Here is a 115343-nt window from a genome sequence, read left to right as displayed (position 1 = left end):
GATCATCGTTTTCAAAGTATTGTTGGAGGGCCAATACATCGTCTTTGAAGTAGAAAGCGGTATTCAGGTTATTGCGTCGGAGCGCCATGGCCGTGACTTGATCGGTGCCTGGCGCGCGCCCAAGGCCTAGGTCGATCCGCCCCGGGTATAGGGTTTCTAAGGTTCCGAATTGTTCGGCTACCATTAAAGGGGAATGATTGGGTAGCATAATGCCGCCTGAACCGATGCGGATATGATTGGTTTTTCCGGCTACATGACCGATTAAAACAGCGGTAGCAGAACTGGCAATATGTTCCATATTATGGTGTTCGGCGAACCAAATTCGCTCGTATCCTAAATGCTCCACGCATTGTGCGGCTTCAACGCTTCTCGCAATAGCTTGCTGTGCATCTTGCCCTTTGCTGACGGTCGCGAGATCCAAAACCGATAACTTAAGTGTATCCATATCCCAAAATTACCACCTTACGAATGAAATATGGTAATCCCTATGTAATACCTGCTAATTGCCATTATCTTTCTTATACGCGGCGGGCATATCGAGTTCAGATCCGTCGCGCATCGCACGAAAATGTGGCGACAAAAGTTCGATCCCGGCGGCGTGAAAAACGTCGAGCAAATGTTTGTGTAATTCGGAATAAATAAGCGCCTGTTTGTGCGGATTGCGGGTATAGGCGTTAATCTGATAGGTCACGTAGAAATCGTCCAAGCTGGTTTGCAGGATAAAGGGTGCCGGGTTTTTCTCTAATAAATCGACTTGGTCGCAAGCTTTCTTCGCCAATTCGTGTACCTGCTGCCAGGTAATTTCATAGGCCATCGTAATATGGGTATAAACGATCAAGGGGTTTTCGTCTACGTCCATACTGTAGTTGATCGTATGGCTGTTCATCACCTGGGAATTGGGAACAGAAATTACTTCGTTTTTTACCGTACGGATCCGTGTTACCAACAGGCTTTTCTCGATGATATCACCCGATACTTCACCGATTTTGACCCGGTCGCCGATGGAAAAAGACCGCATATAGGTCAGTAAAAGCCCGGCAACAATATTACCCAGCGCACCGGCGGAACTAAATGTAAAGAGCACCCCGATAAAAACGGACACTCCTTTAAAGATCGGGGTATGTGCTCCCGGAAAGTATGGGAATATAATAATAAGCAAAAAGGCGAACAACAAAACCCGTACAATATGATAGGTCGGCAAGGCCCATTCACGGTAAAAACCCGGAAAACTCAAGGATCCATTATGTATCTCTTGGGCGAAGAACCGCAACGCTTTTAATAGGTAGCGAAAAATAAAACAGATAACCACAATGGTAATCATATTCGGCAGGTAAGCGACGATCGCCTGTGCCACGTCTTTTATTGGCTTGATAAAATAGCCTAATAAAATAGGGGCATATCCCCGGGTGGTAGGAAATAAATTTAATAAGACCGGGAGCGCGAGGTAAACCGATACGAGTATCAAAAGCCACTTAAGAATATCCAGGATAGACCACACGAATTTCACCTGCCTATTGGCCGAGACGATCTCGTATCCCTTAATCTGCAAACCGGGAAATAAAGAAGTCCGTAATAGAAGCAACCTCTTTTTTACCCAACGTATAGCTTTTCCAATTCCTCGGATCAAAAGGGCAAGGGCAGCAATAATAATAATTGCGAAGCCTATGCCCATTGCTATTTTTTGCAGACTGGTATCGTCTCGGTATTGTTGAATACTCGCCCGAATATGGTGCAGGTAGTGATCCGCTAATTGTGCGATTTGCATATCGGCCCACATCGCATCTTCTTCGTTAACGCCGGCAATCATTTGATCCTGCCAGATGACAATCCAGCTGTCTTCATTTTGCTGCAGGTATATAGAATCTACGTTGACCTTATAATTATCGGCCAAGGAGCGAATTCTGTTTTCGATGGCGGCGGCCCGTTCTTGCGCGGTATAACTGCCGATCTGGGTATATAGGGTAAACAAGGTGTCTCGAAAAGGGACTACGGGTACGCCTTGATTAAGGCTACGGAGCGAATCAACAGCCTGTTTGCGTTTGGCATATAATATGGAGTCACGGCTCCGCAAGACATTGATTTCACGTAAAAGCTGTTGCCGTTCGTTGTCGCCTTGCGTAGAAAGCGATATCAATTGTTCTTCCAGTTTTTTTCGCAGCAAAGAATCTTGATACTGTTGTTCGCGTATCTGGATCAGATCATTCGCTTTCAGCGATATCTCTTCCGCCGTGTCCGCTAAAGCAACGCTATCTTGCCCAAAAGTATAGGGTACGCTACCCACATATACCAAGATCAATAAAAAAAATACTCGAACAGATGCCATACCTTAGTTGCTATTGTCTATGGTTATAAATATAGAATAATTTGTTAGTTAATTGCCATCTCTCGGCCGATTTTCGGATAATACAAGCCTAACATAACAGCGCGTGCAACTACATAGATGATAAAGCTTATCCATAATCCGGCATTTCCGTAAGCCGTTGTCAACCATAACCCTGAGCCGATGAAAATAATTAAAGCCATCAGCGTAGCGTTTCGCATTTCAACGCTTTTTGTGACGCCGATAAATATGCCGTCCAGTTGGAAAGCAACAAAGGATAGGGCGATATAAATGGCTGCATACCCCAAATGCGCGGATGCAACCAGCTGAACCTGCATATCCTTGCTGAGCAAGGGGATAAGGAGATCTCCCGCTATGTAAAGACTGCTGGCTAAAAAGAGTGCTGTGATGCCTGCCAATAGGGTGGAATGACGCACCTGTTGTACAAAATAGACGCGGTCTTTTGCCCCATAAGCCTTGCCGGTTAGCATCTCCGCGACGTGTGCAAAGCCATCTAAAAAGAAAGCGGATAGGGAGACGAACTGCAATAATACATGGTTGGCCGCTAAAATCTGGTCACCGAATAGCGCGCCCTGGTTAGCGAACCATGCAAACCCACTTAGCAAGGCCAAAGTACGGATCATAATATCGCCATTTACCTTGATCATCGCCAACAGTTTGCTTTTATCAAAGACCCGTGCTTGTAACTGTTGAAGACGGCTGAAGAAACTACCCAGCTGGAGCTTCCGAAGCAGCAAATAAAACGCAAAAAAAACCGTGCACCATTCGGCTATTACTGTACCCCATGCGATGCCGCGCACGCCCAGATCATAGCCGACCACAAACAGTACGTTGAGGATAATATTCAGGCCGTTAAGAAATAATTGGACAAAAAGCAGGTGCTTTGTCCAGCCCATTCCGATAAAAGTACCGAGTAAACTAAAGGTAATGAGTGTCGCGGGCGCACCCCAGATACGGATATAAAAATAATGATCGACCAGCTCTTTGATGTCATCGCTAGCGGATAATAAGCCTATTGCCGTTTGGCCGATTATACGTTGCAAAGCGATCAGTAATATGCCGATTCCGGCACCTAGGAAGACCGCGCGAAAGACCAAGGCATGAGTTTCGTCGAGATCGTTCGCGCCGGAAGCCTGCGATATAAAACCCGTGGTGCCCATGCGGAGGAAACCGAAGCCCCAGTAAACAAAATTAAAAATTAAAGAGGCCAAGGCGATGGCCCCTAGATCGGTAGCTGCACCGGTTTGGCCGATAGCAGCCGTGTCGGCTAACCCCAGTAGGGGTACCGAGGCATTCGCCAGAACAATCGGGAATGCTAATTTGATGATGCGGACGTAGTTCTTATGGATCATAAGCCGCCCAAACATACGTAATATCTCTTTTAATCAGACTCGTCGCGGGTATTGAATTCGTTAAATATGCGGGTGAATGTGCTTTTGTCTTCATCCTTGATCGAATCGTCAAAGGACAAGGTGACTTCGTAGTCGCTTAATAAGCGACCTTCGGGCAAGGACTCCGTGATTTGATCCACATGGTCTTCGATAGCTTCCCGTATGTCGGTTCTGTCCGTTATCGATTCCTCCTCGATGGCGATTTCTGTTTCGTTTTGCGTCTGATCATTTAACGTCCAACGTAAACGCTGATACTGCGTTTGATAGAACGAAGTGACGTCAATTTTTAGTTTGCTTATCATACTCAAAGAACAATAGGGCAGGGAATAAGTTTCTTAATTCAAAAAAAGATGCTATCTTAGTCGAACACTTTAGGGGTGTCTGCGAATAATCGCGGACTGAGATTTACCCTTTGAACCTGATCCGGGTCATACTGGCGTAGGGAAAAGTAAGATGTCTTCACGGATGCGTTCTGCATGCTCGTAGTCATTCCTAAAGTTTTATTTAATAACATAAAATTTTAATAGGAATGGAACTTATCATTAATCATCAACAAAAGTTTTTTGAAGCGCCTCCGGCGTCACTCGAGGATTTAATGTTCTTGGAAGCTCCAGGGAAATCCCGAGGTATTGCTGTAGCTGTTAATAATCAAGTGGTACCTAAAGACCAATGGAAATCCACGGTATTGCAAAACCGCGATGCTATTTTAATCATCACCGCAACCCAAGGCGGCTAATTTATCAATCTATCAACATCAACATATTATGATCAAGCAAACAATCACCCACAAGCCGTTTCCGAATTCTAAAAAAGTGTATGTAGAGGGCGAACTCTTCCCCATCAAAGTTGCTATGCGGGAGATCGCGCAACATCCGACAAAACTTAGCAATGGCGCTGTAGAAGTTAATCCGCCGATTACGGTTTACGATACGTCCGGCCCCTATACCGATGAAAATGCAACAATTGATATCCGTAAAGGTATTGTCCGCCTTCGCGAACAGTGGATCGTAGACCGCGGAGATGTACAGGTATTGGACGGAATTACTTCCGCCTATGGAAGAGAACGCTTGGCGGACCAAAGTTTGGATGACCTGCGTTTTGCATACAGCCATAAACCCAAAGTGGCGATGGAAGGGCATAATGTCACGCAATTACACTATGCTCGTAAAGGAATCATCACGCCAGAGATGGAATATATCGCCATTCGTGAAAATCAGCGTATCGTGCAATTGGAGACAGCGACGGACGCGATGCGACAGCAACACCCGGGACAAAGCTTCGGAGCGCGTACACCTCATAAAAAGATAACCCCAGAGTTTGTTCGGGAGGAAGTAGCTGCTGGTCGAGCTATTATCCCAAATAACATCAACCATCCTGAAAGTGAACCGATGATCATTGGTCGTAATTTTCTGGTAAAGATTAACGCTAATATTGGAAATAGTGCCGTTTCGTCCAGCATCGAGGAGGAAGTAGAAAAGGCGGTCTGGGCTTGTCGCTGGGGCGCCGATACCATCATGGATTTATCGACGGGAAAAAATATCCACGAAACCCGGGAATGGATTATTCGCAATTCGCCGGTGCCGATCGGTACCGTGCCCATTTACCAAGCCCTGGAAAAAGTGAATGGAGTTGCCGAAGATTTAACCTGGGAGGTTTTCCGTGATACACTCATTGAGCAGGCGGAGCAAGGGGTATCGTATTTTACGATCCATGCCGGCGTGCTGTTGCGCTACATTCACCTGACGGCGGAACGGGTAACGGGTATTGTGTCCCGTGGCGGATCGATCATGGCCAAATGGTGCTTGTTTCATCATAAAGAAAACTTTTTATACACGCATTTTGAGGAGATCTGCGAAATCATGAAGCGTTATGATGTTGCTTTTTCGTTAGGGGATGGCCTGCGGCCGGGCTCCATTGCGGACGCGAACGACGCTGCCCAGTTTGCGGAACTGGAAACGCTCGGAGAACTCAGCAAAATAGCGTGGAAGCATGATGTACAGGTGATGATTGAAGGACCTGGGCATGTGCCGATGCACATGATTAAGGAAAATATGGAGAAGCAACTCGCGGAATGCGATGAGGCTCCCTTTTATACCTTAGGTCCGTTAACGACAGATATCGCGCCTGGCTATGATCATATTACTTCCGCGATTGGAGCGGCGATGATCGGCTGGTACGGTTGTGCCATGTTATGTTATGTAACGCCAAAGGAACACCTCGGGCTACCCAACAAAAAAGATGTGAAAGATGGGGTAATCACGTATAAACTTGCGGCGCACGCTGCCGATCTGGCAAAAGGGCATCCAGGAGCCCAATATCGGGATAATGCGTTGAGCAAAGCACGGTTTGAGTTCCGTTGGGAAGACCAATTTAATTTATCCTTGGATCCGGATACCGCTCGGGAGTTTCATGACGAAACGCTTCCGGCAGATGCGGCAAAGGTGGCGCATTTCTGTTCGATGTGCGGACCGAAATTCTGTTCGATGAAAATTACGCAAGAGATACGCGATGTGGCCAAGCAGGGTATGGAAGAGAAATCGAGAGAATTTGTGGAACAGGGCAAAGCGTTATACCTATGATCATACTGCTATCTCCCGAACAGCCTGTAGCGGACGAATCAGCGGTTGTGCATGCCCTTTTTGAAAGGGGTCTGCCGCTGTTTCATATCCGTAAATATAGGCTAACGGACACGGAGATGGACACCTATGTAAACGGCATTGATCCGGCTTACCGGACGCAGTTGGTGCTGCATTCGCACTTTCATTTAGCGGGCGATCTGGGGATCGAACGGCTACATGTTCGGGAAGCCGATCGGCAGCAGGGAAATGTTCAGCAAGAAGCAGAGACCGGGCATTTTCGCTTATCAACGTCGGTTCATTCGATTGCGGCCTTCAACAGCTTGGAAGACCGTTGGGATTATGCTTTTTTATCGCCGGTTTTCCCGAGCATTTCAAAAGTGGGGTACGGCAGGGACCAAACGGTGCTTAAGGAGCTAGCGCGGCGTAGAGAATCCGCCGTGCGGTTGGTCGGTTTAGGTGGTATCGATGAAACAAACTATAAGCAGGTATGGGCCGCAGGAGCAGATGGAATTGCGCTTTTAGGTGCCATTTGGAACAGTCCGCAGCCGATAGCTGTGTGGGACAGCATATATAATAATGATTTTTGATGTTATTAACGGATAAACAACAACAGCGCCCCGCGGTGCTGAGTATCGCGGGATTTGACCCTTCCGGTGGAGCGGGCGTGCTTGCGGATATGAAGACAGCCGAGCAGCTGCAAACGCGAGGAATGGCCATTATGACAGCAAACACGATACAGACGGAAGACACATTCTTTCATATTGATTGGGTCGACGTGAAAGTTGTCTGTATGGGCATCGAAGCCATAATGCAGCGGTACCCAATTCAAGTGGTGAAAATAGGCATCGTAAAAGACCTCGCTTTTTTAGCGGCCATCTTACATGCGATACGTGCGCAGGACCCAGCTGCTTTTATTATCTGGGATCCGGTGCTTAAAAGCTCATCGGGTTTTACCTTTTTCGATATGGCGGATTGCGAGACCTTAGGTCGACTTCTTCAGAAGATCGACCTCCTCACGCCCAACGCTGAGGAGTATCAGACGCTCGCTCCGGCTTTAACCAGTTTTACCAATGCCCTCTTATTGAAGGGTGGACACCGGGAGAAAGAAAAGGGAATGGACACTTTGCTTGTGCGGGGAACGCGTATAGATTTCCCTTCTAGGGTAAGAGCCATTTGTCCGAAGCACGGTTCGGGTTGTGTACTTTCCGCAGCCATTGCGGCTTATCTGGCACATGGCGAAAAACTAGCACAGGCCTGTCGCCGTGCAAAAGCCTATACCGAACAATTTTTAAATAGTCACCCCTCTTTATTAGGATTTCATTATGACACTAAGTAAACTACAGTATATTTCACAAGGTGTTACGGCAGCGGAACAATACGATGCCATTCAACAAGCCTTGGATCATGGTGCGGATTGGATTCAACTGCGTTGGAAGAACGCCACCGATGAGGAGCGTTTTCGGTTAGCGGAAAAAGTCAGGCGGCAATGTCAGCGGTACGGAGCGCTTTGTATTATCAACGATAGCGTTGACCTTGCCAAGGCTGTCGATGCGGATGGTGTGCACCTCGGGCTGGAAGATGAAAGTATTGAAAAGGCGCGCCATGTGCTGGGTGCTGACAAGATCGTTGGTGGTACGGCCAATACCATTACGCATGTGGTAAAAAGAATTCGGGAAGGTTGCGACTATATCGGGTTAGGGCCGTACCGACAAACCTTTACCAAGGAGAAATTGAGTCCCATTTTAGGGGTAGCAGGTTATCAGAAAATAATTGCGGATCTAAAAAAAGAGGATATCTCTTTCCCGGCAATTTATGCTATCGGAGGGATTGGTCTTCCCGATATTCCGGCTTTATTGGAAGAAGGAGTGTATGGCGTAGCCGTATCCAAAGCGATTACAGAAACACCGGAGGCTATTGTTGAATTTAAACAATTATTATCATGAGTAAACTACATATTGCCGATAAAATATTTACGTCTAGACTGTTCTTGGGTACCGGGAAGTTTGGAAAGTTAACAGAGATGACCGAAGCGGTTCGTTGTTCGGAAACAGAATTAGTGACCTTAGCGCTGAAACGGGTGGATTTACATTCAGATTCGGACGATTTACTAGCGGGGCTGCAAATCCCAAGCGTTCATCGACTACCGAATACGTCGGGCGCTAGAAATGCTGAGGAAGCGGTGCTTGCGGCTCAATTGGCGCGCGAGGCTATGGAGACGAATTGGGTGAAATTAGAAATACATCCTGATCCCCGCTATCTACTGCCAGATCCGATAGAGACCTTGAAGGCGACAGAGCTATTAGCTAAGGACGGGTTTGTGGTGATGCCTTATATCCACGCGGATCCTGTGCTTTGCAAACGCTTGGAAGATGTGGGGACAGCGGTGGTGATGCCGCTAGGCGCGCCGATTGGTAGTAATAAAGGCCTTTTAACGCTAGATTTTCTGGAAATCATTATTGAACAAAGTCAGGTTCCGGTAGTGGTCGATGCAGGTATCGGCGCACCTTCCGATGCTGCAAAAGCGATGGAGATAGGAGCCGACGCCGTGCTCGTTAATACTGCCATAGCGGTAGCAGGCGATCCTTTAGCCATGGCCATAGCTTTTAAAGAGGCCGTAACTGCAGGTCGGAGAGCATACGAAGCCGGTTTAGCGGCCGCTCATCCGGTCGCCGTAGCATCGAGTCCGTTGACAGACTTTTTACTGGGTTAATATAAAGAAATAAACATGCAGTCGTTCGAAAATACTTTTCATCAATTTAACTGGAATTCGGTACAGGAGCGTATTTATGCGGTGGGGCCTGCTGATGTGCAGCGAAGCCTTCGGAAAGCGAAGAAAACTCTGGAAGACTTTCTGGTGCTGTTATCGCCAGCAGCGAGTGAGTCGTTGGAAGAAATGGCCCAGCTTACGCAACAGCTTACTCAGCAGCGGTTTGGAAAAACGATCCAGTTGTATGCCCCCCTGTACCTGAGTAATGAATGTCAGAATATCTGTACGTATTGCGGTTTTAGTATGGACAATCCGATCAAACGCAAAACCTTAAATGCAATAGAGATTATGCAGGAAGCTGCGGCATTGAAAGCGATGGGGATTAATCATGTGCTATTAGTCAGTGGGGAAGCCAATAAAACGGTAGGTATCGATTATTTTCTCAAAGCGATAAAATTACTCCGTCCACATTTTGCTCATATATCTGTGGAGGTACAGCCGCTGTTGCTGGAGGAATATGAGGCCTTGCACCGTGCCGGAGCGCATGCGGTACTCGTGTATCAGGAAACTTATCACGAAGAGGTCTATAAGCGCTATCATCCGAAAGGTAAAAAATCCAACTTTGCCTTTCGCTTGGAAACCCCAGATCGGATCGGCAAGGCCGGGATGCGAAAAATCGGGTTGGGCGTTTTGCTAGGGTTGGAAGATTGGCGGATCGATAGCTTTTTCAATGCCTTGCATATCGATTACTTGCAAAGACATTACTGGCAAACGAAGTATTCGGTTTCTTTTCCGCGCTTACGACCGGCCGAAGGGATTATAGAGCCCAATTTTGTCATGGAGGATCGGGAGTTGCTGCAATTGATCTGTGCCTATCGGATCTGGAATCCTGATCTGGAGATTTCGATTTCTACGCGCGAGAATGAGAAATTCAGAAACCATATTATCGCGCTGGGCGCAACAACCATGAGTGCGGCATCCAAGACGAATCCGGGCGGATACGTGGTAGATCCGCAATCGCTGGAGCAATTTGAAACCAGCGACGAGCGCAGCATGGAAGAAGTTCGACAGGTGATTTATCAGGCGGGTTACGAGCCGGTCATGAAAGACTGGGATGGGTGTTGGTAAGCTTGAACAAGATGGAGACAGCAGATATTTTTAAGCGATACAGCCGGCAGATCTTTATCGATGAAATCGGGGTGCCAGGTCAGCGCAAGATAAATGATGCCAAAGTATTGGTCGTGGGAGCAGGGGGATTAGGCAGTCCGGTGATCCAATATTTAGCCGCGGCGGGTGTAGGAACGTTGGCCGTGGTAGATTTTGATGACGTGGAAATCCATAACCTCAACCGGCAGGTCATTCATCGGGAAGCTACGATCGGACAATGCAAGACGGCTAGTGCCGCAGCTTTTGTCGAGGCGCTCAACAGCCAGATAAATTTTATTCCCCTTCGGGAGCGAATTCATGCAGATAATGCGCAGGTGTTGATGCAAGACTACGATATCGTGGTAGATGGCTCTGACAATTTCACGACGCGCTATATCGTGAATGATGCCTGTGTAGCTTTGGGTAAACCGTTGGTGTATGGAAGTATCTTCGCTTTTGAAGGACAGCTCGCCGTTTTTAATTTTAAGGGCGGAAAAAATTTGCGGGATTTGTTTCCTGAGGCGCCACCGCCGGAAGATGTCCCCAATTGCGACAGAAATGGCGTGTTAGGCCCGCTACCGGGCATGATAGGGAGCATGATGGCGATGCAAGTACTGAAGATGATTACGGGATTACCGGTAGCAATTAATGAGTTAACGATCGTGAATACCTGGCGCTGGAATTTTACCCAGTTGAAGTTCTAACAGGTTTTAAATATGACTTTGAGATGAGATCGATTCCACTAATTTTGATTCATCAATGAAAAAGTTTTTTATTCGGGTTATGCAGATTTTACTGATCGTTATCGTTTTGCTAATAATAGGCGGGCTTATTTACATGCGGCATACGCGCTTTGGCGCAGAGCCGACGGGTGAGCGGTTGGCGCGTATGGAAAGCAAATCTAATTATAGCGACGGGGCTTTTGATAATCTAGAGCCGACGCCGGCATTGGCCGAAGGAACGACTTATAGCGATGTATTCAAGAATTTCTTCTTCACCAAAAAAGTGCGTAACGTACCGCAAGACACCCTGCCCGTTATCAAAACAGACTTACATAGGCTTCCGGCGGATAGTAATCTGTACGTTTGGTTTGGACATTCCTCATACTTTATTCAACTCGACGGAAAGAAAATCTTAGTAGATCCGGTATTCAGTAAATATGCAACACCGGTACGCATTAGTGTGCGAGCTTTTAATAGTGCCTATGAATATGTGGTTCAGGATATGCCGGAAATAGATATACTTTTCATTACGCATGACCATTGGGATCATTTAGATTACAATACCTTTATTAAGCTAAAGGATAAGGTTCAGCATATCGTAACGGGTCTCGGCGTTGGCGCACACTTAGAAAAATGGGGTTATCCTGCAAATCAAATTACGGAGTTGTATTGGGGCGAAGGCGTAGCACTTGCGGGAATGCAAATTACTTCGACTACCGCGAGGCATTTTTCGGGCCGGGCTTTTAAACGAAATACCACTTTGTGGTCGTCTTTCGTCTTACAGGGCTCTAAAAAGTTATTCTTGGGTGGTGATAGCGGTTATGGGAAGCATTTCAAAGAAATTGGACAGCAATACGGTCCCTTTGATTTTGCTATCCTCGAGAATGGACAATATAACCGGATGTGGCACCATATTCATATGATGCCCGAGGAGGTTGTGCTGGCGTCGCAAGATCTGCAAGCCGCGTATTTGATTCCCGTGCACTCCGCGAAATTTCCGTTAGCAAATCATGCTTGGGATGAACCGTTGATTAGAGTGACTAAGGCGGCACAAGAAGAAGGCGTGAACCTTATTACGCCGCAAATCGGTGAAGTGGTGTATATGGATAGTATTCCTACTTACCGCCCTTGGTGGGAAGGGCTACAGTAGGAGAGAAGGCCCATGGTCTGCACCACGGGCCTGTCTATTATTTTTTCTTTTTCTTACCTTTTGGTGCTTTCTTTTCTTTTTTATTTAATACGCCTTCGATCAGCTTTCTTAATTTTTTCTTCAATCCGCCGAGCTTAGTGACGTCGTTTGCTTTTGCTTTTTTGTCGGTCGCTTTCTTCGCTTTTGGTTTAACTTTTTTACTGTCTTTCTTTTTCAGCTTTTCCTTCTTTTTGCCAGGTTTAACTTGCTCTTTTACCTCACTTTTATAAGAGGCTTCTTTCACGAGCTTTTCTGCTTTGGCTGACTTACTTTTGTCTTTGGTGGACTTCGCTTTTTCTTTGCCTTTTTTGCTAGAAGTAGCGTCCGAACTCTTTTTAGCTTTAGTACCAGACTTTTTCGGGCTCTTAGTTGCTGATGCAGGTTTTTCCTCCAACACTGTTTCTACGGCCTTCGGCGCTGTAGCCTTGCTAGTAGTTTTTGCCGGGCTCGTTTTCGCTTTGCTTACCGGCTTTGCTGCAGCTGTTTTTGTTGCGGCAGGTTTAGCAGGAGCAGCTTTAGTTGTGGCTTTATCCGCCGTCTTGGTTGCGGTATCAGTCGGAGCGGCTGTTTTTGAACTGGCAGGTTTAGCAGGAGCAGCTTTAGCTGTGGCTTTATCCGCCGTCTTGGTTGCCGTATCAGTCTTAGCAGCTATTTTTGTTGTTGAAGCCGATTTTGACTTAGCAGGAGTAGTTTTAGTGGCCGTCGTACTCGCAGCACTCGGCGCGCTGTTTGATTTAGCGGCGCTTGCTGGAGCTTTGGCAGACTTCGCAGCCGTTGTCTTACTCACTGAAGTCGATTTAGCTGCGGTTGGCTTTGCGGCGGATGCAGGTTTTGCTTTCGCCGTAGTATCCGTTTTGGCCGGAGCAGTTTGTGTTGCAGCTCCCTCTACCACTGGCTCCGTTTCCGGATTTGATTTCTTTTCTGTTGTCATGGATGTGCTTGCTTAAATGAAAACAACGATCTGTTTTCGACTTAAATATAACGAAAACAAATAATTTTTCGTAATTTTGTACCTTATATAATCATGGGGTCGACCGGAATTGACAGGATAGCGATGGTTATGTAAGCATGCAGTGCATTGTTAGTCTAGCACTTTAATCTGAACTTTCAACTTTACAACTGGCGAAGAAAACTACGCCTTAGCTGCTTAAGTTAGACTTAACATAGCTATTTGTCTCGTTAGGCCTTGTCTTACCGTCTAACACCAGAGGCATCGATCTGTAAGACTGGCAAGTGTGATTTTGCTAAGCACTTGTGAGATCCAGCAACTACGGAGAAAGGTATAGGTAAGTTTCTCACCTTCCCTCTCCCGACAACTAAAGAGAAACTAAGCATGTAGAAAGCGTAGATCATACTATGTTTGGACGAGGGTTCGAATCCCTCCGGCTCCACAAAATATAAGCTCAACGAAAGTTGGGCTTATATTTTTTAGGAGGGATGAGAACCCGATAAGAGGGTTCGATTCATAGAAGGTTTAGGGATGTGTGTGTGGAATGCGGGGCTAAACCAATCCCTCCGGCTTCACAAAATATAAGCTCAACGAAAGTTGGGCTTATATTTTTTAGGAGGGATGAGAACCCGATAAGAGGGTTCGATTCATAGAAGGTTTAGGGATGTGTATGTGGAATGTGGGGCTAAACCAATCCCTCCGGCTCCACAAAATAGCTCGTAAATCAGTATTCCCTGCCCTTTTCAAATTTTCGACGCAAATATAGAAAGGTGGTCTGACCAACTTGGGGTCTGTGCGTGCAAATTTTTCGGCACAAGGGCATATTTTGTCTGCACTTTTAGTCACCTCGCTCCTAAATTCTTAGAAAAAGCAGGTTTATCCATCAGAAATGCAGTTTATTTGGTGAGTAACTCCTTACCGTTACGTATACGTTATCGACAAAAACGTATACGTGATCGTCCGTTCGTTATAAGCTACGAGGCGAATGTTATACGTGATTGTCCGTTTGTGATACGTTATGGTTCAGAAAGACTACGGGATCATCCATTTGCGATATGCGGTCGCCCTCATCGAATACATGATCGTCAGTTTGATATACGTTGTGGTCCACAAAGACTACGTGATCATCCATTTGCGATCTGCTGTGGCTCACATCGAATACGTGATCGTCAGTTTGATATACGTTGTGGTCCACAAAGACTACGTGATCATCCATTTGCGATATGCGGTCGCCCACATCGAATACATGATCGTCAGTTTGATATACGTTGTGGTCCACAAAGACTACGGGATTGTTCATTTGAGATACATTATCTTCCAGAAAGAATATGTGTTGGGCCAAATCGTATATCCAATCGGAAAAACCGGTGACGGAAACGGCAGGAACGTGTACAAGAGGGGGGATTGATTATACATGAGGATGCACGAAGTATACGTTCGACTCCACAAGTTATCAGCTACGAGGCAAAAGGCATAAGGGATGTTGCGGAACTAATACAGTAGGACGCAGCAACCATGCGGCTTTCTTGCAATTGCTTCGGCAAGCCGGATTTGTTGATCCTCATTTTTCACACAGCTCTTTTAGCTTCTGGAGTGCTTTAGGATATTTCTCTTTGAAATATTCTAGGTAATCATCTATGGTATCCAGTTCGACGACAACGATCGTTCGCCCATCAGACACCTCGAAGTTGTATGCCTCTACGCCACCTGCCCATTTTTCAACCTGTTCGCCACTAGTCACTTCGACATCGCCGTCCAAAAAGCCGTAATGCCGCACCGCTACGCGTTTAGCGGGTATGTTTTCAACGACCTCCGATACCATTCCGCCTTTATTGCCCTTTTCGTCGACACCTACGAAGCATATCTTGCTTCCCTCGTCCCAACTGCCTTCATACGTTGAGGTCGGGTTAAACGGTGCCGTCCAATATTCGTAGAAGGACTTATCGTTCAAACCCAGCATCGCTTCATACACCCGTTGTACCGAAGCATTGATTTCCTGTCTAAATGTGAGCTTTTCCATGATTTATAATTTGATATTATCAAAAATAATAAAACTTTTCGCTTCGCTAATTGCTACTATATAGAAAATACAAAAATCAATTTGTATTATCGCAGAAAAATAATTTAACACGCACACTATGGAATGGATAAGTGATCCCCAGATTTGGATATCGTTTTTAACGTTAACCGTTTTAGAAATTGTTCTCGGTATTGATAACATCGTTTTCATTTCCATTCAAAGTAGCAAATTACCTCCTGAACAACAGAAAAGGGCCCGCCAGATCGGCCTTTTATTGGCGCTGGTGATGCGGGTAGGCTTACTGTTTTCTATTAAGTGGATTATGGGATTAACGGAACCATTTCTGCACTTGGGTGACACTTTCGGGATAGAAAACCCTTCTTGGTATAGGTATTTAACCCTTTCGGGTAGGGATCTGATTCTATTTGTCGGGGGATTATTCTTGATTTATAAGGCTACCACGGAAATCCATCACAAGGTAGAAGGCCACGTAGACGCTGCTATAGCGAACAAAAAAGTAGTTACATTCAGCAGTGTGATCTTGCAGATTATTATACTCGACTTAGTTTTTTCCTTAGACTCTGTTATAACAGCCGTGGGGATGGTGGATCAGATCGGTGTAATGATCGCCGCCGTTATCGTCGCGGTGGGCATTATGTTGTTATCGGCCGAGAGCATTTCAAGGTTTGTCAATGAGTATCCATCGGTGAAAATGTTGGCGCTTGCCTTCTTATTGCTTATCGGTGTATCCTTGACAGCGGAAGCTTTCGATCAACATATACCGAAAGGTTATATTTATTTCGCGATGGCATTCTCGGTGCTGGTCGAGTTTTTGAATATACGTTCAGAAAAGAAAGCTCTGCAGAAAATAAATCCGAAACTATAAGGATCTGTTCCACGAAATTACTAAACTCCAGGAGGATAAGGCACCTTTCTACTTCCCGCTTTTTTACGTAAGTTTGGCGGGAGGAATAACGATATGTCACAGATAACGATAGTTGATTTAGCGGAAAAGTTAGGGCTGTCTAAGTCTACGGTATCCCGGGCTTTCCGGGATAGCAGCGATATCAGTTCTAAAACAAAGGAACGTATTTTAGCCAAGGCTGAAGAGTTGGGTTTTTCACCAAACCTGTACGCCAGTAGTCTTCGCGGAAATCGTAGCCAGACCATTGCGATCATTATTCCGGAATTTGGCAATAAGTTTTTCAGCCAGGCGATAAAAGGAATTGAGTTGGTCGCCCGTTCCAAAAAGTATCATACCCTAATCTATGTCACGGACAACAGTGTACAGAACGAAGCATCGATCGTGCGCTCGTTGGTTAACGGCCGGGTAGACGGGGTGTTGATTTCCGCATCCGGAGAAGGGAAAGATCATAGCCACTTACAGACACTCCTAGATCACGGCATACCCACAGTATTCTTTGATCGAAGCTACGATGATTTTCAAGGACATTTCGTTACGGGTAACGACTTTGAATCGAGCCGCTTGGCTACCCAGCACCTTATTGATAACGGATGTAAGAAGATTGCCTATCTCGTGATCAACCAAAACGTATCTATCGGTAAAATCCGGATGGACGGTTATCGAAAAGCATTGGAAGATAATGACCTTCCATTTGACGAACGGTTGATCTTAGATACCGAAAATGACGAAATTAAAAATAGGGCGGCTATTCAGCGGCTCCTTAAACAACATAAACCTGACGGTATTTTTGCATCGGTGGAGCGCTTGGCCATATCCACGATAAGGGTGGCAGGGCAGGAGGGGATTCAGATTCCTCAAGATTTGAAACTGATCTGTTTCTCCTGTTTGGATATTGCCGATTTGTTAAATCCCTCGCTGAGCGTTGTTAAGCAACCGGCTTTCGCGATGGGGAAGGAAGCGGCTAATTTTCTTTTCCAAGCCCTAGATAAACCTAGCGAAAACCTAGAACAGCCGAATACTACTTTTCTGGAGTCTAACCTTATCTTCCAGGCATCCAGTCAACTCATTTAAATTTTTTTTTAAAAAAAATCATTTTTTGCTTTGAATTATTCCCGAAACATTTTACCTTTGATATGTTTCGGGAACATTCCCGAAATGCTAACAGTTATAGAGGGATCACAAAAGTAGTTTTCATTTTTCACCTTTTGTTCTTCCATATAGCGATAGATGGAGTTGTTTCGGGAACATTCCCGTTTTTATTTTGCTAGCCGTTTTGAGAATGAAAACGTACAAAAGTTTAGGGTATCTTTTAATCATGCTGTGTTGGACGGTCGCCTGTAAAAAGGATGTAAAACCAGATACAGACGCTATCGAGGAAGAAACAGCGCAGGGGCTCGTTTCCTTATCCAATGATTTTCTTTATTGGGATGAAATCACCACGTTTACTTTTGATCTCGCGAAAGGGAACAAAGAGCTTGCTAATCATTCGGGAGACCTTTTTCTGCACGCTGGTTTGCTCCTGACGAGTAGTGCATCGGAAAAAGAATGGAATGAAGTTGTCACCGCATGGGATGAAAATCTAGATAGCTATAAATTAAAACGGGAAGCGGAAGGTAAATATAGTATCACGATCCATCCGGCGAGTTTTTTCAAGCGTACTCAAGCAAATGACGTTACCCATATTGCCTTTTTGGTACGGAATGCGGATGGAAGCAAAGTGCTACGCAATGCAGATGGATCGGATATGTATTGGTCTATTTCATCGAAGCAAAAACCCGATATAACTTTTAAAGCGCCTGCTGTTCGACCCACTTTTGTTCCGCAATCGGAAAAACAATCATTCACAAAGGGTGAAGAGCTTCCGATTCGATTACAAGCTTCCCAGTCGGGTACAATCACACTTTCTTTAAATGGACATGAAATTGCGACTGGCCAAGGGAATGAACTGCAGCACAAATTGCAGTTGAATGGTACCGGACAGCAACATATACAAGCCCGTATTGAAGCTAATGGGCAGCGTACCGATAGGATGTTGACGGTGTTTGTGGAGGGTGATGTGGAAGTGGCAGAATTACCAACGGGAATCAATAAAAATGGGGTTACCATTAATCGTGATAAGCAGGAAATATCTTTCGTGCTTACCGCCCCGGATAAATCTTCCGCATTCCTATTAGGCAACTTCAACGATTTTCAAGCCACGCAAGATTATGCGATGAAGCGTACACCGGACGGGAATACATGGTGGATTACACTGAAAAATCTAGATTTTCAAATAGATTATACATATCAATTCTTGATAGACGGACAATTGAAGATCGCCGATCCATATGCAAAATTGGTGTTAGATCCGAACCACGATGGGGATGTGTCGCCCAATCCGCATTTGCCAAGCTATCCCCAAGGTGCAACGGAGGGTATCGTTTCGGTATTGTCGTTAAACAATACCGCGTACAACTGGCAAACCACCACATTTAATCGTCCTGATGCCTTGGATTTGGTTATCTATGAATTGCATGTAAGGGATTTCCTAGATCAACGCAATTACAAAACATTACGAGATTCTATTTCTTATCTGAAGAGATTGGGTGTGAATGCCGTTGAGCTGATGCCTGTACAGGAATTTGAGGCAAACTCCAGCTGGGGCTATAATCCTTCTTTTCACTTTGCGTTGGATAAATATTACGGTACCACGAATGAGCTGAAAGCATTTATTGATGAATGTCATCAAGAGGGAATTGCCGTGATACTCGATATGGTATTAAACCATGCGTTCGGACAATCACCTATGGTACGTTTGTATCAACAATCGGGCTCACTGACCAATAACCCCTGGTTTAATATCACGCCCACACATCCATATAATGTAGGTTACGACTTCAATCACGAAAGCCCGTTTACGCAACAATTCACGAAGGACGTGATCGCGTTCTGGATGGAAGAATTTAAGGTAGATGGTTTCCGTTTTGATCTCTCCAAAGGTTTCACACAGAAAAATTCGGGAACGGACGAAAGTGGGGGAGCAGTGCAGCAGTGGTCCGCCTATGATGCGAGTCGTATCGCGATATGGAAAAACTACAACCATTTTATACGTGAACGTGATCCGAACTTCTATGTCATTTTAGAGCATTTTGCGGAAGATCGGGAAGAAAGGGAATTAGCGGGCGAGGGTATGTATTTATGGAATAACCTAAATCATGCATTCAATGAAGCCACCATGGGGTGGAATGATAACTCCGATCTTAAACGCCTTTTTGCCGATGCGCATGGTTTTGAAAAACCACAATTCGTGTCATATATGGAATCACATGATGAAGAGCGGTTGATGTACAATAACCTGCAATATGGCAACACACATGGCAATTATTCAACGAAAGAGCTGACGATCGCAATAGAGCGTATGAAACAGGCGGCAGCGTTTCTTCTTTGCGCGCCCGGCCCGAAAATGATTTGGCAATTCGGAGAATTAGGATATGATGTCTCGATTGATGAAAACGGCAGGACAGGAGAAAAGCCATTGAAATGGGACTATCTGAAAGATGCAAAACGTTCCAGTCTGTTTGCGCACTATGCAAAGCTGATTGATTGGAAACGTCAGAATGCTATATTCAGAAACGGAACGGTAAACCACAGCGTACATGGACCCCTGAAATATTACGTATTGAAAGAAGCGGGGCAGGAGGTACTTGTGATCGGGAACTTTGATGTGGTTACACATAATTTCACTGTTCCGACAGACTTACAGAAAAGCTGGCACGATAACTTCGCCGGAGCGACACGCGATTGGCATTCGACAAGTTCGATTCCATTGGAAGCAGGAGAATATTACATATTAAGCATAAATAAACTGAACAGTAAACAATAATAAACTAATCACATGATGAACAAATTTACATTACGCAGGGTAATGGCCATGAGTTTTCTGATGTTGCTTAGTGCATTTACTTTCGCACAGACGGCACGGCTACAAGGCCGGGTTGTTGATAGCGAAGGGATAGGTGTACCGGGAGCAACCATACAAATTCTTGGTCAACAGATTTCCACATCCTCCGGGGCAAACGGGGAGTATAGTCTTGGTAATATCTCAGCTGGCTCACATAGGGTTGTGGTCAATATGATGGGATATGAAACCGCCGAACAGAATGCTACCTTAACTGTGGGTGACAACACCTTAAATTTTACGCTGGAAACGGCTTCCAGTAGTCTTGACGAAGTGGTGGTCATCGGTTATGGTACACAGAAAAAAGGGGAGTTAACGGGATCCTTAACAACGGTCTCCTCGGAAGATTTTCAAAAAGGTCTTATTAGCTCGCCCGAGCAACTTATTGCAGGTAAGGTAGCCGGTGTACAGATTACAACCAGTGGCGGACAACCGGGTGGTGGCGCAACTATCCGGGTTCGTGCCGGAGCATCGCTGAATGCTAGCAACGATCCGTTGATCGTGGTCGATGGTGTGCCTTTGTCCACCGGAGCAATTTCTGGTGTAGCCAATCCTTTAGCTTTGATTAACCCGAATGATATCGAAACGTTTACCGTGTTGAAAGATGCAAATGCGACAGCTATCTATGGGTCTCGTGCCTCAAACGGGGTTGTCCTGATTACAACCAAGAAAGGAAGTAGTGGACAGCCATCGATCAATTTCAGCTCGCAAAATTCATTGGCACAGATTGCTCAAAAGGTAGATCTGCTTTCGGCCGATCAAATCCGGGAATATGTCAACGTGGAGGGAAATGATGCGCAACGTGCGTCTTTGGGCGATGCGAATACCGATTGGCAAGATGAGATTTACCGACAAGCTTTTGCTACAGACAATAATCTGAGTGTGGCGGGTGCTATTCAGCCGCATCTTCCGTATCGTTTATCGGTGGGTTATTTAAATCAACAGGGGATACTGAAGCGTGACCGCATGGAGCGCACCACAGCGGGAATCAATTTTGCGCCTAAACTTTTGGATAATAGTTTGCAAATTGATATTAACCTAAAAGGATCGATCTCCAATTCCCAATTTGCTAACCAGGACGCCATCGGTGCTGCGATACAGTTTGATCCGACGAAACCCGTCTACACGGAAAACCGGTTCGGCAATTATTATGAATGGACGCAATTTAATAATAGCACCGGATTGGATGATCCTAATCCCAATGCGCCGCGTAATCCGGTAGCGCTTCTTAACTTGAAAGACGATCAAGGAAAAGTGGCCAGAAGTTTTGGTAATATTCAGTTCGACTATGCGTTGCCGTTTCTTCCAGAATTGCATGCTAATTTAAATTTGGGATATGATGTCTCGCGGGGCGAGGGCAACACCTTTATACCCGATTACGCGGCATCGAATATCGGTACATTGGGCGAAAGAACGCAATACAAAAAGGAAATAACGAACACGGTAGGGGAATTCTACTTAAATTACACGAAAGATATTGCATCTATTCAAAGTAATATCAATGCGACGGCGGGTTATGGATATTACGACAATCGATCCAAGGAGTACAATTTTGACCGTACAAGTGCCGATGGCACGGTGCTGAGTACACCAGTTTTCCCCTTTGATATCCCGCATAGCCGCTTGATTTCTTATTACGGACGTTTGATCTACACTTACTCCGATAAATATATTTTCTCCGGTACGGTGCGTACAGATGGTTCTTCGCGTTTTAGCTCGGAGAATCGTTGGGGCGTATTCCCTTCACTTGGAGCTACTTGGCGTATTAAGAAAGAGAATTTCTTGAAAGATAACAATACGATTTCCGATCTGAAATTACGGTTAAGTTATGGGGTAACAGGTCAACAAGATGGTATCGCTAACTATTCGTATTTGCCGAATTATGTGCGCAGTAGGAATGAATCCTTATACCAATTTGGTAACACGTTCTACAATATGTATACCCCGGTGGCCTATGATAAAAATATCCGATGGGAAAGTACGGCAACGTATAACGGCGGGTTGGATTATGGTTTCTTAAACGGACGCCTTTCGGGTAGTATAGATATATATTTCAAGAAAACCAAGGATCTGTTGAGTACGATTCCTATTCCGGTGGGAACGAACTTCAGTAATTTATTGCTTACCAACGTGGGCAATATGGAGAATAAGGGGGTCGAGTTTAGTTTGAATGGCGCGGCTATCCGCAAGGATGATCTGAACTTGGATTTAGGGTTTAACTTTACGTATAACCATAGTAAGGTGACTAATCTGACTGCAGTCGATGACCCAAATTACCTCGTGGAGCAAGGTGGCATTTCGGGTAGTACCGGAAATAACATACAGGCGCATGTCGTGAATCATATGCCTTATACGTATCGGGTATATCGGCAGGTATATGGGGAAGATGGTAGTCCGCTCGAAGGCATTTATGAAGATTTAAACGGCGATGGTATCATTAATGATAATGACCGCTACTTTTATAAATCACCTATGCCTACCTATTTCTTAGGTTTTACAGCGCAGCTGAACTATAAAAAATGGACGCTAAACACGGTGTTACGTTCCAACATCGGAAATTACGTATACGATAATGTGTCTTCCAATTTTGCTAGCCGATACAACGTATTGGATCCAAACGGTCCGATCAATAATGCACCGACAAGTTTCTTGGGAGCCCAGTTTGCGCAAAAGCAATACAACAGTGATTATTATGTACATAATGCTTCTTTCTTAAAGATGGACAATCTCTCGTTAAGCTATGCGGCAGGTAGTCTCTTGAAGAATGGAGCGGGTAGATTGACGATCTCGGCAAATCTGCAAAATGTGTTTACCGTAAGTAATTATAAAGGGATCGATCCGGAAATCAACGGTGGTATCGATAATCGTTTTTATCCGAGACCGAGAACGTATGTGTTGGGTGTGAACTTAGATTTTTAACCGTTAACTGAAAGAAAATGAAACGAACTATATTTTTAGCCATAAACGCCGTCTTGATGCTGACAAGCTGTAGTCAGGATCTGGACTTGACGCCTACAAATGATATCACGGCAGATGTCGCTTATAGTACTCCGGAAGGGTATAAAAGTGCGCTGGCAAAGGTATATGGAAGCTTTGCACTAACGAGCGGCACTGGGCCGGGCGATAGTGACTTGGGCGGAATCGATGCGGGAACATCGGATTTTTTACGCTTGTACTGGAATGCCCAGCAGCTGACGACGGACGAGGGTATCTGTGCTTGGTTGGGAGACCCAGGCGTTGCGGATCTTAATTACCAAACCTGGAATTCAAGCAACGTGATGCTTCGAGGACTTTATACGAGAAGTATCTACCATATCACGGTGATCAATGAATTTCTACGGGAAAGTACCGAAGAAAAACTCGCCGCGCGCGGTATTTCGGGCAACGACGCCACGATTATCGGGCAATATCGTGCAGAGGCTAGGTTCCTCCGTGCGTACCAATATTGGGTATTGATGGATCTTTATGGTAATCCGCCGTTTATAACCGAGGAAAACGAGATCGGTGTCACGCCACCAAGCCAGATTACGCGGCCAGAACTTTTTAATTATGTAGAAAGTGAACTCCTCGCGGTGCAGGATCTGCTCGTGGCAGCACAACAAAATGAATATGCCCGGGTAGACCAGGGAGCCGCTTGGGCGCTCTTGGCACGTCTCTACCTGAATGCAGAAGTATATCTGGGTCAAGGCAACGGGAAATATACGGAAGCGGTAACTTACGCGTCAAAAGTGATCGGGGCGGGCTATAGCTTAATGGATCAATATGAGCATCTGTTCATGGCTGATAATGACCAAAATAATCCCGAAGTAATTTTTCCGATCGCCTATGATGGTATACAGACACAGAATAACGGGGGTACAACCTTTATTATTAACTCGTCGGTGCATGGTACGATGACGCCGGCAAATTTCGGTATTCCTGCTGGTGGCTGGGGTGGAAACCGGAGCCGGAGTACTTTACCGGCTGCCTTTGACGATGCAAGCGGAGACACCGATAAACGGGCAATGTTTTTCGGTAGCAATCCGAATATCGAGGATCCGGCGGTATTTACGGAAGGATTGGCGGTTACTAAGTTTAGCAACAAAACATCTTCCAATGAGAATGGAAAATCGATCAACGGTACGTTTGTTTCTACAGACTTCCCGCTATTCCGGTTGGCTGAGCAGTATTTGATCTATGCGGAAGCGGTTCTACGTGGTGGAACGGGTGGTAGTAATACGCAGGCTTTAGCCTATTTGAATCTTCTTCGCGAACGTGCTTATGGCAATGCTTCTGGAAACCTCAGTAATATCTCGTTGGATATCGTTTTGGAAGAGCGTAGCCGAGAATTGTATTGGGAAGCGTTCCGACGGACGGATTTAATTCGGTATGGACGTTATACGGGTGGAAGTTATTTGTGGCCGTTTAAGGGCGGGCAAGCTGATGGTGCCTCGACTGAATCTTACCGCACGCTTTTCCCGATTCCGGCAGCGGATTTGATCGCTAATCCGAATCTAGAACAAAATACAGGATATTAATACAGTATATAGTCAAATCAAGATATTATGAAAATGTTTAATATAATCGCATGTTGGACTGTACTCCTGGGTTTACTGGGAGTAGCCTGCAGCAAAGACGAAACCAAACTGGTGGCTGTACCGGGAGATGGAGCTTCGTTACAGGCTTCCGCATCTTCGGTAGTGCTTGCCAAAGAAAATGCAGATGAGGAAGCGCTCGTTTTAACATGGGAAGCTGCTGATTTTGGATTTAATGCAGCTATTAGCAATACGCTCCAAATTGGCGTAAAAGGAAGTAATTTCGAGAATGCAAAAGAGATCGCATTTTCGGCTGGCGATGCGAACTATCATTTCACAACGTTAGAACTCAATGCTATTTTGCTTGCTATGGAATTGCCCGTCGAAGAGGTAACGGACCTAGAGCTACGTGTAAAATCATCTATCTCGACCAACTTTACACAGCTGTTTTCCAATGTACTGCCTTTAGCGGTTACGCCTTATGCGGCGATAAGCTATCTCTACGTACCCGGCGCTTACCAAAAGGCTATTCCGCCGGGAGCCGACTGGGCTGTCGAAACCGCCGAAAGTCTGGTCTCGCCTACAAGCAACGGTATTTATACCGGTATCATCTATTTTCCAGAAGCCGATTCGGAGTTCAAGGTCACACCGGAACGCAGTTGGGACGCCTCGTATGGAGATGACGGCGGCGGAAAGATATCACTAAGTGCGTCTGGAAATATTAAAGCGCCTCGAGCCGGCAATTTAGAACTTACGGTGAATACCAATGAAAATACGATCTCCTTTAAGGATCATAGTTGGGGAATTGTCGGCGATGCGGCTGTTAGTTGGGATGAGGATACCGATATGCGTTACGAAAACAGTACGGAATTGTGGAAAGCAACAATCGATTTGAGCGTTGGTCATATAAAATTCCGGAAAAACAACGACTGGGGAACCAATTATGGAGGTGTCAACGGCAACCTAACGGGCGATGATATTGCCATAACGGATGCAGGTACCTATGAGGTCGTATTGGATTTAATCAACGAAAAATATAGTCTTACAAAAAAATAAAACGTAACGAATGAATTGGAAGAAATTTCTGGTTCTTGCTTGTCTTATTGTATCGGTTGCCTTCGCACAAGGGCAATCGATACAGCGAGCAGAACCCTTGCATTGGTGGGTAGGTATGCACAACCCAGAACTACAGATTGTCTTATATGGTTCGGACATTGGGGACTGTGAAGTGAAATTGCCTAAAGCAGGTATGGCGCTAAAACAGATACATCAAGTAGAAAATACGAATTACCTTTTCTTGGATGTCGAAATTTTGAGCAATGCACAAGCCGGAACCTATCCGATAGAGTTATACAAAAACGGAAAGAAAGTGTTAACCCGTAATTATGTATTGAAGAAACGCGACCAAAATCTTGTTAAAGCACAAGGAGTTACGGCTGCTGATCTTATTTATTTGATCATGCCTGATCGGTTTGCTAATGGTGATCCGAGCAACGATCGCGTAAAAGGTATGCGTGAAATGGCGGTAAACCGGGATTCTATGTATTATCGGCATGGCGGTGATTTGCAAGGTATTATCAACAACCTGGATTACCTCGAGGATTTAGGCGTAACGGCTCTTTGGATGACTCCGGTCTTGACCAACGATATGCCACAGGCTTCTTACCATGGTTATGCGAACACCGAAAACTATGAAATCGATCCGCGTTTTGGAACGGTCGATACCTACCGTGAACTCGGAAAAGAACTTCATAAACGCAACATGAAGCTGGTACATGATGTGGTACCCAACCATGTGGGGCTTCACCACTGGACGGTGATCGATCGTCCGTCTTCGGATTGGCTACATGAATGGGATACGTTTACACAAACAACCTATAAAGACCAGACCATGTTTGATCCGTATGGAACGCAGGCAGACAAAGATCTGATGGAGAAAGGCTGGTTTGTGGAGACCATGCCGGATTTGAACCACCAAAATGAAAAGATGCAGAAATACATTACCCAGAGTCATATCTGGTGGATTGAAGAGGCTGGCGTTGATGGGTTTCGTATCGATACGTATCCCTACAACGATCTGGATTTCATGGGGAAATGGACGGATGCGATCCGCTCGGAATATCCCAACTTCTCCTTTTTTGGGGAAACATGGGTAAGCTCCGTCCCTAACCAAGCGTATTTCTTAGGTGGGCAAAAGGTAGGGCAAGACGTGGACACGAAACTCGAAGGTGTTACGGACTTTCAGTTAACCTATGCAATAGGAGACGCCCTTAATTTTGAAAAAGATGGTGCCAACAAATTGTATAGTACGTTAAGTGGCGATTATTTATATCCAAACCCGTTGGCGAATGTGATTTTCTTAGACAATCACGATAAAGACCGTTTCTTTTCTACGGTAGGAGAAGATCTGGAAAAATATAAAAGTGCTTTTAGTTGGTTATTGACTTACCGTGGTATTCCGCAGATGTATTATGGCGCAGAGATACTAATGAAAAACTTCAGTCGACCGGATGGCTTGGTGCGGGATGATTTTAAGGGCGGTTTTCCGGGTGATGAAGTGAATAAGTTTACTGCTGAGGGGCGTACGGAAGCTGAAAACGAGATGTTCAACCACGTGCGCACATTGGCACAATACCGAAAGCAGACGGCGGCCTTACAAAATGGTAAGCTGTTGCACTATGTACCGCAAAATGATGTATATGTATATTTCCGTTATAACGATACGGAAAAAGTAATGGTCGTGATGAATTGTAGCGAAGAGCAGCAAGAAGTGGCGTTAGCGCGTTTTGATGAAGGAATCGGACAGTCAAAACAGATGAAGAATGTTTTAACAGGTGAATCTCTGGATTTGCCGGAACGTGTTGTAGTGAAAGGGAAACAAACGTTGGTATTTGAATTGAAGTAACGCATGGACGCAAAAAAAATAATAGACGAAGCAACTGCTGTCATATTTGATTTGGACGGGGTATTGGTAGACACCGCTGTATTTCATTATCAGGCTTGGAAACGGTTAGCCCACCAGTTTGATTTTGATTTTACGGAAGTGGAAAATGAACAATTGAAAGGGGTGAGCCGCACGGATTCTTTGAACCTGATCTTAAAATGGGCAAACAAGGACATACCTGCCCAAGAAAAAGAACAACTGGCGTCGTCGAAAAATACCTGGTACCTGGAATTGGTCGAAGAAATGAAGGAAGGAGATGTGTTACCAGGGACAATCGAGCTCCTGAACTATTTGAAAGAAACGGGAAAAAAAATAGCACTTGGTTCAGCAAGTAAGAATGCAGTGCGGATTCTGGAGAAGACAGGGATACGGGATTACTTCGATGCGATTGTAGATGGCAATGCTGTCAGTCGGTCGAAGCCCGACCCGGAGGTGTTTTTGAAGGCGGCTGCTTTTGTCGGCGTAGAGCCTGTGGCTTGTGTGGTGTTGGAAGATGCGCAGGCGGGAATCGAAGCGGCAAAGGCGGCAAACATGCGTGTGGTCGCAGTCGATAAATCACGGACATTGACTGATTACGATTCGCGTGTAGAGGATTTGGGTGAGATACTGATAAGTGAATATTAACGAAGAACATGAAGAATTATATTATACACGATCCTTGGCATATTATAGAAGATCAGTTCCGAATGGAACACAACGAGTTTTCCGAGAGTATTTTTTCCATCGGCAACGGCCGTATGGGACAACGGGCAAATTTTGAAGAGGCTTATTCGGGAAAGACATTGCAGGGATCTTATTTGGCGGGTGTGTATTACCCGGATAAGACGCGGGTAGGTTGGTGGAAGAACGGTTATCCGGAATATTTTGCGAAAGTGATCAATGCCGTACAGTGGATCGGATTGGATATACAGGTCGATGGTACGGTGCTGGATTTAGCTCAGTGTGAGATTCAGCAGTTTGAACGCCGGCTGGATATGAAAGCGGGCGTACTCTACCGTACGTTTGTAGCGAAGATGCCTAACGGTGTAGAGGTGGAGGTTATGGCCAAGCGGATGTACCACTTGTTCCAATCGGATACGGTATCGTTGCAATATACGTTGCGCCTGATCAATAAAGATGCGGACCTAGCGGTATGCTCCTTCTTAAATGGCGACGTGGTGAATCGGGACAGTAATTACGATGAACGCTTTTGGACACCGGTGGCCGAAGAAATTGAGGATGATCTCGTGTTGGTGAACGAGACCAAAAAGACACAATTCTGTGTCGAAACACGCTTGCGAAATTTGTATTATGTTGGCGGAGCACTACAAGCGGCAGGCCAAAAGAAGAAGGCCGAAAGTTATGTAGGCGAGGAATGGCAGACGCGGTTAAAAGCGGGTGAATCTGTACGTATAGAAAAATATGTGGCCATGGTCAGCTCCCTCCACCATCCTGTCGAGGCACTGACCGTCGCTGCGCAAAAGGGCCTGGACAAAATCGCTTCTAAAACCTATGATGAATTGATGCAGCTGCAGGCCGATGCCTGGGCGTTAATATGGGAAGAAAGTGATATACAGATTGAGGGGGATGTGGCGGCGCAACAGGCAATTCGCTTCAATATTTTCCAATTGAACCAAACCTATACGGGCGAAGATGCGCGTTTAAATATCGGCCCAAAAGGTTTTACGGGCGAAAAATACGGAGGTGTAACCTATTGGGATACGGAAGCATATTGTCTTCCTTTTTACTTGGCAACACAGGCTCCTAAGGTCGCGCGCAACTTGTTGCTCTACCGTTATCATCACTTGGAAAAAGCGATCGAGAATGCTACCAAACTAGGGTTTAGCAACGGTGCTGCCTTGTATCCGATGGTGACAATAAACGGAGAAGAATGCCATAACGAGTGGGAAATTACTTTTGAGGAGATCCACCGGAACGGTGCTATCGCTTTTGCGATTTATAATTACGTTCGTTATACGGACGATCGTGCGTATCTCCTAACACACGGTTTGGAGGTATTGATCGGGATCAGCCGTTTTTGGGCGCAACGGGTAAACTGGAGCGAACAAAAACAGCGTTATGTTATGCTAGGTGTTACCGGACCTAACGAATACGAAAACAACGTTAATAACAATTGGTATACCAACCAGATAGCGGTGTGGTCCTTACGTTATACCTTAACTACTATTGCCGAGGAAAAAATCCAGCACGGAGACCAGCTCGATGCGTTGTTATCGGCAGTACAGTTTAATGAACAGGAAAGCGCCCTTTGGCAACACATCATCGATCATATGTATTTTCCCGAAGACAGTGGTCGGGGTGTCTTTTTACAGCAAGATGGTTTTCTGGATAAAGAATTAATTCCGGTTTCCGAGCTACCGGCTGATCAACGTCCATTAAATCAACACTGGAGTTGGGATAGAATCTTACGCTCCTGCTATATCAAACAGGCGGATGTGTTACAGGGGCTCTATTTTCTGGAAGATGCGTTTGATGAGGATACGATTCGTCGCAATTATGATTTCTACGAACCGTTAACCGTCCACGAAAGTTCGCTCTCGCCTTGTGTGCATGCGATCATTGCGGCGAAATTGGGCAAAGAAGACAAGGCGTATGAGTTCTACCTGCGTACTGCACGTCTGGATTTGGACGATTACAATAACGATACGGAAGATGGGTTACATATCACTTCGATGGCGGGAACGTGGTTGGCTATCGTCGAGGGGTTTGCCGGAATGCGCGTACGCGAAGGTAAATTACACTTTCAAACCTTTATCCCGAAAAACTGGAAACGCTATGCTTTTCATGTGCAATTTCGAGGAACCAAATTGTATGTTGCCGTAGATCAAAGTGGTTATGCCATCAAAAATCTGTCAGATACCGAAATTAGTGTTATATTTAATGGTGAAGAACGTATTGTAGCGCCCGCGCGGAAATCTTAAAGCTTATCCATGAATAATAAACGTGTTAAACCTAACTTGACTATTGCTCAGATCGTAAATATGAGTATGGGCTTTTTGGGTATTCAAATGGGATTTGCATTGCAAAATAGTAATGCTTCCCGTATCCTCCAGACGTTTGGTGCCGATGTGGAGCATTTGTCTTTGTTTTGGCTTGCAGCTCCGATTACAGGAATGATTGTGCAACCGATTATTGGTCATTATAGTGATCGTACATGGACAAAGATGGGCCGCCGCCGGCCTTTCTTTTTGGTGGGTGCCTTATTAACGGCAATTGCGTTGGTCTTGATGCCTAATATCGCTTTGTTCACGGCAATACTTCCGCCCTTGTTGATCGGTGCGGGTATGCTGATGCTGATGGATGCGTCTATTAACGTGACCATGGAGCCCTTCCGGGCACTGGTAGGCGATAATCTTCCCAGTACTCAACGAAGCTTGGGCTTTTCGGTGCAGACTGTCTTAATCGGTGTGGGCGCTGTGGTTGGTTCCTGGCTGCCTTATGTATTTGCGGAATACTTGCATATTCCTGCGGATGGGGGAGACGGCGTTGTCCCTCTAAATGTAATCTATTCGTTCTACTTCGGTGCGTTCGTATTGATCGTTACCATTCTGTGGACTGTTTTCACCACAAAAGAATATTCGCCGAAAGAACTGGCGTCTTTTGTAGGAGAGGAAGAGACGGAAGCGGAAGTTCAATCGTCAACCAACCATAATTTGGGGGCAATCTTTCAAGATTTCAAACGGATGCCCTTAACCATGAAAAAGCTTGGCTGGGTACAATTTTTCTCTTGGTTTGCACTGTTCATGATGTGGGTATACATGACACCGGCTATTGCAGATCATGTATTCTATAAAATGGATGGAGAACGCAATCGTCTATATGCCGAAGCCGGCAATTGGGTGGGGGTACTTTTTGGTGTATACAATGGAGTATCAGCTATATATGCTATTTTCCTTCCCCGGCTCGCGAACCGGTTTGGGCGGACGAAGGTCCATGCGTTCGGATTGGTAATAGGAGGCGTTTCTTTGATTTCGATACTTTTTATTTCCTCGCCGAATATCCTGTTGTTGACCATGCTCGGTATTGGGATTGCATGGGGAAGCATTCTCTCCATGCCTTATGCTATTCTAAGTGATAGTTTGCCTGCCCGTAAAATGGGGGTATATATGGGAATCTTTAATTTCTTTATTACGTTTCCGCAAATTGTATGCGGCTTTTTCGGAGGGATGATCATTAAATATTTTTTCGATAGCCAACCGATATATGGGATTATGCTGGGAGGAATATTTATGCTCTTAGGTGCTATTTCCGTATGGCGGATTAAAGAGTAAAAGATGGGGTCTATTCCCCATCTTTTTTATTCATAAACACAAACTTACCGTCGAAGACATCCAGTTGGATAACGGCATCTCGCGATACCTTACCCGAAAGAATCTCTTTCGAGAGTTCATTGAGCACCCGTTTTTGGATGACCCGTTTTAGTGGTCTTGCGCCATATATTGGATCGTAGCCCAATTGCCCTAACCAATCAAGTGCATCCTCACTAGCGGATAAGAATATGTTCTGTTCAGCAAGCTGCTTCTCTATGTGTTGAAACTGCATGCGCACGATATCGCCAATTTCATCCCGGCTCAATGGCGTAAACATGATCACCTCATCAATACGGTTCAGAAACTCTGGCCTGATAGACTTCTGTAACAGTTCAAACACGTCATCCTTGGTTTTCGCAATCACCTCATCGCGGTTGCTGTCATCCAATTTGGAGAAATTCTCCTGAATAATATGCGATCCGGTATTAGACGTCATGATGATGATCGTATTCTTAAAGTTGACCACACGTCCTTTATTATCTGTCAAATGTCCGTCATCCAATACTTGCAGTAAAATATTGAATACATCCGGATGGGCTTTTTCTATTTCGTCTAAAAGAACAACGGAATATGGCCGACGACGGACGGCTTCGGTTAACTGTCCACCTTCTTCGTAACCAACATATCCCGGAGGCGCACCGATCAATCGGGATACCGCATGCCGCTCTTGATACTCTGACATGTCTATCCGCACCATCGCTTGTTCATCATCAAACAGGAATTCGGCCAATGCCTTAGCAAGTTCTGTTTTACCTACCCCAGTTGTACCAAGGAAGATGAACGAACCGATAGGTCGTTTCGCATCGCTCAGTCCGGCTCTGGAACGGCGGATAGCATCAGCAATCGCTTCAATCGCTTCTTCCTGTCCGGCAACACGCTTGTGCAATTCCTCTTCCAGGTTAAGCAATTTTTCGCGTTCAGATTGCACCATCTTATTCACTGGAATCCCGGTCCAGCGGGATACCACATCCGCAATATCCTCCGAGGTAACTTCCTCTTTTAGCATACGGCTATCTTGTTGCTTTTCGGCAAGCTCGGCTTTCAGTTTTTCAACGTTATCCTGGGCTTCCTTGATCTTTCCGTATCGCAATTCAGCCACCTTGCCATAGTCACCTGCACGTTCCGCTTGTTCCGCTTCCAGTTTGTAATCTTCAATATGTTGGATTTCTTGGTTGACTTTATCGACCAGACTTTTCTCCGATTGCCAAGCAGCTTTTAACGAATCACGTTCGTTAGCAAGATTGGCAATGGTCTCCGAAAGCTCACTGACTTTCTTCTTATCATGCTCCCGTTTAATGGCTTCCCGTTCAATTTCCAGTTGCATGATGCGCCTGTCCAATTCATCCACTGCTTCGGGCACAGAGTCCATCTCCAACCGTAGTTTAGAGGCAGCTTCATCGATTAGGTCAATCGCTTTATCGGGCAAGAACCTGTCGGTAATATAACGCTGTGATAACTCTACCGCCGCAATAATAGACTCATCCAAGATACGAACCTTATGGTGGGTTTCATATCTTTCTTTAAGACCGCGAAGGATAGAAATAGCATCCTGCGTATCTGGTTCATCGACCATGACCCTTTGAAAACGGCGCTCTAAGGCTTTATCCTTTTCAAAATACTTTTGATATTCGTTTAGCGTGGTCGCTCCAATCGCGCGGAGTTCGCCACGGGCCAAAGCCGGTTTTAGAATATTTGCTGCATCCATGGCTCCTTCACCGCCACCGGCGCCTACTAAGGTGTGGATTTCGTCGATAAACAGGATGATTTCGCCGGCACTATCCGATACTTCTTTTACTACGGCCTTCAAACGCTCTTCAAATTCGCCTTTGTATTTCGCTCCGGCGATAAGCGCCCCCATATCGAGCGAAAATACGGTTTTGGATTTAAGGTTTTCGGGTGCGTCGCCTTTAATAATACGGTGTGCAATACCTTCCGCAATAGCTGTTTTACCCACACCGGGCTCACCAACCAAAATCGGATTGTTTTTCGTACGGCGGGATAGAATCTGCATCACCCGGCGAATTTCTTCATCCCGGCCGATAACCGGATCCAATTTCCCTGATTCTGCAAACTCATTGAGGTTACGCGCATATTTACCAAGTGCGTTGTATGTTGCCTCTGCATTTTGATCGGTAACGCGATTGTTTCCGCGAAGCTCTTTAATAGCCAGTTTGAGATCTTTCTCATTGACGCCTTGGTCTTTCAACAGCGAAGCTGTCTTGTCACTTGAGGAAAGCAGGCCTAAGAGAATATGCTCAATGGAAACAAACTCGTCATTAAACTCTTTTAAATAACTTTGCGCCTTCTGCAACACCGAAGCAGCTGTGTTACCGAGGTATACATTGCTACCGCTTACCTTGGGAAGAGAAGCTATTTGTTTGTCAACTTCTGTGTCCAGGTAGCTGGTGTTTACATTCAGCTTCTTCAGTAAATGCCCGATAACGTGCTCGTCCACCGTGAGGAGCGCCTTTAATATATGTGCGGGTTCAATCGCCTGTTGCTGATTACCCACTGCAATTTCGGAGGCTTTTTGAATAGCTTCCTGCGCTTTGATCGTATAGTTGTTAAAATTCATATGTAAAATCCTTTAAGTCGTTATCCACGTGTTTGTTGTCGTTATATTTTAAACAATTTGAATGCCTTTTTGATTTTTAGTTGAATTTCGGAAATTTTGTCGTTTAATAATAAAATGTAATGCCAAAATGGCTTATGTGTGGTTTTTTTAAAAAAGTACTTGCATAATCGACGGAGAAGCGTGATATTTGCATCACTGAATCGGAAAACGGTTCAAAAGCCTCCTTAGCTCAGCTGGTAGAGCAACTGACTTGTAATCAGTAGGTCATTGGTTCGATCCCGATAGGAGGCTCAAAAAAGCCAAAACAACGTAGGCTATATAGCTTCACGTATTGGTTGCCGCGCTCATAGCTTAATTGGATAGAGCACCTGACTACGGATCAGGAGGTTAGGGGTTCGACTCCCTTTGAGCGCACAAGTGAAGCCTAATTCTTTATCGGGATTAGGCTTTTTTTTAAACATAAAATAACAACTTATGCTAAACCTCGTCTTATTTGGTCCTCCTGGTGCAGGAAAAGGTACCCAATCAGAAAAACTCATTGAGAAATACCAATTAGTTCATATTTCCACCGGCGACATATTTCGGGCACATATCAAAAACCAAACTGCGTTAGGTCAGCAGGTAAGCCAAATCATTGCGGATGGCAACTTGGTCCCGGATTCCATCACGATTGCGATGCTGGAGGAGGAAATCAATAAAAATCCACAAGCCAAAGGTTTCATTTTTGATGGATTCCCGCGTACAGTGGCGCAAGCGGAAGCTTTGGACATTTTTTTGGAATCGATCAATGAGCAAATCACCGGCGTATTGGCTTTGGATGTTACCGAAGAAGAATTGAAGCAACGTATCGCTAAACGCCAGGAAATATCTGGTCGTGCGGATGATGCGGCGGATAAGTTGACGAAACGTATAGAAGAATACTTTAACAAAACGATTCACGTTTTGCCTTTTTACGAAAAACAGGGCAAGTTAGCTAAAGTGAACGGTATCGGTGATATTGAGGTGATTTTTCAATCTTTGACCGAAATTATTGATCAATATTAGTTTTTACTAAATAATAAAGTAATAGTATTTAAGGTATGGCTCAGGGTTCAAATTTTGTGGATTATGTGAAGGTGTGTTGTCGCTCTGGCCATGGAGGATCGGGGTCGGCTCACTTACATCGAGATAAATTTACAGCCAAAGGCGGACCCGATGGCGGGGATGGCGGCCGGGGAGGTCATATCATTCTTAAAGGCTCTTCGCAACATTGGACGTTGCTCCATTTAAAATATCGTAAACATATCATTGCGGCCAACGGCGGGCCGGGCTTAAGCGCATTACGCACGGGTGCTGACGGAAAAGATGAGGTCTTAGAAGTGCCTTTGGGAACGGTCGCGAAGGACGCTGAAACGGGTGAAATCCTATTTGACATTACCGAGGATGGAGAAACCAAGATATTGACTCCTGGTGGAAAGGGAGGCTTAGGCAACTGGCACTTTAAATCTCCTACCCAACAGACGCCACGTTTTGCACAACCAGGTTTGCCTGGGCAAGAGCAATGGATTATTTTAGAACTGAAGGTGTTGGCCGATGTGGGGTTAGTCGGCTTTCCAAATGCGGGGAAATCGACCTTATTATCGGTAGTTTCGGCCGCAAAGCCGGAAATTGCAGATTATCCTTTTACAACGTTAGTGCCTAATCTGGGGATTGTAGCTTATCGTGATAACAAGTCATTCGTGATGGCTGATATTCCGGGCATTATCGAAGGCGCCTCCCAAGGCAAAGGCCTCGGACATCGTTTTTTACGCCATATTGAGCGCAATGCGGTGCTGTTATTTATGATTCCGGCAGATACTGATCGTAGCCTCGCAGAGGAATATGATATTTTGCTGAATGAATTGACGGCTTACAACCCCGAGTTAATGGACAAACCTCGTTTATTGGCCATTACGAAATCGGATATGCTTGATGAGGAGTTGGAGGCGGAGATGGCGGAAACTTTACCTAAAGGGATAGCTGCTATTTTTATTTCTTCTGTTTCGGGTAAAAATGTCCAGCAATTGAAGGATATGATCTGGCGCGCGATTAATGATTAATCCTTAGATGATCGGAAATAATTTACTTTCAACTTCAATCTTAAAGTTTTCATTCAGGTATTGAAAAAACAAGCGGTTTGCGTCATTTTCATGTTGTTCGATTAAATAGGGGATAACAACCGTCGCGCCTTGCTTTACCTGAAGTTTATAATAACCAAAAAGCGTCTCTCGGTTTTTTTGAACCGACTTTATCTCAGATACTGCTACGATATCTCGCATTAAATTAAAAGATAACGATTGCTCTTTAATATAGTCAACTAAAACTTCGTAAGTTTCTGTGTTAAAATAGATTCGCTGGTCTTTCGTATATTTCAGGTGATTGATATATACGAAAAACTGACCGATTAGATAAAGACTTAATGGAATAAGTATCCATAAAATCTTGATTTTCATTCCCAAAACTAATGTTACTAAAAGTAAGATAAAGCCTATTCCGACAGTTCGAATCGTGCTTTGGGTCACCCGTCGGATTAACTTGGGGGAGGTATCTATGGCTACGAAATATTGTCGATAATTCGCTCGGACGACGGAGGTTTCGACAGTGTTTACGGATAAAAATCTTCTAGCAATGAGATAGATCAAAAATCCTATTAAAGCGATAATAATAAATATTTTCATCAAGCATCTGCTTTAATATTGCTCCGATTCATTTGGGTAATTGCCGGATTTCACGTCTGCGGTATAACTAGCGGCGGCCTCAACGATATTCTCATACATTTCCATATACCGACGCAAAAATTTGGGTTTGAAATCCTTCGTAAATCCAAGCATATCGTTAACAACGAGTACTTGACCATCACATCCGTTGCCGGCACCGATACCGATGGTCGGAATGGTGAGGGATTGGCTGACTTCTTGCGCGAGCGCTGCAGGAATTTTTTCTAATACTACTGCAAAGCAGCCAATTTCTTGAAGGGCTAGAGCATCTGACTTTAGTTTCTCTGCTTCAGCCTCCTCTTTTGCCCGGACACCAAAGGTGCCGAATTTATTAATTGATTGTGGTGTAAGACCTAAATGTCCGCAAACCGGAATACCGGCATCAATAATCTTCTTGATGTTTTCCAAAATCTCAATACCACCTTCAAGTTTAAGGGCGTGTGCTCCTGATTCCTTCATCATTCGTACTGCAGATTTAAAAGCGTCCTCCGGTGTGCCCTGATATTCTCCAAATGGAAGATCCACAAGTACAAGCGCACGTTTAGCCCCTCTAACCACTGCACTAGCGTGGTATATCATGTGATCTAAAGTTATGGGTAAGGTAGTTTCATAGCCTGCAAAAACATTTGCAGCAGAATCACCTACCAACAATACGTCGATACCAGCTTCGTCCAACGCACGCGCGGTCGAATAATCATAAGCGGTGAGCATACTAACTTTTTCTCCGTTCGCCTTCATGGCTAAAACCGTGCTCGTGGTTACTCGTTTGATGATCTTGTTTACTGACATTGCTTGTAGTTTAAAGAAACAAAGCTAATAAAAAGTTATAGAACTCGAGGATGTTAAAGGTATTTCTGTATTTTTGCCTCTATGCAAAAACGCGACAATCGTTTATTTAAATTTCCCAAATTTCAAGATCTGATTCTTTTTGAAGACGATAGCCTTATTGTTATTAATAAGCCTCCTTTTGTAGCTTCCCTGGATAATAGGAGTGGTGACGAAGTGAATATTTTACGTCTTGCAAAAAAATATCATCCGGATACACAAGTGTGTCACCGTTTGGATAAGGATACGTCTGGACTATTGCTTTTAGCTAAAAATCCGGAGACGTATCGTTTAGTCTCTATTGAATTTGAACGTAGGCGTGTAGATAAAATTTACCATGCTATTATTGGCGGTACACACACCTTTACCAACCTCCAAGTTAATTTGCCTATCTTAAATCAAGGGAACAAAAATGTTTCGATCGATCGCGCTAATGGAAAGCCGGCCGAAACGGTTTTTAACTCGCTGCGATACTTTAGGCATTATACGTTGGTAGAATGTAAACCAATTACGGGTAGAATGCACCAAATTCGTATCCATCTTGCTACGCAGCGTGCGGCTATCGTAGGCGATGAGATGTATGGAGGCAAACCGGTTTATTTGTCGCAAATAAAAAAGAGAGGTTTTACGATAGCCAAAGGGGAAGAGGAACTGCCAGTTATGAAACGTTTTGCGTTACATGCACATCAGATCCGGTTCACCATTGAAGGCAAAGAATACCATTTTGAAGCCCCATACCCGAAAGATTTCGCTACCTTGTTGAAATTATTGGATAAGTTTGATAGTTAAAAGCGGAGCTTGTAATGAATAAAAAGAAAGCCTGGAAGATCATAGGCAATATTATTTTTGCCGGACTGATTATTTTATTGCTGTTGCCTAGTGGACGTGTGTGGGTACAACAGGGTTTGATGAAAATTGGTTTATTTAAGCCTAAATTGGAAACTTCGGAAGCTACAAATACGCCTGCAGAGGACGAGGGCACCCTGTTAAGTGATTATGCTGGCGTCGCCTTTTCGGATGATAATGGTCACGTAGTGAGTATACACGATTTAAAAGGAAAAGTCGTTTTTTTAAATTTTTGGGCGACGTGGTGTCCGCCATGTAAAGCGGAAATGCCTTCTATCCAAGTTTTGAAGGATAAATTTAAGGATAATGATCAGGTCGCTTTCCTTTTGGTGGAAATTGAAGGTGAAAAAGAGAAAGCGCGCGACTTTATGTTGAAAGGGGATATGGATTTACCAATATATTATCCAGAAAGTCAAATTCCTGGCGAATGGTTGGGCGGAGCTATTCCGACAACCGTTATTTTAGATAAAACAGGAAAAATTGCCGCTCGTCATGAGGGTATGGCAGATTATTCCCGGACAGAGGTGTCCGATTTTATGTTAGAATTAACCCAAAAATAAGCATGACCAGAGCAGCATTAATTCAGCAGATTAAAACAAAAAAAAGCTTTTTATGTGTGGGTTTGGATACGGATATCGCCAAAATACCCCAACATCTTTTGGATGATGAGGATCCGATATTTTCTTTCAATAAAGCGATTATTGAAGCCACGGAAGACTTGTGTGTCGCGTATAAACCTAATATTGCTTTCTACGAATGTTACGGCGCTAAAGGGTGGCAATCCTTGCAAAAGACATGGGAAATACTACCTAAAGAATGTTTGAGTATCGCCGATGCGAAGCGGGGGGATATCGGGAATACTTCGACTCGCTATGCAAAAGCTTTCTTTGATCAAGAGGTATCAGGCTTAGGATTTGACGCAATCACCATCGCACCTTATATGGGTAGTGATTCGGTTGTGCCGTTTCTCGATATCGCCGAGAAATGGTCCATTGTATTGGCATTGACATCTAATCCGGGGAGTAAAGATTTTCAAAACTTTAGGAATGAAGTTGGGGTAGAGCTGTTTGAGTATGTACTGGATAAGGTGAAAGAATGGGGTACACCGGATAACACCATGTTTGTGGTAGGGGCGACCCGTGGTGAAGCATTTACGAAAGTGCGACAGCGTGTGCCTGATCACTTCTTGTTGGTGCCGGGTGTCGGTGCCCAAGGAGGTTCTTTGCAGGAGGTGTGCCAATACGGAATGAATAAGGACTGCGGACTTTTAGTAAACAGTACACGCGGTATTATTTATGCATCTGACGGAAAAGACTTCGCGGAAAGAGCCCGTGAAGAGGCTTTAAAACTCCAACAGGAAATGCAGATAGAATTAGAAAGGGCTGGACTAATTTTGGCACAATAATTTAGGTGATTATTGCATAAGAAGAAAAATTACTTATGTATTATCGATTTTTATACGTTGCCATCTCGCTGTTTGTTTTAATTTGCTCTTCCTGTAATTCTATTTATATGCCCAATGTGCCAGCAACTCCAATGTTTCAGGGAAAAGGAGAGATGCATGTAGCGGCTCATAGCAATGTAAAAGGAAATTTGAGTGGAAATATTGGTTTAGCTGTAGGGAATCATATAGCGGTTATCGCGAATGGCTCTTATATTAAGCAGCAGGAAGATAATAATAGGAGTGAGCTTTTTAATCAGCATTTATTAGAGGGCGGTCTTGGTTACTTCACGAAGGTGGGCAAAGAAAAACGGCAGATACTGGAAATATATGCAGGTTATGGCATAGGGTCTTCTACGCAAGTAGATCGGAGGGCGTCCACAACGGGCATGATGCCTGTCGAGACAAGAGTGATGGATTTCGATAAAATTTTCGTCCAGATAAATTACTCGTCTAGGCGAAAACGGAAACTTAATCTGTTTGGTAAGCCACGTATCTTGAATTATGGAACGGCTATTCGTGCTAACCGTGTAGCGATGCGAGATTTTACAATTAATGATGTAGCGCGTCCCATGGAGGAAGCTTTGTTTATTGAACCGCTTTTTTATACACGCATGGAGTTGAATAAAGGTCTGCAGATACAGTATACAAACGGGTTCAATATCAACGTCGTAAACAACAATTACTTAAAAGCGGGTAACGCTGTATTTACATTAGGGTTAACGTATAATTTTGGTGGAAAAAACAATTAAATGAATAAATTGGCTATGAATAAAAGAACAAATATCAGTATCCTATGCTGCGTGCTTGTAGGATTGTTGTTAACAGGTTGTGCGATAAACAAGAATCAGATTGATGCGCTTTCTAAGTTTAACTATACGGTCGAGTCGTTGCAGGACGTCCGCTTAGCTGGTCGTAATATGGACAGTTTTACGGGTAAAGACGGTGTGAACATCAGTGCTCTTCCAGGAATAGCCGTGGCCATGTTACGTCAGGATCTGCCGCTAGAAGCTCGAATTAACATGAAAGTGAGCAACCCGACTACCACGACGACCAAAATTAATTCCTTTAAATATCTGATCGAAATTCAAGGAAAGCCCATGTTCGAGGGTACGGTAGATGAGAATCTACACTTATCAACAGGAGAAAGTACGGTTGTGCCATTAACCTTTAAAGCTAATATTTTCGGTACAGCAAAGGAAAATGGAGTAGAAAACGTATTAAACGAACTTTTTACGAGAAAAGGTGAGGGGTTTCTTGTGCTCAAAATAAAACCGTCTATCAAAATTGGGAATAGTAATATCTACTATCCGGGTTATATCACCGTAGATAGAAATCTGGCGAAAAGCATTGGGAAACTTGTTATGTAATTTTTGTTTGTTCTTTTCCCTGTGAAGGGAATCAAACACCAAAATACACACATATTCATAATCTAGTCGCTTTGGATATTTTACAAATGTAAAATATCCAAAGCGACATTTATTGTTAATTAGGATTTGTGTAATACGTGAGCAAAGCGTTTTATATTGATACGTAGTTATGCGGGCTAAAATGACCTAGCTTTGTTCCGCAGCGCGGCCAGCTTTACGCAGGCTATTCCGTTAAAAACAGCATGTTGTCTGAGCAAAGCGAGTTCCATGCTGTTTAGGAATAGATTAGTAAAGGTAGCGGAACAAAGCAAGTCTTGACTTTTTGTTTCTTTTTCGTCAAGGAAAAAGAAGCTAATCTCTATTAAACGTATAGCCTACCGTCCATTCGATAAAGTCGGCTTTTCCTTTGTGTGCTTTAATGGAAATACCGGCATTAAAGTCTTTATATACGTAATACCGCGCACCCGCTCTTAAAAAGATATGGTTGATTTCTCCGTTAAAACTTCGTTTATGAATATAGTATCCAATATTTCCGTTCAGTACCAGTCTGCGCGTTAATACGTGCACCAAATAAAAGGAGGGGCCACCTGATAGTTTAGCGCTTAGTTTACCACTATCATCCCCCGCGATTTCATCGTAGTTTCCAGAATCGGAGTAAAATAAATCGACGCCAGCTCCAACTCGCCATTTGTGTGACACATGTTTACTCGCGTATGCACCTAAAGTTGTCTTTAAAAAACGCTCGTCTTTATCTTTATCCAATTGCTTCCATCCAATACCATAGTTGATATGATAAAGAATTTTGTCGGGATAAGGTGTTATGTTGCTTCTATCAGGTAGGATACTATGTCCGTTTGGCTGATAGGTAACAGAAGCAGTTATCGGGACAAGATTAACGCCTTTGTTGGGCAGGCGGAGGGCCCCGTTCGAAAAGTGATGATAGGCTAGACCTAGGCCTACCCGCCAGTTGGGGCTAATTTTATATTGGCTTCGTATACCTAAGTCGATAAATACATTATTCTTCGCACCAATAACGACATTCAGAGGATTAGTTTCGGGATCATAAGGTTTGAAGTTACCAGAAATACCAAGTCCAATTCGGTAGTCGAAACTCCAGTACTTCTTTTTTAAATTTCCGAAAGGGGATTGCATAAATCCGTATATGGCGTAAGGACTTCCAATAATGTCCGTATTAAACGTGCTACTATAAAACCCGATCCCATATATAGGATTGTTATATAGCGTGAAATATACATCATCCGACTTTTGTATTTTCCAGCCAACTTTCAGGTTGATCCCGTTGTAATATGCACTTTCAAATGTAGTTCTGCGAATATCTTTCGCCGCCAATATACCTCCATTTTCCATCTCCAATTCGATGATCAGCGGATTCTTCGGCGGTCGCGCCGAGGAGATGGAATCACTTTGCGCGTATAATAATAATGTAGCGAGCGACAGCGCCCACGTTAAAAATATTTTTCCCAATATACCTCAGTAATAAATTTTTGCCAAACCTAAATAAATTCATCTTGTTATGCAATATCAAGCGTCGTCTAGTAGCCGCTAGTTCTTTTCATAACGAAGCAGATCGCTTTTAGTTCTTAAATCGGCTCTATTTTAACCGTTTTAAAGGGTCCTCTATCGGAGGATATTATTTTGTAACTTGATTGTTGTAAAAAAGACTTAGTGTATTTTTTACAATATAATTCCTATATTTAATTTCGATTTGCGAAAACTCTAGATTAATGATGATACAAAATGTAAAGAACGGGGTACTTGTTTTAACGTTCATGCTAGCTAGCCTAGTTATAAAAGCACAGAAAACGCACGAACGTTATATCCAAAAAATTGAAGGAACACATTTGGAGTTTTCCATGGAAGCGATTCCTGGAGGAACATTTATAATGGGTAGCGATCAATCTGATAAAGCAGATGAAAAACCTGCCCATAAGGTAAAGCTTGATCCTTTTTGGATGGGCACGTACGAGGTTACTTGGGATTTATATGAACCTTTTGTTTATAAGGATTTGGAACAAACTATTTCGGCAGATGGCAAAGTCTCATCTGAGGTGGATGCTGTGACGCGGCCGTCAAAGCCTTATTTGGATATGACGTTCGGCATGGGGAAAGAAGGTCATCCTGCTTTGGCAATGACACACTATAATGCGATTCAGTTTTGCAAATGGCTTTATACGCGAACGGGAGTGTTTTACCGTTTGCCGACTGAAGCTGAATGGGAATACGCCTGTCGGGCTGGATCGACAACAGCGTATTTTTTCGGTGACGATGTGAATCAATTAGAGAACTATGCATGGTTTGTTAACAATAGTGAGGAAAAAACAGCCGCAGTAGGGCATAAAATGCCGAATGCCTGGGGATTGTATGATATGCTAGGCAATGTGGCGGAATGGACATTCGATCAATATCTGCCCGATTTTTACCAGCAATTTGCGAACGAAACGGCGATCAATCCCGTTGCTGTACCTACGCAACTTTATGCACATAGTGTGCGGGGTGGATCTTTTGATAGCCCGGCACATGAACTACGATCGGCGGCTCGCATGGCATCCGATCCCATATGGAAACAGTTAGATCCTCAAATACCGAAATCAAATTGGTGGTTTCCCGAGGCGCCATTTGTGGGACTACGTGTTGTTCGACCGGTACATCCACCAACGGAAGAAGACATTATGCGTTATTATAATCAAGAACCCATAAAAGACTTTTAATACGTTAATTAATATACCTAAACTGATGCAACATTTTAAAAGAAGAGATTTTATTAAGGCTGGATCCGTATTTGCGGGTGCAGCGGCATTGTCCTCAATGCCTGTATCCCACGTTTTCGCTGCTGGAAGCGATGTCATTAAAATCGCCCTGATCGGTTGTGGCGGGCGTGGTACCGGAGCTACATTTGATGCTTTTGCTTCTGGCCAGAACATTAAACTAGTAGCCATGGCCGATGCCTTCGCTGATAACCTAGAACAGACATACAGGACGTTAAAAGAAAAATTTGGAGACAAAGTTGACGTGCCGGACAGTCGTAAGTATGTTGGCTTCGACGGTTATAAAGCGGCAATCAAGGATGCCGATGTAGTTTTGCTAGCAACACCTCCTGGATTTCGGCCCGCTCATTTTGAAGAAGCGGTAAAAGAAGGTAAACATGTGTTTATGGAAAAGCCCGTCGCTGTTGATATTCCGGGGGTAAGGAGGGTATTGGAGGCGGCTGCGGAAGCTAAAACGAAAAAATTGAATGTCGTCGTTGGTTTACAACGTCGTTATCAGACAAATTACCGAGAAACTATTAAGCGTATACAGGATGGTGCTATAGGTGATGTTTTATCTGGGCAAGTCTATTGGAATAGTGGTGGTGTTTGGGTGCGCCCGCGAAAGCAGGGGCAATCGGAAATGGAATACCAAATGCGAAATTGGTTTTATTTTAACTGGCTTTGTGGTGACCACCTTGTAGAACAGCACGTACATAATATTGACATCGCTAATTGGGTGAAAGATAAATACCCAATTTCTATTCAGGGGACAGGTAGCAGAGCACACCGCACGGGCAAAGAGTATGGTGAAATATATGATAACTTCGCGCTTGAACTTACTTATGACGACGGTTCTGTTATCTATAGCCAATGTCGACATTTTGAAGGTGTGTCTAATCGTGTAGATGAAACTTTTCAAGCAACAAAGGGACGTGCATATCTTTCAGCAGGTAATCAAGGTATTCTGTGGGATGCGCGAGGAAATGAAATATATCGCCATGATCCGAAAGGAAATCCGAATGCTTATCAACAGGAACACAAAGAACTATTTGCAGCGATAGCGAAGAACGAGTATAGTTTTGACGATGCTCAATATGGTGCATACAGTACACTCACCGGTATCATTGGCCGTATAGCTTGTTATACCGGCAAAACAATCAAATGGGATGACGCCATAACTTCAACCGTCGATCTGTCTCCCGATGTATATGCGTGGGATGCATTACCCAAAATAGTTCCGAACGAAAAAGGGGAGTATCCTTATGCTATTCCGGGAAAAAATACCGATCGATATATTTAGTACGCGCGACAGGCTAAAAAAACAGTTATATGGATATAGGCTGACCGTTTGGATAGATGCGGGCGGCGCTTTACGAAGGATTTCTATGAGAAATTGGCACGATATAAAAATCGTTTTTAACTGTATTACACAGCTGTATAAAGGTTAGTTAACCGATTAAATAATATATGAAAAGAGCAGATTTTATAAAAAGTGGTGCGGCGTTTATTGGCGGCACAAGTATTTTAGGAGATAAAGTGATGGCAACTATTCCACATAAAGAAGGTGCGAGATTCCAATTAGATTATGCTCCGCATCAGGGTATGTTTGCGGCAACAGCCGGTAAAAACTTTATAGACGAGATTCAGTATATGTATGATATGGGGTTCCGTAGTATTGAAGACAACGGATTGCCCACCCGCTCCGTAGATGAGCAGATAAAAATAGGAGAAACGTTGACTAGGCTTGGGATGCGGATGGGCGTATTTGTGGTCCCGAAAGGTGGAAACGGTGCTAATACGCTGGCGGCTGGCAAGCAAGAACATATAGATATTTTCTTGAAGGGTTGTAGACAGTCAGTCGAGGTGGCTAAACGCGTAGATGCTAAGTGGGTAACAGTTGTGCCGGGCAACTATCACCGAGATTTACCTATAGGCGTACAAACCGCAAATGTTATTGAAGCGTTAAAGCAAGGAGCAGAGATATTTGAACCACATGGGATCACCATGGTACTAGAACCACTCAGTGATACGCCAGATTTATTTCTTCGTTATACGGATCAAGCCTATGAGATTTGCAAGGCGGTGGGAAGTCCTTCTTGTAAAATTTTATATGATGCTTACCATCAACAAAAGAATGAAGGCAATCTCATTCAGCTGATGGACATGTGCTGGAGTGAAATTGCCTATATTCAAGTAGGTGATAATCCGGGAAGAAAAGAGCCCACCACCGGAGAGATCAATTATAAAAATATATTTAAATGGCTTAAAGAAAAAGGCTATAAAGGTGTAGTCGGAATGGAGCACGGAATGTCTAAGTCTGGTGTCGAAGGGGAAAAAGCATTGGTCAACGCCTATCGGGAGGTTGATAATTTTTAAGTGTATTGTTATAATATAACGAAGAAGTAATATATTTATACAAATAAACCTATTATCAGATGTCAAAATCCGTAAGATTTAAGTTATCTTTTATGATGTTTCTCGAATTTTTTATTTGGGGAGCATGGTTCGTCACATTAGGGACTTTTTTGATTCAAAATTTACAGGCGGAACCTTTTCAGATTTCCAATGTATTTTCAACGCAATCGTTAGGCGCTATAATTGCGCCATTTATTATTGGTATGATTGCTGACCGTTATTTTAATGCGGAAAGGATTCTCGGAATACTACATTTAATTGGGGCCTTTTTGATGTTCCAGATGTACAAATCGACAGATATTGCTACTTTTTATCCCTATGTTTTGGTGTATATGATCCTTTATATGCCCACATTGGCATTGGTAAATTCAGTTTCGTTCAGACAGCTTAGCAATCCAGAAACTCAATTTTCAAGCATTCGTGTATGGGGTACGATCGGATGGATTATAGCGGGCTTAGCAATTAGCTTTTTATTCCGCTGGGATTCGCCCGAAGGTGCACAAGAAGGGGCTTTACGCAATACCTTTCTAATGGCAGGTATTGCTTCTGCCGTATTAGGACTATTTTCTTTTCTTTTACCTAAAACTCCACCGATAAAGGTTGATACAGCAGAAAAACCTTCTTTTGCTTCCATCATTGGGCTAGATGCAGTGAAATTATTAAAAGATAGAAATTTTTTAATTTTCTTTATTTCCTCTATTCTAATTTGTATACCGCTAGCGTTTTATTATTCCAATGCTAACCCGTTCTTGGTAGAGATCGGCCTATCCAATGCTACAGGGAAAATGGCTATTGGGCAAGTTTCAGAAGCGGCATTCTTATTACTTTTACCGGTTTTATTTGTTCGTTTTGGCTTCAAGAAGACTATTTTGATTGGTATGTTAGCTTGGGCTATACGGTATCTGTTGTTTGCATACGGAAATGCCGGTGATTTGTCGTTCATGTTAATTATCGGGATCGCTTTGCATGGTATATGTTATGATTTCTTCTTTGTGTCGGGACAAATTTATACCGACAGCAAAGCTGGTGTGAAATATAAAAGTGCGGCGCAAGGCTTAATTACTCTAGCAACCTATGGGATTGGGCAGTTAATCGGATTTTGGGTGGCCGGGTATATTGGCACTATGTATGCCGATATCAAATCGACCGATGTTGCTGCTTTTTGGCAACAAGTATGGTTAGTGCCTGCGGGAATAGCGTTTATCGTCATGATATTATTCATGATCTTCTTTAAAAATGAGAAAATAGAGAATAAAAAAGTATAGTAAAATAGCAATAAACTTAAAATATAAAAGTATGGCAGATAACGTTTATGATGCAATTGTCATTGGGTCAGGTATCAGTGGGGGGTGGGCAGCTAAGGAGCTCACGGAGAAGGGCCTTAAGACAATCATGCTGGAACGCGGACGGAATGTGGAGCATATCAAGGACTATCACGCAAATAAAGACACGTGGGAATACCCCCATAGAGGCGGACGCACTAAACAGATGGAGAAGGACTATCCTGTGTTGAAGCGAGATTATCCACTAAATGAGAAAAATTTAGATTTCTGGGTAAATGAAAAAGAAAGTCCTTATACCGAAGTTAAGCGTTTTGACTGGTATCGTGGCTACCACGTGGGGGGACGGTCTTTAATGTGGGGACGGCAGAGTTACCGTTTTTCTGATTTAGACTTCGAAGCAAATGCTAAGGACGGACACGGTATAGATTGGCCTATTCGCTACGCGGATATCGCGCCTTGGTATAGCTATGCCGAGAAATGGGCGGGTATTTCAGGTAATAGAGATGGTCTCGACGTATTACCGGACGGCGATTTTCTTCCGCCTATGGATTTTAATGTAGTGGAAAAAGATTTAGCAGCTCGATTGCAAAAAGAATATGGGGGCAAACGACATTTTATTATGGGGCGTACGGCCAATATTACCAAACCCCATCATGGTCGCGTAAACTGTCAATATCAAAACCAATGCTCGTTAGGGTGTAATTTTGGGGCCTACTTCAGTACGCAATCCTCCACATTACCGCCAGCAGTAGCTACAGGTAACTTGACGCTACGCCCGTTCTCCATTGTGACGCGGATTCTATATGATAAAGATACACAAAAGGCTACTGGGGTCGAAATTGTTGACGCAGAGACAAATCAAACCTACGAATTTTTTGCGAAGGTCATCTTCGTATGTGCTTCTGCGTTCAATTCGACTTGGGTATTGATGAACTCTGCAACCGATGTTTGGGAGGGCGGTTTAGGAAGTAGTTCGGGTGAGTTAGGTCATAATGCAATGGATCATCATTTCCGCTGTGGCGCCGGAGGTACCGTGGAAGGGTATGAAGATAAGTATATTTTCGGTAGACGCCCGACGGGTTTATATGTGCCTCGATTTGTGAATATACCTAGCGACGATAAAAAACGAGATTACTTGCGTGGATTTGGTTATCAAGGGGCAGCAAGTCGGGGTAGATGGCAGGGAGAAGTCGCTGAAATGAGCGTCGGTGGAGATTGGAAAGACGCCATGCAAGAACCCGGTAGCTGGAGCATTGGATTTGGTGCATTCGGAGAAATTTTACCTTATCATGAAAATCGAATTTATTTAGATAAGGATAAAAAAGATAAATGGGGTCTACCGATCTTAGCTATGGATATGGAGATAAAAGATAATGAAAAGAAAATGCGGCCCGATATGATGAATGAAATGAAAGAAATGCTAGAGCGAATCGGCGTTAAAGATGTTTATACTTATGACAATGTGTATGGTTTCGGACAAGGTATTCACGAGATGGGTACAGCGCGTATGGGTAATGATCCAAAAAATTCCGTATTGAATAAACATAATCAGGTTTGGGATGCCAAAAACGTTTTTGTAACGGATGGTGCTGCAATGACTTCTGGAGCCTGTGTAAATCCGTCTCTAACTTATATGGCATTGACAGCACGGGCGGTTGATTTTGCCGTTAATGCGCTTAAAAAAGGAGATTTGTAATCGGCTTAAATACAATAAAGTATTAAGTCACGAAAGAAACAGATGCCTCAAACAGAAATTTTATAAAGATGAATAGAAGAGAAGCAATTCAACGAGTGGCGATGTTAATCGGTGGTTCTGTTATTGGAGCTAACCTATTTTTAGAGGGCTGTACGCGCCCTGCTACTAAAGATGTCGCGACATTATTTGAAAAAGATACCATAAATTTTTTAGGAGATCTTGCGGAAGCAATTTTGCCAGAAACGTCCACGCCAGGAGCTAAGGAAGCTGGCGTAGGAGAGTTTATCCCTGTAATGATCCGAGATTGTTACGATCCACATGACCAAAAAGCTTTCCTTGAAGGACTAGGTGAGGTCGATGAGCGTGCAAAGCAGGAGTTCGGAAAAAAATTCCAAGAATTATCAAAAGATGAACAGTTGCAATTTGTAAATATGTTGGATAAGGAAGCTAAAAAATTCCAAAACGAACGAGGGCAGAAGCAGAGCGAACTGTCAGACGATGCAGCCCCCCTTCCAAACCATTTCTTTCACATGTTGAAGCAAATAACCTTGACTGGATTCTTTACCTCTGAAGTAGGAATGACGAGGGCATTACGCTACGTAAAAATTCCAGGCCGATATGACGGCAATTACCCTTATCAAAAAGGAGATAAAGCCTTTGCGTCTTAACAAACAATAGAACAACAGCATCTAACATGAAGTTTTACTTCAAGTTGGATGCTGTTACAAATAGTTGCTGGTTCAATCATATCTATGATATGCATTCATAAAGGATTGACGCATAACTTTAAACTGCGCAACAACTTCCGCGATGAATTCCTCATCCAGAAGTTCAAACACGCCGTTCACTCCACCGATTACATCTGTTTCTGCTAACTTATACGACTGTTCCAAAACTCCTTGTTCGAACTTGACGATGAACTTCTGGTTCATCGAAAAAATGGATATTTTGCAATCCGGATGGGGAAGCTCCGCTATTATTCTCATGGTACAAAAAATTGATAAAAATAAAAAGCTCCATAGTCAAACTATGGAGCTTTCTAATTTACGCGAATTTCTAGATTAAACCAACCCTTGGGCTTTCATAGAAGCACCAACTTTTATAAAACCTCCGATATTTGCACCTTTTAAATAATTGATATATCCGTCTTCTTCTTTACCATATTTTAAACAGGTTTTATGAATATTTTCCATAATACCTTTCAAACGTGTATCCACTTTCTCTGCATACCACTGTTGACCCATAGAGTTTTGTGACATTTCGAGACCTGAAACTGCGACGCCACCAGCATTCGCGGCCTTTCCTGGAGCAAAATGAATCTTAGCTTTATGAAATACTTTGATTGCGTCGGCTGTAGAAGGCATATTAGCGCCTTCTGCAATACATACACAACCATGTTTAACAAGTTGCTTCGCATCTTCCTGGTCAAGCTCATTTTGTGTAGCACAGGGTAGTGCGATGTCACATTTAAGATGCCAAGGCTTTTTATCCGCATAAAAAGAAGCCGCCTTAAATTTTTGTGGATATTTTACCAGCTCTCGACCTAAAGTACTCACGTATGCTAACTTTTCTAAGGTCAAACCCTCAGGATCATGCAAGGTACCCGAACTATTGGATAAAGAAATAACTTTAGCCCCTAAATGTATTGCTTTTTCAGCGGCATAATAAGCTACGTTACCTGCACCAGATATAGCAATGGTTTTACCCGCTATCTTTTCATCGATATTTTCAAAAATGCATTCGACAAAATAGAGCAGACCATATCCTGTTGCCTCTGGACGGATAAAAGATCCACCCCAGTGTTTTCCTTTTCCAGTTAATACGCCTGTAAAATTATTCTGAATACGCTTGTATTGACCAAACATGTAGCCCACTTCACGTTCACCTACGCCTATGTCACCGGCCGGCACATCTGTTTCAGGGCCTATATGGCGATATAATTCCGTTATGAAGCTTTGGCAAAATCGCATAATCTCCATATTTGATTTGCCTTTTGGATCGAAGTCCGCTCCACCTTTACCACCGCCAAGGGGTATCCCTGTTAAACTATTTTTAAATACCTGCTCAAAAGCTAAAAATTTTAGAATACTTAAATTTACGGTGGGAGAGAAGCGTAAACCTCCTTTATACGGGCCAATCGCGCTATTCATTTGTACCCGATATCCTCGGTTAACCTGCACCTGATTATTGTCATCTAACCAAGTTACCCTGAACGAAATAACACGTTCGGGCTCCACAATACGTTCTAAGATTTTTAAGTCTACCCAGGTTGGGTGACGTTCGTTAATATACGGTATCAAATCTTCTGTAACTTCCGTAACAGCCTGTAAAAATTCTGGTTCGTTCGGATTTCTGTCCTCGACGTATTTAATAAACTTCTTAAAGTTAAGTGACATTTGTTATGAATTATAGTTATTATTTTCCCTCAGATTGCTAATTTATTAAAAAAAAATGAACAACCTCAAATATTCCTTAAAAAAGGTTACAACTGCGCAATGTTAAACGGTCTCTTTATGTTGAAAATAAGAAAGAGAATAGCTAGAGATTTAGTATAATTTTCTATTTAACATAATGTGAATTATGTATCGATAGTCTAGTGTCATATACTTGTTTATGCAATATGGCATGTTTCTTGTTTAGTTGCCCATATATCAATGAATAAATACAAAAAAATGACGATCACCTTTATTAAGAAATTAGGTTGCATATGCCTGATAGCACTTGTAACACTATCGTGTTCAAAAGACGACAATGAAAGCCTTGAAGGAACCGGTTCGCATACCGTAAGTGTATTTCCGATTAAGGTTGGTTTATCTCGATCAAGTGACATTAAAATTTTCGTATCGGAAAAACCTTTCGAATCTTACGACAAATTCGCACCTTTAGGCTCAGTTTCCGTACCCGTACAAAGCAAAATAACCGATTCTATAAACGTCAACGTCAGTAAATACGTCGGCAAAACACTTTTCTTTACACCACTTCGTAAGCATTTACTTTCGGATAATTACTACACGATAGCAGGTAAATCATCACCTGTCAATTCTGTCCTGATCGAAGATTCTAAATCAGAATATAAAGTCTCGCTAATCCTTACGGAGCCTGAATCCGGCAGTTATGCCTATGACGAAGCACATATGACGTTGACTGTTCAAAAAGGTACTACGCCTGTCGCTAATAAGGAAGTATATTGGTATGGAACATCGTTTGCTTGGGGCCCGGAGATGATCCGCACTATCGAAAACAGATATATGATCGATCAATCGATTGTACAATTATCCATGGGAAAAACAAAAACAGATGGAACGGTAAAAATCTCAATTCCGGTGGATGAAAAAGGAATAACGTCTCTAGGGACAACACAAGAAGTCAATCACAACGAACATGTCTTTTTCGTCCTTGAAAATGGAAAAGTAAAGCCAGTTCTGGTGGACGTCAACGCATTAACGCTTTTCCAAACCTTACAATACTAACGTTCTGAAATCTTAGTTAAATAAAAAGCGATACTTTCTAATTTAAAGTATCGCTTTTTATTTAATCGAAACCTAGCTTTATATTAAGCTACATTATCGACCATAAGTGCACCAACGGTTAAATTCGTTCTAGGATCAATCAAAATACCCTGCGAATTCTCTGGAAAATCACGATTTAAATCAAAGACCACCTCTCCTGCTGCTTTAATTTCAATTTTTCCAATATCATTTAGCTGAATATCAGTATCATATTGCTTTTCCTGTGTATTTACATCAAATTTGTAATGTATATCCGCTACTTTTATCTTCGTTACTGTCGTATGATTTTGCAGCAAATAAACCTGATTTTTATCAAGTGGCTTATTATCAAACCAACAGATATTTACCTCAAAATTTCGTTCAGCTAACGGAGGATGCCCAGCATTTGCAATGATGTCACCTCTTGAAATATCAATATCATCCGTTAAATGTACGATAACCGACTGTCCATTTTCAGCTTGATCCAAAGTTTGTTCTGCTAATTCAACACGTGCTATCCGACTTCTCACACCACTTGGCAATACAACAACCTCGTCACCAGTTTTTAGTCCGTCGCCCAACACGCGTCCTGCGTACCCCCTATAATCATGCAAATCGTCGGTCTGAGGACGTACTACCCATTGCACGGGAAAGCGCCACGAATGCGATTTTTTATCTGCTATATTCACAGTTTCCAAGTAATCCAACAAAGAAAGCCCATCATACCAAGTCATCCTATCCGAACGATTAACGATATTATCCCCTTTCAAGGCAGATACCGGAATGAAGTCTACATTCTCTAACCCTAAACGATCAGCCAACGCAAGATAATCTGTTTTAATTTTCTCGTAAACAAATGGATCGAATCCAACCATATCCATTTTATTAACACAAACAAGAACCTTTTTCAAAGACAATAACTTGGCTAGGAACGAATGTCGTTTTGTTTGTTCAATAACCCCTTTCCGCGCATCAATTAAGATAATGATCAATTCCGAATTTGAGGCTCCTGTTATCATATTACGTGTATACTGTATATGACCGGGCGCATCAGCGATAATAAACTTACGCTTCTCCGTTTGAAAATATTTATAGGCTACATCAATGGTAATTCCCTGCTCCCGTTCCGCTTTCAAACCATCAGTCAATATAGCTAGATCTACGGTTCCATCATTATTTTTCCGGTTTGCCTTTTGGATGGCTTCCAATTGATCGTCTAAAATCGAATTCGTATCATACAACAACCGGCCAATCAATGTACTTTTTCCGTCATCTACGGAGCCTGCTGTTATAAATTTGAGTATATTCATTTTTCGCTAACTTACTTCCTTAAAAATATCCCTGTTTTTTTCGTTCTTCCATGGCCGCTTCCGAAACTTTATCATCCATCCTTGCCCCTCTTTCACTAACCGTTGAAGCTTTTATTTCTGCTATGATATCATCCAATTCAGTCGCCACAGAATCTACAGCAGCCGTACACGTCATATCTCCTACCGTTCTGAAACGCACAGATTTATGCTCAACAATATCTTCATTATCGATTTGTAATGCTGGCGCTGCCGCCATCCATTGTCCATTGCGTAAAACAACGTCCCTTTCATGACTAAAATATATCGACGGCAGGGCTATATTTTCTCTTTTGATATAATTCCAAACATCTAATTCTGTCCAGTTCGATATTGGAAATACACGTACGTTTTCACCTTTGTGGATTTTACCGTTGAAAATGCTCCATAATTCCGGGCGCTGGCGCTTCGGATCCCATTGTCCAAATTCGTCACGTACGGAAAAGATACGTTCTTTTGCTCTCGCTTTTTCCTCATCCCTCCGAGCTCCTCCAATACATGCGTCAAAACCATATTTTTCGATGGTATCTAAAAGTGTTACGGTCTGTAAAGGATTTCGACTCGCATTTTTTCCTTTTTGTTCTATTGCTTTACCTTGGTCAATACTTTCCTGTACATGTCCTACGATAAGTTTTTCTCCTAGCTGTTCAACCAGCCAATCTCTAAACTCAATTGTTTCCGGAAAGTTATGTCCGGTATCAATATGTACTAAGGGAAAGGGGAATTTTCCCGGACGAAAAGCTTTTTTCGCCAAATGTACTAACGTTATTGAATCCTTTCCTCCTGAGAACAAAAGCGCAGGATTTTCAAATTGTCCGGCTACCTCGCGCAGGATGTATATTGCCTCTGCTTCTAAATGATCTAAATAATCCATTTTCTATTTATACTCTGTTGACTGTTTATTGTGTAACATGTAGGCCACATTCTTTTTTACTTTGGTCTTCCCACCACCATCTCCCAGCGCGGAAGTCTTCTCCCTCACGTATTGCACGCGTACAGGGTTGGCAACCTATACTCGGGAAGCCTTTGTCGTGTAAAGGATTATAAGGTATACCGTTCTTTTTTAAGAAACTTTCTACCTCGTCCAATGTCCAATCGAACAGTGGATGTACTTTAATAATATTGTTTGCAGCATCCCACTCCACATTTTCCATATCTTCCCGATTAGGTGACTGCTCTGCCCTTATACCGGTAATCCATATATCAAACCCCTGTATAGCGCGGTGGAGCGGCTCGATTTTGCGTATATAACAACACTCTTTCCGATTTTCGACCGATTCATAAAAACTCGACGGTCCCTTTTCAGTGACCATTCGTTCTACTGCCTGGGTATCCGGATAATATGCCTTAATCGGAAGTTTATATTTTTCCAACGTCCTATTCCAAACATAATATGTTTCCGGAAAAAGACGTCCCGTCTCCAGCGTAAAGAGAGAAATTTCTCTTCCAGTTTGCGCAATCAAATGGGTTAACACTTGATCCTCTATGCCGAACGATGTTGAAAAAACTGTTCTAGAACCATATTTTCTCTGTATATGATCAATAATTTCCGCGGCGTTCAATCCCCGTATTTCCTGCTTAATTTCTGCTATCATACGATTTTTTAGCTAAAACATCTTTTGTGTGCTCATTTAACACTCGCACCTTCTCTTGGAAATCTCCTTTTAATGTATTTCTTAACTCTCCCATTAAGTCGAGTGTGTCGTCAATTTCTTCTGGAAGAAGGTCGTTGAAAAACTCTTTGAGCCGCTTGGCTATTGTCGGCGATTTTCCGTTAGTTGATATCCCTACTTTCAGGTTGCCTCTGGAAACAACTGAACCTAGATAAAAATCACAAAGGGCAGGTTTATCGGCCACATTCAATAAAATATGATGTTTGCTCGCGAGCTGACGGATGTGCGCGTTTAAAGACGCATTATTGGTCGCCAACATAATTAAATCTACATTTTCGATATCACTTATATCAAACCCTCTTTCAGAAACCTCGATATTCAACTTGCCATTAGCCAATGCGTAGACCTCTGGATTAACTTCTGCGGCTACAATATGTATATTAGCATCCGGTGAATTTTCCAAAATAGCCTCCAACTTCTCCAAACCAACGTTTCCAGCACCTACCAACAAAGTTTTAATTTGATGAAGCTTTACGTATATAGGAAACAGTTCGTTCATTTGGATTTAAACAGTAAGTGATTGAAGTTCTTTTTTAATATGCTCAAAAGCCCGATGTTTAGCAACCACCTCACCCAATACAATAATTGCCGGAACCCCCACTAAATTACGCTCTGCTTCCTCCAAGATATTATCGATTCGTCCTAAAGCAATACGCTCGTTTGGTAATGAACCATTTTGAATCAGCGCAATAGGTAGCTGCCCTTTACCATGTTGTTTATAAAAATCCACAATTTGCGGTAATTTCGCATATCCCATCAGCACGACAACCGTAGCGCTTGTATGTACGGCTGACTGCAAGTCGTCCGAAAGGCGGCCATCTGACGTCGAACCCGTGATTACCCAAAAACTCTCACTTATGCCGCGGTAGGTCAGCGGAATTTGTTGCAGTCCAGTTAAGCCTACCGAGGAAGATATCCCTGGAATGACGTCTGTAGGAATATTGTATTGTCTTATATAATCTATCTCTTCTCCTCCCCGCCCAAATACAAAAGGGTCTCCACCCTTTAAACGTACCACGTGACCGTGAGTCAAGGCATAATCAACTAAAAGCTTATTGATATAGTCCTGCGAAGTAGAGATGCGCTCTGCTCTTTTCCCCACATAAATAATCGTACAAGACGCTTTAGCATAAGACAATAACTCTTCATTTATTAGAGCATCATATAGAATAACATCTGCTTCGCGTATAGCCTTCATTCCCTTTAAGGTAATCAAGTCAGGATCTCCCGGCCCTGCTCCTACCAAAGTTACTTTTGGCACTATATGTTTATTTTCTTGTTGCATGACTATTTCTCTAACACAGCCTCCCGTTGTGATTTCGTTTGCGCTAAAAAATTCTGCGCCTGAGCATAATATGCATTTGCAAAAGCAGCAGTAGGTTCGTTTTTGCTGATTTGCAAAACTACATCAGCAAAACTAGTCCCTCCGAGATCAAACTCACCTGTTTCCACAAAATGCGTATCAAAATCTCTAATAATACTAATTTGTGTACTGCTGTGTATCTGTTTGTCTAATAACAATGCTTTTGCACTATTAATGAAAGAACTATACGTGTGGTAAATTCCATCTGCATACGCCTCAGCTTCTAAAGATAACGCTGCGTAATGCAATTTCTCTTGTGAATCTATTAAAAGGGCTGCAACAAGATCGATAATTACACCCGCACACTCACCAATACCAATTGCCCGTATAAATTCAGAATCTTGTCCCCAATCGATATACTCCTCATCCACCACCGTACTTTGATCCGCCAATGGCTTTAGAAGTTGGTAAAAATAATCCTTGCCTAAACCATCATAGTAGTCTAGAAAGCTGTTATATTCATTCGATTTTGCGCTGTAATCATCCAGAATAGTACGCAACACCTGTGGCGCCCGCTTAGAAGGAACCTTAATTACCTTATCTGCGGCACGTCCCTCGCCATTACCTACAGCTCCACCGCCCAATAATACCTGAACGGTCGGCATAATCTTTCCATTAACTTTCATCGAACTACCATGGAACCCAATATGGGCAATACCATGCTGGCCGCAACTATTCATACAACCCGATATTTTTATCTTAATCTCTTTATTGTGAATAAAATCGATATATTCCTCATAAATAACCGATTCCAATACACGAGACAATTCCATCGAATTCGATATACCGAGATTACAAGTATCTGTTCCTGGACAAGTCGTAACATCGGCCACACTATCATGCCCAGCTTCGGTTAACCCTAACGCATCTAAAGCCAAGAAAAGCTCGGGAAGGTTATCATGCGGAACATATTTAAGCAATAAGCCCTGATTGATGGTCACACGCATATCGTCCGCGATAAGGTGTCGTACAGAAGCTACTAGTTTACGCGCTGTATCCGTAGACATGTCGCCCGTTTTAGCTTTTATGAAAACTCCATAATATCCCGCCTGTTTTTGTGCAAATATATTGGTTGTTCTCCACTGCTCGTAAGCTAATTTTCTGTCTGCAGGTATCTCTACGTGAATTACCTCTGGTGTCGGCGGAACAGGCTGCTGAACAGTATTCCGATCAATTTTGTACGTCTTTACTTTATTAGCGATCTGTTCTTCCGCAGCCATTTTCACAAATTCATCAAAACCGACCTTATTCAATAAAAATTTCAAACGCGCTTTATTTCTATTCGCACGTTCGCCGTATATACCAAATACGCGTACTACAGACTCTGCGAAAGGAATAATCAGGTCCTCGTGCATAAATTCAGACACCGATTGCCCTATATAAGGTTGCGCACCTAAGCTTCCCCCTAGAACAACCTTAAAGCCACGAATCTCCTCGCCATTTTCATATTTTACTTTTGGAATAAAACCGATATCATGAATAAAAGAAAGTGCCGTATCCTCTTCGCTCGAAGAAAAACCAAACTTAAACTTCCGGCCCAATTCCATACTCACCGGATTGCCCAGAAAATATTTAAAGAAACCATGCGCATACGGCGCTACATCAAAAGGTTCCTTAGGGTCGATCCCAGCAATACAAGAAGCCGTAACGTTTCTCACCGTATTACTACACGCTTCGCGTATGGTAATATCATCTTCCGATAATTTAGCCCACAACTCCGGTGTTCTATCCAAACTTACATAGTGTATTTGAATATCCTGACGGGTAGTAAAATGCAGGTTCGAGGAAGCATATTCATCGGATACATCCGCAATCTTAAGTAGTTGCTTAAAGGTTAACTTACCAAAAGGAATTTTGATACGTACCATCTGTACCCCCGGCTGACGTTGACCATAGATACCCCGGGCCAATCGTAAAGATTTAAATTTATCTTCTACTATTTTTCCCTCCCGATAGGAACGGATATTCTTTTCTAGATCAATAATCTCCTGTGGAACAACCGGATTTTCTAATTCTGTGCGAAAACTTTGCATGAACCTAAACTCTTTTCTATTTATAAATCTCTCTACTATACTCCTCTTACGACCACCTCTCAAAAGCAGTACGTTTGCAAAGTTATAAATTTTTTTGCTATTAATCATATAAAATCTACCAATTTAGTATATATTGGTGATAAATATAATGGTACCGTGCTGTAAGCCCGAATTATTAGTCGTACGATAAACCAAAATAAAAGCCAAACCGACTGACGGTTTGGCTTTCACTAAGCGACGTAATAAACGTAAACCTACTTATCGAAATATCTACGTTCAATCAGCGTTAAATTACGTTCATCCGCTTGATCAATTGCTCCTGAAACCGGGCATTTTCCTGTCAGCCCCCGAGCGATCAAAGCGCCTCCCAAGGTTACGCCCGAAAGCGCACTTAATGGCTTTTTCACTAATTTTTTTATACTATAACCCAAAATGAAGCCCCCTGCTATTACGGAGAGCATGCGTTCCGAATTCGCTATCTTGCCTTGCTCGCAAACGCTATCCATTTTACTTCTCATTGTATCTACGGCTTGTTCTATAATTCCCATAACGCATCGTTTACAATCAGAACAAGTTATTTATCTAAAATGTTTTGTCATCCATCTAAAAAACTGTAATTTTTAGCACCAAATAGACGATAATGAAAATCCAGGTAAAGAAACATTCAGGTGAATTGGTTCCATTTGAACCAAAAAAATTGCGACATTCCCTTTCCAAATCAGAAGCTTCAGAAGAAGAAGTAGATAAAGTATTCGAGCGTATCCAGCCCCGTCTATACAACGGTATCACCACACGCGAACTTTATGAACTTGCGTTTGATTTACTGAAAAATCATCGGGATTCCTACGCCGCACGCTATTCATTAAAAAAGGCGTTGCGGGATCTTGGTCCCGAGGGCTTCTATTTTGAGAAATGGATCGGTAAATTATTTGCAAATGCGGGCTATCAGACGATCACCGGAAAAACCGTCCAAGGGCATGCCGTAACACACGAAATAGATGTGATAGCCACGAAGAACGAAATGATGCTAGCTATAGAATGCAAGTTTAGAAATGACGTCGATGCGAAAATATCCGTTACTACACCGATGTATTTTATATCTCGCGTAAAAGATATCAAAGGATTGTCCTTTTCATTTTTTGAAACACCACAAGAATTTACGGATGGCTGGTTGGTAACCAACGCTTATCTTACGTCAGACTCTATCCGTTTCGGTGAATATTATAATCTGAATATGCTAGCGTGGGACTATCCACCTCAAAATAACATTAAAAACCAGGTAGACAACCTTGCCCTCTATCCAGTTACCTGTCTCACCAATTTAAATGGTATGGAAAAATCTACACTACTTAAAAACGGCTGTATACTTGTCAAAGATCTAGTAGAAAACCCAGAGTATCTAGCCTATATACAAACCGCAAAGCATCAAAAAAAACGTGTCTTGATTGAAGCGCAAGAACTTATTCACAGTTTAGTGGACGAAGAGCTATAATTAAACTACCCTTAATATTTATTTAACACCTTTTAATCAAAAAGGCCTCATCTTTGCATAGATATATTTGCTTTTTAATTGAAAAAGCATTATGTTATCTAGTTATACATTTTAAATAGTTTTAAGTTATGGTAAAGATGGCACTTATTCTTCTTACGGAACAACATATACCTACACAAGGTCAAGAAACATCACCAACAGCGGCGATTATTGTCGGAGCGATTATACTTTTGGCTATTGTCGTCGTCCTTTATAGGCGGCAGAAACGAAAATTCAATGATTAAAAAAAGTGATGGAAAACCTCCATCACTTTTTTTGTATAAGCTAGTCTACCCGCTTTAAACCAAATTTTTCAATCTTATGATATAAATGACTACGTTGAATGCCAATGTCGTCTGCCGTTTTTGAAACATTCCAACCATTTTTACTCAATTTAAAATTGATGAATTCTTTTTCTGCATAATCCTTAAAATCCTGAAAGGACTCGAATTGATTAAAATTAAGGGAGTCTTCCGTATTCCCATTAACTGTCTGACTCGTAGGATTAGCGTATAGCGAGACATCTTTTTCGGTGATTTTTTTATCGCTCAAAATAATCAACCTTTCAATCATATTCCGTAACTCGCGGATATTTCCCGTCCAAGGCAAAGCTTGTAGCGCTTGCATCGCACCAGGAGTAATCTCTTTAGTTGGCGTATTGTATCCGCCACAAATCTCTTCACAAAAACTAGATGCGATAAGCGGAATATCCGCCATCCGTTGCTTCAATGACGGTACGTGAATTAAAATAACACTCAAACGATGGTACAAGTCCATTCGAAAGTTGCCATTTTCGATCTCTTTCAGTAAATCTTTGTTGGTAGCGGCAATCACCCTTACATTCACATCAATTTCTTTTTCTCCACCTACCCGCGTAATCTTATTTTCCTGTAAAGCACGTAACACCTTCGCTTGTGCCGAAAGGCTCATATCTCCGATCTCATCAAGAAACAATGTCCCCCCGTTCGCTTGTTCAAACTTCCCGATGCGCTGTTTCACAGCCGACGTAAAAGAACCCTTTTCGTGCCCAAACAATTCCGATTCTATTAATTCTGAAGGAATAGCAGCACAATTCACCTCTACTAAAGGAGAACTAGCGCGCGCAGATTTCTCATGAAGCCAATGTGCCACCAATTCTTTACCAGATCCATTCTCTCCTGTAATCAACACACGAGCTTCCGTAGGTGCCACCCGATCTATTGTTTCTTTTATGAGGCTGATTGTCGGGGAATCCCCCAATATCTCCTTGGTTTTGGAAACCTTCTTCTTGAGAACTTTTGTTTCCTTCACCAATACACCTTTCTCCAACGCGTTACGTACCGTGATTAACAACCTGTTGAGATCCAGCGGCTTTTCCAAAAAGTCAAAAGCTCCTTTCCTGGCGGCCTCAACTGCCGTCTCAATGGTACCGTGTCCGGAAATCATGATAAAAGGCGTGTCACAGATGGTTTGAGCCTCTGTCAAAACCTCCATGCCGTCCATTTTATTCATTTTGATATCACATAAAACGAGGTCTATTTTTTCCTTCTTCAGAATATCCAATCCATCAAACCCATTATCAGCATCCAGGACTTTATAATCTTCATACTCCAAAATATCGCGTAACGAGCTCCTTATGGGACGTTCATCGTCAATGATTAAGATTGTCGTCATTTATATGTTCAGCTTGGTAAGTAACTAATATAAGTATCTTTTATTAAAAAAAAAGAAGCAAACCTTGTAAGCCGGGTTCTGTATCCAAGTTTTTTGGATTTCTATCATTTATCTAGGCTTGCATTCACACACAAGCTCCATCAACCTACCCATTACGAATCCCGAAAATTCGGGAGAAAACGAGCCGCTTTCGATTTTCGTAACCTATTTGGTCTTTCAACACACGAGGTTTACCGTAATGCATGTCACCATACAAAACCGTGAGCTCTTACCTCACGTTTTCACCCTTATCACACCTTGAGGCATGACGGTATATTTTCTGTGGCACTTTCTGTCTCCTATTTTCATAAGAGCCTTCCCGTTAGGAAGCGTGTTGCCCTATGTTGCCCGGACTTTCCTCTCTCCCGCCCAAGGGCAAGACAGCGATAGAACCAGTTTGCTTCGCCGCAAAGGTAATAAAATTATAAATCCTGTGCAATCAAAAAGCCTGATGCCCAAGCCCATTGAAAGTTGTAACCACCGAGCCAGCCCGTTATATCCACCGCTTCTCCACCGAAATACAATCCTCGATATTTTTTAGTTTCCAAAGTACGCGGATTAAGTTCATCCGTCGAGACACCACCCCGCATCACCTCAGCTTTGTCGTACCCTTTGTCACCCGCGGGTTTGACCATAAATTTATGAATTGTATCCGCTATCAATTTTGCATCTGCCTTTCCCATCGAAGCAATCTTTAAACCAATTGGGAGATATTTTCCGAAGGCTTCCACCATCTTTTTCGTGAAATAATCGTTCAAAAGCTGACCAACAGTACGTTTTCCTCCCGCCAAACGCTCCTTTCTAATCAATTCCGTTATATCAAATTTAGGAAGTAGGTCGATCGTGAAGCGCTCGCCGGCACGCCAATAAGACGATATCTGTAAAATAGCAGGGCCGCTCAAACCCCAGTGCGTAAACAAAATGTTCTCTTCAAACGAAATTCGCGTATTAGATACGCGGGAAAAAATCGTGTTACCCGCAAGTGCCGTATACCAGGAAGCATCCTTCCCCGTAATGGTGAGCGGCACCAAGGCCGGGGCAATCTCTACAATTTGTAACCCCATCTGCCGCGCCGTCTTCAGCGCAAAATCCGAAGCACCTAGTTTGGCAACCGGTAAACCACCCGATGCAAAAACCACCTTCTTACAAAAAAGCTCCTGGTTCTCTCCCTCTCGCGTTAATAATATTGTATAACCTTCGCCTTCGCGCATAACAGATTTCACCTCCGTACGCAACCAAATATCCTGCCCCGTCTCATAAAGTAGCCGCGTAAAAACCGCGACAATATCTTTTGCTTTATTCGATTTGGGAAAAAGCTGCCCCAGTGTTTTTTCCTCGCCTCGAATATCGCCAAACGTATCAAAAAACGACAAGGTGTCCTCCACCGTCCATTGAGAGAAAGCAGCGTGTAGAAAATGAGGATTTGCCGTTACAAAATTTTCTGGAGACGTATAAAGGTTAGTAAAGTTACAGCGCCCGCCACCCGAAATTAATATCTTCGCACCAGGTTTATCGTTCTTTTCTAAAACTAAGGTACGCTTTCCCAGTAAGCCAGCTTGTGCCGCACACATAAGACCGCAAGCGCCTGCACCAATAATAATGGCATCGTAATTCCCTTGCACTATCCTACCTTTTTCATTTTTAGCAACGATTAAACTTCTACTTGTTCGAATATAAACATTACATTCTCTCCGGAACCTGTATTCCCATCAAGCGCATACTCTCCGCGATGATCCGAGCAGCAACCGCCGATAAATGCAAACGGAAATGCTTAACCGTTTCATCTTCCGCTTTCAGAATAGTTTCTTCGTGATAAAACTTATTATACAATTTCGCCAACTCATAGGCATAATTAGCTAGCTGGGCCGGTGAAAATTCTTTTGCTGCCTCCTCCAGCACCTCGGGATACCTAACCAACGCTTGTACTAATTCTTGCTCATATACAGAAAGTGATGAAGGATTGCCTGCTGCCAGCGAAGCGCCATAGCCCGCTTTTCGCAGTACCGATTTTATTCGTGCATGCGTATACTGAATAAACGGTCCCGTGTGGCCTTGAAAATCAACAGACTCATTCGGATCAAATAATAGCCTCTTTTTAGGATCGACTTTCAGCAAGAAATATTTCAAGGCGCCCATCCCTATCGTGTGGTATAAAGCCGTTTTCTCTTCATCTTCTAGGCCCTCCGTTTTCCCTAACTCCTCCGTTCGGGTTTTAGCTGTTTCTAGCATTTCCAACATTAAATCGTCCGCGTCGACAACCGTACCCTCTCTAGATTTCATTTTGCCCGAAGGTAAATCCACCATGCCATACGACAAATGATACAAGCCTTCAGCCCAAGATTTCCCCAGTTTTTTTAGAATCAGGAAAAGCACCTTAAAGTGATAGTCTTGTTCATTCCCCACCACATAGATAGACTCATCCACTTTAAAATCGTCATACTTCAATTGTGCCGTACCGAGGTCTTGCGTAATGTAGACCGAAGTTCCATCCCCCCTTAAAACCAGTTTTTCATCCAAACCATCTTCCGTCAAATCAATCCATACCGAATTGTCATCTTTCCGGAAGAAAACCCCTTTATCCAATCCCTCCTGGATAATATCTTTTCCCAACAAGTAGGTATCCGATTCATAATAAAATTGATCGAAGTCAACCCCCAGTTGCGTATAGGTCTTCTCAAACCCCGCATAAACCCAGCCGTTCATCGTTTTCCATAGCTGAATTACATCCACATCACCAGCCTCCCATTTTTGCAGCATCGCCTGCGCTTCTTTTATTAAGGGCGCATTTTTTTTAGCATCCTCTTCCGTTTGCCCCTCTGCTATTAGCAGTTCAATCTCCTTCTTATATTCCTTATCGAAAATAACATAATATTTTCCGACCAAATGATCCCCCTTTAGTCCTGAAGAAGCCGGAGTCTCGCCATTTCCATATTTTTGCCATGCCAACATCGATTTGCAAATATGAATCCCACGATCATTGACCAAGTTGGCTTTCACCACCTCATAACCGTAAGCTTTTAAAATCTCGGCAACCGAATAGCCTAATAAATTGTTCCGGATATGACCTAAATGCAGCGGCTTATTCGTATTAGGCGAGCTGTACTCGATCATTATTTTCTTTCCATTAGCATCGAAAGAGCCGAACGTCGAGTTTACTAACTGCGTGTTAACGATGCTAATCCAATAAGCATCAGAAAGACTAATATTCAAAAAGCCCTTGATTACGTTAAATCCCGCTATCTCCTGAACATTCCTGCTCAACCATTCACCGATCTCTGCACCCGTTTGTTCAGGCGACTTTTTCGAAAAACGTGTTACCGGGAACACGACCACCGTGATATGTCCGTCAAACTCCTTGCGAGTTTCCTGTAAAGTAATTTGTGCCTCCGGAATATCCGCGCTAAAAAGCTCCCGCACCGCTAGAACTGTCTGTGCAATTAAAGTCTGTTGAATAGAATTCGCCATGTAATTATTTCGTAATATTTATAACTTTCTGAGAATGAACAGGAAAAATATAAACCTATATAGCAAGGTATTCATCACGAAAGTATATCTTTGCCAAAAATACTAAAAAATGCAAAGCTATCAGGAATTTCTTGATTTAAGTGTTGGTTTTCCACAAGACGGATTCGAAGTTATTGACGACGAATTGTATTTCCATGATTTGAATTTGATGGAGATGATAGAGACGTATGGTACCCCATTGCGTTTTACCTACTTACCTATCGTCAGCAAAAAAATTCAACAGGCTAAGATTTTGTTTCAAACGGCCATTTTAAAAAATGACTATCGAGGCAGTTATAAATACTGTTATTGCACGAAATCATCCCATTTCAAACATATCGTTGAGGAAGCATTAAAAAATGACATCCATTTGGAAACTTCATCAGCCTTTGATATGCCCATGATTGATGCGTTGGAGCGTGCCGGAACAGTCACCAAAGATATTACCGTGATATGTAATGGTTTCAAAACCTATCAATATAAGCAATATATCATTGATATGCTTCACGATGGTTTTAAAAATATCATTCCGGTATTAGACAACAAAGAAGAGTTCAACCTCTATGACGACGAAATTGAATTGGCCGAACCATGTGCGTTGGGTATTCGCATCGCATCGGAGGAACAACCCGATTCACAATTCTATACATCCCGTTTAGGAATCCGATCAGAAGACGTAATTGATTTTTACAACAACAAAATCGTCAATAATCCGAATTTTAAAGTTAAACTTTTACACTTCTTCATCAATTCTGGTATTTCCGATACACCGTATTACTGGAATGAACTGGAGAAATACGTTACCTTATACTGCAAATTTAAAAAGGTAAACCCAGATCTCGACACGTTAGATATCGGTGGTGGCATGCCTTTTAAAGACTCTCTGGTACACGATTTCGATTACGAATACATGGTAAACGAAATCATTAACCGCATCAAACAAATCTGTGCGCACCATGAGGTTATGGAACCCGATATTATTACCGAATTCGGCAAGTATACAGTAGCGGAGGCTTCGGGTATTTTATATAAAGTATTGGGACGAAAACAGCAGAACGACCGGGAAAAATGGTTCATGATAGACGGTTCATTTATCACCAACCTCCCTGATGTTTGGGCCCTCAATCAGAAATATATCCTTTTAGCCATAAACAATTGGGACTCTGAATACGAGCGTGTTACGTTAGGGGGCATTACCTGTGATGGTCAGGATTATTACAACCAGGAAGCCCACATGGATTCGATTTTCATGCCGAAAACACGTAAGTTACAATACGTCGGCTTCTTCCATACCGGCGCCTATCAAGATGTACTAAGCGGCTATGGCGGGATACACCACTGCTTACTGCCTTCTCCTAAGCACGTTTTAATTCGCCGGAACCGAGACGAAACATTCAATTTCGAGGTATTCGGAGAAGAGCAAAACTCCAAACAAGTCATGAAATTGCTGGGATATCAGTAGAGGAATAGAAAAGCATCGGCGATCCGATGCTTTTCTATTTTATGCCGCCTTTCTATTGAAGACTTGCCATTATATCTTTATAATTGCTATCCACCAAAAACCATTCGGGTATTAACATTGTTTACCTATCAAAAATAACATCATGAATGTAAAACGGATATTTGGAACGATATTAACTATCTTAGGTATTATCGGCTTAATTTTCACCGGGTATGAACTCATAAATAAAAATACCGACTATATATCGCTGACCGTTATCGGCGTGATTGCCTTAATCTTTTTCTTTGCAGGCATAGGTCTAGTAAAAAACACCAAAGACGCTGCCTAAAGGCAGTTAAAATCAAAAGTAAATTTAAATGTAGTACGACGCGGCGGTTAAAAGAAAAGTAAAAAAGTGCGCTTGAAGGGAGTCGAACCCCTAACCTCCTGATCCGTAGTCAGGTGCTCTATCCAATTAAGCTACAAGCGCGGACTTTTATGTCGCCAACAACAATTCGTTGTTGTTTGGTGATGCAAATATCGACACTTTTTCCTTTTTTCCAAATTATTTTTCTAAAAAAAGCGACTAAATCACCTCCTCGTTATATATGCTGCTGATTAAAAAATGATTACATTCGTATTAAATTTATTTCTATGACCGAACGCTCTATAAAAAGCAATAAATTACGTGTTGGAGATATCAGTATCTCCTATCAGATTAAAAAATCAGTATCTACATCTAGCCACACTATCCTTTTCTTACACGGATTCCCCTTTAACAAGAATATGTGGCGTGAACAACTGCGTGCCTTGCCCGAGGATGTCACCGGAATCGCTGTGGACATTCGCGGACACGGTCTATCCACCAGCGGACACGGTTTTTTTTCCATAGATGTTTTTGCGAAGGATATGCGGGTACTCATGGAAAAGTTGCGTATAGAGAAAGCGATAGTTTGTGGTGTCTCTATGGGCGGATACATTGCACTACGCGCCCATCAACTATTTCCAGAAATAATAGCCGGTCTTATTCTCGTGGATACCCATAGCAAAGCCGATTCCAACGAGGGAAAACAAAAACGTTTCAATAGCATACAAGCAATACTCAACCACGGACGTCGACCATTTTCTATAGGTTTTGTAGAAAACGTGTTTTCGCAACAAAGCATACAAGAAAAACCCGAGGCAGTAGAATATATCAAAAGTGCAATCCGCCGAAACAGCGTACGAAGCATGTGCTCCACCCTTTTAGCCTTAGCAGCCAGAACCGATACGAGCGATACATTAAAAGATATTAAAGTTCCAACACTCCTGGTCCGGGGTAGTGAAGATCGAATTACTTCTGCCGAGGATATGCAGGAATTAAACACAACTATACCAGACGCGAAATTTATAGAACTTTCCGGCTGCGGACATCTTCCAAACTTGGAAGCGCCCGACACGTTCAATCGTGCAATAAACGAGTTCCTAACCGCGATAAAATAACCGGGCTAGTCAAAATCCTAGCCCGGATCGATTAACGCTGCAGCATACGGAAACTTTTCGTTTATGCCGATCACCGGATCTGTTTTAGAATTGCCACTAAAAACCGCCAGAACTTCTGCACCGACGAGATCGACACCCGCTCTTGGGGCGAATGCGCACCTAAAATTGTCGGTCCAAAAGAGATCATATCCATCTCCGGATAATGGTTACCGATCAAACCACATTCCAAACCCGCGTGACAAGCAACCACCTGTGGATCTTGTCCAAATAAATCCCTGTAAGTCGATTTTAGCACACCAAGTATCTCCGAATTCGGATTCGGCGTCCAGCCTGGATAATCACCCGAAACAGAAACTTCTGCATCCATCAATTCAAAGCAAGATTTTAACGCATTCGTAAGATCCACTTTGGAAGATTCCACCGAAGAGCGTGTTAAACATTTGACGATGATCTTCCCTCCACCAACTTTTACACGCGCAATGTTATTGGAGGTTTCCACCAAGTTGTCGAAATCAGCACTCATTCGGTAAACGCCGTTGTGGGCCGCATACAATGTTTGAAGCAACTTAAGCTGAACACCTATGGGTAACACCTCTTCTGCCCGTAAGTCACAACGTTCCAAGATAATCTTCAGTTCTTCGTCCCGTGCCGCAAACTCTTGTTTTATTGCCGCACTTTCCTGTGCAACCACCGACAATAACAAATCTATTGTAGATTCTTCAATAGCAAAAAAAGCAGTACTCTCTCTCGGAATAGCATTACGCAATCCACCACCATCAATACGTGACAGCCGAATGTCTAACGGCAACAAGCTATAAAGCAGACGATTCATGATCTTATTCGCATTCCCCAAGCCCTTATGAATTTCCATTCCCGAATGCCCGCCACGCAAGCCGGTTACTATCAATCTGCAACCGGCCATATCTTTGGGACACGCTTCTGGAATATAAGATCGACGGGCGGTTATATCTATACCACCAGCACAACCAATATCGATCTCTGAATCATTTTCCGTATCCAGGTTTAATAATACTTTCCCCTTGAGCAAATTCGGCTGTAAACCCTTCGCACCCGTCATCCCCGTCTCCTCATCGATTGTAAATAATGCTTCGATAGCAGGGTGCACAATCGTATCAGACGCTAAAACAGCCATAATAGCCGCAACGCCAATCCCATTATCCGCTCCCAGCGTAGTGCCCTGTGCCTTCACCCAATCATCTTCGATGAACATGGAAATACCCTGCGTATCGAAATCAAAAATGGTATCGTTATTCTTTTGATGAACCATATCCAAATGGGCCTGTAGCACAACCGCTGGTGCATTTTCCATACCGGCAGTTGCTTCCTTACGGATAATAACATTGCCCGCACTATCCTGCAGGGTTTCCAATCCGAGACGGTCTCCAAAACCTAACATAAACCCGATAACCTGATCTTCCTTTTTCGAAGCTCTGGGAACAGCGTTTAACGCTTCAAAATATTGCCAAACCGATTTTGGTTCTAGTTGTTCTAACATATTCCTTATCCTTTCTGAATTATCAAAAATAACGAATTTTATGGACAAGTACACTGCCTGTCCTTTCTTTAAAGACGGATAAAATCGCTACATTTAAACACTATAAAAATAGACGTAAAAAAGAACAATGCTTAAAACAGATAAAGAAAAAATGATTGCAGGTGAGCTGTATCAAGCTATGGGAAAAGAACTTTGGGAAGAACGTCAACATGCCAAAGAGCAGCTTTTTCTATATAACAACCTCGAGCCAAGCAAAATAAAAGCACGGAACCAATTATTGAAAAAACTATTCGGTAAGATCGCTGGGCGTTTCTTTATAGAGCCTCCTTTTCGGTGTGACTACGGATACAATATCGTTCTAGGAGATAACTTTTACGCGAATTACAATTTAATCATTTTAGACTGTGCGCCAGTCACTATCGGAGACAATGTGATGGTTGGCCCCAATGTCTCTTTTTTCACAGCAGGGCACCCCATACATCCTGAGCCTCGCATTGCTGGTTGGGAATTTGCTAAACCTATTACCTTGGGTAATAATGTCTGGATTGGCGGACATACCGTGATTAATCCAGGCGTAAGCATTGGGGAGAACACCGTTATCGGTTCAGGATCCGTCGTTACAAAAGATATCCCAGCGAACGTTGTTGCCGCCGGAAATCCCTGTCGGGTCTTACGTGTAATTTCTGAAAAGGATCATATCCACCCCTAGATCTTTCAGTTTGAAGATAGACGCCTGATTTCTTGCAACAAAATTGGAAGTCCCGGATACACCATACCGTGGTCATACCCCTGAAACTCGAGAAGACGGATACACTCGTGTCCGACGACAGATAACATTCGCTTCAAATAAGCATTTTCTTCGTAGCGCCCGAGCATCTCCAATTCGCGGTCACCAGTCAGTAGTGTAATCGGAGGAGCATCCTTCCTCACCCAATACAAAGGCGCTAAAGAATCTATAACCGGTTGCTGTTCCTCTATACCATTCTCCTTACGGGCTGTAAAATGTGTAATAGTCTGAGCGCTAAAGGGTATAATACCCGCTAGCATGTTCGCGTCCACTCCTACCCGCTCTAAATATGACTTATTCAAAGCAAGCATGAGCGCCAGGTATCCGCCAGCCGAGTGGCCAGAGATAAATATTTTATGGGTGTCACCTCGATATTGAGCACCATGTTTTACCACGTAGGCGGTTGCCTTTGCGGCATCGCGAATAATATCGTCTACTTTCACCTGCGGAGAAAACCGATAGCCCACCCCGACCACGACAATTCCCTTCTCTTTTAGAAAAGGTGGTATCTCTTTTTGGCCACTTGTTAATCCGCCACCATGAAACCAAAGCACAATGGGCACCTCTTCACCTGATGTAGGATAATGTATATCCAATAAACACTGCTGCTTCGCATAGTCCGAAACGGTATCGTCAACATAACTTATATTCTCAGCTGTTTTATAGTGAACCTCCTGTGCATAACCAACAGACGAAATGCTTAGCGAAAAAAAGAATAAAATGATATATTTCATATTTCAACAGATTGATCGTTATTCCTGCACATCAATGATTACTCTTTTATATCGAGTCAGCCGCGGCTTTCCGTGATCCGTAACCGCCAGAATAATATGCATGGTACCCGTTCCTGGCGCCATCACCTTCGGTATCAAAAAGATCACTATACATTAAAAAATGAGCCATTGATTGGTTATCGTCCGGGTCCGTTCCGCCTATATCCGTACTAATCAATATACGGGGTTTTACCGGAACGGACACTTGTGCCATCACGGCGACAGAAAGAAACATAAAAAGTGAAAAATGAAGGCATACTCTAATCATAATAGTTTAAATTAATTTAGCATAACTATATTATCGTAAATGTATATCAGCACATGCTTGGCATACAAATATAGGATCAAAGCAGAAAGTAAAGTTCCAAAAACTAATAAAAAAACGCTAAAAATTGTTAAAAGAGTATGATAACTTGGTAGATAACACTAATAAGCGGGAAATGCATTGTGTTAATCCTTATAGGTTTCTATACCAATAACCTCTGTCACCTTCTCGCTAAGACGCGTAATATCAGATTTTAAACCCAACATAATCGTTAAAAATTGGATCGGGTTTCCCTCGATCTTCCGGAAATGTTGCATATACCCTATTTCTCCCCCAATAAAAAAACCAGGAAACTTATAATCCGCTCCTATCCCGATTTTCGCGGCAGCCGTTAGCGAATTTTTATTAGCCATCTGAAACTTACCTTCGATAAGATTTCCGCGAGGCTCCACAACCAAGCCAGCAACAGGTCCAAAATATACAAAAGTGTTTAGTCGGCGATATTGTTTTCTTCGTCCAGCAGCGAGACTAAGCATATAAAAGGTCGTTCGGCCATCCGCTATTAGGTAGTTGTACTTCGGGTCATCTTGCTGCTGGTCATAGCTAAAAGACAACATATAAAGCGTAGGACTAAGAAAATAGCGTCTATCCTTTAACGCAATATCTAGGCCAGCACTGCCCGAAAACAGTTTCGTACCTAATACATTTTTTGACTTTCCCAGTGGAAACGAAAGCCCCGTCCCACCCATATAATAAATTTTCCGATAATGTAGACTGTCCGTATCCGTCTGCGCTGACGCCATAAGACACCCTACACTTAGTAAAAGAAATGAAAAAAATATCCTCATGAAAACAATGTATTGTACCCTTGTAAACAAGTGATACAGACAAAAAGTTCTCATAAATAATTTCGGCTTTGCGGCCCCTGATTAAATAAGAGGTCAACGATACTCAGATCAGGTAAAAAACCGTGTTTATCTTCAAACACTTGATAATAAGGTTTAGGCTCCTGTGCGAGAAAAGGCTTCTTAGGGTGAATCACCTCGCGGTAGTCCACCGGCTCTACCCGAGAGGTGTATGCATCGGTCAATTCCAGGGAACGGTTTATTTTCAGGCACTTCAAAATCAGCTGTAACTGCTCCAAATTAAAGTCGAAAAGAAAATCATGCTTTTGTTCATAAAACCGGATGAAATCATCTTCGTAAAATTCAAAATAAGCGGAACTACGATAAGCCGTCTGTATACTCAACCAATGTAAACGCTGCCAATTAAAGTCGTAATTAATCCGGGTATCCTTCATCGGAACATGATCCTTCCTACCATGTATAATCGGAACGATAAGGTCTAAAACACCATTGGCCGTTGCTATCTTTGCACGCGTTCTATAGGTCTGTTTGGGGAAGTGTTCAAACCGTTCCATCAACAACGGTTGATCACTTTGCTGAATAACCTGAAAATAACTAACCGGGGGCAAATAAAAAGCGGGCAAAAGCAACTGTGATTCCATGTATTTTAACTAATTTAGGCAAATTTAAACTTTTTCGGCAATTTCCGCCAATTTGAAATGAGCGGATAAGGCGAGTTGATGCAGATGAAAAAACAAAGTATCGATATACTTCTATATATATTCTCGCTATTACCTTTCTGGGTATTGTATGGCTTGTCTAATGGGTTATACTACCTTCTTTTCTATGTGGTCCGATACCGCAAGCAAGTCGTGTTGGATAATCTAAAAAACGCGTTCCCAGAAAAAACAGTAGAAGAACGCTACCAGATCGCAAAGAAATTTTATCGTTTTTTCCCCGACCTACTCGTCGAGGCGATAAAAATGCGGACCATGCGGGCCGAGCAAGTACTAAAAAGGATAGAACTCCTCAATCCCGAAGAAGTATACCGTCACTTCGAACAGCAAAAAGGGGTTATCGGGGTTACCGCACATTATGGCAACTGGGAATTAGGGATTTATCGATTATCGTTAATGACCGCTCACCCGCGATTGGTAATCTATAAACCTCTTAACGACAAAGACTTTAACGAAGTATTCAATAGGCTACGGCGCCGTTTCGGCGCGAGCATGGTTCCGATGAAACAAATCTTACGTCACGTCATCCGGTTGAAAAACACCCCGTATATCAGTATGTTTGTAGCCGATCAAACACCTACCTATCAAGATTCTGATTATTTTATGCAATTCTTGAATCAGGACACCTTGGTGTACACCGGCACAGAACGTATCGCCCGGCTCACTAAAAACCCGATCGTGTATTGTCATATCGGGCGCAAGAAAAAAAGAGGGTACTACTTTTGTAAATTCACCACCTTGGTAGAAGATCCCGACAATTATGAAACGCATGAAATTACGCAATTGCATAATCGCTTTACCGAACAGATAATTAGCGAACAACCCGAATATTGGCTATGGACACACAGACGTTGGAAAAGAAAACGCAGAATATGAAAAATTATCCCAAAGTCGCCGTCGTAATTTTAAATTGGAACGGGAAGTTCTTTCTGGAGAAATTTCTGCCCTATGTATATAATAGTACCTATCCCAATATCGTTTTCGTCGTTGGTGACAACGGCTCTACTGACAATTCCATAGCATTTGTCCAAGAAACGTACCCCTCCATTAAAATTATCGCCAACGACAAAAACTACGGTTTTGCAGGCGGATACAATGCAATATTAGCACAGGTCGAAGCCGATTATTACGTGCTACTCAATTCTGACGTGGAAGTAACACCTAACTGGATAGAACCCGTTATCGCTTATTTAGAGACCGAACCCGGAATGGTTGCCGCACAACCGAAAATTCTCGCCTATCACGATAAGCAAATTTTTGAGTATGCCGGTGCAGCGGGCGGATTCATCGATGCTTTAGGCTATCCGTTTTGCCGCGGTCGGATCTTACAGGAAGTCGAGCGGGACGAGCAACAGTATGACGACAACCGCGAAATTTTTTGGGCTACCGGCGCCGCCTTATTTATTCGCGCAGACGTATGGCGGGACGCAGGCGGATTCGATGACGATTTTTTTGCGCACATGGAAGAAATTGACCTCTGTTGGCGTCTCAAACGGATGGGGCATCGCGTGGGTTACGTCGCCGACTCGACCGTATACCACGTAGGCGGTGGAACCTTAAAAGCAAGCAACCCCAAAAAAACGTATCTTAATTTCCGAAATAGCCTCTTAATGGTACAAAAAAATGCAGGATTTTTTGCGTGTTGGTGGATCGTATTTATCCGGCTGTGGTTGGATCTCGTCGCGTTGATTAAATTTTTGGTTGATGGTAAGCCCCGCGATGCCTGGGCGATCAGCCGCGCACATCAATACTTTTTTCTGAACATCTTCCGAAATGCAAAAAAAAGAAAACGCTTCTCGGTCAAAGAAAATCGTACGGGATTATATAAAAAGTCGATTATCTGGGACTTTTACATCCATAAAATCCGTCAATTTTCCCAATTGAAAAACAAGAACTTTTTTTAGAAGCCAAATATCGGCAACGACAAGTTTTTTTGTAAGTTTGTCCACTATGTTTGCAGATATTCAGGAAAAAATAAAACGGCTGACGCAGGAGCTGAACGAATATAATTATCAATATTATGTGTTGGCGAATTCCCTTATATCCGATTATGATTTCGACCAAAAGCTGAAAGAGCTAGAAATACTGGAAGCACAATATCCCCAATTCAAGGATCCCAACTCACCCACCCAAAAAGTGGGCGGAGATATTACTCATAAATTCAACACCATCGCGCATCGTTGGCCGATGCTGTCACTAGGCAACACCTACAACGAACAGGAATTACGTGATTTTGATGAACGGGTACGCAAAGCCGTGGGTGATCAAGTCAGCTACGTTTGTGAACTCAAGTTCGACGGTCTTTCGATCTCTATCACCTATGAGCACGGCAAACTTGTTCGTGCTGTCACGCGGGGCGATGGCACCCAAGGCGATGAGGTAACCAATAATGTCAAGACTATCCGGAGCATCCCTCATTCACTAAAAGCAAACAGCTATCCCGATCTATTCGAAATACGGGGAGAGATCTTTATGCATCACGCCGCTTTCGAAAGGCTCAATAAGAAACGGGAAGAAAACGGTGAACAGACCTATGCAAACCCCAGAAACTTCGCCTCGGGCACGATTAAATTGCAAGACCCCAAAGAGGTTGCTAAGCGTCCGCTGGATTGCTTTCTCTATTTTCTATATGCGGATCAGAGAAACCGGCTTTTCGACACCCATTGGGACAGTATACAAGCCGTTAAAAACTGGGGATTTCCCATATGTGAACACACCAAGCTCTGTCAAAATATTACAGAGATCATCGATTTTATTAATTTTTGGAACGAAATGCGTCACCAATTATCCTACGATATCGATGGCATCGTCATTAAAGTGAACGATTACGCCCAGCAGGAAGAACTCGGCTTTACCGCTAAATCCCCCCGTTGGGCGATCTCTTACAAGTATCAGGCTGAGCGCGTCGAAACCTTACTAAAAGGAATTACCTATCAGATAGGCCGTACCGGTGCGGTTACCCCCGTCGCCAATCTGAAGCCCGTACTACTGGCAGGGACAACCGTAAAACGCGCCTCTCTGCACAATGCCAACGAAATAGCCCGATTAGATCTTCATGAAAAGGATACCGTATATGTAGAAAAAGGAGGCGAAATCATCCCAAAAATTATCGGTGTAAATAATGAAAAACGCGCCGTAGGCACCTCTCCCATTATCTACCCTACCGTTTGTCCGGAGTGTCAAACACCACTAGTCAGGCAAGTAGGCGAAGCCGTACATTATTGTCCCAACGAAAAAGGATGTCGCCCGCAGATTGTCGGTAAACTACAACACTTTATCGGCCGGAAAATGATGGACATCCAAGGACTGGGCAACGAAACTATCGAAACGTTCTATTCACTCGGCCTATTACAGCAGATCAGCGACATTTATACGCTCCAGGCACATCAGGACGAATTGAAGACACTCGAACGTTTCGGAGAAAAGTCGATTGAAAATATGCTTGCCGGCATCGAACGTTCCAAAGAAAAGCCTTTCGAGAAAGTTCTTTTTGCATTAGGTATACGTCATGTTGGGGAAACTGTTGCAAAAAAACTAACTTTGCATTTTAGAAGTCTAGAAAATCTAGCCCGAGCGCAGGTAGAGGAAATTGCCCAAGTGCCGGATATAGGAATACGGATCGCAGAAAGCGTGTATCAATATCTCCACGACGAGATGCATCTACAGGAGATCGAAAAATTAAAGGCTGCAGGGCTGAAATTTGCGATAGAAGAACAAGAGACGGTATTGCAAGGCAACAGTTTGGCAGACAAAACCTTTCTTATTTCGGGAGTATTTGCCGATTTTTCGCGCGAAGAATTAGCACAGCTTATCGAATCGCACGGCGGGAAAATGTTATCTTCTATTTCTGCAAAACTGGATTATTTGGTGGCCGGAGACAAAATGGGACCGTCGAAATTGGCCAAGGCAGAAAAATTAAAAATACCCATGATCTCCGATAAGGAGGTATTGGAAATGATTAGTCAGAATACATAAATTATAATACATAGCAAACCATGAATGAGCTTCGAGGAGCGGGTGTGGCACTGATTACACCATTTAATACAGATGGAACAGTTGATTACGAATCGTTAGGCAATCTAATCGATTATCAGATCAAGGAGGGTATGGACTATTTGGTTGTTTTAGGTACCACCGGAGAAACAGCTACATTACAAGCCGACGAGCGAAAACAGGTTTGGGAATATACGGCTGCACGCGTAGCCGGTCGGTTGCCTTTGGTAGCTGGCATAGGGGGCAATAATACACAAGAAATCGTCAAACAAGTCGATCAATTCGATATGGACGGCTATTGTGCAATTCTCTCCGTTTCTCCGTATTACAATAAACCCACACAAGAGGGTATCTTTCAACATTATAAAGCTATTTCCGCGGTATCTAAATTACCGATTGTATTGTATAACGTCCCGGGAAGAACAGGTAGTAACATCGCCCCTGCTACCGCGATCCGGCTTGCCAAAACGTGTCCGAACATCATCGGAATCAAAGAGGCATCTGCTAGTTTTGCACAATTCAGTGAAATCATGCGCGACAAACCCGAAGAATTCATGTTGATCTCGGGAGATGACCCTGCCACCTTACCCATGATGGCACTAGGAGGTGTAGGTGTAATTTCTGTTGTGGGTAATGCCTATCCACAGCAGGTAGCCGCTTTAGTAAAGGCCTGTGCTGCGGCAGACTTCACTACCGCTCGTACTATACATAGCTCCTTATTGAAGATTACAGATTTATGCTTTATCGAAGGCAATCCCTGTGGTGTGAAGTATATTCTCAAAAAGCAAGGCATCATGAAAAGTGATGCGGTGCGCCTGCCTCTTGTACCCGTCAGTACATCCACCCAAGAAGCCATTGAAAAAGAAATGGCCTTTATCGGATAATACCCCTATGAGATCATTGCATACGAAGTCTTTAAAACGTAATATACTATGTAAAAATCCCTAAAAATAGGGATTTTTACATAGTACCTAATTTCTATCTTTACATCAGGAACGATCACTATGAAAAAATATTTGGGCGCGTTACTCATCCTAGGATGTCTAACGCTGAGTAGTTGCTTCGATTTCGTTGAGCAAATCGATATGACCCACCGTGGCGCAGGAACCATCAAAGCTACACTAAATGTAAGCAAGAGCCGTACAAAGGTAGCTTCACTTCTGAAAATGAAGCAGTTTAACGGGATTGAGATTCCCTCGGAAACAACTATAAAGAAGGAAATGCAACAAGCAGTGCGCACGCTGAAAGCCACACCCGGCATCAGCAATGTACATTATAGCCTCGATTTCAACAATTATATTGCCACCCTATCTTGCCATTTTGACAACGTACAGGCATTAAATGATTTCAGTAAAGCCCTGTCCGCTCAGTTTAAAACCCAGATTACCAGCTACAATAGCTATCGATACGACGCCACCTCACAAACCTTTAACCGTTCTTACACCTACACGCCTCACCTGGCAAAAGAATTTTCAAAAATTCCCAACGACGATAAAAATCTATTCGCCGACGCCTATTACACCAATATTATCCGCTTTGATAAAAACATCCAATCACAAAGCCATAAAAACGCGAAAATATCGGCCAATAAACAGGCGGTTTTTTTAAAGGTAAAAGCACTTGATCTGATCAACGGATCAACCCATTTAACAAATACAATCACGCTCGTAAAATAGAAAATGAATTTCACTAAAAATCTTATTACTACATGCTTAGGCCTTTCCGTGGCCGCTACCAGTTACGGACAGCAAGACCTCATCCAACAAGTACCCGAAAACGCATCCTTTGTTGTGGTTATCAACAACGAAGCTATCGTAAAACATAGCTCTTTTGAAATGATAAACGAACTATTGGAAAAAACGGGAGCGTTCGAAACTATCGGTGACGCAGAGATGTCCATAGAAAACATCCATGACCTGGACTTATCCTACGACCGAAATGCCTATATCTATCGGACGGATACCGATAGCTCCTATTATACAGGTATTCTTCTCCCCTTAAAGGCAGAACATCAAGTCGGAACAAATCTTTTTAGCAAATTTTCAGCTGCGCCCGCTTCACAGGGATATGAACGCCGGGTTAGTGCCGATAAAAAAACGCAAGTAGCTTGGAATGAACACAGCTTATTCATATTAACCGGTGATGCGCGCCGCTATTATTTTGACAACGACTCTGTCGCACAACGTTACGGTCTAGTATCAGCGACCTATGGAGAAATCCCCTCACCACCTGCAGACATCTACCATGAAGAACTCACGGAGATAATGCCTTCAGAAGACATTGCTGACTATGGGTGGGCAGATACGGTAGAAACAGAATGGGAAGCCTATGATTTTGAAGGTTTCGCGTCGGCGGAAGAAACAGCGGACACCCTAGAATACGACGATTATTCCCTGTATGATAGCTATTCAGATGAAAGCTATCAAATGGAAATGGCGCTAAATGAACAAAACGATTCGCTTCGTAACGAAGCTTTCGCATCTTGGTTGGCACACGATTTCGTCCATTACCTCCAGCCCGCCAAAAATGCAAGTACACACAAATTTTTGACTAAATTCGATAAAAACAACACGTTAGTTCATTTTTGGGCGAAAAACTTAATGAGCCTATATAGCCAATCGCTCCCCTATTACCTGCCCGAACTAGGCTATTCCTTTACGGGTCAAATCGAAAAGCTGGCCTATGCCTATCAAGACATCGTCTTGGATTTAGTGCAGGATAAACATACCTTAAAATTAGCCGGTTCTGTACAATTATCCAGAGAGATGGATCGCCTGATCAAACCCGTATACAAAAATAAAATGAACCGTAAGTTTGCGCGTTATATACCCGCGGATCACATCGGTTATATGTCGCTTAACTTCAATTCAGAAGCCTATCTAAAGAGCTTCCCACGCATGGTGGAGCAGCTCTATGGCTCCATGATGTACTTTTCAGTTGGCGAGATCGCAGGTGTTGTGGCTACAGCTTTAGAAATCGCCTTAGACGAGAAAGCCATCGCGCAGGTCATGGGAGGCGATCACCTGCTGTTTATCAATGAGATGAAAAAAGTGAAAAAGGAATATATCGATTATGAGTACGACGAAGATACCTTTGACTATAAAGAGATAACAAAAGTAAAAGACGATTATATACCCACTTTTTTGTGGATGTTTACATCAAAAGATCAACGCATCTATAAGAAAATATTGAAAATCGGAGAAAGCAAAGACCATGTATTCCAAACCGATGGCATCTATCACATCACGGGCGGTCCCGCAGACGAGACCATCTACGTTCTATTCAAGGACGATATCATCTTTGTCAGCAACCATGAGGAGCAGCTTACAGCGATCCACGAAAATCGCTTTCAACCGTCACGCGATAAACAAATAAAAAAACAGATTTTCACAAATAATTTGACCGCCGTGACCCATCTCTCCGAAATCCCCGAAACGATCAATCGACTAGGGATACCTGTGCTATCAAGCTGGGATTATTTGGTCAACAATTTATCTTCCTACGGCGATATCCGGATTACCGCACAAGGCAAGAAAAAAGGCCGAATAGCCGGAGAACTAGCGGTGGATTTCCCCAAACAGGAAACAAATGCATTACAATATCTGTTACAAGAATTAATGAAGACGATAGATAACTAATAAACAGCGTTCATGAAACGAACATTATGGATTATCGCGATGGTACTGGTTATAGCAGCCGGTACCATCGTTGCTTTATACCTATTCCGAAAAAACAAAGCACTTAAACAGTATATACATCCCCAAAGCCAAGCGGTTGTATCCGTCGCGCTGGATGACTTATTGCTCGACAATATGTCGTCCTTCTTTACACAGCAAACGGATAGCACCCGATCGGCATCTGGTTTCTTAACATTTGAAAACTGGACAAACGCGGGGATTTACATACCCGCTCACATCCACTTTTTTAGTCTGAAAGATCATCCACTCACGTTTTACACCATTCAAAAAATAACAAGCCCCGAAAAATGGGGCGTCTTTTTAAAACAACAGGGAGCCGCAGTCGTACAGCCTATCGGGCAGGCCGAACAGCCTTTCTCTTTTACCCATCTCTACTCCGGTGTAGATGTACTTTATAATGATCAATACCTATTATTTCGTTTCACCGGCATACAACCAGAAGAGAACGGCGATATGCACGCCATATGGAAAGCGATGGACAGCTGGGTGTACATAGAGGATTTAGATTTTCACTCCGCCGCGTATCCACAAAAACATATCAGTTACCGGCACGCCGATGGAACCTTTCAATTGTTTGCTGAAGTAGCAGCCGGCCATATCCAACTATCCGGTAGCTGGAATTTAGACAGCGCTATCCCCACCCTTTTCCAACAACGCATACTGGCGGAAGACGATGCATTTATAACGTTACGGAGCAACTTACCCCTTAGGGAAACACCTTTTATTCCCCATAGCCTCGCTTCCTTCTCCGATCTCGATCCGAAGACGCTAGCCCTACAAACGTTTGATTACGTGGATGTATTGGTACGTTCCGCCACCACCGTACAGCACGACACCATCATTAGCTATGATTACGATGAAGACTTTAACAGCATCGAGAAAAAAGAAATACAGGAAAGCAGCGTACCTGTCATCGAAAGCCTTTGGAAAGGCGGTACGCCGTTAGCGGCTGCCTTACCCGGAAAACTATTTTATCAATTTAATAAATATATTACAGATAGTCTGATCCTACTGTCTACAAAACAGGATAAAGAATTTACGCCCACATTTGCATCCACTAGCAGTCCCTTTTCTTTAAAGGTCGATTTTCGTCATCTGCCGTCATCTTGGGATCAGCTCTTCGCTCCACTTCGCAGAAAGTCCTTTCAAATAACGCTAGAGACCATTGTCGTGAATCCAAACCGATTACGCCTATCCGGACAAATACAATATGATCCATAAAAAAAGGCTCCAACCGGGGAGATTGAAGCCTTTACTAACTAACCAATTATTAACCTAAATTATGAATTGCATACATTGAAGCAATCACCGTGCCAAAGTTTTGCTTTTTTGATAACAGTTTTGTCCATTATTAATCCGTAAATTTGGCCCATGGAGCTCCAACAGATTTTAAGCAGGATGCAGATCGCATCATTGAACCCGATGCAACAAGCCGTCCTGGACAGCTATGACCGCAAAAAAGACTTCCTTTTACACTCGCCTACCGGAAGTGGTAAAACACTAGCCTTTGCGTTATTGCTGGCCAAACATCTTCAAACAGATAAAGACGGTGTTCAAGGCCTGATCTTGGTTCCTACACGGGAATTGGCACTCCAAATTGAACAGGTTATGCGTAAGGCACTTACCGGATTCAAAATCACCTGTGTATACGGTGGCAACGATACAAAAACCGAAAGACGGAAACTTCGGGAAGCACCGAGTTTATTAATCGGTACGCCAGGACGGGTCATGTACCATATCGAAAGAGAACACATCGATCCATCAACCATCCGTACACTAGTGCTTGATGAGTTTGATAAATCCTTAGAATTCGGCTTTCAGGAGCAGATGCAGTTTATCATCGAACAACTCCCTCAGCTAAAGCATCGGATTTTGACTTCCGCCACAAAAATGGAAGAAATCCCAGATTTTACCGGGATTGGCGATTTTGTGACCGTCGATTTTTCTGCCGATGCCGATGCTGCGCCTAAGCTTACCATCAAAAAAGTAGTCACACCGGCACAATATAAGCTGAGCACCTTGTTTAAGTTGCTCTGTAAAAATGGCGAAAAGAAAACGCTCATATTTTGTAATCACCGCGAGGCCGTAGACCATATTAGCGAACTGCTCGAAAACAGAGAGATTATCCACGACATGTTTCATGGCGGTCTAGAGCAGCAAGATCGTGAGCTGGCTTTGTTAAAATTCCGTAACAATTCCAACCGAATCCTTATTACCACAGATCTTGCGGCCCGTGGCTTAGATATACCCGAAGTTGATGTCATCATCCATTACCAACTGCCCTATAAAGCCGACGCATTTATCCACCGTAACGGGCGGACAGCACGGATGCAGGCGAGCGGCGAAGTATATGTGATTTTGAAGCCCGAAGAAGAATATCCGTATGTACCGGCGGATAGCGAAACCGTCGTATTAGAAGAGGAGTATCCCCTTCCGCCGAATTCGCCCTTTGCAACACTTTATATAAGCGGCGGCAGAAAAGATAAAATCAACAAGATCGATATTGTTGGCTTTTTGCTACACTTGGATGGCATATCAAAAGAACAGGTCGGTATCATCGAGGTTAAGGACAAAGAATCCTATGTCGCGGTGGAGCGTAGCGTCGCCGCCAGTATAATTAAGCAGGCTAATAACCAGAAAATAAAAGGTCGGAAGGTACGGATTGGGCGGACGTAGTGTTCGTCTAATCCATTAAATCCCATGCGTCTGCGGCGGCTCGGAAAGTATTTCGGAAATTTCGTATCATTTATTTGATGGCATTGGATGTTCGAGGTTCTCCCCTTAGGGAATCTGGATAAATATTTATGTTGAGGCGCATTTCGTACAACAACATCATCACATTTATACAAATATAAAGCATACTAAAACGAAAGATCGAGTGACCCGCTGTGCACCAAATCTCGTGGAATTTCCCTGCCCCTGTCAAATTTTCGGTGCAAATATAGAAAGGCGGTCTGACCAACTTGGGGTCTGTGCGTGCATATTGTTCCGCACAAGGGCATATTTTCTTTGCACTTTTAGTCACCTCGCGCCAAAATTCGTCGAAAAAATGCGTCTATTCGTCAGAAATGCAGTTCATGAGGTGAGTAGCTCCTTACCGTTACGTATACGTGATGGACGAAAACGTCTGCGTGATCGTTCTGTAGCTATACGTTATGATCCAAAAGGTAGACGTGCTGCGCCAAATCATATCGCCTATCGGATAAAACGCTGACAGAAACGCGAGAAACTTATACGAGACGGCGTAATCGTTATACCGTATGGTGCACAAAGTATATGTTCCGCCGCATAAGCTATAAGCTGCGGCGTAAAAGTGATACACTACAGGAGAAACGTCATACCTGACGCTGCCATAGTCATACATAATGAGACAGCAGCGATACCTGTACAGTGATCACTTATACGCCAGCAATAATCACAAATGCTGCAGCCGTAAACCCTTATGCGCCCAAAGTGTTCACAGATACAGCAGCACGGATCACTTATACGCCGTAAGTGATCACAAATACGACAATAGTGAACACGTGCACGCCAGCAGTGATCACTTATGCTCCGAAGGTGGCCACAAATAGCGCGACAGTAAACACATACACGCCAGCAGTGATTACTTATGCGCTGTAAGTGATCACGAATACGGCAACAGTGAACACTTGTATGCCAGCAGTGATTACTTATGCGCTGTAAGTGATCACAAATAGTGCGATTGTAAACACTTGCAGGCCAGAATTGATCACTTGTACGCCAACATTAATTACAAATAGCGCGAAAGTAAACACTTGCGTTCCAGAAGTGATCACCAACAGTCCAAAAGTGTTTACGTCTTCCGTCGTGTTACGTAACTAAATACAATGATTTAAGACATCGGTCTTTAGCAAGGAGACAAACTAGCCTGGATGTGATGAGCCTGTAATATATTTTAAAACCGCCTTGGGTACCAATGCGGATACATCGCCCTGATGATGTAAAATATCACGGACGATCGTCGAAGATATATGTGCTAGTCCTGATTGGGCCATTAAAAAATAGGTTTCTATTTCTGGGTCGAGTAAAAGGTTATTCTGGGCAATAGCATTTTCAAATTCGAAATCTGTCGTATTCCGTAAACCGCGCAACAGGTACTGGGCGCCTATTTCCTTACAAAACTCGACGGTAAGCCCCGAAAACTGGGTCACCACTACTCTTTCATTAGCATCAAATAAGGTCGCAATAGCCTCCACCCGATCTTCGAAAGGCATCAATCCTTTTTTAGAACTATTTACGCCCACGGCAATTACCACTTTATCAAACAACGATAAACCCCGCTCAACGATATTTTGATGGGCAAACGTAAACGGATCAAATGATCCGGCAAAAACAGCTGTCTTCATATCCAATCCGATTAAAGGTTTAAGACTCTAGTTTATAAAAGCTAAACGAAGAATATCCATATTTTCGGGTTTCTACATAAAATGGAGATTCATCCATTTTTCGTACAGAAGGATGCTCAACCACCAGGGTTCCGCTGGGCTTCAACAAGCTTTTTTCCAAAATCAGGTTAGCCAATTGTGGTAAAGCGGGCAGATCGTAGGGCGGGTCGGCAAAAATAAAGTCATACTGGTTTTTACACGTTCCGATATATTTCAGTACGTCCGCTTTTCGCGTATCAATAACCTCGATGTTAAGTTTCTTTGCCGCCTCTTTAATAAATTGCAAGCATTTGAAGTGAATATCGACCGCCTCGACCGTTCGAGCACCCCGTGAAGCTAGTTCGAAACTGATATTACCCGTTCCGGCAAAAAGATCCAAACAGTCACATTCGTCTAGCTCAATCCGATTATCCAGTATATTGAATAGCGCTTCCTTGGCGATATCCGTCGTGGGGCGGACAGGCAAATTAGCTGGCGGGGATAAGCGCAGGCCCCCATATTTTCCACCTATGATACGCATACAGAACCATCGGCTATGAAATTCAACTTACGGACTTCGCGCTGTACCTCTTCATCGTCCGCATGTAGATCTGTGCGCGCATGCATAAACTCCGTCCGATTTGCGAAGTGAGCAAGCGCCTCGCTATAGGCATGTTCTGAATCGATACCCGAGATCAATAGCTTATGTACCTTGATATGCAAGTCAAAAGCCTGACAGGTAGTCAACACAAAATAGTTTAAATCGTCTACGTGTTGGAAGTCGAATATATTATAAAACAAAAACTGTCCGTTTTTAAAAGCGTAAAGCGCTACCTGCGTATTGTTGAAATGTGCCCCTAACACTTCGCCTTGCATCGGAATATATCCTTGTACCTCTTCTAGGATCACTTGGAAATCAGTCACAAATTTAGCATGCGGAAAGATCGTATGCCAACGGTTGTATAACAACAGATCGTATTGGTAACAAGCTGTTACGCCTAAATTATCTAAAGGGTAAATTTGTGTCCGGTCCGCGTGATTGTCCAGTAAAAACTCCTGATATAACGCTTGGTGCTCTACTTGATAAACTTCGGTCGGAATAAACACTAAACTCTGCACGGGCAAACTGACAAATACATGCTGAAACGGTAAGCCCAACAGCTTGATCGCTTCGGCGTCTGGTTCGTTGGATGGATAGCGATACATAGCCTGGACCTGATTGGATTCATCCACAACGATCAAGGTGTCTTCTAAAAAATCGGCTTTAACGAACAGTTTATACTGTGGTATATAATGTAAATGAAAATTCTTTGATGTGTATTTCATACGCTGGGTTGTTGCAGTCCCTCAACAAAATTAGCTTTTCAAATCGATATGACCAACCTTTTGCATAACTTTGATCATGCATATCCAGAACCTGCTTGTCCAACAGTTTGTATGGCCACCTACCGAACAGCAGCGGGAGGCTTTTTCACGTTTAGACGAGTTCCTGACTACTTTTCGTACCGATACCTGCTTCCTGTTAAAGGGATATGCGGGTACGGGGAAGACAACGATCATCAGTGCATTGGTGAAGATGCTACCCACGCTACAGAAAAGATCTGTCCTCCTAGCGCCTACAGGGCGTGCCGCCAAAGTCATGCGATACTATTCGGGAAGAAAGGCGTTGACCATCCATAAAAAAATATATCGCAAAAAAACGGCTGCAACGCTCGAACTGGATTTCACCTTAGCAGAAAATCTACATGAAAACACCTTGTTTATTGTAGATGAGTCTTCTATGATATCCGATTCCGGCGAGCAATTTTTCTCCCGGAGCTTATTGGACGATTTGATTCGCTATGTGCAATCCGGCGAAAACTGCTGCCTGTTGTTTGTCGGAGACACCGCACAGCTACCACCGGTGGGCATGTTGGAAAGCCCCGCGCTAGATCCGAATTACCTCGAAGCGAATTATCACCTACGGGTTTTTCACTATGAGCTCCGGGAGGTGGTACGACAGCAAAAGGCTTCCGGTATATTGTACAATGCAACCAAAGTGCGGGATGATATTGATTTGGAAAAGCAGGAAGCTAGTCTACCATTTCCGCAATTCCATACCAAGGGATTCACGGATATTTTCCGGATGAATGGTGATCGGCTGCTGGAGGGCTTACATTATAGCTATGATCGTTTTGACATCGAAAACACCATCGTTATCTGCCGATCCAATAAATCTGCAAACTTATATAACCAGCATATTCGGAATCAAATACTCTTTCGCGACGAAGAAATTACGGGTGGCGACCTCGTCATGGTCGTACGCAACAACTATTATTGGCTACAGCAACACGACGAGAAAAATACGGGCTTCATCGCCAACGGAGATTTGGCAAAAGTGCGGAAGGTGGGTAACATACATGATCAACATGGTTTCCGCTTTGCGGATATATCCCTCGAATTTGTAGACGATGATGAGCTGGAACCGGTTGTATGCCGGGTATTGCTCGATAGCTTACATGTGGATGCGGCTAACATGCCCCGTGAACAACAGCAGCAATTATATGAATCGATCGCTTTGGATTATGCGGATATACCAACTCGAAAAGATCGCTTAGAGGCTATCAAAAAAGACCCTTATTACAATGCTTTACAGATTAAGTTTGCTTATGCCATTACCTGTCACAAAGCACAGGGAGGGCAATGGCCTTGTGTATTTGTCGATCAAGGCTATTTAAACGATGAGATGCTCAACACGGAGTTTCTGCGCTGGCTCTATACCGCGATCACCCGCGCTACCGAACAATTATTTTTGGTGAACTTCAATCCTAAGTTTTATGGTGAATAATGTTTTTAAGGGGCCAGCACAGCTAAAAGGGTTTGGACGAGGATGGTTTAAAACAAGGTATTTCCTTTATGGAATGTATTTCGTCCTAGGTGTTTAAAGGCCAGTTCGGTACATTCGCGGCCCCGGGATGTACGCATGAGATAGCCTTCTTGAATCAAGAACGGTTCGTACACTTCTTCGATCGTTCCTTCATCCTCACCGACTGCTGTAGCGATTGTTTTTAATCCGACGGGCCCGCCTTTGAATTTATCAATGATTGTTGTCAGAATCCGATTATCCATTTCGTCCAGTCCGTTTTCGTCAACGTTCAACGCATTCAACGCGTACTGTGCGATAGCTTTATCAACCGAGCCGTTCCCCTTAATTTGCGCAAAATCCCGTGTTCTGCGTAATAAGGCATTAGCGATTCGAGGGGTACCCCGACTTCTTCGCGCTATCTCATAAGCGCCTTCTTCTGTGATCGGTGTATTTAAAATATGAGCAGACCTTAACGTTATTGTAGTCAACAGCTTAGCGTCATAGTACTGAAGTCGTGAATTAATACCAAATCGGGCACGTAAAGGCGCCGTTAATAAGCCGGATCGGGTCGTTGCACCAATAAGGGTAAAAGGATTTAAGGAAATTTGTACCGAGCGGGCATTGGGACCAGTTTCCAGCATAATATCAATCTTAAAATCCTCCATAGCGGAGTAAAGATATTCTTCAACTAGCGGGCTTAATCGGTGAATTTCGTCGATAAATAATACATCGCCTTCTTCCAGATTCGTCAGCAAACCGGCTAGATCACCCGGTTTATCTAAAACAGGTCCAGAGGTAATCTTAATATTCACGCCCATTTCGTTGGCGATAATATGTGATAATGTGGTTTTACCTAATCCGGGAGGGCCATGCAGCAATACATGATCTAGGGCTTCGCTACGCAGTTTTGCTGCTTTAACAAAAATAGAGAGGTTTTCTAGAATTTTCGCCTGTCCTGTAAAATCCTCAAAAACCTGCGGACGTAACGCCCTTTCTATATCTCTATCAACAGGATTTAGCTTTTCTGGATTGGGATCAAGATACTCATTCATATATACGCGAAGTTAACTATTTATATTTCTTAAACCAACTCTCGACTTTGAGCTGTATAACGCCGAAAAATGCTTCTCTGAATATGTGTGTACTCATTTTAGAAACGCCCTCGGTGCGATCGGTAAATATAATAGGGACTTCGACGAGTTTGAACCCGTATTTGATGGCCGTAAATTTCATTTCGATCTGGAAAGCGTAACCGATAAACCTAATGTTGTCCAAGGGAATCGTTTCCAATACTTTCCGTGAAAAGCATACGAAGCCGGCCGTGGCATCTTGAATGGGGATACGCATAATAAGTCGCACATACGCGGAGGCAAAATACGACATTAGCACCCGGCTCATGGGCCAGTTTACGACGTTAACGCCTTTGATATAGCGCGAACCGATTGCCATATCAGCTCCCTCCAAACATGCCTGACGTAAGCGAAGTAAGTCTTCAGGATTGTGACTAAAATCCGCATCCATCTCGTAAACATAGCTATAGTGCCGTTGCAGTGCCCACCGGAATCCATGAATATAGGCAGTTCCCAACCCCAGTTTCCCAGTCCTTTCCTCCATAAATAGACGATCGGGATATTCCTGCTGGAGTGCTTTAACAATACCCGCAGTACCATCCGGTGATCCGTCATCAACGATCAGAACATCAAAAGGAACACCCAAGGAAAAAACCTTTCGGATGATTTTCGCTATATTTTCCTTTTCGTTATAGGTCGGAATAATAACTAAACTGTCGGTCACCTGTTATAAAAATTTAAGATTTGCACTAATCCTCTTTTAAGCTTGAAGGTCACATCCGGATATCTGAAGACTAAACGATTCTACCGTATCCACTATATTAAGATTTGCACTAATCCCCCCTTAAGATTAAAGGTCGCATCCGGATATTTGAGGTATGTAGAAACTCATCCTTAGTACAATCCATGATCTCAAATATCCGAAGCGACGATTTTTTCATTCTTTTTTTTTAAAAAAAAAGAAATATTAGTTAATCCCATGCATCATCTTCTTCAACATCGGATTAAACAGCAATAACAAGACGGCAACAAGCATCGGAATAGCAGCTATGATATAGAAGAATACCGACATCGAATAGGTTTGTGATATCTTGTCAATATAAGACCCTGTCATACCGGCAATAAAGTTGGCAATGGCAGAGGCGGTAAACCAGAGTCCGAAGAGTAAGCCTGCTAATTTCTTGGGCGAGAGCTTACTTACGTAAGACAAGCCTACAGGCGATAAACATAATTCGCCTGTGGTATGGAAAAAATACGCTAGTATAAGCCAAATCATGCTAACAGACGCCGTTGTAGCGCCCTGAGGTATACTGCTTGCACCGAAGGCCAAAGCAATAAAGCCGATGCCTACTAAAAGTAGCCCCATGGCAAATTTCACCGGTCCGGAAGGATTCCATACTTTTTCCCACATTTTACTGAAGGAAGAAGCTAAGGTAATTATAAAGAAGGAATTCAAAATCTGGAACCAGGAAACGGTTACTTCGGTTTGCTCTGCGCTAAATTCACGATATACTTTCCATATACCGAGGCCCCAAATGATGGCAAAAGATAGTGCCGTAAAGAAAATCGTTAAAGGATAGGTTTTAGCAATCTTTTTTGCCAGACTATAGAGTACCCAAGTCACGATTATAATTGGAAATATCGTTAGTGCGGCATCGACCCACTTAAAAGTAAGGCCCGCGTTACCCTCTAAAACCCGTTGGGTATAATCTTTGGCAAATATAGACATCGACCCGCCTGCCTGCTCGAATGCGAAGAAAAAGAACAAACTGGCAAACATCAGTACCCCTACTACAATCAGCCGATCACGCACCACATGTTTAGGTGTATCGTCGTCGGTAGCATGCTTTACCTGCTCCTCAAGCTGCGGATTTTTATCGGGTTTTTCGCCGATCACACCGAAAATCTTCTGCGCGAAGAAGAATTGTAGCATACCAAAGAACATAAATACACCCGCTAAACCGAAACCGTAATGCCAACCGATTTTCTCACCGATATAGCCACAAAGCAACATGCCTAAAAATGCACCGGCGTTAATGCCCATATAGAAAATGGTATATCCGGCATCTTTCTTCGAGCTGGTGTCTGGATAAAGTTGCCCGACCATAGAGGAAATATTCGGTTTGAACAGACCGTTTCCTAATATCATGAATACCAAGCCGACGTAAAAAAAGTTCGGCGTAATGGTTTCAAAGGCCATGGAAAGGTGCCCTAGGGTCATAATCAATGCCCCCAAAGTAATCGCCTGACGGTATCCTGTAAGTTTATCGGCAATCATCCCCCCGATCAACGGTGTAAGGTAAACCAATCCGGTGTACCAGGCGTAAAGTTGCATGGCTTCTGCATTTGTCCATCCCCATCCTCCTTTGGCTACTTCTGTAATAAGAAATACGGTCAACAGGGCACGCATCCCGTAGTAACTAAAGCGTTCCCACATTTCTGTAAAAAACAATACAAATAAACTTGCGGGATGGCCCATCACCATTTTACTATCAATGCCCTGCTCGGCCAGGTGATTAACCAGGACTCCGTCTTCTTTCTGTTGATTCATCTCTTCAAAGTTATTATCATAAAAACAAAATTATTAGGCGATTGCCTAATTGATTTTGGCTACTTTGCTACAAAGAAAATAAAAATTCCAGTTTTTCCGGTTATCTCCATTTTTAATTTTGTAAAAAATCGATTACGGCAACCGGTAATTATTCTTTCTCCAGCCTGTCCATTACCTTAAATATTGGCCCATCCGGCAGTCAATACATCCGCAAGGTGTTTGGTTTTGACGGGAAGTTGGTGCTTGTCAATGTAACCCTGTAATTGCAATAGACAGGAGCTATCTGTCGAAATAATATAGTCAGCTTTAACCGCCATGGCATTTTGTACTTTTTGTTCGGCCATCGCTGCCGAAATACCTTCGAATTTTACGGCAAAAGTGCCACCGAATCCGCAACAGGTTTCCTGGTCACGCATCGGAACCACTTCTAGGCCACCTACGTGGGATAGCAGCTGCCGGGGTTCATCTTTAATATTACATTCCCTTAAGGCTGCACACGAATCGTGATACACGGCCCGACCTACTAATTCTGCTCCAAAATAATCTTTTTTGAGCACATTTACTAAAAAGTCACTCAGTTCGTAGATGTTCGATTGTATGGTTCGGCAACGATTATGTACCGTAGAATTGGTGAATAAGTCGTCGTATCCATTTTTAACCATACCGGTACAAGAAGCCGACGGCGACACAATATAATGGTCTTCAGAAAAATCCTCCAGAAATTTCAAACCTATCGTTTTGGCTTCGTCCCAAAACCCTGCGTTATAGGCGGGTTGTCCGCAACAGGTTTGCTTGGGATTGTAAACAACTTCACAACCTGCCTTTTGCAGTAATTTCACTGTACTGAAAGCAGTTTCCGGATAAATCTGATCTACAAAACAGGGTATAAAAAGTTCTACTTTCATAACGTCATCACCTTATTAAATCTTAGCATGCGAAAGAGCAAACCACATCCAATTATAAAAAATACGGAGAGAAATAGAGCAGAATAGCGTATATTATGGGTAAACTGCTCAATTAATCCAAAAGAAAATAGCCCGAGTACAACGGCCAATTTTTCAGTAATATCGTAAAAGCTAAAAAAAGAGGCGGTATCCTTACTATTTTCGGGGAGTAGTTTTGAATAGGTTGAACGCGAAAGCGACTGTATGCCTCCCATTACTAAACCTACTACACATGCCAACATATAAAACTCCATTTCGGTACGGATGAAAAACGCGGAGACGCAGACTCCCATCCAAACCAGAATCACGAGCATCAAAACTTTTATATTGCCAAAAACACCGGAAAGTTTAGACATCAGAAAGGCACCAAATATGGCAACCAATTGTATTAACAATATCGTAATGATTAATTTAGCACTTTCCAGTTGAAGTTCTTTAGCACCAAAGGCAGCGGCAACAATCATGACTGTTTGCACGCCTGCGGCATAAAAGAAATAAGCGGGCAAAAACCGACGAATGCGTTGCATTTTTCGTATGCGCCTCCATACGATACGATACTCGATGATGACCGTACGGAATATTTTCTTAGAGGCTCTGACAGCCGATTTTTTATTCCCGGGGAGGGCAACAAATGGAATCGTAGAGAAGCCGGCCCACCACAAGCCGACGAGCAAAAAGGATAATCGCGGACCAACGGATGGATCGGTAATACCAAACCATGCTGGCTGCAAAATAAAAACCAAGCAAATCATCTGCAGGGTTACACAGCCAACGTACCCATAAGCAAAGCCTTGTGCACTCACTTTATCTTGTTTATCGACGGTAGCGATCTCGGGTAAATAGGAATTATTAAATAGTACTCCGCCAATATAGCCCATGGCTGCTAACCCAAACAATATCACGCCCAGTTCCAGGGTTTCGAGTTTAAAAAAGAATAAGCCCATACAGGCTATTGCTCCAAAATAGGTAAAGAACATCATCATGGTTTTCTTTTTCCCCCTTACATCGGCGTAAGAGGAAACAAAAGGCAGTAGAAGCGCCATGAAAAGATAGGAAAAAGCCAAAGCGAAATTGGAAAGCGCGGTATTGATAATCTCGAATCCAAAAAAGTTAACGAAGTCTCCTTTTTCCGGCGTCTGGGTAATTGCCGTATAATAAGCCGGAAAGATAGTCGACGTAATAACGAGGTTATAAGCAGAGTTCGCCCAGTCGAACATCGACCAAGAGCGAATCAGGCGTTTGTTGTTTTTTTCAATAACACGCATAAATCATAGCGAAGATAGTAAAAAATAGGAATTGCTTACTCAATAATTCTTCCGGATAGCCGTGATAATCCGGGCAACCTCTTGTCGTACGGGGCTTGCAGGTCCGACAAAATTGTTATGAAGAAACGAAAAGGCTAAATGGCGTCCGCTACGTGTCTGGATATAACCACTCAGGCAATACACACCCTTTAGCGTTCCTGTTTTTGCCCATACAAAGGGCACGCCCCTATCTAGCTGGTAAGTATTTTTAAGCGTTCCTTCTCTGCCACCGGCGGCAAATAGGTACCGTAACGCTTGGACATCGGGAACTTCGCCCGCTATCATCAGTAATAACTCGACGATACTCCGTGGGGTCACTTTGTTGTAGGGCGATAAACCGCTTCCATCATACAGATCGATCTGATCGGTAAGGGCGGCATGAAATGCGGCAGCCATGTCTTTTCGTAAACGGACGGTGTTAAACGTGCCGTATCGATGGTTGGCTACGACCATCAAGAGCTGTTCGGCGAGAAAATTGTCACTGACCAACATCATTTCGCGGAGGACGTCGCGCGTAGCTGCACCAAATAAGGTATCTACTTCAGTAGGCTTCGAATACGAGATGATTTCTATCGCTTTACGCAAGGTATCCTGAAGTAATTCTTTAAATAGTGTATCGGTATATCGAAAGGGCTTCTGGGTAACGTAATTTTTCGGAACGCGGTGGCCATTCTGTAAAAATGTGTTACTTGTCCAACTGCGACGAACTTCAAATTTGTTACCACCGGTATCGCCGACAGCTATGCTGGTTTGGAATCGCGCCGGAAATATCCTGAGCTTATTCCCTTCTTCTCGAAAGGTCGCTACATTACCATAGATAGGAAATGTACTGATCTCCGGCTGGTAGTACGCATCGTAATCTTCCATAGCCCAGCCCATGCGATAAAACGGTTCTGTTTCCACCACATCCGCCGCATAATAAAGCTTTTTAGCAGAGCTTGCTAAAAAATGGTACGCTTTACCGACGTCCAACTTAGGATGTAGAAAGGTAGGATCGCCCGTGGACCAAAAAATTAACGAATCCCCCCTTTCGATATAGTGTAAGGCGGGGATCGTGTCTCCTAAGTTTTGAAGTGCGGTAAAAAGGGTGAATATCTTCGTATTGGAGGCGGGTGTAAAATGCTTATCCTCCTGGTGGCCTAGCAAAAATCGGTTGTGACCGATATCATATAGGCTAAATCCAAATACATGATTATTTAGTACAGCTGATTGATCTAACTCTTTTTTGATAAGAGACATATCCTGCGCCATACAGGGCATCATGGAAAGAAAAATAAAAAAGGAAATCAGCCATTTATTCATCTGCATGCTTTAATACGTACTTTACACCACCCACAATATGCTTTTGAAAAGGAATGCTATCGAAAGATTCATCGGTATGCCCAAGTCCGGTATAAAAAGTCCGCCCACCATCAAATTCCCGAAACCACGCTATGGGGTGGAACTTCCCCATGGTTCCGCCTTCATAACTTTGCTCGTCGAGCGTCATCAAAATATGCAAACCAGGTTGTATGTCTCGGAAATCGTACCATTCGTCTTTATGCCACCAAATCGCCGGCAGATGTTTGGTTGAGGGATGTGTGCCGTCAACAATGTCTATTTTGGCGTCTTGCACCTGTGGATGCCGCGTAAAATACCCCCCAACTAGTTCGCCATACCATGGCCATTCAAACTCGGTATCGGATGCAGCGTGTATACCCACAAAGCCTTTACCCGATCGGATAAATTGCTGAAAGGCTGCTTTCTGCTCGTTATCTAATATATTGCCCGTGGTGCTTAAGAATAGGACAGCGCCAAATTGACTTAAACTATCCGTACAGAAATAGCGGGAATCTTCACTGTGTACCACGCTTATACCTTCTCTTTGTAATAATGTGGTAACCGTCGCTACTCCTTTCGGAATGCTTTTATGGCGGAAACCAGCCGTTTTTGTAAAAACCAATACCCGATCTTGGCTGTAACCAACAAAGGTGGGTGCCGAAAGTAGCGTTATCATTATAGTGAGTAAAATAGGTTTCATGATGCTTTTCCGTTTCTGTAAAAATCCAGGCTTTCGATAATCAATTCTTCGGCGATGTAAAGGGTATGATCGCAGGTTCCGATCTCGCTTAATAAGGCAAAGCCTAATCTTTTGCCCTCGTTCTTTTTGTCGTTTTGCATCAAGGCGATGAGTTCGGGATAGATCTCCTCGGAAAACGTATAACGTTCGAAACGATGGTCAAATGCTTCTACGATCGCTGCCATATCGGCGGCCGACAGCCCGTTTGCTTTGTGTGCAATATATGCCTCGCAGATCATGCCTAATGCAATGGCTTCTCCGTGTAATAGCGGATCGGTATCATGCAGTAGCGAGTATCCCTCAATAGCGTGCCCGATGGTGTGTCCGAAATTCAAGATTTTCCGGAGTCCTTTTTCGGTCGGGTCTTCGGTAATGACGGCATTTTTAATTTCCACGGAGCGAAAAACAATATCACTTAAATCATCTTGATCTAAATCCACTATTTTTGTCTTGTAAAACAGATCTTTATCGTAAATCAATCCGTGTTTGATGACTTCGGAAAATCCGGATCGCATCTGCCGTTTATCCAATGTGTCGAGAAATTTTCCGCTGATAAAGACTGCCTGCGGTTGGGTAAAAGTCCCGATAATATTTTTTACGTTGTCCAAATCGATGCCCGTCTTACCGCCAACGGAGGCGTCTACTTGGGAGAGCAGGGTTGTCGGAATCTGGATAAAATCTATCCCCCGCTTATAGGTAGAGGCTGCGAATCCACCCATATCGGTAACCACTCCTCCGCCCAGATTGATCATCAGTGCTTTTCGGTCTGCACCGAAATCCAACATCGTTTTCCAAACGCCAATACAGAAATCAATATTTTTGTTTTCTTCTCCCGGGTCGACTTCAATGATATCGTAATCCGTTATTTCGGAAAGGGCAGCTTGTAAGATGGGTAAACAATGATCGTTGGTATTCCGATCCACCAATACCAAAATCTGGGAATAGTTGCGCGCGGTAATGAACGACGCTAAAGATTCTAAGTTGTCTTCGAAGAATACGTTATAACCAAGACTGGCGATTTGTTTTGTCATGTATTGCGATGTTTGAAATATAAGCGTACTAAATTAAACAATTTTTACTTGCTGTCCATCAAATTCAACGATGTCTCCGACTTTTACTTTCAATCTTTTCCTAAAATCTACCTGCCCGTTATATTTAACTAAGCCTTCTTCGACCACGAACTGGGCCATAGCACCGTGTTCGACCCAATTCATGACCTTTAACAACTGTATCAACTGGATATACTCTCCCTTTAATGAAAATGTTTGCATGGTTATTTTTCTCTATTAAAACGTATGTTTTTGTAAAGATACACTATCGCTACACAAGCCATCATAATATCGGTAAAAAAAAGGATAATTCCCGTTAACGATCCGGCCTTGTCGGCTACCGAAAAGAAACGAATAGCTGGAAATAATTATTTAATTTTGACCATTATTATTTTACGCTCATGATAGGTGCCACGCATTTGGAACAATTAGATTTTAATAATACGGAAATTGCTTTTCGAAATAAATCGGATATGGATTTGGAAAAAGCCTACTGGCTTTTTAAGCTTGTATCAAGCAATACGCTCATCAAAATCGGTACACCATTAACAAATTTTGGTTTAAGAATCGGTCTTCCGCTGGAAGGAATTATTCGCAACACCATTTACAAGCAGTTTTGTGGTGGGGAATCTATCGAGGATTGTGAACCGGCGATGAAGGAGCTAAAGCGCTCCAAGGTAACGACCATTTTGGATTACTCCGTGGAGGGGAAGGCTGCTGAGGGAAGCTTCGATGCGAACTGTGCAGAAATCTTGCGAACGGTGCAATATGCCCGCGGAAACGATCATACTTCGTTTTGTGTTTTTAAACCAAGTGGATTAGGTCGGTTTGACCTGCTGGCAAAAATGGATGCTAAAGAAAGTTTGTCCGCCGCAGAAAAAGCCGAGTTTGGCCGGATTTACGACCGTATAGACCGCATTTGTGAAGCTTGCTTTGCAGCTGGACAGCCGGTACTGATCGATGCAGAACATTCTTGGGTACAGGATACGATTGACGATATCGCTCGGGAGATGATGGAAAAGTATAATAAAGAGGGGGTTATTGTATACAACACGTACCAGCTATACCGTCACGATAAGCTTGCATCGTTACAAGCTGACTTTGCCTATGCGCAGACACAAAACTTTTATCTGGGTGCGAAGATTGTTCGGGGTGCTTACATGGAAATCGAACGGCAGCGCGCCGCAGAAAAAGGCTATCCTTCACCTATTCAACCTAATAAAGAAGCTTGTGACCTGGATTATAACCAGGCTATCACATTCTGTCTAAACCATATTAATCGTATAGGTCTGGTAGCTGGCACCCATAACGAAGACAGCACCGCTCAGTTAGCGCAAGAAATCGTGCAACGGGGTATTTCTCCGAAAAACCCGCATGTCTTCTTTTCGCAATTGTTGGGTATGTCCGACAATCTTTCTTTTAATCTTGCGGAGGCAGGTTTTAATGTGGCTAAATATATGCCTTATGGCCCAGTAAAAGCCGTGATGCCCTATCTGTTCCGTCGGGCACAGGAGAATACTTCGGTAGGTAGTCAGACAAACCGAGAGCTGAGTCTGATCATGAAGGAGAAAGCCCGGAGGAAAGCCATTAAATAGTGTCGCTATCACATTTTTATGTATTTTTGCGGCATGAATGCTGAGTCACTGAAAAAATTCGAAATTTTATTAGAAAAATCGAAACCTTATAAAGCGCTCTTATACGATGTAGACGGAACGCTTGCGAATAATATGGCTGCTCATAAAGCGGCATATGTAGCCGCGGCAGCGGTGCATGGGATCGATAATTTAAACGACGATATCGTACAAGAACTTGCGGGTTGGCCTACGGTTGACGTTGCAGCGGAAATTGGCCGTCGATACGAACGCGATATTGATGTTTTGGCTTTCGCCCGAACTAAATCTGGAATTTTCGTAGACGAGTTTATCCAACAAACGGAACCGATAGACTACGTACTGCAGCACCTCTTAGAACACGTAGGTAAAAAGAAAATCGGCATTGTTTCTGGGGGATCACGCGCTACGGTATCTATTACGCTTGATGTCATTAAAGTGACGGGAAAATTCGAAACCTTGGTATGCGCTGGCGAAACACCAGAAGGTAAACCTTCTCCACAGCCTTTTCTGTTGGCTGCTGAGCAACTCGGCGTCGCGCCAGAAGACTGTCTAGTTTTTGAAGATGGTGACCCGGGTGTACAGGGCGCTATTGCCGCTGGCATGGGTTGGGTGCGTATTGACCAAATATAGCGGGGGATTCGTCTCCCTGCTTTAAAAACTGGTCATAATACGTATGCCCCCGTTAGTGTAATTCATATCGGCGCGTTTAAATTGACCTACCGGCAGTTTTACGAACGGCTCGATCGAAACTTTTAAGGTTTTTCCCATGTTTACACGTCGGCCGATGGAAAAGTTCACAAATCCGCCAAAACCATTATCGATGTTTTCATAAGCACTTGCTTGGGTAGTACTTATCGTGGTCACCGGATTCTCGACAGGTTCTGGTGAGTCGGAAGCGCTGGAATAGGTTGGTATACCAGCAGATTCTTCATAATGATCAAAACGCTCTTGAAACAAAACCGCGGCATAGGAAACCCCTCCTGTTGCATAAAACTCTTTCGTGAGATTATATCGTATTTCTAAAGGGATATCTAGGGTCTGTACCTTGCCTGTAACCGCGTTTAAATTGGGCATAAAGAAGCTATTGGTCCGTAAGGAAGAGGCCTCTTTGGAAATCAGTTTGTCCGTATTCTTTATCGGGGCCGAAGCTTGTTTCATTTCCTCTCCTATTTGCCGCACCTGCGATTGCAGCATCGCGACTTCGTATTGATTAAAGGATGCACCGGTGCGCAGAGCGAGCTTATCATTAAATCGATAAGCGAAAACAAGTCCGCCACCAAGATCAAAACTCCGATCGGTTGTGGAAGGACTTACAAAGGCCCCGAGTTCCAACCGATCGGTAAGACGTACTTTTTTGGGTGATACCTGACGAGCTGCCTCGCTTTGATAAGCAAAATTAGGATTTATTTGTTCACCAGGTATCAAATCATCATCCCATGAAAAGGTGGCAAGTGGTTTTTCTCGCACTGGAACAGACAGCCGCTCTGGTGCTGGGATAGCTGCTACATCGAATGTTTGGCTCCGCCAGGGTGCCTCGTTGGCCGCAGGCAAGTGGACGCGCTCTAGTGCTCCCCTATCCGGTATCGCCGCGACAGACAATGGGCTCTTTGGAATACTTTCGTTCATAGACACCCTCAGATCGGCATTTGCTGCTGTTCGCAACGCTTCATCTTCGGATTCTACCGTAGTCGGAGCGGTAGGCTGATTTAACGGCAAGCGCTGCTGCTGCGATTCCACGACCGTAACAGTATCCGGCGAATCCACCGGATTAAGGAATAGGAACGTAAAACCCGCTAATGCAATAGCAGCGGCTGCTACCCAAGAAAGCGCCCTATATTTCCCTTTTCGAACAGGTTCATATCTGGATTTATAAGCCTCCCAAGCACCCTCTTTATAAGGGAGTTCCTCCGCATTTTTAAGCTCTTCTTTAATAAGCTCTATCAGTTCCTTATTACGCTCTTTCATTTTCTTTCGCCTTTATAAGTGTATATTTTGCGAAACACTAAATTCTTCTATATATAATTTTCGCAGACGCTGTTTAGCCCGCGTGAGGTATGTTCTGGACGTACTTTCGGGAATGTTTAGCATGCTGCCTATTTCTTCGTGTGAATACCCCTCAATTTCAAACAAGTTAAAAATTGAACGTTGAATATCGGGCAAGCGCGTCAGCAGCTTCAGGATGTCTTCTACCCCCAACCGATCCGTCATCACCACCGTATGTACTTGTATATCTTCGGCCGAGGTTTCTTCTAGAAAGCTTGTGGGTTTTCGCGCGCGCAACATATCAATAGACGTATTTACAGCGATCCGGGCCAACCACGAACGAAAAGTCTTCTCCAACGCTTCTTCCTCGGCATGCATTTCAAAAGATCCAATTTTTCTGAATGCTTTCACGAAGCTTTCGTTAACGGCTTCTTCGGCTTCTATCTCTATCGTTATATAACGCAGGACGACCGCCATGACATATCCGTAATATTTTTTGTATACAAACGATTTTCCACGCTCACTTTGATCCACAAAACAGTCTTCCAGAGCCTCACGTAAGGTCAATGGACGTGCCTTCTTCCAATATTGTTGAACAATTTTCACTTAAAACCGTCTGTTCCGGAATGCCAATTTAACGAATTAATTCTCATTTACCTGAACAGCGCGTTCACATGTTGCCATATACCTTTATTTTTTATCTAAACGTGACTTAATCTCGAAATGCTACAGCGGGAGAAAAAGGTATATATACTGCTTTTACAAGACAAGGGTATTCCGCCTTATTGGATTCATCTGCCGCCCGAAAATCGCAGATTATTTCGTATCATCTTCCTTGTAAAAATGGAGGAAATACGCTAACTTGCTATATAATATAAAACTTAGAGTTATGAGAAAGATATTATTCCCCACAGATTTCTCCCACGCCGCAAACAACGCGTTTGTATATGCTATGCATTTAGCGAAGGAGATGGATGCCGGCTTATATGTGGTTAACACGTATATGCAGCCTGTATTATCGGCTACTCATGCCGGACAGCCCGAGCTTGTCCCCGAAGTATATGAGAATTATGAATTACACCAGTTCGAGAATTTTAAAAAGCATACCACGGAGCTGCATAAGATGGCCGCGGATTACAATTTATCGAACGTGCCGCTAACCTTTCTTTTCGAAGAAGGTACGGTCGTAGCAAATGCCCAACGTATTATTGAAAACGAAGGTATTCATCTGGTGGTGATGGGTACAAACCGGGCAGATGGGGTCATTGATAAGATTTTTGGCTCAAACACCTTAGGGGTTATACGGGGGGTGAAGGTACCGGTATTATCGGTTCCAAAGGATGCGAATTACGGGGGAATTAAAGAAATTTTGTTCACGACGCTTTTCCGGGAAAAGGATGAAGCTGCTTTACGTCAGATCATGGAAATCGCGGATAAGTTTGGTGTGAAGGTCAAGTGTGCGCATGTTTTAAAGGAAAGGAACACCGATATTATTGCGATGACTGACCGTTGGCAAAGAATGTTTTCGCACGATAATCTGGAATTTGTATTATTGGATTTAGACCAATCCATCGAGCAAACGTTAAATAAATATATTGAACAGCATCGGGTGGATCTGCTTTGCGTAGTGAAGCGAAATAAAAGCCTCTTGGAAAGGCTATTCAAGTCCAGTATGAGTAATCGGCTCCGCATGCATACCAACACGGCGACGCTGGTATTACAGGAAGGAGATGATCCGGGAGCGTTTTAGCGCTCCCCGGCTCTTTTTGCATATTCCGATAATACGATCTGGAGTTGTTCTGCCGGTGTTAAATGGGTATTGTCAATAACCAAAGCGTCTTCTGCTTGCCGTAGCGGACTTTCTTCGCGCGTACTATCGATATAATCCCGATGGGCTAAATTTTGCTTTACTTCCTCGATCGTTACGGATTCGCCTTTATGCAGGAGTTCGGCCAATCGTCTCTCTGCGCGAACATCGGTACTGGCCGTCATAAATATTTTCAAGTCTGCATCTGGAAATACGGTGGTACCAATATCTCTTCCGTCCATAACGATATTTCGACGCTTGCCTAGGTCTTGTTGTTGCTTGACCAATGCCTGCCGAACGGCTTTAAGAGCACTCACTTCACTTACTTTTTCCGAAATACGCATCATCCGGATCTCTTCCGATACGTCTTCATCGTTCAGCAACACACGTACTTTATCGGCTTCGGGCAGGAAATCAATATGTATATGTGCCAAGGCATTTTCAATATCTTTTGTATTCCCCAGATCTACTTGATTCCGTAAAAAATATAAGGTTACGGCGCGGTACATGGCACCGCTGTCTATGAATACAAACTGGAGTTCCTTTGCCACGGCTTTCGCCACGGTACTTTTTCCACACGATGAAAACCCATCAATCGCGATGATAAAATTCTCTCGTTTCATTATTTGCTTCCTCCTATTATGATGCCGGCCTTATTTACTAACGGAACTTTAATCAGATTTTCGTCTACGATACTTTCAGGTAGGAAGATATATTTCTTATCATAGATCGTCTTATCTATATAATAGCTCAACCAGTATTCGTTAGTCAGACCAAAAACCTGTGGGTCAATTGCTTCTATTTTCCGAGATGTATTGGCTTCGATATCGCCTAAAAAATGCCGCAGTACCGTGGTCTTCACCTCGACACCATCCTTTTCACCATACCCTTTGGATGATACGATAACATTGATCAATGGGAGTTTTTTTTCATTAATTAAATATACATTCCAGACTTTGTCTGAAGGTGTGGCATTTTCTAGCACTATTGCAATGGAAATATCTTCTACAATATTTTCGGGCAGATCTTTCTTCATTCCCCTTTATTTCTTTGATTTTCCTGTGCTTGCTTTCTTTGTTGTCTTTTTAGCTGTAGCCGTTTTAGCGGCAGCTTTAGCTTTGCCTTTTGGATCCGCTTCCGCCCATTTCAGCACATCTTCATAGCTTATTTTGTCTATGTCAGTGCCTTTTGGTATTTTAACGTTCTGCTTACCAAAGCGAATAAAAGGTCCCCATCGTCCGTTTTCGATTTGAGCATCTGGATTTTCGGAGAATACCCGAATAACCTTCTCTTTATCTTTTTGCCGCTTTTCCTGAATAATTTGAATAGCTTCTTCTTCGGTCACATCCATAGGATCCATTCCCTTTGGTAGGGAATAAAATGCACTTGCATGTCGGATATAGGGACCGAATCGGCCGATAGCAACGGTCATCTCTTTTTCTTCGAATAGGCCCACCTTTTTAGGAAGCTTGAACAGATCCATAGCTTCTTCAAACGTGATGGTTTCGATCATCTGGCCTTTGCGTAACGAAGCAAAACGTGGCTTTTCTTCATCGTCAGCCGAACCGATTTGTACCAATGGTCCAAAACGCCCCACCCGAACGCTCACAGGTTTTCCTGTTGCGGGATCAGTTCCCAGATGCCGTTCATGGCTCGCGCGATCAGCATGCTCCAAGGTGTCTTGAATGCCTTTATGGAAAGGTCCGTAAAAGTCCTTCAGCATGATCGTCCAATCTTTACCGCCCTGGGCGATTTCGTCAAATTCTTTCTCTACTTTGGCGGTAAAATTATAATCGATGATATCCCGAAAATGTTCTACCAAAAAATCGTTTACCAACACACCGATATCAGTAGGAAACATTTTCGACCGTTCCGCGCCCGTAATTTCTGTTTTTCTTTCTTCTACGACTTTATCATCTGCAATCTGTAATACGGTATACTGTCTTTCTCTCCCGTCGCGATCTTCTTTGATGACATAACCCCGGTTTTGTATCGTCGAGATCGTAGGTGCATAGGTAGACGGACGGCCGATACCCAATTCTTCTAGTTTCTTAACTAAAGAAGCTTCCGTATAACGGGCAGGTGGACGAGAAAACCGTTCCGTAGCCTGCATGGACTTTAAGCTTAAGCTTTGATTTTTCTCCAATGGAGGTAACAGCGTGTTTTCGCCGCTTTGTTCCACTGTATGATCGGATTCTTCATCCGTAGATTCCATATAGACTTTCAGAAAGCCATCAAATCGCATCACTTCGCCGGTAGCGACCAACTCTTCTTTCCGAGTCGATACGGCTATTTTAGCCGTAGTTTTCTCAAACTCTGCCTCACTCATCTGGGACGCGATGGCACGCTTCCAGATCAATTCATATAAGCGTCGTTCTGCGGGGTCCCCCTCAATCGTATGCTGCGAAAAATAGGTGGGCCGTATAGCCTCATGCGCTTCTTGTGCTCCTGTGGATTTGGTTTTATAACGACGTAACTTATGGTATTTTTCACCATAAGCGTTGACAATTTCTTGCTCTGCCGCCTGAATCGCCGTATCACTCAAGTTCACCGAGTCGGTACGCATATAGGTAATACGCCCAGCTTCATATAACCGCTGTGCTACCTGCATCGTCCTTGCTACTGAGAAACCCAGCTTTCTACTGGCTTCCTGTTGTAATGTCGACGTGGTAAACGGCGCAGCGGGTGAACGTTTTGCAGGTTTCTTTTCGAGGGAACTAACCGTAAATGCTGCTTCAATACTATCGCGTAAAAAGGATTCCGCATCGCTTTTTTGCTCAAAACGTTGCGGCAGCTCGGCTTTAAATTGTTCTTTTCCTTTTCCAGTAGTAAATTGCGCGACAATCTTAAAGCTGGCTTCTGCATTAAATTTATTGATTTCGCGTTCACGTTCTACGATGAGCCTTACTGCAACAGACTGTACGCGGCCAGCAGATAACGATGGCTTCACTTTCTTCCATAACACGGGCGACAGTTCAAAACCGACCAAGCGATCCAGCACGCGGCGAGCTTGCTGTGCATTGACCAAATTATAGTCTATCTTGCGCGGCTCTTCAATAGCACGTATAATCGCAGGTTTGGTTATTTCATGGAAAACTATACGTTTTGTTTTATCCTCATTCAACGCGAGTGTTTCGTATAAATGCCACGAAATAGCCTCTCCCTCCCGGTCTTCATCGGAAGCTAACCAAACGGTCTCTGCCGCTTTGGCTAATTTCTTTAATTCACTGACAACGGCCTTCTTATCGGAAGGAACTTCATATTTTTGTTCAAAGTTATTCGCTACGTCTATCGCATCATCTGTCTTCACCAAATCTCGGATATGACCATAACTGGATTTCACCAGAAAGTCTTTTCCTAAATATCCTTCTATCGTTTTTGCCTTCGCAGGTGACTCTACAATCAGTAAATTTTTTGCCATTTATGTTGAATGATTTCTGCAAATAAAGGGAATTCAAAATGGAATGCCAATAATTTTCATTTATTTTTCTTTCTTATGGCTAATGAGAGATAAACCATTAAATGAAAAAAGAATAAATACGAAGATAAATATTGTTGGTATAATTTGTGTAAGCAATTGGCAAAGAAGCTTAATGAATTATTTATATATTTCTCGGAATAGTAGTTCAAGTAGGTTTCATATCTTTGGAGCAGACACTTATCAGTAAACAGTTAACTCAATACATGAGAGTATATTTTACGTTATCATTTTTAATTTTTGCGACGACCATGTGGTCCTGCAACCGCAACCAACAAATAGAAACAACTGATCCGTTGGCACAACGAAAAGCGGACTCGTTAGAGATGATTCGGAAAGCCGAAGAAAAGGAACGAAAAAGACCGAGAACAGCAGATGATATCAAATTGTCGAAAGATTTTTCTTACGATAAGCATACATTGGAAGAAACTTACCCTTATAAGGATACGACGCGTCAATTTCAGTTGGACAAGATTAAGGAGAAATTGGCTTACGTCGAAAATTTTCAGCGCACACCTGCTTCTTATGCGATTTTGCAAAACCGGAAAAATAAAAACCGGGAAGCGCCCCTAGTAAAGAGTTATCACCGCAATGAATACAAACTAATTTCTGATTCATTAGGTACAGAACGTTATCAAGCGGCTCCGCTATATGTCGTTGGCGAGACAGAGGCGCCGACTATTTATGGCCGAGATGGAGCGCTGGCGAAACTACGGAGTAGCGATACGCTCGTTATGGTGACGGTAGAAGGTGTATCATTTGAAGGGACGTGGGACGTTCCTAAACGTTATATAAAACCCATAGGCGACAGCGTAACCTTTCACCGTATAGCTTTTGTGGACGTAACCCATCAGAATATTCTGACAGCGGAACGTACCGGCGATTGCACCTGGGTAATCCGAAGTATGAATCCTGCCACTTCGGGCGTTCATAAACCTCCGTATGCGCATGAGACGCCTTTAGGTATATTCGTTATTCAGGAAAAGAAAGCAAAAATGTATTATTTGAAAGATGGTACCAACACCATTCAAGGTTATGCACCTTATGCCAGCCGCTTTACTAACGGTGCCTACATACACGGGGTACCGACACAGCGGGTGGATGCGCCCATCATTGAACACAGTTGGTCATTGGGGACGGTTCCGCGGTCGCACATGTGTGTGCGCAATGCCTCCTCACATGCCAAGTTTGTATACGATTGGGCGAAGACTTTTAACGCGTTGGTGATTGTGATTGATTGATGTTTACATTATTTTAACATTTTGAGAATCAAATTAATACTACCTTTGCAGCTGGATTAAATGTTTTTAGCTATGCGTAGTTTAATATTGATGCTGGTGACGTTGTTTTTAGTGAGTTATATACCGACTAAGCAAACAGAACATCCCGCCACAGAAAAATTAGATAATCTTGTATTAAGAAAGGAAGTATTTCCTAAAATTGATGAAACCCGGCTGTTGTATCGTAAAATGAACTTGGAGTTGGTCCTGCAGTACGATGCTTTTGAACAGGCCATGCAGGGTTATCGAACACTGCAGCCCCGACAAGATCATATCTTGACGGTTATCGACTTCACGTTACCATCAACCGAAAAAAGAATGGTTGTGTTGGATATGAAAGACGAAAAGGTATTGTACCATACGATTGTATCACATGGACGAAATTCTGGTGATAAGTATGCGCGCTCCTTTTCAAACCGCCACGGTTCTTACCAGAGCTCATTAGGGTTTTACGAAACAGAGGGCACTTATCAAGGTGGAAATGGCTATTCTTTGGTCCTTAATGGCCTTGAGAAAGGTATTAATGATCAAGCAAAAGCACGCGCAGTAGTGATTCACGGTGCAGATTACTGCAGCGAATCATTTATCAAATCTACGGGTCGGCTAGGGCGAAGCTATGGCTGCCCTGCATTGCCCCGCGAGTTGAATAAACCGATTATCAATACCATCAAGAACGGTACACTCTTGTATATCTATGCCGACAATCCTGAATATATGGCGGCTACCCAAATTGTACGTACTACCGATCAAAGTTTGCTCGCGCAGCATGATACCGACTTAGATAGCTTGGGTACATTGAATTAGAAACTCAATCCGCTCGCTTCATCGAGCAGGATAGAAATAAAAAAAGCTGCCAAAGGCAGCTTTTTTTATTTAATGTTATCAATTCTAATCTAAGATTTCACTTTTATTTCGCGTATGAAACCGATCTCGTTTCCCGAATAACGGTTACTTTGATCTGTCCCGGATACGTCATCTCCGTCTGGATACGGTTTGATATATCCGCTGCTAGAATCTCTGCCTGCGCATCCGAAACTTTCTCTGATTCGACCACGACGCGCAATTCACGGCCTGCTTGAATAGCGAATGTTTTTTCCACTCCAGGATAAGATAGAGCAAGCTCTTCTAGTTCTTTCAAACGCTTAATATAGCTTTCTACCACTTCGCGACGTGCACCAGGACGCGCACCCGAAATCGCATCACATGCCTGAACAACAGGCGAAATCAACGAAGTCATTTCTATTTCATCGTGGTGTGCACCAATAGCATTGCAAACTTCGGGATGTTCTTTATACTTTTCGGCCAATTGCATACCCAAAATAGCGTGTGGCAATTCCGGATTGTCGTCAGGCACTTTTCCGATATCGTGCAGAAGACCTGCCCGTTTCGCGTGTTTTACGTTTAAGCCAAGTTCTGCCGCCATCGTCGCCGCAAAATTGGCAACTTCGCGGGAGTGCTGTAATAAATTTTGTCCATAAGAAGAACGATAGCGCATACGACCGACCATACGCACCAACTCAGGGTGCAAACCGTGAATTCCTAAATCAATTACCGTACGCTCCCCTATTTCAACGATCTCATCCTCAATCTGCGTACGTGTCTTCGCCACCACCTCTTCAATACGTGCCGGGTGTATACGACCATCCGTTACCAGTCTGTGTAAAGACAAACGGGCAATCTCCCGGCGTACCGGATCGAATCCAGATAATATAATCGCTTCCGGAGTATCGTCTACGATAATCTCCACGCCTGTTGCCGCTTCCAAAGCACGGATATTCCGTCCTTCACGACCAATGATACGCCCTTTTATTTCATCATTTTCAATATTGAAAATAGATACCGTATTTTCGATAGCCGATTCTGTTGCTGTACGTTGAATGGTCTGGATAACGACTTTCTTTGCTTCTTTAGAAGCGGTTAACTTCGCTTCATCCACAACATCTTTGATTTGCATAATAGCTTGCGACCGTGCTTCCTCGCGTAGCGAGTTGACCAATTGCTCTCTGGCTTCTTGAGCAGACAGGCCGGCAATTGTTTCCAATTGTTTGATGTGCTGGTTCTTCAGTTGATCTACTTCTTCTGATTTCCGCTCGTTAAGTTCAATCAGATGATCCAGCTTTTTATTTCTATTGTCCAACTCTTGCTTTTCACGATTGATGCTTTCCAGCTTTTGATTCAGCGATTGCTCTTTCTGTCGAATCGTATTCTCTTTTTGCGCCACCGTACTGTTGCGTTGGCTAACTTCTCTCTCATGTTCCGCTTTCAGCTGCAAGAACTTCTCTTTTGCTTCTAGATTACGCTGTTTTTTGTGATGTTCAGCCTGTTTTTCAGCCTCTTTAATAATACTTTCCGCCTTTTCCCGAGCCGCTTGTTCTTGTTTTTTGAAGACCCCTTGCAACAAAAAACGACCAATAACGACACCTATGATAAGCGAAATTATAATCGAAATAATAGTAATTAAATCCATTGTTTATTTATGATATATTTATTTATTATGTATGATTAACTTCGTTAAATTCGCAAGCCCGGTTAACTTCGTTAAGCTCGTCTGGGTTCGCGATTTGTTACTCGTGACTAGGAACTAACCACTGGTTACTGATCACTATTTAAAAAAAAACCGCAATTAAATGTAACAGGTCCCATGTATTATTAAACTTCGATTACACATGATTTGAGCAATTGATCATGACCTAGATGGCTTTCGCAAAATGGTCTACATCTTGTTTTCGCTCGTGATATTGAAGCGTTAAGTTTAAAATAGTGACAACCCGAATTTAATTGCGGCAAATTCGTCGTTATAAGCTCTTAAATAAAGAACGATATAATTATTTACTAAAGAAATCCGTTAATACCTTATCCAATTCGTGCACCTGTTCTTCCAATCCTTCCTCATGCTGTTGTGCATTGCGTTCCGCCTTTATCATGCCAGTAGCATATTGGAGGACGCACATGGACAACAAGTCCTGCTTATCACGAACTGCATAGTTCTCCTGCAATTCCTTTACTTTTTCATTAATTAATTTCGCAGCGTGTCTAATCACCTCTTCCTCCGCCGTATCTACCCGTAATGGATAAACACGATCTGCGATATTTATTTTTATGGAAATTTCTCCCATTTTTTTTGAGCTTAAATAACGTAACAGGCTTTCGCGTTCACCCCTCCTTCTACTTCAGTAAGCCTATACATCTGTCTATTTCTCGCACAAAATCGTTAATTTTTTGCTTTGTGTCAAGTATTTTTTCATTTATGGCTTCTTTATCGCCTGCCGATTCATCCAATGTTTTTGCAACTGCCAAAGCCTTAACCTTTTCCTCTAACTGTTGTACTTTATCCGTACTTGTCTGAAACGCCACCTGTAAAGATTGCACCTCTAACTTTAGCAAATCATTTTCTTCCTGCAGGGCCTCGCACAATTGAATAAGATTCTTCGTCCTCTCGACGATGACACTCATTTGTGTAGATAATTTGGCCATATAATCTTCTCGCAATTAATTGTTAAACCAATCGAATTAGCGCACGACTGCACCAATCTCTTGTTCAAAGTTAAGCATTAATTTTTTAATAATAGCGTCAATTTGTTTGTCATTTAACGTTTTTTCTTCGTCTTGTAGAGTAAAATTGAGCGCATAGGATTTCTTTCCTTCGGGAAGTCCAGATCCTTTGTATACATCAAAGATTTGGACATCTTTTAACAGCTTGCGTTCCGTTTTTTGTGCGATTCGTTTAAGTTCTTCGAAAGTCGTGTCATCACTGACTAACAAAGACAAATCGCGTCGTACCGCAGGGAATTTTGCAACCTCTTTATATTTAATGGTATTTTTACGTATTACTTTTATAACAAGATCCCAATCAAATTGGGCGAAATAAACTTTCCCATCCACATCGGCTTTTTTAAGGTTATCCGCCGAAACGCTACCCAGTGTCACCAATGTTTTCTGTCCTTTCAGGTAGTTTAAGCCATAATCAAAATAGAGCCCATCAGCTTCCTGTACTTGCAAACCAGGAATATTTAACCGCTTGATAAGCGTATCAACAGCCGCTTTCAAATGATAAAAATTCGTCTTTTTGCTCTTTGAACTCCAATGCTCTTCTATTTGATCGCCGGCTATACACAACGATAGGTTCTGCCGCTCTTGATACCCCTCCTCGGTTTTGAAATACGTTTTACCATATTCAAAATATTTCGCATTCGGATTTTTACGCTTTTGATTGTGGGCTACGGTCGTCAATGCCGAGAACAACAGATTTTGACGCATGGTATCTAAATCCGAGCTCAATGGGTTAACTAAACGGACCGCTGTTTGTTCATCTTCGACAAACGATAATTTCGTTAGGGAATTGTTCAATATCTCACGATAACCATTTCCGATCAATAAATCTGCAACTTGGTTTAACACCACTTCTTTATCTGGTTTTTCCGTTGTGTTCAACGACGATTGGATCTGTGGTTTTAGTTCGATATTGTTATAACCGTAGATGCGCAGCACCTCTTCGATAATATCCACTTCACGTGTAACGTCCACTTTAAACGCGGGTACGCTAACGGTGATTTCTTCGCCTTTTTCTTCCGAAATACCAATCCCCAATGCCTCAATAATGGCTTTTATTTCTTCGTTGGGTATGTCCGCACCAATTAATTGGCGTACCCGACCATAATGTACCGGGAATACAAATGGTGAAACTGGATTCGGGTAGTTGTCCGTTACTGAAGAGATGATCTCTCCCCCGGCTATCTCCTGAATCATCAAGGCAGCTTTTTTCAAAGCATACAAAGGCATGTTAGGGTCCGTACCCCGCTCAAAACGGAAAGAAGCATCTGTTTTTAAACTATGACGTTTCGAAGTTTTACGTACCGAAACGGCATCAAAATAAGCAGATTCTAAAAAAATGCTGGTGGTAGTCTCGCTCACGCCAGAATGTACTCCTCCGAAAACACCGGCAATGCACATTGGTTTCTCGGCATCAGCAATCACTAAATCCTCTGTGGATAGTTTTCTCTCTATAGCATCCAAGGTTACGAAAGGTTCATTTTCATTCGCATACCGCACGACGACTTGGTTGCCGGCAATTTTCGCTGCGTCAAACGCATGTAGCGGCTGCCCTAAATCGTGTAATATATAATTGGTGATGTCTACGATATTATTAATCGGACGGATACCAATAACATTTAATTTTTCTTTTAGCCAATCGGGAGATTCTGTAACCGTAATGCCGGAAATAGTTACACCTGCGTAACGCGGGGCGGCCGCCACCGCTTCTACATCTACCCGTATGCCTGTTTCTTTTCCTTCTTGGAAAGCGGAAACGTCCGTCAAGGTATAAGGTTTACGGAAATAGGCTGCCAAATCACGGGCTACACCGAGATGAGACGCCGCATCGGCGCGGTTAGGCGTCAGTCCAATTTCATATCGGAAATCATCTTGTAGGTTAAAATAGTCTTTTACACGGGAGCCCACAACGGCATCCGCACGCAGCTCTACGATTCCGGCATGAGAACTTCCTAAACCGATTTCGTCTTCTCCGCATAGCATACCTTCGGACACTTCGCCCCGAATTTTAGATTTCGTAATTTTAAAAGGTTCTCCCGTGGTTGGGTGGCACTGCGTACCCACCGTAGCTACAATCACTTTCAGCCCTTCCCGTACGTTGGGTGCACCGCATACAATATGCAGTAACTCCGGCCGACCTACGTCCACCGTCGTAACTTTTAGTTTATCGGCATTGGGGTGTTGGGCACATGTCTTCACCTCCCCTACAACGAGCCCTTCCAAACCGCCGGGAATGGACTGTACCGTCTCTAATAACTCCACTTCTAATCCGATATCCGTTAAAATCAAAGAAAGCTCTTCCGGCGTTTTATCTGTGTTTATATAATTTTTAAGCCAATTATAGGAAATAGTCATTATTGAATCTTTATTTTAGGCACAAAGATAGTTTTTTTGAGGGGTTCGTTAAAGCCTTTCAAAATTTAATCCTTACTTTTAGGCTCTTTTTAGTGGGAGAGAAATAATGAGTATGAGCAATAACGCTAACAATCAACAGGAAAGTTTATTAGGGGATCTCGAAAAAACGATTACTATTAATCAATTGATGCAAACGCCCTTTGCGGAGCGGGACGAACAATGGCGAGATCTATTTTTAAAATATATCGATGAAGCAAATTTGAAACTTGGCGAGCCCGAAGTAGCCCTGAGTAATGATGGCTTCCCTTACATTCAGCTGCAAACTGTTACTACCGGCGAAAGCTTCCAAGCTTTTGTTATCAAAAAACAGCTGGACATTATATTAGAGCAAGGTTTTGGTGTCGTGATCAACGCCCACTTAGAACAACCTGACTGGATTTTTTCATATGGCGATTTAGTAAACCTGAAACTCAACGGTTCTTTCTATACGGATAACCGCATGTTTTCTAATCCGGACGAATATGTGGGTATATCCAAAGACGAGGAAATTCTGGTAGGGCAGCCGTCCGAAGATATTTTCCCTAGTTTTCTTCGCCGACATATCCGCGAATTTTTACAGTATTCCGGGGTAAAAAACCCTAAATTGATGCTAATTGCCCGCAATTACACCGACGAAGTGCGTGCATCGCAAGACTTGGTATTCAATATTATCCCCCTACAGTTCCCCTCCGAAAAGGACTTCAACACCATTATGAATACCTTACGTTGGTTTTTGCCGAAACATTATTCCTTTTTTGGCGTAGATGAACTGGCGATCGAGAATGGATTTCAAACCCTTTAGTAATATAAAAAATAACCTCAGATGTATTTTAACGTTCGCGTTTACGGTCTATTAATTACAAATACCAAGGAAGTTTTGATTAGTGACGAAAAAGCGCTTAATGTATCTTTTACCAAATTTCCGGGAGGCGGATTGGAGTATGGTGAGGGGCTGGTTGATGCACTCAAAAGAGAATTTATGGAAGAATGTCAACTGGAGATCGATATCGTCCGCCATATCTACACCACGGATTTCTATGAGAAGTCCAGCTTTAACGAGAGCCAAATTATCTCTATATACTACCAAGTACAGGCAAAGAGTCCGATCTTATTCGATATAAAAACCAGTCCTTTTGATTTTTCAAGAGAAAAACAACAGGACAAAATGGAGGTATTCCGTTTTATTCCAGCAGCCAACCTTCAGGAGACGGATCTCACGTTCAAAACAGACCGGATG

At 43.1% G+C, this 115343-nt stretch carries 105 protein-coding genes, 3 tRNA genes, 2 other RNA genes, 1 pseudogene and 1 riboswitch (2 of these 112 running past the window's edge); of the genes and pseudogenes, 59 read left to right on the top strand and 52 right to left on the bottom strand.

What is annotated here, in order from left to right; genetic code table 11:
- The 4 genes in view from LKO28_RS01685 to LKO28_RS01670 are tightly spaced (at most 54 nt apart) and all read right to left on the bottom strand, a layout consistent with a single transcriptional unit that may run on beyond the window.
- On the bottom strand, window positions 1–445 hold the 5' end (the start) of the coding sequence (locus tag LKO28_RS01685) for an LLM class flavin-dependent oxidoreductase (protein WP_227692804.1). 554 nt of this gene lie to the left of the window's left edge; only the first 445 of its 999 coding nucleotides appear in the window; its start codon is at window positions 443–445; its stop codon lies beyond the left edge, outside the window.
- 54 nt (window positions 446–499) lie between these two features.
- A complete protein-coding gene (locus LKO28_RS01680) occupies window positions 500–2323 on the bottom strand; it encodes a mechanosensitive ion channel family protein (protein ID WP_227692803.1) in 1824 nt (607 codons plus the stop codon).
- A 44-nt stretch (window positions 2324–2367) separates the two neighbouring features.
- Window positions 2368–3708, bottom strand: a complete 1341-nt coding sequence (locus tag LKO28_RS01675; RefSeq protein ID WP_227692802.1) for an MATE family efflux transporter — start codon at window positions 3706–3708, stop codon at window positions 2368–2370.
- Window positions 3709–3722: 14 nt separating this feature from the next.
- Window positions 3723–4034 (bottom strand): hypothetical protein, encoded by a 312-nt coding sequence (locus LKO28_RS01670; protein ID WP_227692801.1) that lies wholly within the window; start codon window positions 4032–4034, stop codon window positions 3723–3725.
- Window positions 4035–4095: 61 nt separating this feature from the next.
- A riboswitch (TPP riboswitch) is annotated at window positions 4096–4194 on the top strand.
- Between the two features lie 67 nt (window positions 4195–4261).
- Here LKO28_RS01670 and thiS point away from each other — a divergent pair.
- From thiS to LKO28_RS01625, 9 genes are read left to right on the top strand one after another with little or no spacing between them, the layout of a single operon-like run.
- Complete coding sequence (gene thiS / locus LKO28_RS01665) at window positions 4262–4468, top strand: sulfur carrier protein ThiS (protein ID WP_227692800.1); 207 nt, start codon at window positions 4262–4264, stop codon at window positions 4466–4468.
- A 28-nt stretch (window positions 4469–4496) separates the two neighbouring features.
- Window positions 4497–6311, top strand: a complete 1815-nt coding sequence (gene thiC, locus LKO28_RS01660; RefSeq protein WP_227692799.1) for a phosphomethylpyrimidine synthase ThiC — start codon at window positions 4497–4499, stop codon at window positions 6309–6311.
- On the top strand, window positions 6308–6898 hold the full coding sequence (locus LKO28_RS01655) for a thiamine phosphate synthase (protein WP_227692798.1): 591 nt from the start codon (window positions 6308–6310) through the stop codon (window positions 6896–6898). Before thiC ends, LKO28_RS01655 begins: the two co-directional genes overlap by 4 nt.
- Window positions 6898–7647: a hydroxymethylpyrimidine/phosphomethylpyrimidine kinase gene (locus LKO28_RS01650; RefSeq protein WP_227692797.1), complete on the top strand. Its 750-nt coding sequence runs from the start codon at window positions 6898–6900 to the stop codon at window positions 7645–7647. The genes LKO28_RS01655 and LKO28_RS01650 overlap by 1 nt, the downstream gene beginning before the upstream one ends.
- Window positions 7634–8254: a thiamine phosphate synthase gene (locus LKO28_RS01645; RefSeq protein ID WP_227692796.1), complete on the top strand. Its 621-nt coding sequence runs from the start codon at window positions 7634–7636 to the stop codon at window positions 8252–8254. The genes LKO28_RS01650 and LKO28_RS01645 overlap by 14 nt, the downstream gene beginning before the upstream one ends.
- Entirely contained in the window at window positions 8251–9021 is a 771-nt protein-coding gene (locus LKO28_RS01640; protein WP_227692795.1) for a thiazole synthase, read from the top strand. The genes LKO28_RS01645 and LKO28_RS01640 overlap by 4 nt, the downstream gene beginning before the upstream one ends.
- 15 nt (window positions 9022–9036) lie before the next feature.
- A complete protein-coding gene (gene thiH / locus LKO28_RS01635) occupies window positions 9037–10146 on the top strand; it encodes a 2-iminoacetate synthase ThiH (protein ID WP_227692794.1) in 1110 nt (369 codons plus the stop codon).
- A gap of 11 nt (window positions 10147–10157) precedes the next feature.
- Complete coding sequence (locus tag LKO28_RS01630) at window positions 10158–10868, top strand: HesA/MoeB/ThiF family protein (protein WP_227692793.1); 711 nt, start codon at window positions 10158–10160, stop codon at window positions 10866–10868.
- Between the two features lie 55 nt (window positions 10869–10923).
- Window positions 10924–12036: an MBL fold metallo-hydrolase gene (locus tag LKO28_RS01625; protein ID WP_227692792.1), complete on the top strand. Its 1113-nt coding sequence runs from the start codon at window positions 10924–10926 to the stop codon at window positions 12034–12036.
- A 37-nt stretch (window positions 12037–12073) separates the two neighbouring features.
- Here the strand turns inward: LKO28_RS01625 and LKO28_RS01620 are convergent, their stop codons facing one another.
- On the bottom strand, window positions 12074–13006 hold the full coding sequence (locus LKO28_RS01620) for a hypothetical protein (RefSeq protein WP_227692791.1): 933 nt from the start codon (window positions 13004–13006) through the stop codon (window positions 12074–12076).
- Window positions 13007–13101: 95 nt separating this feature from the next.
- Here LKO28_RS01620 and ssrA point away from each other — a divergent pair.
- Window positions 13102–13469, top strand: a transfer-messenger RNA (tmRNA) gene (gene ssrA, locus LKO28_RS01615).
- Window positions 13470–14012: 543 nt separating this feature from the next.
- On the opposite strand, the gene LKO28_RS01610 is transcribed toward ssrA, so the two are convergent.
- Both LKO28_RS01610 and LKO28_RS01605 read right to left on the bottom strand, forming a co-directional pair.
- Window positions 14013–14324 (bottom strand): hypothetical protein, encoded by a 312-nt coding sequence (locus tag LKO28_RS01610; RefSeq protein WP_227692790.1) that lies wholly within the window; start codon window positions 14322–14324, stop codon window positions 14013–14015.
- A gap of 261 nt (window positions 14325–14585) precedes the next feature.
- The gene (locus LKO28_RS01605) at window positions 14586–15044 is read right to left on the bottom strand and encodes an SRPBCC family protein (RefSeq protein WP_227692789.1); all 459 of its coding nucleotides are present in this window, start codon (window positions 15042–15044) and stop codon (window positions 14586–14588) included.
- A 118-nt stretch (window positions 15045–15162) separates the two neighbouring features.
- Between LKO28_RS01605 and LKO28_RS01600 the strand changes: the two genes are divergently transcribed.
- The 10 genes from LKO28_RS01600 (at window position 15163) to LKO28_RS01555 (ending at window position 31635) form a co-directional block, all read left to right on the top strand.
- Window positions 15163–15930 carry a TerC family protein gene (locus LKO28_RS01600; protein WP_227692788.1) on the top strand — a complete coding sequence of 256 codons (768 nt, stop codon included), beginning with the start codon at window positions 15163–15165 and terminating at the stop codon, window positions 15928–15930.
- A gap of 93 nt (window positions 15931–16023) precedes the next feature.
- Window positions 16024–17040 (top strand): LacI family DNA-binding transcriptional regulator, encoded by a 1017-nt coding sequence (locus LKO28_RS01595; RefSeq protein ID WP_227692787.1) that lies wholly within the window; start codon window positions 16024–16026, stop codon window positions 17038–17040.
- A gap of 208 nt (window positions 17041–17248) precedes the next feature.
- Window positions 17249–19831 (top strand): alpha-amylase family glycosyl hydrolase, encoded by a 2583-nt coding sequence (locus LKO28_RS01590; protein ID WP_227692786.1) that lies wholly within the window; start codon window positions 17249–17251, stop codon window positions 19829–19831.
- A 12-nt stretch (window positions 19832–19843) separates the two neighbouring features.
- Entirely contained in the window at window positions 19844–22825 is a 2982-nt protein-coding gene (locus LKO28_RS01585) for a SusC/RagA family TonB-linked outer membrane protein (RefSeq protein ID WP_227692785.1), read from the top strand.
- A 17-nt stretch (window positions 22826–22842) separates the two neighbouring features.
- The gene (locus LKO28_RS01580; RefSeq protein ID WP_227692784.1) at window positions 22843–24423 is read left to right on the top strand and encodes a RagB/SusD family nutrient uptake outer membrane protein; all 1581 of its coding nucleotides are present in this window, start codon (window positions 22843–22845) and stop codon (window positions 24421–24423) included.
- A gap of 33 nt (window positions 24424–24456) precedes the next feature.
- Window positions 24457–25476, top strand: coding sequence for a SusE domain-containing protein (locus LKO28_RS01575; protein WP_227692780.1), 1020 nt, complete (start codon window positions 24457–24459; stop codon window positions 25474–25476).
- A gap of 10 nt (window positions 25477–25486) precedes the next feature.
- The gene (locus LKO28_RS01570; RefSeq protein WP_227692779.1) at window positions 25487–27325 is read left to right on the top strand and encodes a glycoside hydrolase family 13 protein; all 1839 of its coding nucleotides are present in this window, start codon (window positions 25487–25489) and stop codon (window positions 27323–27325) included.
- 3 nt (window positions 27326–27328) lie between these two features.
- A complete protein-coding gene (pgmB, locus tag LKO28_RS01565) occupies window positions 27329–27988 on the top strand; it encodes a beta-phosphoglucomutase (RefSeq protein WP_227692778.1) in 660 nt (219 codons plus the stop codon).
- An 8-nt stretch (window positions 27989–27996) separates the two neighbouring features.
- A complete protein-coding gene (locus LKO28_RS01560; protein WP_227692777.1) occupies window positions 27997–30285 on the top strand; it encodes a family 65 glycosyl hydrolase domain-containing protein in 2289 nt (762 codons plus the stop codon).
- A 9-nt stretch (window positions 30286–30294) separates the two neighbouring features.
- Entirely contained in the window at window positions 30295–31635 is a 1341-nt protein-coding gene (locus LKO28_RS01555; protein ID WP_227692775.1) for an MFS transporter, read from the top strand.
- Between the two features lie 10 nt (window positions 31636–31645).
- Here LKO28_RS01555 and clpB read toward each other — a convergent pair whose 3' ends face one another.
- A complete protein-coding gene (clpB, locus tag LKO28_RS01550) occupies window positions 31646–34249 on the bottom strand; it encodes an ATP-dependent chaperone ClpB (RefSeq protein WP_227692774.1) in 2604 nt (867 codons plus the stop codon).
- 218 nt (window positions 34250–34467) lie between these two features.
- On the opposite strand from clpB, the gene LKO28_RS01545 reads away from it, so the two are divergent.
- The 4 genes from LKO28_RS01545 to obgE all read left to right on the top strand — a co-directional run bounded on the left by LKO28_RS01545 (window position 34468) and on the right by obgE (window position 36327).
- Window positions 34468–34540, top strand: a tRNA-Thr gene (locus LKO28_RS01545).
- 49 nt (window positions 34541–34589) lie between these two features.
- A tRNA-Arg gene (locus tag LKO28_RS01540) sits at window positions 34590–34663 on the top strand.
- A 60-nt stretch (window positions 34664–34723) separates the two neighbouring features.
- Window positions 34724–35293 carry an adenylate kinase gene (locus tag LKO28_RS01535; RefSeq protein ID WP_227692773.1) on the top strand — a complete coding sequence of 190 codons (570 nt, stop codon included), beginning with the start codon at window positions 34724–34726 and terminating at the stop codon, window positions 35291–35293.
- A gap of 35 nt (window positions 35294–35328) precedes the next feature.
- On the top strand, window positions 35329–36327 hold the full coding sequence (gene obgE / locus LKO28_RS01530; RefSeq protein WP_227692772.1) for a GTPase ObgE: 999 nt from the start codon (window positions 35329–35331) through the stop codon (window positions 36325–36327).
- Between the two features lie 3 nt (window positions 36328–36330).
- On the opposite strand, the gene LKO28_RS01525 is transcribed toward obgE, so the two are convergent.
- Together LKO28_RS01525 and panB are read right to left on the bottom strand one after the other, a co-directional pair.
- Entirely contained in the window at window positions 36331–36945 is a 615-nt protein-coding gene (locus tag LKO28_RS01525) for a hypothetical protein (RefSeq protein WP_227692771.1), read from the bottom strand.
- A 12-nt stretch (window positions 36946–36957) separates the two neighbouring features.
- Window positions 36958–37773 carry a 3-methyl-2-oxobutanoate hydroxymethyltransferase gene (panB, locus tag LKO28_RS01520; RefSeq protein WP_227692770.1) on the bottom strand — a complete coding sequence of 272 codons (816 nt, stop codon included), beginning with the start codon at window positions 37771–37773 and terminating at the stop codon, window positions 36958–36960.
- A gap of 81 nt (window positions 37774–37854) precedes the next feature.
- Between panB and LKO28_RS01515 the strand changes: the two genes are divergently transcribed.
- From LKO28_RS01515 to LKO28_RS01495, 5 genes are all read left to right on the top strand, one after another.
- On the top strand, window positions 37855–38598 hold the full coding sequence (locus LKO28_RS01515) for an RluA family pseudouridine synthase (RefSeq protein ID WP_227692769.1): 744 nt from the start codon (window positions 37855–37857) through the stop codon (window positions 38596–38598).
- A 14-nt stretch (window positions 38599–38612) separates the two neighbouring features.
- Window positions 38613–39215, top strand: coding sequence for a TlpA family protein disulfide reductase (locus LKO28_RS01510; RefSeq protein WP_227692768.1), 603 nt, complete (start codon window positions 38613–38615; stop codon window positions 39213–39215).
- A gap of 2 nt (window positions 39216–39217) precedes the next feature.
- The gene (pyrF, locus tag LKO28_RS01505) at window positions 39218–40060 is read left to right on the top strand and encodes an orotidine-5'-phosphate decarboxylase (RefSeq protein WP_227692767.1); all 843 of its coding nucleotides are present in this window, start codon (window positions 39218–39220) and stop codon (window positions 40058–40060) included.
- Window positions 40061–40191: 131 nt separating this feature from the next.
- Entirely contained in the window at window positions 40192–40848 is a 657-nt protein-coding gene (locus tag LKO28_RS01500; RefSeq protein WP_227692766.1) for a hypothetical protein, read from the top strand.
- A gap of 15 nt (window positions 40849–40863) precedes the next feature.
- The gene (locus tag LKO28_RS01495) at window positions 40864–41466 is read left to right on the top strand and encodes a hypothetical protein (protein WP_227692765.1); all 603 of its coding nucleotides are present in this window, start codon (window positions 40864–40866) and stop codon (window positions 41464–41466) included.
- Between the two features lie 351 nt (window positions 41467–41817).
- Here LKO28_RS01495 and LKO28_RS01490 read toward each other — a convergent pair whose 3' ends face one another.
- Window positions 41818–42951 (bottom strand): acyloxyacyl hydrolase, encoded by a 1134-nt coding sequence (locus LKO28_RS01490; protein ID WP_227692764.1) that lies wholly within the window; start codon window positions 42949–42951, stop codon window positions 41818–41820.
- 260 nt (window positions 42952–43211) lie between these two features.
- Here LKO28_RS01490 and LKO28_RS01485 point away from each other — a divergent pair, with 260 nt between their 5' ends.
- From LKO28_RS01485 to LKO28_RS01460, 6 genes are all read left to right on the top strand, one after another.
- Window positions 43212–44195, top strand: a complete 984-nt coding sequence (locus LKO28_RS01485) for a formylglycine-generating enzyme family protein (RefSeq protein WP_227692763.1) — start codon at window positions 43212–43214, stop codon at window positions 44193–44195.
- Between the two features lie 25 nt (window positions 44196–44220).
- Window positions 44221–45534 carry a Gfo/Idh/MocA family protein gene (locus LKO28_RS01480; protein WP_227692762.1) on the top strand — a complete coding sequence of 438 codons (1314 nt, stop codon included), beginning with the start codon at window positions 44221–44223 and terminating at the stop codon, window positions 45532–45534.
- A gap of 167 nt (window positions 45535–45701) precedes the next feature.
- Window positions 45702–46610: a hydroxypyruvate isomerase family protein gene (locus tag LKO28_RS01475; protein ID WP_227692761.1), complete on the top strand. Its 909-nt coding sequence runs from the start codon at window positions 45702–45704 to the stop codon at window positions 46608–46610.
- 59 nt (window positions 46611–46669) lie between these two features.
- Window positions 46670–47914, top strand: coding sequence for an MFS transporter (locus LKO28_RS01470; RefSeq protein ID WP_227692759.1), 1245 nt, complete (start codon window positions 46670–46672; stop codon window positions 47912–47914).
- Between the two features lie 31 nt (window positions 47915–47945).
- Window positions 47946–49628 carry a GMC oxidoreductase gene (locus tag LKO28_RS01465; RefSeq protein WP_227692758.1) on the top strand — a complete coding sequence of 561 codons (1683 nt, stop codon included), beginning with the start codon at window positions 47946–47948 and terminating at the stop codon, window positions 49626–49628.
- A gap of 68 nt (window positions 49629–49696) precedes the next feature.
- Window positions 49697–50296 (top strand): gluconate 2-dehydrogenase subunit 3 family protein, encoded by a 600-nt coding sequence (locus LKO28_RS01460; RefSeq protein ID WP_227692756.1) that lies wholly within the window; start codon window positions 49697–49699, stop codon window positions 50294–50296.
- Between the two features lie 72 nt (window positions 50297–50368).
- On the opposite strand, the gene LKO28_RS01455 is transcribed toward LKO28_RS01460, so the two are convergent.
- Together LKO28_RS01455 and gdhA are read right to left on the bottom strand one after the other, a co-directional pair.
- Entirely contained in the window at window positions 50369–50614 is a 246-nt protein-coding gene (locus LKO28_RS01455; RefSeq protein ID WP_227692753.1) for a hypothetical protein, read from the bottom strand.
- Window positions 50615–50689: 75 nt separating this feature from the next.
- Window positions 50690–52024: an NADP-specific glutamate dehydrogenase gene (gdhA, locus tag LKO28_RS01450; protein WP_227692752.1), complete on the bottom strand. Its 1335-nt coding sequence runs from the start codon at window positions 52022–52024 to the stop codon at window positions 50690–50692.
- A 258-nt stretch (window positions 52025–52282) separates the two neighbouring features.
- Here gdhA and LKO28_RS01445 point away from each other — a divergent pair, with 258 nt between their 5' ends.
- Window positions 52283–53098: a hypothetical protein gene (locus LKO28_RS01445; RefSeq protein WP_227692751.1), complete on the top strand. Its 816-nt coding sequence runs from the start codon at window positions 52283–52285 to the stop codon at window positions 53096–53098.
- 83 nt (window positions 53099–53181) lie between these two features.
- On the opposite strand, the gene LKO28_RS01440 is transcribed toward LKO28_RS01445, so the two are convergent.
- The 7 genes from LKO28_RS01440 to LKO28_RS01410 form a co-directional block, all read right to left on the bottom strand.
- Window positions 53182–54426, bottom strand: a complete 1245-nt coding sequence (locus LKO28_RS01440; protein ID WP_227692750.1) for a sulfate adenylyltransferase subunit 1 — start codon at window positions 54424–54426, stop codon at window positions 53182–53184.
- A 19-nt stretch (window positions 54427–54445) separates the two neighbouring features.
- Window positions 54446–55336 carry a sulfate adenylyltransferase subunit CysD gene (cysD, locus tag LKO28_RS01435; protein WP_227692749.1) on the bottom strand — a complete coding sequence of 297 codons (891 nt, stop codon included), beginning with the start codon at window positions 55334–55336 and terminating at the stop codon, window positions 54446–54448.
- A 25-nt stretch (window positions 55337–55361) separates the two neighbouring features.
- Window positions 55362–56057 carry a phosphoadenylyl-sulfate reductase gene (locus LKO28_RS01430; protein ID WP_227692748.1) on the bottom strand — a complete coding sequence of 232 codons (696 nt, stop codon included), beginning with the start codon at window positions 56055–56057 and terminating at the stop codon, window positions 55362–55364.
- A complete protein-coding gene (locus tag LKO28_RS01425) occupies window positions 56041–56634 on the bottom strand; it encodes a bifunctional precorrin-2 dehydrogenase/sirohydrochlorin ferrochelatase (protein WP_227692746.1) in 594 nt (197 codons plus the stop codon). The genes LKO28_RS01430 and LKO28_RS01425 overlap by 17 nt, the downstream gene beginning before the upstream one ends.
- A gap of 6 nt (window positions 56635–56640) precedes the next feature.
- The gene (cobA, locus tag LKO28_RS01420; RefSeq protein WP_227692745.1) at window positions 56641–57420 is read right to left on the bottom strand and encodes a uroporphyrinogen-III C-methyltransferase; all 780 of its coding nucleotides are present in this window, start codon (window positions 57418–57420) and stop codon (window positions 56641–56643) included.
- 2 nt (window positions 57421–57422) lie between these two features.
- Entirely contained in the window at window positions 57423–59531 is a 2109-nt protein-coding gene (locus LKO28_RS01415) for a nitrite reductase (protein WP_227692744.1), read from the bottom strand.
- A 254-nt stretch (window positions 59532–59785) separates the two neighbouring features.
- Window positions 59786–60079, bottom strand: a complete 294-nt coding sequence (locus LKO28_RS01410) for a DUF2892 domain-containing protein (RefSeq protein ID WP_227692742.1) — start codon at window positions 60077–60079, stop codon at window positions 59786–59788.
- Window positions 60080–60171: 92 nt separating this feature from the next.
- Here LKO28_RS01410 and LKO28_RS01405 point away from each other — a divergent pair, with 92 nt between their 5' ends.
- The gene (locus LKO28_RS01405; protein ID WP_227692740.1) at window positions 60172–61023 is read left to right on the top strand and encodes an ATP cone domain-containing protein; all 852 of its coding nucleotides are present in this window, start codon (window positions 60172–60174) and stop codon (window positions 61021–61023) included.
- Window positions 61024–61160: 137 nt separating this feature from the next.
- Window positions 61161–61307: a FeoB-associated Cys-rich membrane protein gene (locus LKO28_RS01400; protein WP_227692735.1), complete on the top strand. Its 147-nt coding sequence runs from the start codon at window positions 61161–61163 to the stop codon at window positions 61305–61307.
- Between the two features lie 40 nt (window positions 61308–61347).
- Here the strand turns inward: LKO28_RS01400 and LKO28_RS01395 are convergent, their stop codons facing one another.
- The 4 genes from LKO28_RS01395 to argS form a co-directional block, all read right to left on the bottom strand.
- On the bottom strand, window positions 61348–62715 hold the full coding sequence (locus LKO28_RS01395) for a sigma-54-dependent transcriptional regulator (protein ID WP_227692734.1): 1368 nt from the start codon (window positions 62713–62715) through the stop codon (window positions 61348–61350).
- A gap of 51 nt (window positions 62716–62766) precedes the next feature.
- Window positions 62767–63157: RNase P RNA component class A (gene rnpB, locus LKO28_RS01390), an RNA gene on the bottom strand.
- Window positions 63158–63176: 19 nt separating this feature from the next.
- On the bottom strand, window positions 63177–64376 hold the full coding sequence (locus tag LKO28_RS01385; protein WP_227692732.1) for an NAD(P)/FAD-dependent oxidoreductase: 1200 nt from the start codon (window positions 64374–64376) through the stop codon (window positions 63177–63179).
- Between the two features lie 58 nt (window positions 64377–64434).
- A complete protein-coding gene (gene argS, locus LKO28_RS01380) occupies window positions 64435–66219 on the bottom strand; it encodes an arginine--tRNA ligase (protein ID WP_227692731.1) in 1785 nt (594 codons plus the stop codon).
- 109 nt (window positions 66220–66328) lie between these two features.
- Here argS and LKO28_RS01375 point away from each other — a divergent pair, with 109 nt between their 5' ends.
- Together LKO28_RS01375 and LKO28_RS01370 are read left to right on the top strand one after the other, a co-directional pair.
- Window positions 66329–67720, top strand: coding sequence for an arginine decarboxylase (locus LKO28_RS01375; protein ID WP_227692730.1), 1392 nt, complete (start codon window positions 66329–66331; stop codon window positions 67718–67720).
- A gap of 142 nt (window positions 67721–67862) precedes the next feature.
- Window positions 67863–68048, top strand: a complete 186-nt coding sequence (locus tag LKO28_RS01370; RefSeq protein WP_227692728.1) for a hypothetical protein — start codon at window positions 67863–67865, stop codon at window positions 68046–68048.
- A gap of 67 nt (window positions 68049–68115) precedes the next feature.
- On the opposite strand, the gene LKO28_RS01365 is transcribed toward LKO28_RS01370, so the two are convergent.
- A tRNA-Arg gene (locus LKO28_RS01365) sits at window positions 68116–68189 on the bottom strand.
- Between the two features lie 164 nt (window positions 68190–68353).
- Here LKO28_RS01365 and LKO28_RS01360 point away from each other — a divergent pair.
- On the top strand, window positions 68354–69181 hold the full coding sequence (locus LKO28_RS01360; protein WP_227692727.1) for an alpha/beta fold hydrolase: 828 nt from the start codon (window positions 68354–68356) through the stop codon (window positions 69179–69181).
- A 70-nt stretch (window positions 69182–69251) separates the two neighbouring features.
- On the opposite strand, the gene LKO28_RS01355 is transcribed toward LKO28_RS01360, so the two are convergent.
- A complete protein-coding gene (locus LKO28_RS01355) occupies window positions 69252–70697 on the bottom strand; it encodes an aminoacyl-histidine dipeptidase (protein ID WP_227692725.1) in 1446 nt (481 codons plus the stop codon).
- A 127-nt stretch (window positions 70698–70824) separates the two neighbouring features.
- On the opposite strand from LKO28_RS01355, the gene LKO28_RS01350 reads away from it, so the two are divergent.
- On the top strand, window positions 70825–71406 hold the full coding sequence (locus LKO28_RS01350; protein ID WP_227692724.1) for a sugar O-acetyltransferase: 582 nt from the start codon (window positions 70825–70827) through the stop codon (window positions 71404–71406).
- A 5-nt stretch (window positions 71407–71411) separates the two neighbouring features.
- Here the strand turns inward: LKO28_RS01350 and LKO28_RS01345 are convergent, their stop codons facing one another.
- The 5 genes and pseudogenes from LKO28_RS01345 to LKO28_RS01330 form a co-directional block, all read right to left on the bottom strand.
- Entirely contained in the window at window positions 71412–72218 is an 807-nt protein-coding gene (locus tag LKO28_RS01345; RefSeq protein ID WP_227692723.1) for an alpha/beta hydrolase, read from the bottom strand.
- 18 nt (window positions 72219–72236) lie between these two features.
- Window positions 72237–72320, bottom strand: coding sequence for a hypothetical protein (locus LKO28_RS15550; protein ID WP_411028033.1), 84 nt, complete (start codon window positions 72318–72320; stop codon window positions 72237–72239).
- A gap of 34 nt (window positions 72321–72354) precedes the next feature.
- Window positions 72355–72471, bottom strand: a pseudogene (locus LKO28_RS15545) (nucleoside hydrolase-like domain-containing protein); the annotation flags it as partial.
- A gap of 236 nt (window positions 72472–72707) precedes the next feature.
- Window positions 72708–73325: a hypothetical protein gene (locus tag LKO28_RS01335; RefSeq protein WP_227692720.1), complete on the bottom strand. Its 618-nt coding sequence runs from the start codon at window positions 73323–73325 to the stop codon at window positions 72708–72710.
- A gap of 95 nt (window positions 73326–73420) precedes the next feature.
- Entirely contained in the window at window positions 73421–74029 is a 609-nt protein-coding gene (locus tag LKO28_RS01330; protein WP_227692719.1) for a WbqC family protein, read from the bottom strand.
- Window positions 74030–74113: 84 nt separating this feature from the next.
- Here LKO28_RS01330 and LKO28_RS01325 point away from each other — a divergent pair, with 84 nt between their 5' ends.
- The 9 genes from LKO28_RS01325 (at window position 74114) to LKO28_RS01285 (ending at window position 85009) form a co-directional block, all read left to right on the top strand.
- Window positions 74114–74980, top strand: a complete 867-nt coding sequence (locus LKO28_RS01325) for a lysophospholipid acyltransferase family protein (protein ID WP_227692718.1) — start codon at window positions 74114–74116, stop codon at window positions 74978–74980.
- Window positions 74977–76008, top strand: coding sequence for a glycosyltransferase family 2 protein (locus LKO28_RS01320; RefSeq protein ID WP_227692717.1), 1032 nt, complete (start codon window positions 74977–74979; stop codon window positions 76006–76008). The genes LKO28_RS01325 and LKO28_RS01320 overlap by 4 nt, the downstream gene beginning before the upstream one ends.
- 46 nt (window positions 76009–76054) lie before the next feature.
- On the top strand, window positions 76055–78079 hold the full coding sequence (gene ligA / locus LKO28_RS01315; protein ID WP_227692716.1) for an NAD-dependent DNA ligase LigA: 2025 nt from the start codon (window positions 76055–76057) through the stop codon (window positions 78077–78079).
- 20 nt (window positions 78080–78099) lie between these two features.
- Window positions 78100–78981 (top strand): 4-hydroxy-tetrahydrodipicolinate synthase, encoded by an 882-nt coding sequence (gene dapA, locus LKO28_RS01310; RefSeq protein WP_227692713.1) that lies wholly within the window; start codon window positions 78100–78102, stop codon window positions 78979–78981.
- Window positions 78982–79101: 120 nt separating this feature from the next.
- Window positions 79102–79773, top strand: a complete 672-nt coding sequence (locus LKO28_RS01305; RefSeq protein ID WP_227692712.1) for a hypothetical protein — start codon at window positions 79102–79104, stop codon at window positions 79771–79773.
- A 3-nt stretch (window positions 79774–79776) separates the two neighbouring features.
- Window positions 79777–81735 carry a hypothetical protein gene (locus tag LKO28_RS01300; protein ID WP_227692711.1) on the top strand — a complete coding sequence of 653 codons (1959 nt, stop codon included), beginning with the start codon at window positions 79777–79779 and terminating at the stop codon, window positions 81733–81735.
- A gap of 12 nt (window positions 81736–81747) precedes the next feature.
- Window positions 81748–83016, top strand: coding sequence for a hypothetical protein (locus LKO28_RS01295; protein ID WP_227692709.1), 1269 nt, complete (start codon window positions 81748–81750; stop codon window positions 83014–83016).
- A gap of 150 nt (window positions 83017–83166) precedes the next feature.
- Window positions 83167–84471, top strand: coding sequence for a DEAD/DEAH box helicase (locus LKO28_RS01290; RefSeq protein ID WP_227692708.1), 1305 nt, complete (start codon window positions 83167–83169; stop codon window positions 84469–84471).
- 373 nt (window positions 84472–84844) lie between these two features.
- Window positions 84845–85009 (top strand): hypothetical protein, encoded by a 165-nt coding sequence (locus LKO28_RS01285; RefSeq protein WP_227692706.1) that lies wholly within the window; start codon window positions 84845–84847, stop codon window positions 85007–85009.
- A gap of 670 nt (window positions 85010–85679) precedes the next feature.
- On the opposite strand, the gene coaD is transcribed toward LKO28_RS01285, so the two are convergent.
- The 3 genes from coaD to LKO28_RS01270 are packed head-to-tail and all read right to left on the bottom strand — an operon-like array spanning window position 85680 to window position 87506.
- A complete protein-coding gene (gene coaD, locus LKO28_RS01280) occupies window positions 85680–86162 on the bottom strand; it encodes a pantetheine-phosphate adenylyltransferase (protein ID WP_227692704.1) in 483 nt (160 codons plus the stop codon).
- 19 nt (window positions 86163–86181) lie between these two features.
- Window positions 86182–86721 (bottom strand): 16S rRNA (guanine(966)-N(2))-methyltransferase RsmD, encoded by a 540-nt coding sequence (gene rsmD / locus LKO28_RS01275; RefSeq protein WP_227692703.1) that lies wholly within the window; start codon window positions 86719–86721, stop codon window positions 86182–86184.
- Window positions 86709–87506: a DUF3822 family protein gene (locus tag LKO28_RS01270; protein ID WP_227692702.1), complete on the bottom strand. Its 798-nt coding sequence runs from the start codon at window positions 87504–87506 to the stop codon at window positions 86709–86711. Before LKO28_RS01270 ends, rsmD begins: the two co-directional genes overlap by 13 nt.
- A 76-nt stretch (window positions 87507–87582) precedes the next feature.
- On the opposite strand from LKO28_RS01270, the gene LKO28_RS01265 reads away from it, so the two are divergent.
- The gene (locus LKO28_RS01265) at window positions 87583–89007 is read left to right on the top strand and encodes an ATP-dependent RecD-like DNA helicase (RefSeq protein WP_227692701.1); all 1425 of its coding nucleotides are present in this window, start codon (window positions 87583–87585) and stop codon (window positions 89005–89007) included.
- A 47-nt stretch (window positions 89008–89054) separates the two neighbouring features.
- Here the strand turns inward: LKO28_RS01265 and ruvB are convergent, their stop codons facing one another.
- The 9 genes from ruvB to LKO28_RS01220 all read right to left on the bottom strand — a co-directional run bounded on the left by ruvB (window position 89055) and on the right by LKO28_RS01220 (window position 98224).
- On the bottom strand, window positions 89055–90077 hold the full coding sequence (ruvB, locus tag LKO28_RS01260) for a Holliday junction branch migration DNA helicase RuvB (protein WP_227692700.1): 1023 nt from the start codon (window positions 90075–90077) through the stop codon (window positions 89055–89057).
- 16 nt (window positions 90078–90093) lie between these two features.
- The gene (locus tag LKO28_RS01255; RefSeq protein ID WP_227692699.1) at window positions 90094–90819 is read right to left on the bottom strand and encodes a polyprenol monophosphomannose synthase; all 726 of its coding nucleotides are present in this window, start codon (window positions 90817–90819) and stop codon (window positions 90094–90096) included.
- 243 nt (window positions 90820–91062) lie between these two features.
- Window positions 91063–92646, bottom strand: a complete 1584-nt coding sequence (locus LKO28_RS01250) for a peptide MFS transporter (protein ID WP_227692698.1) — start codon at window positions 92644–92646, stop codon at window positions 91063–91065.
- A gap of 176 nt (window positions 92647–92822) precedes the next feature.
- Complete coding sequence (locus LKO28_RS01245) at window positions 92823–93551, bottom strand: (Fe-S)-binding protein (RefSeq protein ID WP_227692697.1); 729 nt, start codon at window positions 93549–93551, stop codon at window positions 92823–92825.
- A complete protein-coding gene (locus tag LKO28_RS01240; RefSeq protein WP_227692696.1) occupies window positions 93548–94855 on the bottom strand; it encodes an MFS transporter in 1308 nt (435 codons plus the stop codon). Before LKO28_RS01240 ends, LKO28_RS01245 begins: the two co-directional genes overlap by 4 nt.
- Window positions 94856–94894: 39 nt before the next feature.
- Window positions 94895–96202, bottom strand: coding sequence for a D-alanyl-D-alanine carboxypeptidase/D-alanyl-D-alanine-endopeptidase (locus LKO28_RS01235; RefSeq protein WP_227692695.1), 1308 nt, complete (start codon window positions 96200–96202; stop codon window positions 94895–94897).
- Entirely contained in the window at window positions 96189–96890 is a 702-nt protein-coding gene (locus LKO28_RS01230; RefSeq protein WP_227692694.1) for a ThuA domain-containing protein, read from the bottom strand. Before LKO28_RS01230 ends, LKO28_RS01235 begins: the two co-directional genes overlap by 14 nt.
- Before the next feature lie 20 nt (window positions 96891–96910).
- Complete coding sequence (aroB, locus tag LKO28_RS01225; protein ID WP_227692693.1) at window positions 96911–97984, bottom strand: 3-dehydroquinate synthase; 1074 nt, start codon at window positions 97982–97984, stop codon at window positions 96911–96913.
- Window positions 97985–98017: 33 nt separating this feature from the next.
- The gene (locus LKO28_RS01220) at window positions 98018–98224 is read right to left on the bottom strand and encodes an RNA-binding S4 domain-containing protein (protein WP_227692692.1); all 207 of its coding nucleotides are present in this window, start codon (window positions 98222–98224) and stop codon (window positions 98018–98020) included.
- 179 nt (window positions 98225–98403) lie between these two features.
- On the opposite strand from LKO28_RS01220, the gene LKO28_RS01215 reads away from it, so the two are divergent.
- Both LKO28_RS01215 and LKO28_RS01210 read left to right on the top strand, forming a co-directional pair.
- Window positions 98404–99597, top strand: coding sequence for a proline dehydrogenase family protein (locus tag LKO28_RS01215; protein ID WP_227692691.1), 1194 nt, complete (start codon window positions 98404–98406; stop codon window positions 99595–99597).
- Between the two features lie 33 nt (window positions 99598–99630).
- Window positions 99631–100245, top strand: coding sequence for an HAD family hydrolase (locus LKO28_RS01210; protein ID WP_227692690.1), 615 nt, complete (start codon window positions 99631–99633; stop codon window positions 100243–100245).
- Between the two features lie 21 nt (window positions 100246–100266).
- On the opposite strand, the gene LKO28_RS01205 is transcribed toward LKO28_RS01210, so the two are convergent.
- A complete protein-coding gene (locus LKO28_RS01205; protein WP_227692689.1) occupies window positions 100267–101580 on the bottom strand; it encodes an outer membrane beta-barrel protein in 1314 nt (437 codons plus the stop codon).
- A 12-nt stretch (window positions 101581–101592) separates the two neighbouring features.
- A complete protein-coding gene (locus tag LKO28_RS01200) occupies window positions 101593–102204 on the bottom strand; it encodes an RNA polymerase sigma factor (protein ID WP_227692688.1) in 612 nt (203 codons plus the stop codon).
- 283 nt (window positions 102205–102487) lie between these two features.
- Here LKO28_RS01200 and LKO28_RS01195 point away from each other — a divergent pair, with 283 nt between their 5' ends.
- Window positions 102488–103348, top strand: coding sequence for a universal stress protein (locus tag LKO28_RS01195; protein WP_227692687.1), 861 nt, complete (start codon window positions 102488–102490; stop codon window positions 103346–103348).
- Here LKO28_RS01195 and cmk read toward each other — a convergent pair.
- Genes cmk through topA form a run of 3 tightly spaced genes read right to left on the bottom strand, consistent with a single transcriptional unit; the run spans window position 103345 to window position 106826 of the window.
- Window positions 103345–104028: a (d)CMP kinase gene (cmk, locus tag LKO28_RS01190; protein ID WP_227692686.1), complete on the bottom strand. Its 684-nt coding sequence runs from the start codon at window positions 104026–104028 to the stop codon at window positions 103345–103347. The two genes, LKO28_RS01195 and cmk, sit on opposite strands and share 4 nt — an antisense overlap.
- Window positions 104028–104441 (bottom strand): hypothetical protein, encoded by a 414-nt coding sequence (locus LKO28_RS01185; RefSeq protein WP_227692685.1) that lies wholly within the window; start codon window positions 104439–104441, stop codon window positions 104028–104030. The genes cmk and LKO28_RS01185 overlap by 1 nt, the downstream gene beginning before the upstream one ends.
- A 6-nt stretch (window positions 104442–104447) precedes the next feature.
- Window positions 104448–106826, bottom strand: coding sequence for a type I DNA topoisomerase (gene topA / locus LKO28_RS01180; RefSeq protein WP_227692684.1), 2379 nt, complete (start codon window positions 106824–106826; stop codon window positions 104448–104450).
- 263 nt (window positions 106827–107089) lie between these two features.
- On the opposite strand from topA, the gene LKO28_RS01175 reads away from it, so the two are divergent.
- Together LKO28_RS01175 and LKO28_RS01170 are read left to right on the top strand one after the other, a co-directional pair.
- The gene (locus tag LKO28_RS01175) at window positions 107090–108124 is read left to right on the top strand and encodes a L,D-transpeptidase (RefSeq protein ID WP_227692683.1); all 1035 of its coding nucleotides are present in this window, start codon (window positions 107090–107092) and stop codon (window positions 108122–108124) included.
- Window positions 108125–108196: 72 nt separating this feature from the next.
- Complete coding sequence (locus LKO28_RS01170) at window positions 108197–108967, top strand: murein L,D-transpeptidase catalytic domain family protein (protein WP_227692682.1); 771 nt, start codon at window positions 108197–108199, stop codon at window positions 108965–108967.
- A gap of 103 nt (window positions 108968–109070) precedes the next feature.
- On the opposite strand, the gene rny is transcribed toward LKO28_RS01170, so the two are convergent.
- The 4 genes from rny to pheT all read right to left on the bottom strand — a co-directional run bounded on the left by rny (window position 109071) and on the right by pheT (window position 114067).
- A complete protein-coding gene (gene rny, locus LKO28_RS01165) occupies window positions 109071–110630 on the bottom strand; it encodes a ribonuclease Y (RefSeq protein WP_227692681.1) in 1560 nt (519 codons plus the stop codon).
- Window positions 110631–110988: 358 nt separating this feature from the next.
- Window positions 110989–111279, bottom strand: a complete 291-nt coding sequence (locus LKO28_RS01160) for a cell division protein ZapA (RefSeq protein WP_227692680.1) — start codon at window positions 111277–111279, stop codon at window positions 110989–110991.
- Window positions 111280–111328: 49 nt separating this feature from the next.
- Window positions 111329–111637, bottom strand: a complete 309-nt coding sequence (locus tag LKO28_RS01155) for a hypothetical protein (protein WP_227692679.1) — start codon at window positions 111635–111637, stop codon at window positions 111329–111331.
- A gap of 36 nt (window positions 111638–111673) precedes the next feature.
- The gene (gene pheT, locus LKO28_RS01150; protein WP_227692678.1) at window positions 111674–114067 is read right to left on the bottom strand and encodes a phenylalanine--tRNA ligase subunit beta; all 2394 of its coding nucleotides are present in this window, start codon (window positions 114065–114067) and stop codon (window positions 111674–111676) included.
- Between the two features lie 112 nt (window positions 114068–114179).
- Between pheT and LKO28_RS01145 the strand changes: the two genes are divergently transcribed.
- Together LKO28_RS01145 and LKO28_RS01140 are read left to right on the top strand one after the other, a co-directional pair.
- Window positions 114180–114908: a hypothetical protein gene (locus LKO28_RS01145; RefSeq protein ID WP_227692677.1), complete on the top strand. Its 729-nt coding sequence runs from the start codon at window positions 114180–114182 to the stop codon at window positions 114906–114908.
- Between the two features lie 21 nt (window positions 114909–114929).
- On the top strand, window positions 114930–115343 hold the 5' portion of the coding sequence (locus LKO28_RS01140) for an NUDIX domain-containing protein (RefSeq protein WP_227692676.1). Its footprint extends 33 nt past the window's final position; the window shows 414 of its 447 coding nt (coding positions 1–414); the start codon lies at window positions 114930–114932; its stop codon lies off the right edge, out of view.

Source organism: Sphingobacterium sp. FBM7-1 (assembly GCF_020687765.1).
Taxonomy (GTDB): domain Bacteria; phylum Bacteroidota; class Bacteroidia; order Sphingobacteriales; family Sphingobacteriaceae; genus Sphingobacterium.
The sequence above is the reverse complement of the archived record's forward strand: the minus strand, read 5'-3'. Positions and strand labels throughout refer to the sequence as shown.

What these genes read in the sequence shown, in the direction of transcription:
- LKO28_RS01680 (WP_227692803.1), bottom strand. Translation starts at nt 2,323, where the DNA reads ATGGCATCTGTTCGAGTATTTTTTTTATTGATCTTGGTATATGTGGGT.
- LKO28_RS01675 (WP_227692802.1), bottom strand. Translation starts at nt 3,708, where the DNA reads ATGTTTGGGCGGCTTATGATCCATAAGAACTACGTCCGCATCATCAAA.
- LKO28_RS01670 (WP_227692801.1), bottom strand. Translation starts at nt 4,034, where the DNA reads ATGATAAGCAAACTAAAAATTGACGTCACTTCGTTCTATCAAACGCAG.
- thiS (WP_227692800.1), top strand. Translation starts at nt 4,262, where the DNA reads ATGGAACTTATCATTAATCATCAACAAAAGTTTTTTGAAGCGCCTCCG.
- thiC (WP_227692799.1), top strand. Translation starts at nt 4,497, where the DNA reads ATGATCAAGCAAACAATCACCCACAAGCCGTTTCCGAATTCTAAAAAA.
- LKO28_RS01655 (WP_227692798.1), top strand. Translation starts at nt 6,308, where the DNA reads ATGATCATACTGCTATCTCCCGAACAGCCTGTAGCGGACGAATCAGCG.
- LKO28_RS01650 (WP_227692797.1), top strand. Translation starts at nt 6,898, where the DNA reads ATGTTATTAACGGATAAACAACAACAGCGCCCCGCGGTGCTGAGTATC.
- LKO28_RS01645 (WP_227692796.1), top strand. Translation starts at nt 7,634, where the DNA reads ATGACACTAAGTAAACTACAGTATATTTCACAAGGTGTTACGGCAGCG.
- LKO28_RS01640 (WP_227692795.1), top strand. Translation starts at nt 8,251, where the DNA reads ATGAGTAAACTACATATTGCCGATAAAATATTTACGTCTAGACTGTTC.
- thiH (WP_227692794.1), top strand. Translation starts at nt 9,037, where the DNA reads ATGCAGTCGTTCGAAAATACTTTTCATCAATTTAACTGGAATTCGGTA.
- LKO28_RS01630 (WP_227692793.1), top strand. Translation starts at nt 10,158, where the DNA reads ATGGAGACAGCAGATATTTTTAAGCGATACAGCCGGCAGATCTTTATC.
- LKO28_RS01625 (WP_227692792.1), top strand. Translation starts at nt 10,924, where the DNA reads ATGAAAAAGTTTTTTATTCGGGTTATGCAGATTTTACTGATCGTTATC.
- LKO28_RS01620 (WP_227692791.1), bottom strand. Translation starts at nt 13,006, where the DNA reads ATGACAACAGAAAAGAAATCAAATCCGGAAACGGAGCCAGTGGTAGAG.
- LKO28_RS01610 (WP_227692790.1), bottom strand. Translation starts at nt 14,324, where the DNA reads ATGAACAATCCCGTAGTCTTTGTGGACCACAACGTATATCAAACTGAC.
- LKO28_RS01605 (WP_227692789.1), bottom strand. Translation starts at nt 15,044, where the DNA reads ATGGAAAAGCTCACATTTAGACAGGAAATCAATGCTTCGGTACAACGG.
- LKO28_RS01600 (WP_227692788.1), top strand. Translation starts at nt 15,163, where the DNA reads ATGGAATGGATAAGTGATCCCCAGATTTGGATATCGTTTTTAACGTTA.
- LKO28_RS01595 (WP_227692787.1), top strand. Translation starts at nt 16,024, where the DNA reads ATGTCACAGATAACGATAGTTGATTTAGCGGAAAAGTTAGGGCTGTCT.
- LKO28_RS01590 (WP_227692786.1), top strand. Translation starts at nt 17,249, where the DNA reads ATGAAAACGTACAAAAGTTTAGGGTATCTTTTAATCATGCTGTGTTGG.
- LKO28_RS01585 (WP_227692785.1), top strand. Translation starts at nt 19,844, where the DNA reads ATGATGAACAAATTTACATTACGCAGGGTAATGGCCATGAGTTTTCTG.
- LKO28_RS01580 (WP_227692784.1), top strand. Translation starts at nt 22,843, where the DNA reads ATGAAACGAACTATATTTTTAGCCATAAACGCCGTCTTGATGCTGACA.
- LKO28_RS01575 (WP_227692780.1), top strand. Translation starts at nt 24,457, where the DNA reads ATGTTTAATATAATCGCATGTTGGACTGTACTCCTGGGTTTACTGGGA.
- LKO28_RS01570 (WP_227692779.1), top strand. Translation starts at nt 25,487, where the DNA reads ATGAATTGGAAGAAATTTCTGGTTCTTGCTTGTCTTATTGTATCGGTT.
- pgmB (WP_227692778.1), top strand. Translation starts at nt 27,329, where the DNA reads ATGGACGCAAAAAAAATAATAGACGAAGCAACTGCTGTCATATTTGAT.
- LKO28_RS01560 (WP_227692777.1), top strand. Translation starts at nt 27,997, where the DNA reads ATGAAGAATTATATTATACACGATCCTTGGCATATTATAGAAGATCAG.
- LKO28_RS01555 (WP_227692775.1), top strand. Translation starts at nt 30,295, where the DNA reads ATGAATAATAAACGTGTTAAACCTAACTTGACTATTGCTCAGATCGTA.
- clpB (WP_227692774.1), bottom strand. Translation starts at nt 34,249, where the DNA reads ATGAATTTTAACAACTATACGATCAAAGCGCAGGAAGCTATTCAAAAA.
- LKO28_RS01535 (WP_227692773.1), top strand. Translation starts at nt 34,724, where the DNA reads ATGCTAAACCTCGTCTTATTTGGTCCTCCTGGTGCAGGAAAAGGTACC.
- obgE (WP_227692772.1), top strand. Translation starts at nt 35,329, where the DNA reads ATGGCTCAGGGTTCAAATTTTGTGGATTATGTGAAGGTGTGTTGTCGC.
- LKO28_RS01525 (WP_227692771.1), bottom strand. Translation starts at nt 36,945, where the DNA reads ATGAAAATATTTATTATTATCGCTTTAATAGGATTTTTGATCTATCTC.
- panB (WP_227692770.1), bottom strand. Translation starts at nt 37,773, where the DNA reads ATGTCAGTAAACAAGATCATCAAACGAGTAACCACGAGCACGGTTTTA.
- LKO28_RS01515 (WP_227692769.1), top strand. Translation starts at nt 37,855, where the DNA reads ATGCAAAAACGCGACAATCGTTTATTTAAATTTCCCAAATTTCAAGAT.
- LKO28_RS01510 (WP_227692768.1), top strand. Translation starts at nt 38,613, where the DNA reads ATGAATAAAAAGAAAGCCTGGAAGATCATAGGCAATATTATTTTTGCC.
- pyrF (WP_227692767.1), top strand. Translation starts at nt 39,218, where the DNA reads ATGACCAGAGCAGCATTAATTCAGCAGATTAAAACAAAAAAAAGCTTT.
- LKO28_RS01500 (WP_227692766.1), top strand. Translation starts at nt 40,192, where the DNA reads ATGTTTCAGGGAAAAGGAGAGATGCATGTAGCGGCTCATAGCAATGTA.
- LKO28_RS01495 (WP_227692765.1), top strand. Translation starts at nt 40,864, where the DNA reads ATGAATAAAAGAACAAATATCAGTATCCTATGCTGCGTGCTTGTAGGA.
- LKO28_RS01485 (WP_227692763.1), top strand. Translation starts at nt 43,212, where the DNA reads ATGATGATACAAAATGTAAAGAACGGGGTACTTGTTTTAACGTTCATG.
- LKO28_RS01480 (WP_227692762.1), top strand. Translation starts at nt 44,221, where the DNA reads ATGCAACATTTTAAAAGAAGAGATTTTATTAAGGCTGGATCCGTATTT.
- LKO28_RS01475 (WP_227692761.1), top strand. Translation starts at nt 45,702, where the DNA reads ATGAAAAGAGCAGATTTTATAAAAAGTGGTGCGGCGTTTATTGGCGGC.
- LKO28_RS01470 (WP_227692759.1), top strand. Translation starts at nt 46,670, where the DNA reads ATGTCAAAATCCGTAAGATTTAAGTTATCTTTTATGATGTTTCTCGAA.
- LKO28_RS01465 (WP_227692758.1), top strand. Translation starts at nt 47,946, where the DNA reads ATGGCAGATAACGTTTATGATGCAATTGTCATTGGGTCAGGTATCAGT.
- LKO28_RS01460 (WP_227692756.1), top strand. Translation starts at nt 49,697, where the DNA reads ATGAATAGAAGAGAAGCAATTCAACGAGTGGCGATGTTAATCGGTGGT.
- LKO28_RS01455 (WP_227692753.1), bottom strand. Translation starts at nt 50,614, where the DNA reads ATGAGAATAATAGCGGAGCTTCCCCATCCGGATTGCAAAATATCCATT.
- gdhA (WP_227692752.1), bottom strand. Translation starts at nt 52,024, where the DNA reads ATGTCACTTAACTTTAAGAAGTTTATTAAATACGTCGAGGACAGAAAT.
- LKO28_RS01445 (WP_227692751.1), top strand. Translation starts at nt 52,283, where the DNA reads ATGAATAAATACAAAAAAATGACGATCACCTTTATTAAGAAATTAGGT.
- LKO28_RS01440 (WP_227692750.1), bottom strand. Translation starts at nt 54,426, where the DNA reads ATGAATATACTCAAATTTATAACAGCAGGCTCCGTAGATGACGGAAAA.
- cysD (WP_227692749.1), bottom strand. Translation starts at nt 55,336, where the DNA reads ATGGATTATTTAGATCATTTAGAAGCAGAGGCAATATACATCCTGCGC.
- LKO28_RS01430 (WP_227692748.1), bottom strand. Translation starts at nt 56,057, where the DNA reads ATGATAGCAGAAATTAAGCAGGAAATACGGGGATTGAACGCCGCGGAA.
- LKO28_RS01425 (WP_227692746.1), bottom strand. Translation starts at nt 56,634, where the DNA reads ATGAACGAACTGTTTCCTATATACGTAAAGCTTCATCAAATTAAAACT.
- cobA (WP_227692745.1), bottom strand. Translation starts at nt 57,420, where the DNA reads ATGCAACAAGAAAATAAACATATAGTGCCAAAAGTAACTTTGGTAGGA.
- LKO28_RS01415 (WP_227692744.1), bottom strand. Translation starts at nt 59,531, where the DNA reads ATGCAAAGTTTTCGCACAGAATTAGAAAATCCGGTTGTTCCACAGGAG.
- LKO28_RS01410 (WP_227692742.1), bottom strand. Translation starts at nt 60,079, where the DNA reads ATGGGAATTATAGAACAAGCCGTAGATACAATGAGAAGTAAAATGGAT.
- LKO28_RS01405 (WP_227692740.1), top strand. Translation starts at nt 60,172, where the DNA reads ATGAAAATCCAGGTAAAGAAACATTCAGGTGAATTGGTTCCATTTGAA.
- LKO28_RS01400 (WP_227692735.1), top strand. Translation starts at nt 61,161, where the DNA reads ATGGCACTTATTCTTCTTACGGAACAACATATACCTACACAAGGTCAA.
- LKO28_RS01395 (WP_227692734.1), bottom strand. Translation starts at nt 62,715, where the DNA reads ATGACGACAATCTTAATCATTGACGATGAACGTCCCATAAGGAGCTCG.
- argS (WP_227692731.1), bottom strand. Translation starts at nt 66,219, where the DNA reads ATGGCGAATTCTATTCAACAGACTTTAATTGCACAGACAGTTCTAGCG.
- LKO28_RS01375 (WP_227692730.1), top strand. Translation starts at nt 66,329, where the DNA reads ATGCAAAGCTATCAGGAATTTCTTGATTTAAGTGTTGGTTTTCCACAA.
- LKO28_RS01370 (WP_227692728.1), top strand. Translation starts at nt 67,863, where the DNA reads ATGAATGTAAAACGGATATTTGGAACGATATTAACTATCTTAGGTATT.
- LKO28_RS01360 (WP_227692727.1), top strand. Translation starts at nt 68,354, where the DNA reads ATGACCGAACGCTCTATAAAAAGCAATAAATTACGTGTTGGAGATATC.
- LKO28_RS01355 (WP_227692725.1), bottom strand. Translation starts at nt 70,697, where the DNA reads ATGTTAGAACAACTAGAACCAAAATCGGTTTGGCAATATTTTGAAGCG.
- LKO28_RS01350 (WP_227692724.1), top strand. Translation starts at nt 70,825, where the DNA reads ATGCTTAAAACAGATAAAGAAAAAATGATTGCAGGTGAGCTGTATCAA.
- LKO28_RS01345 (WP_227692723.1), bottom strand. Translation starts at nt 72,218, where the DNA reads ATGAAATATATCATTTTATTCTTTTTTTCGCTAAGCATTTCGTCTGTT.
- LKO28_RS15550 (WP_411028033.1), bottom strand. Translation starts at nt 72,320, where the DNA reads ATGCATATTATTCTGGCGGTTACGGATCACGGAAAGCCGCGGCTGACT.
- LKO28_RS01335 (WP_227692720.1), bottom strand. Translation starts at nt 73,325, where the DNA reads ATGGCGTCAGCGCAGACGGATACGGACAGTCTACATTATCGGAAAATT.
- LKO28_RS01330 (WP_227692719.1), bottom strand. Translation starts at nt 74,029, where the DNA reads ATGGAATCACAGTTGCTTTTGCCCGCTTTTTATTTGCCCCCGGTTAGT.
- LKO28_RS01325 (WP_227692718.1), top strand. Translation starts at nt 74,114, where the DNA reads ATGAAAAAACAAAGTATCGATATACTTCTATATATATTCTCGCTATTA.
- LKO28_RS01320 (WP_227692717.1), top strand. Translation starts at nt 74,977, where the DNA reads ATGAAAAATTATCCCAAAGTCGCCGTCGTAATTTTAAATTGGAACGGG.
- ligA (WP_227692716.1), top strand. Translation starts at nt 76,055, where the DNA reads ATGTTTGCAGATATTCAGGAAAAAATAAAACGGCTGACGCAGGAGCTG.
- dapA (WP_227692713.1), top strand. Translation starts at nt 78,100, where the DNA reads ATGAATGAGCTTCGAGGAGCGGGTGTGGCACTGATTACACCATTTAAT.
- LKO28_RS01305 (WP_227692712.1), top strand. Translation starts at nt 79,102, where the DNA reads ATGAAAAAATATTTGGGCGCGTTACTCATCCTAGGATGTCTAACGCTG.
- LKO28_RS01300 (WP_227692711.1), top strand. Translation starts at nt 79,777, where the DNA reads ATGAATTTCACTAAAAATCTTATTACTACATGCTTAGGCCTTTCCGTG.
- LKO28_RS01295 (WP_227692709.1), top strand. Translation starts at nt 81,748, where the DNA reads ATGAAACGAACATTATGGATTATCGCGATGGTACTGGTTATAGCAGCC.
- LKO28_RS01290 (WP_227692708.1), top strand. Translation starts at nt 83,167, where the DNA reads ATGGAGCTCCAACAGATTTTAAGCAGGATGCAGATCGCATCATTGAAC.
- LKO28_RS01285 (WP_227692706.1), top strand. Translation starts at nt 84,845, where the DNA reads ATGCGTCTATTCGTCAGAAATGCAGTTCATGAGGTGAGTAGCTCCTTA.
- coaD (WP_227692704.1), bottom strand. Translation starts at nt 86,162, where the DNA reads ATGAAGACAGCTGTTTTTGCCGGATCATTTGATCCGTTTACGTTTGCC.
- rsmD (WP_227692703.1), bottom strand. Translation starts at nt 86,721, where the DNA reads ATGCGTATCATAGGTGGAAAATATGGGGGCCTGCGCTTATCCCCGCCA.
- LKO28_RS01270 (WP_227692702.1), bottom strand. Translation starts at nt 87,506, where the DNA reads ATGAAATACACATCAAAGAATTTTCATTTACATTATATACCACAGTAT.
- LKO28_RS01265 (WP_227692701.1), top strand. Translation starts at nt 87,583, where the DNA reads ATGCATATCCAGAACCTGCTTGTCCAACAGTTTGTATGGCCACCTACC.
- ruvB (WP_227692700.1), bottom strand. Translation starts at nt 90,077, where the DNA reads ATGAATGAGTATCTTGATCCCAATCCAGAAAAGCTAAATCCTGTTGAT.
- LKO28_RS01250 (WP_227692698.1), bottom strand. Translation starts at nt 92,646, where the DNA reads ATGAATCAACAGAAAGAAGACGGAGTCCTGGTTAATCACCTGGCCGAG.
- LKO28_RS01245 (WP_227692697.1), bottom strand. Translation starts at nt 93,551, where the DNA reads ATGAAAGTAGAACTTTTTATACCCTGTTTTGTAGATCAGATTTATCCG.
- LKO28_RS01240 (WP_227692696.1), bottom strand. Translation starts at nt 94,855, where the DNA reads ATGCGTGTTATTGAAAAAAACAACAAACGCCTGATTCGCTCTTGGTCG.
- LKO28_RS01235 (WP_227692695.1), bottom strand. Translation starts at nt 96,202, where the DNA reads ATGCAGATGAATAAATGGCTGATTTCCTTTTTTATTTTTCTTTCCATG.
- LKO28_RS01230 (WP_227692694.1), bottom strand. Translation starts at nt 96,890, where the DNA reads ATGATAACGCTACTTTCGGCACCCACCTTTGTTGGTTACAGCCAAGAT.
- aroB (WP_227692693.1), bottom strand. Translation starts at nt 97,984, where the DNA reads ATGACAAAACAAATCGCCAGTCTTGGTTATAACGTATTCTTCGAAGAC.
- LKO28_RS01220 (WP_227692692.1), bottom strand. Translation starts at nt 98,224, where the DNA reads ATGCAAACATTTTCATTAAAGGGAGAGTATATCCAGTTGATACAGTTG.
- LKO28_RS01215 (WP_227692691.1), top strand. Translation starts at nt 98,404, where the DNA reads ATGATAGGTGCCACGCATTTGGAACAATTAGATTTTAATAATACGGAA.
- LKO28_RS01210 (WP_227692690.1), top strand. Translation starts at nt 99,631, where the DNA reads ATGAATGCTGAGTCACTGAAAAAATTCGAAATTTTATTAGAAAAATCG.
- LKO28_RS01205 (WP_227692689.1), bottom strand. Translation starts at nt 101,580, where the DNA reads ATGAAAGAGCGTAATAAGGAACTGATAGAGCTTATTAAAGAAGAGCTT.
- LKO28_RS01195 (WP_227692687.1), top strand. Translation starts at nt 102,488, where the DNA reads ATGAGAAAGATATTATTCCCCACAGATTTCTCCCACGCCGCAAACAAC.
- cmk (WP_227692686.1), bottom strand. Translation starts at nt 104,028, where the DNA reads ATGAAACGAGAGAATTTTATCATCGCGATTGATGGGTTTTCATCGTGT.
- LKO28_RS01185 (WP_227692685.1), bottom strand. Translation starts at nt 104,441, where the DNA reads ATGAAGAAAGATCTGCCCGAAAATATTGTAGAAGATATTTCCATTGCA.
- topA (WP_227692684.1), bottom strand. Translation starts at nt 106,826, where the DNA reads ATGGCAAAAAATTTACTGATTGTAGAGTCACCTGCGAAGGCAAAAACG.
- LKO28_RS01175 (WP_227692683.1), top strand. Translation starts at nt 107,090, where the DNA reads ATGAGAGTATATTTTACGTTATCATTTTTAATTTTTGCGACGACCATG.
- LKO28_RS01170 (WP_227692682.1), top strand. Translation starts at nt 108,197, where the DNA reads ATGCGTAGTTTAATATTGATGCTGGTGACGTTGTTTTTAGTGAGTTAT.
- rny (WP_227692681.1), bottom strand. Translation starts at nt 110,630, where the DNA reads ATGGATTTAATTACTATTATTTCGATTATAATTTCGCTTATCATAGGT.
- LKO28_RS01160 (WP_227692680.1), bottom strand. Translation starts at nt 111,279, where the DNA reads ATGGGAGAAATTTCCATAAAAATAAATATCGCAGATCGTGTTTATCCA.
- LKO28_RS01155 (WP_227692679.1), bottom strand. Translation starts at nt 111,637, where the DNA reads ATGGCCAAATTATCTACACAAATGAGTGTCATCGTCGAGAGGACGAAG.
- pheT (WP_227692678.1), bottom strand. Translation starts at nt 114,067, where the DNA reads ATGACTATTTCCTATAATTGGCTTAAAAATTATATAAACACAGATAAA.
- LKO28_RS01145 (WP_227692677.1), top strand. Translation starts at nt 114,180, where the DNA reads ATGAGCAATAACGCTAACAATCAACAGGAAAGTTTATTAGGGGATCTC.